Genomic DNA, 103,973 nt, shown 5'->3' with positions numbered 1-103,973 from the left:
GGGGTGCAAAGGTCGGAAATCTTTTCTCAATTCCCAACTACCTTGCGGTGTTTTTTTTCTCTCTCTTTCCGCTGCCCTGCCGGCGGCGGCGCTTCCTTTCGAAGCGGGTTGCAAAGGTAAGAAAGCTTTCTAAAATCCCAAGCAACTTTTTCACTCTTTTTTTCTTTAGCCCTGCCGGCCTCAAGAAGCTCCTTTTGGAAGCGGTGACAAAGGTAAGCAGCCTTTTTCGATTTCCAAGCGAATCACTGAAAGATTTTTCCCGCTTTTCCCGCCTCGCCGCACCGGGCCTCAGCCCTGTGTTAGCAAGCCCCTGCCTGTGTTAGCAAGCCTTCCCGCTGACCGCCTCCTGCCGAAACGGGATGCAAAGGTAAGAAAGCTTTTCGAAGCCGCAAGGCCTGGTCAGAACTTTTTTTCCAGGGGGCGCTTCCCGGGGTTTTCCCCTTCCACTCCGCCTTCTCTGCACTCCCGCTCCTGCTGAACGGGATGCAAAAGTAAAAAGAAGTCCCGGCTTTACAATACCTGCCGCTGAAAAAAGATGTTGCCACACCGGAAACACCTGAGGAAGAGCCGGAAAAGTTTTCAAAGAATCTCTAACACCGGATTGCCCAACTGGCAATCTATACTTTCGGGCGCTTAGAAGTAACAACAAGGGAGCACGAGTTAGTTCCTCATGCCCCCATATTGTTTGATAATCTTTATGCGCTACGCATTTTTTGGCTTCTTATAGAGCGGCACGGTACTGCAGGGCTCCCCATACATGACACTTGCTGCCACCGGTGTTAGCTTTCGCATTACCTCTACATACGCATACGGTGGTACAGGTATACTTCCGCAGCCTTTCACTACCACCTTGGCATCGCGGTATTCCTCCATATCCACTTTAGCGATCGCCTCCTGCATCAATGCCTGCTCCAATGCTTCCAGATCGCCGAAGACATAGTAGTTGGCGTAGTTCTGCAGCTTCGAGGCCAGCAGCATGTAAGCCCAGGTCGGCACGATGGCATCCACGGAACAGGTGATGGCCACGTTTTTACCTTCATACTGCGACCAATCGTGATCTTTCACAAAAGCACGGAAGTCTTTCTCGCGCAGGATCAGTCCCTGGAACAGGTTATCCTTTATATCATATACTATCCGCTCGCCCGGGTGCAACAGCAACTCCAGGTTCAGGGTTACCAGCGCACTTTGCGCCACGCGGTTTATAATTTCTTCTGACATGGTTATATCTCCTTTTTACTTTGCTCCTTTACTTGGGCTCGTTATATAAACATCCTTCAGGTAGAAGGGTTCATAATACGCTACGTCTTCGAAGGCCCGTTGCGCATACTTTGGCAGCGCCAGCAGGCCTATTGTCTTGGCCGATGGCAGCACTCCCTCTATGAACAAGGCATTCGCCCCGGTGTTTACCATACTTTTATACTTTGTGGCACCGCTTCCGAAAAAGATGATCGGCCGCTCCTTCAGCCTCCCCTCAAACGAATGCTCCTCCAGCACCACCGGCGCGATTGGCTCCACCTCCTGCAGCTCGTGCGTGAGCAGGCAAGTATAAACCTCCATGCGGCGGGCATCCAGCATCGGGCAGAACAGGTAGCGTTCCGGGTTTGGCGTCATGGCAATAACCTGGGCTGCCAATCCATATAAGGTAGAAACCTCCAGCAGCGGGATATTAAGCGAGTAGCACAACCCTTTGGCCGTGGAGGTGCCGATGCGCAAACCGGTATAAGAACCCGGACCACCCGAGACAGCCACCGCGCTCAACTCCTGCAGCGTGGCCCCACAATTTTCCACCAACTGCGACACCATGACGGTGATGTGAGAAGAGTGCGATTTCTCGATCTGCAACTCAGAGGCCCCCAGCAACCGCTGCTCTTTATATAGTGCGATAGAACAGACAGTGGTAGAGGTTTCGAGCGCGAGCAACAACGGCATGGGCAAGTATGGTTATAGTTTATAAGATTGACCGCAAAATTACGCCATGCAGGCGAAGCCTCCAAAAGTATAGCTGCCTCCAATGCAAAAGAGGAAGGCACTGCTGCACCTCCCTCCCCTGTTTGCGTTTTATACTTTTAGTTGGCCTTCAGGTATGACTTATACTTGGCTGGGTCGTTCAGCACCTGCACCGCTGCCAGAATATCGGGGTCATCATCAAACGAAGACTCAATATAGCCTTTCTGCAGGTAGTAGCGCGAGGCGATCTCCGCCTCCAGCATTTCCTGAATCTCAGTGCGGAAGCGCATCAGGTCGTTCGACTTGTTATGGGATACTTTCTTTCTGATGGCGTCAAGCTCTGCCTGGATATCATCATAGTGTTTGCCTTCCTTGGCCTTAGAAGCAACGTCTTCCAGCTCGTTCTCAATGGCGGTGGTATAGGCAAGGTCCTTGTCGTCCAGGTAAGACACGAACTTCTTGTACTCGGCATCTGTCAGTTTAAACTCTTTGGCTGAAGGGATGCCCGGATGCTCTGCTTTATACTTGTTGGCATAGTCGAAGAAGTAGCCTTTGCCCGCGATGGTTCTGGTGATCTCGGAGAAGGCTGGCTGCTCTACCTCCACATCAGGGCTAACGCCTCCGCCATCGTACACCACTCTGCCCGCTGCTGTTTTAAAGGCTGCGCGAAGCGAGTCCGGAATAGTGGCCACGCTGCCGTCTTCGTTGCGGTGGGCATAATCGATGGCCTGGATGCAACGGCCGCTTGGTATATAATATTTAGCCGTGGTTACTTTTAGTTGTGAGTTGTAAGACAGCGGGCGCGTTACCTGCACCAGGCCTTTACCAAAGGTGCGCTCCCCTACCAGCACGGCCCGGTCATAGTCCTGCATCACGCCGGCCACAATCTCGGAGGCCGATGCGCTGCGCGAACTGGTCAGCACCACCAGTGGCATCTCCAGGTCCAGCGGCTCGTCCAGCGCCTTATAGGTCTTGTTCCACTCCTCTACCTTACCCTTGGTGCTTACAATGTCGCGGCCCTTCTCCACAAAAACGTTCGAGATATTCACTGCCTCATGCAGCAGGCCACCCGGATTATCGCGCAAATCAAACACGATCTTTTTAGCGCCCATTTCCTTCAGCTTCTGCACCGCCGTCTTCACTTCCTTGCCCGCATCCACGGTAAAGCCCGATAGCTGCAGGTAGCCGATCTCGCCATCCAGCATGCCATAGTAGGGCACGTTATCCACCATGATATTCTCCCGCAGCAGTTCCAGGTTTCTGGACTTGTTCTGTCCGTAGCTGCGCACTTCCAGTTTGATGGTCGTGTTAGCCTGGCCTTTCAGCAGCTTGCTCACCTCTTCGGTAGACTTGCCCCGCACGTCCACGCCGTTCACTTTCAGGATTTCGTCGCCGATGGAGAGGCCTGCTTTATGCGCCGGGGAGTTCTCGTAGGGCATCTGCACCACCACTTTGCCGTCGCGGCTGCCAATGATCGCGCCGATTCCGCCGTACTGGCCGGTGGTCATGGTGCGGAAATCCTCAATATCGTCTTCGGGAATGTAATTCGTGTAGGGGTCGAGTGACTTGAGCATGGCGTCAATGCCCTCGCGCATCATCTGGGCCGGGGGCACATCGTCCACGTAATAGGTATTTACTTCTTTAAACAGCGTGGCAAAAACGTCCAGGTTCTTAGCTATCTCGAAGTATTTATCGGAATCGTTTTTGAAAGAGAAGAGGCCCAGGGCAAAAACGCCCACCAGCAGGCCGGTTATAGTTTTCTTGTACATAATATCAGGCTAAGGAGACGCAGGAAAGTCTATTTATTTAGACAACGCTCCAAACCTGAAATTAGTTTTTTTTGGATAGAGTGGAAGGATTTTTTTTCCTTGCCGATGTACAGGATGCCCAGCAGGCGTGGCGCCTGGTCCGGGTGCTGCAACAGGAGGTGCTTGTTAAGGCGGTATGCCTCGCGCATTTGCCTCTTGAGGCGGTTGCGGTCTACGGCACGCTTAAAGTAGCGCTTGGAAACGGAGATGAGCACCTGGGTTTGCCCAGGCGGCAGGTCCTGCGGCGTGTAATACACAAACCGCAGCGGATACAAATTAAAAGAAGAACCCTTGGCGAACAGCAGCGAAATGAGCCGCTTATGGCACAAGTGTTCTTCTTTCGAAAATGTATAACTATGAGGCTGGCCGGCTTGCTGCTCGTTAGCTGCTGCTGAATCCATTAGCGGCTATACAATAGCGAAACCAATTCCTGAATCAGGAATTAAGCTGCCTTATGTCTTTTCTCGCTAGAAACTGTCAGTCTCTTTCTGCCTTTGGCTCTTCTGCTGGCCAATACTCTTCTACCGTTAGCGGTTTCCATTCTTGATCTGAAACCGTGCTTGTTTCTTCTTTTTCTCTGAGAAGGCTGGAATGTTCTTTTCATCGTCTGCCAATGGTTTTATTATGGCCTGCAAAATTAGTAAACCTTTAAAGAATAGCAAAGCCTGGTTCATAATTTTTGTGAAAAGATGCTGATCGGCTGTGTTTTGATGTTGAAACAGGCGTCTCCGGGGAGCCTTACAGGCTTGTAAGGACGGGTTTTATACTTTGAAGCGACCGTACTACCTGCTTTGCCTCTACTTTATACTTGCACCTATACTTTATACTTCTGCTATACCGCTGTTCCGGACATCTTTGTCCGGAACCACTTCTGCAGCAGATTTCCTAATCCGCGCAGGTCATACTTTATACTTCATACTTGCTGGTTTATACTTCATGCCTTCTCTGGCGCAAGCGTCCGCTTGTGCCTTCCATAGCCGCTGCTTCCTTCTTCTTGAGCCAAGCTATCTTTACTAGCTTCCGTTCATCCTCAGTCTTACAAGCCTACCGTTGCATCTCTGACTTTGGCTCTCTCAAGCCCGAGAGGGCTCGCCTTCGGGCATCGCGCTGGGAGCTTTTCCTTTGCTCCTGCGTCGCAATGCCTCACTCTCGTTCGGCACCGGAAAAACTCGCATAGGCGCTCAACCCAAAGGCTGGGATCAGATTCGATAGCTATGGCTGAGGGAGCTTGAACCAAGTATAAATTGTCCCCTTGAGGGGACCATAGGGGTGTAATCGTCTGCGGAACATTCCCCGCCTTTGACAAGTCTAGGATCCCGAACTTGTTTCGGGGGAGGGGTTAGGGGTGGTTGGATCCAGCGAGCAGGAAATTAACAAAGCCTCCGGATAGAAGAATAACTTCCCACTTTTCAATCCACGTACATAGCTTTGCAAAACCAAAGTATAATCTGACGCATCAGCCCGATAAACTATGATCTACTACCACCTTTCTTACCAGAACCCGCTTACGCATTTTGTGGATATCGTCATCACGATAAAAGCAAACCAGCAGCAGGAGCTATACTTGCAGCTGCCCGCCTGGCGACCCGGACGGTACGAACTACAGCAGTTTGCCCAGAGATTGCGCACTGTGTCCGCCTCTGCCAACGGAGAGAGCATCACCATCGAGAAAGTAACCAAAGATCGCTGGCAGGTGCAGACCGGAGGTGCTTCGGAAGTAGCGATCAGCTACAGCTTTTTTGCGCGCCAGATGGACGCCGGAGGTTCGTGGCTGGACGAGGAGCAGCTTTACCTCAACCCGATTAACTGCCTGATGGCGGTAGAAGGGCGCGAGCAGGAGCCTTGCCAGCTGCAGTTGCAGCTGCCGGAGGAGTGGCAAATTGCCTGCGGCTTGCCGGAGACAGGAAAACATACTTTAGAGGCAACCAGCTTTGACGCGTTGGTGGACAGTCCCTTCATCGCCAGCGACAGCCTGAAGCGGGAAACGTTTGAAGTGAATGGTTATACTTTCCACATCTGGCTACAGGGGAATTGTAAGCCGGACTGGGCGAAAATCAAGCAGGACTTCATCGGCTTTACTAAAGAGCAACTGGAGGTGTTCGGCGATTTTCCGGTGCCGGAATATCATTATCTGAACCAAATCCTGCCTTACCGCTACTACCACGGCGTGGAGCACAGCCACTCTACCGTCATCACGCTGGGGCCAGGCGAGCTCCTTATGTCGCCGGCCTTATATAAAGAGTTTGTGGGCGTGAGCTCGCACGAGCTTTACCATACCTGGAACATCAAGAAGATCCGGCCAAAGGAGATGCTGCCGTACAACTTTGCGCAGGAGAACTACTTCAGAACCGGCTACGTGGCCGAGGGCATCACCACGTACTACGGCGACTACCTACTGGCGCGCAGCGGTTTCTTCACCGCCGAGGCATACTTTGAGGAACTCAACACCACCCTGCAACGCTACTTTGCCGACTACGGCCGCCATAACCTCTCCGTCGCCGATTCCTCCTTTGATCTGTGGCTGGACGGCTACAAGCCCGGCATTCCCGACCGCAAAGTATCCATCTACATCAAAGGCGCCCTCACGGCTCTGCTCCTGGACTTGCAACTGCGCCAGGTCACCGGCAACAAAGCAAGTATGGATGTGGTGATGCGGGAGCTTTGGGAACGTTTCGGTAAAAAGAACATCGGCTATAGCGAGCAGGATTACGCGGAATTAGTGGATGAGGTAGCCGGGCAGTCGCTCCAATCATACTTTGACAAGTATATCAACGGCACCGAACCTATAGAACCTGCACTGGATGAGGTCTTGCGCTATGTGGGCTGCACGCTGGCTGAACAGCAGAATCCGCTCATGTACGAAGGTAAGTATGGATTCAAGATTTCATCAGAAGCAAGTATAAAAGTGACGGCCATTGCCCCCGGTTCTCCGGCCAGTGAGCTGCTAAGCATAGACGATGAGCTGGTGGCCCTGAACGGACGCAAACTGGAGAGCAACCTACAACAACTACTGGCGCTGGAACCGCAGGAAATGGAATTGGCCTTGTTCCGGGAGAAGCAGCTGCGGGTGGTAAGGCTGGAGGCAAACGGCCAAAGCTACTACAGCAAGTATAGCGTGCAAAAGCGGCAGGACGTCACAGCGGCGGAGAAAGAGAACTTCAGGCTGTGGCTAAAGCAGACCTTTTAAGATGCATGATACTTAACCCACCCCTACCCCTCCAAGGAGGGGAATATGCCGCCAGGTTATGCAGAAAACTGGTCTTTGAAGATAAGGTCATTTCATTCTCTTCATTTTGTCATCCTGAAAGGATCTTGGTAGCGAGTTGCGTAGGCTTAACCTCCATTCTACCAAGTTTCTTAACAGAATGACAGAGAGGTTTAGAAGCATTGCAAATAAAATGAAACAGCCTTGTTAGAGGGGCGGGGCTATATTTAAATTCCTCTAATTAAACAGCAGCTTGGCGTAAAACGACGGTTGCCGTAGCCGCTCGCGCAGATCCAGGTCGTTGAACATGCAGGAGATGGTTTCGGCGAGGGCTTGATTTCTGGAGGCTTTGCTGGCCACTTTATCGAACAGCCAAGGGTAATTCAGGAGTTTCTGCATCTGGCGGCTCAGCTTAAGTTCTTTCCAGAGGCGGTTGTACACGGCTTTATCGTAGCCTTGCATGAACTGGGCGGAGAAATTCTGCTCCGCCAGGCACTTTTCTGCCTGCGCTGCTGCCCAGCGCCCGCTGATCATGGCGTTACTGATGCCCTCGCCGGTAAAAGGGTCAATCAAAGCGCCGGCATCGCCTAAAAGCATGTAGTTATCGCCGGAAATAACGCGTTTGCGGGAGCCCAGCGGCAGCCCGAACCCACGGATGTCGTCTACCAGTTCTGCCTTGGCAAAGCGCCGCTGCAGTTCGGGGTGTGAGGCTATCATGCGGAGCATTTCCTTTTTCAGGTTCACTTTCTTACTGCTCACGGCGCTGCTCAGCATGCCCACCCCCACATTCGCCTGCCCGTTGGGCAGCGGAAAGATCCAGAAGTAGCCCGGCAGGAAATCCCTGAAGAAGTGCAGCTCTATAAAGCCATCTCCATCCATACTTTCCACACCTTTATAATAAGCCCGCAGTCCTGCGCAATAATGCTCCGGCTCCTGCTCCAACCCTGCCACATGCCGCGTAAACCCTGATTGCGCCCCATTGGCCACCAGCAGCAGTTTTGCCTGCACTAACGGCTGCCCCTGCTTATCCGAAAGTATAAACCCTCCCTCTGGTGTGCGCTCATACTTGGCCACGTCCACGTTCTCCCGAAAATTGATCTCCGGGCGCTGCCGCACCTGCTCCACTAAAAAATTATCGAAATGAATGCGCTTGGAAATGTAGCCAGCCGGTGTGTCCTGCGCGGGTTTGTAATTATACTTGAACGGCACGCTCAGCCTGTGGCCACCCGGCGAGATAAAATGGATGCCCCACGAGGGCAGCGCCTCCTGCTGCTGGCCTAGTAGCGCGGGCAACTCCGGGGCGATGCGGCGCAGCTCGTTTACCACTTTGCCGCTCAGGGCATCGCCGCATACTTTATCGCGCGGGAAAGCGGCTTTGTCGAGCAAGAGCGATGAGATGCCTTTGTTGGCGAGGTGCAGCGCGGCGGTGGCTCCGGCAGGTCCGGCGCCGAGTATACAAATATCGGTTTGGTGCATGGTAAAGTATAAAGCCAGCTAAAGATAGCAGAAGCCGCCAAACCACACAGCATGGGCACAAAAAAAGAAAGCCCTTGTCAAGAGCTTTCCTTCCGTAGTTTTCATAGCTTATTTTGTGTCGAACGCCTTACTTTTTATCGTATGGCGTATTGTTACCGCCCTTTGCCAGGTTGCGGTTCGGGTTCTGCACTTTCGTGGCGTCCTTGTTCAGTTTATTGCGTACCGGGTTATCATCGATATTGCCCATCAGCTTACTCTGGTCTTCCTGATTCGGATTGTTTTTCTTTAACTCATCCAAATTCTTCTTATTCTCATTCTTGATACTCATAGCTTGTTGTTCTCATAGTGTATAGTATAGTTTACCACATCGGGCCCTACTTTGTTGCACTTAGATGCTGCACCTCATCTGTAAGAAGCTATCGAAAAGCGCCAAACGAGAGTCTTTTTTTGCACTCATCTAAAATAAAAAAGGGAAGCCGAAGCCTCCCTTTCTATACTTTATATCTGGCTATACTTACTGTAGCACGGTATCAAACGCCACCAGGTTCACGAACTGCCGCACGCGGCCGTCGATCTCCTCCTGGGTCAGGTTTTTCAGGCGCTCAGTACCGAATTTCTCTACGCAGAACGAGGCCATGGCAGATCCGTAGATCACAGCGCGCTTCATACTTTCAAAGCTGATGTCGCCGGAGCTGGCCAGGTAGCCGATAAAACCACCCGCAAAGGTATCGCCAGCGCCGGTTGGGTCAAATACTTCCTCCAGCGGCAGGGCCGGCGCGAAGAACACCTTCTCCTCGTTAAACAGCAAGGCGCCGTGCTCTCCTTTTTTGATGATCAGGAACTTGGGGCCCATCGCCATGATTTTCTTCGCGGCTTTCACCAAAGAGTACTCGCCGCTCAGCTGGCGCGCCTCCTCATCGTTGATTGAAAGCACATCGATGAGCTTTATGGTCTCTTTCAGCTCGTCCAGGGCAATGTCCATCCAGAAGTTCATGGTGTCCATCACGATCAGCTTCGGCCGGTTGCGGAGGCGCTCGATCACGGTTTTTTGTACCTGTGGCGCCAGGTTGCCCAGCATCAGGTACTCGCAGCCCTGGTAGCTGTCGGGGATGATCGGGTCGAAATCGCCCAGCACGTTGAGTTCCGTTACCAGCGTTTCGCGGCTGTTCATGTCGTTAAAGTAGCGGCCCGACCAGAAAAAGGATTTCTCGTTCTCCTTTACCTGCATGCCTTCGGTGCTGATGCCGCGCTGGTGCATCAGTTCCACGTGGCTCTGATCAAAATCGCCACCCACTACCGACACCACGTTTACCGGCTTTACAAAGTATGAAGACGACAGGGAAATATAGGTGGCCGCACCGCCCACGATCTTATCTGTTTTTCCGAAGGGGGTTTCCAGCGCATCAAACGCCATCGAACCTACTACTACTAAGCTCATATATTTAATTTTGAATGAGTGATTTTTGCATGAGTGAATAGACTCTCATGCAATATAAACGAAAAAGCCCTTGAAGGTTCGCTTCAAGGGCTTGGGGTGGAAGATGGGGCTCGAACCCACGACCCCCAGAATCACAATCTGGTGCTCTAACCTACTGAGCTACAACCACCGTGTCTCATTTGAGAGTGCAAATATACGCAGCAAATCACATTATGCAATACTCTGCGTACATTTTTGCATAAAAATTTCAGTTACCTGCTGCCTTTATACTTACGCAAACAGGTATAAAGGTATGCCAGTTCGGCCAGCAAAAACGGCACCGCCCCAACTAACCATCTGGACAGCTGCAGTGTACCAACTTCTGACCAGGCAAAGAGTACTATATGCCGCAAGTTTGCAACTTGTGGCTGAGCATAGGGCCAGTTTGTAACTGGCGAAACGATAATTTCCCAATACGCCAGTTACAAACTGGCTCAAAGCTAAACCACCAGTTACCGCTGTGCTCAAACTGGCGGTATGATTAACTACGGTACGCCCAGCTATATTCTGACACAAGCGAGGACGCTCGCGCCATACTTCTGGTTTTTACTTACTCAGTTTCGTGCCGCACCAGGGGCAGTAGTTGATCACCACCATCGAGGCGCCTCCGTCGTGCACCGGAATGCCGTACAAGCCTTCATCCCACTTGTTGATGATCACGTCCGGGTCGTCATACTTTATCTCGCCGTCTTCATCCAGGCTTTGGTATACTTTGTCGGCCAGCATCAGGCAGCAGTAACTTTCATAGGCAAAGCCTTTGGCATTTAGCTTTTCGGCGGTAGCCCAGTTATAGCATACCTCATCCTCGTGGATGGCCTCCACATACGCCTCGTACTCCTCCGTGTCGGTTACCTCCTCCGGCAGCTCCTTCCCGAAAAAGCGGGCGTGCAGCTCTTTGAATTTCTCCAGCTCCATGCTTTCTACCGGTCAAACAGCATTCGCTCGCCTTTTTTGCGCTCGTCAAATGCGCCGTTGGCAAAGGCCAGGTGGCCGGAAACCAACGTGTGGGTGATGGTTGCGCTGAACGTATGGCCTTCGAAAGGTGACCAGCCGCACTTGTAATAGATATTCTCTTTGGTAACAGTGTAGGGTTTGTTCAGGTCTACCAGCACCAGATCGGCCCAGTAGCCTTCTCTTATGTAGCCACGCTCGCGCACGTTGAAAAGTATGGCTGGTGCGTGTGCCATCTTCTCTACCACCTTCTCCAGCGTCAGCTTTCCTTGTTTTACAAACTCGAGCATCATCTGCAGCGAGTGCTGCACCAGCGGCACCCCGGATGGCGCCTGTTTATACTTGCCCTGCTTCTCTTCCCACAGGTGCGGGGCATGGTCGGTGGCGATCACGTCCAGTTTGTCTTCCAGCAGTCCTTTCAGTAGCCCTTCTTTGTGGCGCGCCTCTTTTACGGCCGGGTTACACTTTATCTGGGTGCCATAGGTGTCGTAATCCTCTTTATCGAACCACAGGTGGTGCACGCATACTTCGGCGGTGATGCGCTTTTGCTCCAGCGGAATGTCGTTGCGGAACAGCTTCAGCTCCTCCTCAGTGGAAATATGCAGGATGTGCAGGCGCGTGTTGTGCTTTTCGGCCAGCTTTACGGCCAGAAAAGATGACTTGAAGCAGGCGGTTTCGTTGCGGATTTCGGGGTGGCATTTCACCGGGATGTCCTCACCATACTTAGCCTCGTAAATGGCCATGTTGTCGCGGATGGTTTGCTCGTCCTCGCAGTGCACCGCAATCGGCAGCTTGGCTTTGGAGAAGATCTGCTCCAGCGTCTGCTCGTTATCCACCAGCATGTTGCCTGTAGAAGAGCCCATAAAGATCTTGATACCGCAAACCGTGTTGGGGTTGGTGAGCAGCACTTCGGACAGGTTATCGTTGGTGGCGCCCATGTAGAAGGAGTAGTTGGCCAGCGAAGTTTCGGCCGCGATTTTATACTTATCCTCCAGCAGTTCCTGCGTGGTAGCGTTCGGCACCGTGTTGGGCATCTCCATAAACGAGGTGGTACCGCCAGCCACCGCCGCGCGGGCCTCGGTGGCTATACTTGCCTTGTGCGTCAGGCCGGGCTCGCGGAAGTGCACCTGGTCATCGATGACGCCGGGCAGCAAGTATAAACCGGTGGCGTCGATGATTTGGTCAGCTTCTGCACTTATACGTTGCCCGATCTGCGCGATGCGGCCGTTCTGCACCAGCACATCAGCCGTGGTGATACTTCCTTCGTTTACGAGTTGAGCGTTCTGGATGAGGATTGATTTCATACTTGCTAAGATACGTGTTGAACAAAATTAACACATTATCTTAGTTTCCGGCAGAAATCCTATTGGTTTGTCGGTTACTCCGGCCGCATCAGCTTACCAATAAAGAGTATGGCGTTGGAGGACTTCTCCCGGATCATGAAAACGAAGGGCCGGTCGATGCGGATGGAAGGTGATGCGGAGGTAAACTGTATGCCAACAGACGTAGCGGCAGCGGCCTCGGTGCCCTCTTCGTTCACTTCCACAAAGGTTTTATGCTTTACCTCTGAAATGGCCAGGTTGCTGTGCCCCTCTACCATGCGGCTAAAATCGGCTTGCGAGCTAAAGGCCAGGCCCATCCCCAACTGTTTCAATAGGTCTTTCAATTCTTTTTCATACTCCAGCTTAAATTTGGGCAGGTGCAGTTCCATACTTGTAGTATCTGCTTCTGCCAGCCAGGACGTTAATTTCCCGGCGCTCAACTCTTCTACTACAGCATCAACCGTACTGCTGCCATCAGGCACCAGGAGCGTCATGCTGAACTGCTGGTTTCCGTAAGGCAGATCAATCATTTGCTTGTTGCCTGCCCGATAGTATAGATACTCCCCATCCTTCATGGTCATGAAGTCGTGGGTAACCGTGGTACCATTTTCGAGGAAGAACTGCCCTGGCTGCGTCAGCTTTTTATCGAAGGGATAGGTCCAGGTGCCTTTAAAGTATATGGCGTTGATCAGGAATAATACATGACTGGGAGTTACCTTCTCTACAATGCTCTCAATCTTCCCATTGGTTTTGTCCTTCACCCAGCCGTTTATCTGGTCTTTGGCCGCCGGCGAGGAGAAATCCAGGCCCTGCACGGTGGCATCAAAGTACGTTTTATTGGTTTCGATAAAAGGAGCCTGCAAGCGGATGTCATTTCGGTGCCAGAGCGAGTTGGCCGAGGTAAACACCACTCGTTTATCGATGCCCTTGAGTAAGGCTGTCAGATCTTTGAAGGACTTGTTGATCTCCTCATCGCTTGCGTTGCCAAAGCCCAGCGTCTCTTGCATGGCTTCTTTGGTAGCGCCATCGGCCCCGTTATAGGTCATGCCCAAGGCCATACTTATACTTAGCGGCGAGATAAAGATGTTGTCCTGCTCTGCCTTGCTGAGCTGCGCAAAGGCACGAAAGGCAAAGTCGTTGGAGCTTTCCACGGTTTTCTGCTCCTGTACGGTTAGGGCGCGTATGTTGGGAGCGTTGTCCGCAACATCGTCCTGCTGGCAGGCGGAAAACAGCATGACAGCCGTGGTGGCTATACTTAGGAGAAGGATGTTTTTGTTCATGGCAGTGGCGTCCCGGGCAACGTATGCGTTCTTTTCTTAAAGACCCTGGTGTAAGACAAAGGGTTGCAATGGCCTTGAAAGGTAAGTCGTTCCAGCCAAGTAAGTCAAACGCGTTGGCATCATTTCACCTCCCTCCCGCAAAAATCCCGTACCTTTGCACATCAACACCAAGTATAAAGTATCCCCATGGCCGAAGAAGCAGAGAAAGAGATAACCACGTTCGAGGATTTTAAGCTGAACAGGCAGCTGCTGAACGCCATTGAAGAGGCTGGCTACGAAAAGCCCACGCCCATACAGTTAAAGGCAATTCCGGTCATAATGGGCGGACACGACGTGATGGGCATTGCCCAGACCGGAACCGGCAAAACAGCCGCTTTCCTGTTGCCTATCCTGATGAAGGTAAAGTATGCGCAGGGCATGAACCCACGCGCCATCATACTTGCCCCTACCCGCGAGCTGGCCATGCAGATCGAGGAGCACATCACGCTGCTGGGTAAGTATACCGACATCCGCCATACCGTTATTTACGGAGGCCTCGGCCCCAAAACCCAGATCGAAACGATCAATAAGGGACTCGATATACTGGTTTCCACACCAAAGCGGCTGATGGAACTCTACCTGAAGGGCGAGTTGATCCTGAAGGAAGTAAAAACGCTGGTGCTGGACGAAGCCGACAAAATGATGGACATGGGCTTTATGCCGCAGATCCGCCAGATGCTGGAGGTGATCCCGCGCAAGCGCCAGAACCTGTTGTTCTCGGCTACCATGCACCCGAAAGTAGTGGAGCTCTCGGAAGAGTTTCTGGAGTTCCCGACCCGCATAGAGGTTACACCGCAGGCCACGCCCGTAGAAACCGTAAGCCAGGTATTGTACCAGGTGCCGAACCTGCGCACCAAAATCGCGATGCTCGAGCACATTATCCAGGACAGGGAGACGTTTAACCGCGTGATCATCTTTACCCGGAGCAAGAAGAATGCGGAGGATGTGGCCAAGTTCCTGGAGCGGCGCGAGTACGGCGAGGTGCGGGCGATACACGGCAACAAGGGCCAGAATACGCGCATTAACTCCATGGAAGCCTTTAAAGGTGGCGAAGTGCGCTTTCTGGTAGCGACCGATGTGGCCTCGCGCGGCATTGATGTAACGATGGTGAGCCACGTGATCAATTTTGATGTACCGTTTGTGTACGAGGATTACGTGCACCGCATTGGCCGGACAGGTCGCGCTGAAAACGCAGGGGCCGCTATTACGTTTGCTAACCCGGCTGAGATGTACCACATCCGCAAGATCGAAAAGCTGATCCGGATGCGGATTCCCGAGCAGCCAATGCCGCCGGAGGTAAAGATCCACGAGATAACCTTTGAGGAGCAGCAGGCCATCGCCCGCGACATAGACCACCAGAAACGCACCGAGAACCCTGACTTTAAAGGTGCCTTCCATGAGAAAAAAGGCAAGCACAAGTCCAACTTCGAGAAAGGCAAAAAGAAAGGCGACCCTAAAAACTCCGTCTGGCAAAAGACGAAGAAGAAAGGCAGCCGCAGGAAATAAAAATGGCGCGTCCCGAAGTATACTTACACTTCGGGACGTTCTTGTTTATACTTGTGCCTGACGATGGTGTTGAATCCGTAAATAGAATGGCTTAGAAAATCATACTTTATACTTGGGTCATACTTGCTACTTTTCCTTCCGCTCTTTCGGATTTGCAATCCGGAAGTATAATAGCCGCGGATCTGCAATCCGCGTGAGGCATACTTTATACTTTAATCATACTTATACTTTCATCGCCGCCGCTTCCTTCCATTTGAACCAAGCTATCCTTGCTAGCAACCGCTGATCCTGTAGTTCCCACAAATCTACTGTTGCATTTCTGACTTTGGTGCTCTCAAGCCCGAGAGGGCTCGTTTTCCTGCTCGGCGCTGGGAGCTTTTCCTTTGCTCCTGACGTCGCAATGCCTCACTATCGTTCGGCACCGGAAAAACTCGCATAGGCGCCTCACAGAAAAACTGGGTTCTAATTCGATAGCTGCTGCTATTTGTCATCTCTACCTTGAGGAGAGGGTTGGGGAGAGGTGAAATTCCCCTCCTTAGGTAAGGAGGGGTTAGGGGTGGTTGGTCCCGATACGGCAAAAGCTCCCTCACCTGTTTTTAGGGGAGGGTTGGGGTGGGGTGAAAGCAGAGGGGTGGCTGGATCGGGTACTTACAAGAGCAACACCTTTTATCAGAACTTGATGCTTAAGAGCAGATTTTCGGCCACGTCGCCAAATTCAAACACCATCAGGTTGAGGACGGCACTCCACACAATGGCGCTCCAGAGCATGTGGATGAAGATATACTTGCGCGGAGCCCCGAACAGGGCTACCACAATGGTTCCGAAGATGGGGGTAAAGATAACAGGCGTCAGAAAAGCCACGCCCGGCACGCCAAAACGCTGCCAGATCTGCACAATGCGCCGGGTCTTTTTATTGAATACCGGCTCCTGCCTGGCCCTGCGCCTTGCTGCCAGCCACTTGGAGGTCGCCTCGCCCAGTATGGTAAAGATCACGACGCTCGTCATCATGCCTGCCACCGTCAGCAGCACCGACTCCAGATAGGTAAGTCCGGCAGCGACACCCGCTAAAGGCCCCCCGATAAACTTCACCATACTCACCAGGTACACCGAGAGGTACTTTAATATTTCTACAGACACAGGTTTAAGCAAATTAATAAGGGTGTAGCATCATATCATGCAACGGATGCACCAGTGTATATACGTATCCGCCAAAAAATTAATGCAGAAACATAAAGGTCAAACAACGTTATACTTCCCTACCGGCTCCTGTTAACGGGAAAACCTGCCCGTTTTATATTTTGGGACCGAAGGCCAGGTCACCGGCGTCGCCGAGGCCGGGTACGATGTAGGCTTTCTCGTTGAGATGATCATCCAGCGCTCCCAGCCAGATATGCGCCTCGGGCACCTGCTCCTGCACGTAGGCCAGCCCCTCGGGGGCGGCAATGGCGGCGGCAAAGTGTACCTGCAGCGGCTTGCCGTGGCGCAGCATGCCCTGGTACGATTTCACCAGCGAGCGGCCGGTGGCCAGCATCGGGTCGGCCAGGATCAGGATCTTGTCGTGCAGGTCGGTAGAGGCCAGGTACTCCATGTTGATCTGCAGCGCGGTGTTCTCCTCCTCCACCCGGTAAGCACCCACAAAGGTGCTGTAGGCTTTGTCAAAATAGTTTAGCATCCCGTTATAGAGCGGCAAACCCGCCCGGAGAATGGTGGCCAGCACCGGCTGCTCGGTCAGTAGTTGGGTACGTGTTTCGGCCAACGGCGTAGTAAGCGTTACCTCCTGGTACGGCAGCGTTTTCGATATCTCGTAAGCCAGCAACTCGCCCAGGCGCTCCAGGTTGCGCCGGAAACGCATACTGTCGCCATGCACGTGCACATCGCGCAGCTCGGCTACAAAATGATTTGCAAGGGAAGGGGTTTGCGTCAGGATATGTACGTTTTTATTTTCCATGATAGCTGCCAAAGTATAACGGGTTTCTCTCCCAAAGATACACAAGGGCGCGCCTTACGCCAATGCGGAAGCTAAATTTCGCGACGGCCTCCTCCTAACATCTTACGCAACGCATACGTACAAGCCGCCCTGGTGCGTTCTGTCAGGGCCCTGCCAAGTATAAATTCAGCCTGCAGAGCAACAGAATCATCCTTAAAAACAGTACATTCGCATTTAATAATATTGATATAGACACAAACCACTTATACATGAAACGCATACTTGGTGCCTTTGCCCTTTCGCTTGCCGCCCTCACGGCGCAGGCGCAGGACGTCTACATGCCCTACGACCGCGACACCTATCATCTTATAGACCGCTACCAGATAAAGTATGGCAAGCAGCTACCGGAGATGCACACGACCGTTCGCCCTTACGGCCGCGCCGAGGTAGCCGAACTGGCTGAGATCAGCGCCCGCAACACGATCTCTAAGGCCGATGAGTTTAACGCCGCTTACCTGCTCAACGACAACTGGAACTACACCGACCTGGCGCAGAACGAGAGCCGTAAACCTTTCCTCACGCATTTCTACCGCAACGTATCGGACCTCTACCACGTGGACACCGAGGATTTTGTACTGCGCGTGAACCCGGTAGTCCATTTTGAGGTGGGTGTGGATAACGAGTCGGATGGGGTGCGCTACGTGAACACGCGCGGCGCGCAGATAGAGGGAAGTATAGACGACCGGTTTGGCTTTTACTTTTTTGTAGGTGAGAACCAAGCCCGCTACCCTGAGTATGTGAACCGCCGCATCCGCCGCGATGGCGTGGTGCCGCACGAGGGCTTCTGGAAAGATTTCAAAAAGGATGGTGCCGACTACATCACGGCTCGTGGTTACATGAACTACGCCCTGAGCAAGCACGTGGAGGTGCAGCTGGGCCACGACCGCCACTTTATCGGCGACGGCTACCGCTCCCTCATTTACTCCGACTACGCGCCGCCGGCCTTCTTCCTCAAGCTTAACACCAAAGTATGGAAGCTGCACTACATGAACCTCTTCCAGGAGCTGATTCCAGTGTTTAACCGCAAGGATGAGCTTTATCCGAAGAAATACATGGCCATGCACCGCCTAGGCGTCAACATTACCGACAACTTCAACTTCGGTTTGTACGAGCAGGTGATCTTTGCGCGCGGCAAGGGCCGTTTTGAGCTGCAGTACCTCAACCCAATCATCTTCTACCGCAGCGTGGAGCACGGCCTGGGCAGCCCCGATAACGTGCTGCTGGGGGGTGATTTCCGCTGGAACCTCTGGAACCGCCTGCAGCTGTACGGCCAGGTAGCGCTGGACGAGTTTGTGCTGGATGAAGTGAAAGGTGGCAACGGCTGGTGGGGCAACAAGTTTGGCGGCCAGATCGGGGCCAAGTACATCGATGCCTTCGGTATCCCGAACCTGGATTTGCAGGGCGAGGTGAACGCCCTGCGCCCTTATACTTACCAGTACGAGGACGAATTCTCTAACTTCCAGCACTACCGCCAGCCGCTGGCGCACCCCATGGGGGCTAACCTGGTGGAACTGGTGGGCATTGTGCGCTACCAGCCCATCCCGCGCCTGCACCTGACGGCCAAGGCCATTGCCACCCAGTATGGCCAGGACATAGTTTCTGCCACCGATACCCTGAACTATGGCAACAACGTGCTCCTCTCCTACCTCGACCGCGTATCCACCTACGGAAACGAGATCGGACAGGGCGTTAAAACCAACCAGGTGCACGCCGACCTGACGGCTTCGTTCCAGCTGCGCCACAACCTGTTTGTAGACCTCAAGCAGATCGTGCGCCGCGTAAAGGCAGAAGGCGAGACACCGGACTACAACACGTCCTTTACCTCCTTTGCCCTCCGCTGGAACATTCCGCAACGGCTACACGAGTTTTAATTCCTACCTGCCCCTCCTGAAAACAGGAGGGGCTTTTTTATACTTCTTCTGCCGCGAGCTTTCAGCTCGCGAAAGTATAAGTATAACTCACGTAAGCTGAAAGCTTGTCGGCATGGTTAACCACGATCTGAAAGCTCGCGGTAGGTTAAAGCCATGTGTCCGCTTATGCCATTAGAGCTGTACCGTCTACTAAGCAGCTTTGCCAAAACTTCCGCTTTACATTTATCACTCCGTTCTATTTCAGTATCTTTGCAGCGGCTAGGCGAATGCACACCGCAATAGCCAAAGTATAAACAACTTAACCCTGATTTGTGGCTGCCAATTGTAGCCATACTTGTTGCCAGTTCGCGGAGAAGGCTTGTGCAGAAGAAGCTGCTGGCAACCGCAACCACACCATGAAGACCTACCTTCGCATACTTCAGTTCGCCAAGCCTTACAGCAGGTTTGTGCCGCTTTATACCCTTTATACTTTCCTGGGCATCATTTTTGGCCTGTTCAACTTCACGCTGCTCATTCCGTTGCTGGATGTGCTTTTCGGGAAAGTGGGGCAGGAACAGGTGATGGCCATGGTCGCCACCAAGCCGGAGTTTGCGCTCAATCTGGAGTTCTTCAAAGACTTCTTTTACTATCATTTTGGCCATGTTATTCTTGATCAGGGGCGCCAGGGAGCTTTGATGTTCGTCTGTATCATCATCATCGTGTCGGTGTTTCTGGCCAATTTGTTCCGTTACCTGGCCTTCCGGATTGTGGGGGCGCTGCGGGCACACGTGGTGCGCAACATGCGCCGGTCCGTGTACCAGCGCGTAACCGAGCTGCACCTGGGCTACTTCAGCAACGAGCGCAAAGGCGATTTGATGACCCGCATGACGGTGGACATTCAGGAAGTGGAGAGTTCGGTGGTGAGTACCCTGACCGTGGTGATACGCGAGCCGGTTTCCATTATCGCCTTTTTTATACTGCTCTTTAACATGTCGGTGGAGCTGACGCTGTTCTCACTCATACTTCTGCCGCTCTCGGGCGGGATCATTGCCGGCATTTCCAAGCGGCTCAAGCGCAAGGCCAAGGAAGGGCAAAACTCCCTCAGTTTTATACTTACTATTATTGATGAGACCCTGAGCGGCATGCGTGTAGTGAAGGCCTTTAATGCCGAGCCGTTTATACTGGGTAAGTTCCAGGACCAGAACAACCGCTACGCCCGCATCCAGCGCTCCATTGCCAACAAACGCGATCTGGCTTCGCCACTTTCAGAGTTTTTAGGCGTGTCGGTGGTGGCGGGGCTGCTGCTTTATGGCGGCACCATGGTGCTCAACAATGAGTCGGATTTGTCGGCCAGTGAGTTTATCACCTACATCATCCTGTTCTCGCAGGTGCTGGTGCCGGCCAAAGCCATGTCTTCAGCCTTTAGCAACATCCAGCGCGGCCTGGTGTCCGGCGACCGGGTGCTGCAGGTGATCGACACCAAGCCACAGATCGTGAACAAGCCCAACGCCAAAGTGCTCCCAGCCTTCCGCAACGAGATCGAGTTCCGCGATGTGGCCTTTGCCTATGGCAACAAACCGGTATTGCAGGATATCAACTTCCGTATTCAGAAAGGCAAAACCGTGGCGCTGGTAGGTCCCTCGGGCGGCGGCAAATCCACACTGGCCGACCTGGTGCCGCGCTTTTACGACCCCACCAGCGGCGCCATCCTCATCGACGGCCACGACATCCGTGATTATACCATGGAGTCGGTGCGGGCGCAGATGGGCGTGGTCACGCAGGAGTCCATCCTGTTCAACGACACGATTTTCAACAACATCGCCTTCAACAAGACCGATGCGACAGAAGAAGAGGTGATTGCTGCCGCCAAAATCGCCAACGCGCACGAGTTCATCATCAACGCTGACAACGGATACCAGACCGTTATCGGCGACCGGGGCGGCAAGCTGTCGGGCGGGCAGCGCCAGCGCTTAAGCATAGCCAGAGCCATCCTGCAAAACCCGCCTATACTTATACTGGATGAGGCCACCTCGGCACTGGACACGGAATCGGAGAAGCTGGTGCAGGAGGCTTTGACCAACCTGATGAAAAACCGCACCTCCATTGTCATCGCGCATAGGTTAAGTACCATTCAGCACGCCGATGAGATCCTGGTGCTGCAGCAGGGCAGAATTGTGGAAAGAGGCACGCACGAGGAGTTGCTGGAGCACTCGGGTTTGTACGCAAAACTGACACAGATGCAGCTGACCGTTTAAGCCTGATTTGCACTTCCTCCATACCGATAAAGCCTAAAACGCAAAATTAGAGTTACATAGTATTTGCAAATAATATTTTTTTGTTAATTTTAGCCAAACAGTTGTTGTACTAAACCGCTAAAGCAGCATGAAAGCTCTAAAAGCACTCCTCGATGTACTTGTGTTTGGTTATATCATATTCACGGTACTGCTCCTGGCCGGAGCCATAGACGAAAATGCTATTTTGAACACAAACGCAGAAAACGAGGTCCTGACACTCTATAAAGGACTGGTAGCCGTGGGCGGCGTGGTGATGCTGGCCCGTGTGCTGATGAGCAGCATTTACGTGGCCGACCTGCAGCACGAAAAGTATCGCGCCGAACTGAAGATAAATAACCTGAAGGCCGCACTTTACGAGAAGCGCCAGGCGTTTAGAAGCAACAGCTATAAAGAAACTTACGCCGAGGAGCACCAGGCGGAGGTGGCGTAAAAACCTACATGACATCTACTACCATACTTGCAGAACTGACGCAGGCACAGGACGTGCTCACCGCGTTTCTGTCTGATGCGCAGAACATCGCATCCATCGAAAAGGCCGCCGAGGCGATGGCCGCCTCCATCCAAAACGGGGGCAAAATCCTGAGCTGCGGCAACGGCGGCTCTATGTGCGACGCCATGCACTTTGCCGAGGAACTCACCGGCCGCTACCGCAACGACCGCCGGGCCCTCCCCGCCATCTCCATCTCCGATGCCAGCCACATGAGCTGCGTGGGCAACGACTATGGTTACGAGTATGTGTTCTCCCGCTACCTGGAGGCACTGGGCAACAACGGCGATGTGCTGCTGGCCATCAGCACCAGCGGCAACTCCGGCAACGTGTTAAGAGCTGCCGAAACCGCCAAAGCCAAAGGTATAAAAGTAGTTGGCCTCACCGGTAAAGACGGCGGCAAACTGGCCCCGCTCTGCGACGTGGAGGTGCGTGTGCCCCACTTCGGCTACGCCGACCGCGTGCAGGAGATCCACATCAAGGTAATCCACATATTTATACTTCTGCTGGAGCAAAAGCTGGTGTAAGTATGCTGTAAAGTATAAAGTATAAACCCGGTCGGCAGCAGAACTTTGTCGTCCGGGTTTATACTTTTCAGGCGGGAAAGTACATTAATAGGATGATGCACGTAGGTATAAGTATGGAATTATACTTTTAGGGATATCCCTGTAACCAATGAAGCACGCGCTATACGTTATACTTGTACTTTGCCTCCTCTCCTGCCAGAGCCAGGAGGAAAGCAGGCAGGCACCACTTGCCCCAACGGCTACTGACACCGCAGCGACAGTACAGCCCCCAAAACCCGCCACACCTGACTCCGCTTACCTGATAATTCCCGGAGAAAGTATGGGCCACATTAAATTAGGCATGGCTGCCAATGCAGTTCACGCCATACTTGGCAAACAAGACAGCGGCGACGCAGCCATGGGCAAGGCACTATCCTTCTGGTTAAGCAAACAGGAAGGCGAGCCGCAGCATTACGTGGCCGTGTACACCGTAGCCGACTTTGGCGGCACCGACGAAACGCCACGCGTGCGGCAGGTGCAGGTAACCTCGCCGCAGTTTCAGACAACGGACAGCATCGGCACGGGCAAACCGCTACCCGAAATCAGGCAGAAGTATGGTAACCTAAAACCGCTGGCCTACTTTCAGAACGAGCAGCAGCAACAGGTCTATATCTTCGACGCCCGGCAGCAGGGCATTGCCTTTGAAGTAACGCTGCCCGACAGCCTTTGCTCCGCCATCACCATCCACCCCAAGGGCGAGAACGTAACGAAAACCTACCTGCCCCTGCACCCGGACATGACCCGGCTAGAGTAAGCGCGGGGCTTATCCTACAATTTCTATACTTTTAAAGTATAATCCGGAATCAATTAAGCACCAGTATTGTTCCGCATCAAAATCTCCCGAAACCTATACTTCTAACAAGAAGAAAACAATGCTTATTAAAACCTTTGGCAGCGCCGTGCAGGGCGTTAGCGCCTACACCATCACCGTGGAGGTGAGTGTGAGTGCCGGTACGAAATACTTTCTGGTGGGCCTTCCGGATAACGCCGTAAAGGAAAGCGAGCAGCGCATCGAGTCGGCCCTCAAGCAATATGGCTACAAGATCCCCCGCCAGAAGATCGTGATCAACATGGCGCCCGCCGACATCCGCAAGGAGGGCTCCTCCTACGACCTCACCATTGCCATGGGCATCCTGGCTGCCTCCGGCCAGATCTCCGACGAGAAGGTGTCTTCTTACATGATCATGGGGGAGTTGTCGTTGGATGGCTCGCTCAGGCCGATAAAGGGCGTACTGCCCATTGCCATACAGGCCCGTAAGGAAGGTTTTAAGGGATTTATACTTCCGGCCCAGAACGCGCAGGAAGCCGCCATCGTGAACAACCTGGAGGTGATCGGGGTGAACAACATTCTGGAGGCGATCGAGTTTCTCGATGGTGCCCGCCAGATTGAACCCTTGGTCATCAATACCCGCGAACTCTTCAGCAACACCGCCGACCAGTACGCTGCCGACTTCTCGGATGTACAGGGGCAGGAGAACATCAAGCGCGCCCTGGAGATTGCCGCTGCCGGGGGCCACAACCTGATCATGATCGGCCCGCCGGGCGCCGGAAAAACGATGCTGGCCAAGCGGCTGCCGTCCATACTTCCACCGCTTTCGATGCACGAGGCCCTGGAGACGACCAAGATACACTCGGTGGCGGGCAAACTGGGCGAGGCCACCTCGCTGCTCACCACCCGCCCTTACCGCTCGCCGCACCATACTATTTCAGATGTGGCCCTGGTGGGTGGCGGCGGCGTGCCGCAGCCTGGCGAAATCTCGCTTTCGCATAACGGGGTGTTGTTTCTGGATGAACTGCCGGAGTTTAAGCGCACCGTGCTGGAGGTGATGCGCCAGCCGCTGGAAGAGCGTCGCGTCACAATCTCCCGCGCCAAAACCTCCATCGACTTTCCGGCTAACTTTATGCTCGTGGCAAGTATGAACCCGTGCCCCTGTGGCTATTACAATGACCCCAGCAAGGAGTGCGTGTGCGGCCCCGGCGTAGTACAACGCTACCTGAACAAGGTGAGCGGCCCGCTGCTGGACCGCATCGACCTGCATGTGGAGGTAACGCCTGTTACCTTTGATGAGATGACGGCCACCCGAAAGGCAGAGAAGAGCGCGGCGGTGCGCGAGCGCGTGATGCAGGCGCGGGAAGTACAGACACAGCGGTTTAGCGAGATGCCGCAGATCCACTCCAACGCTATGATGCCCTCGCAGATGGTGAAGGAGGTGTGCCAGATAAACGAGGCCGGCCGCACGCTGCTGAAAACCGCCATGGAACGCCTCGGCCTCTCGGCCCGCGCCTACGACCGCATCCTGAAAGTGAGCCGCACCATCGCCGATCTGGCCGCGAGCGAGGACATTAAAATTGAACATTTGGCAGAGGCCATTCAGTACCGCAGCCTGGACCGGGAGGGGTGGGCAGGCTAGGCGCAGCAGCTACACAACAGGTTTAATAACAAATAATTAACACAAGCGGCAGCCAGACAGGGTTGCCGCTTTTTCTTTGCCTTTTACCTCCAGTATCCTCCCTAAATTGTACTCCTTCATCACCAAAATCAACCCTGCAAAGTATACCTTTCTTAGTACCATGCGTAATAGCTTACAATTGTTAGCCGCTTACCATGGATAGGTGCTGGCAGTGTAGCGTATTTTTACTAACAAAGAAGACTATGAAAAAGACCCTCTTACTTTTTGTATTTATGCTGGCAACGGTGTTTGCCGCAAATGCCCAGGCGCAACTTGGCGTACGTGTGGGCGCAAACTATGCCGGCTTAACCGGCGACGAGACATCGGCATCTGACAGGATGTTTCGGTTCCATGCCGGTTTAATCTCCAGGTTTTACCTCACAACCGATGAGTTTTTCGCTATCCAGCCCGAACTGCTGTTCTCCCAGAAGGGAGGCGAGTCGGAGGACGATGACTTTAAAATTAAGCTGAGCTACATTGATGTGCCGGTGCTCGCGCACATTAACGCAGGCCCGATTTTCTTCGAAGCAGGCCCGCAGGTTTCCTTCCGTGTGGGTGGAGACATCGAAGTGAACGGAACGAACATAGACGATGACCTGGACCAGTTTAAGCGCACCAGCCTGGGGTACGCAGCGGGCGTGGGCTTCGCCGCCCCCATGGGCCTTACCGTCGGGGTGCGCTATAACGGCGACATTTCGCAATTAAATGACGATGACAATGCACCTGAATATAGAAACAGCGTATTTATGCTAACGCTGGGATATATGTTCTCCGGCAGCCGCTAAGAGTACATTAGTATAGAATAAAACTATGGAAAACAGAAAGCCCGGCCTCACCGCCGGGCTTTCTGTTTTGTCTGATTATCACCCCGCAAGTATAGTATCACTACATATTACATCCCGCTATATAGACTCTGCTTATACTTTGGCCTGCTTGTTGATATGGACTTCGGCACAGGCAGGCAACACGCAAAGGGAGCGGAGCAGCACGTATCATACTTTCTGCTCCGTGCACTAAGCTATGCCTGCAGGGAAATTAAATAAAAGACTGTAAACGCAAATCTATCCACCCGTATCTGCACGTTAAAATGCACATACGCTAACTAACACGATTATGAAGAAGCTAATTTTATCATTGAGCATTGCACTGCTGTCGTTTGCGGCGGCACAGGCCCAGTCCGGTTTGGGTGTGAGGGGCGGCGCCAATTTCTCCAACGTCTCCGGCGACCTCCAAGACGAATCCAGGTACGAGAACAAGGTGGGCTTCCATGGCGGCCTTACCTATAACATCCCCGTTGTCGGCGATTTCTTCTCCATTCAGCCCGAGCTGCTCTACTCCAACAAGGGCTTTAAGTATGAGGACACCGAGATTACCATTCCGGTTACCAACGATATATTCCGGAGGGAGGGCAACATGAACTACAACTACCTGGAGCTGCCCGTGCTGGCGCGCATTAAAGCCGGCCCGATATACTTTGAGGCTGGCCCGCAGGCCTCCTACCTGCTAAGCGTGAACAACAACATTAAGGAGTACATGAACAACGAGCGCACCAGCTCCGCCACCACCGAGATTGACAAAGACACCATGAAGGACTTTGAGCTCGGCTACGCGGCCGGCGTGGGCATCACCAGCGGCATGCTGAGCGTGGGCGTCCGCTACAACGGCAGCGTTACCGATTTCATGGATAAGTCCTCAACCGAGTACTTCAACGACGAGAACTTCATGGATGCGCGCCACTCCACCATCATGCTGACGCTGGGCCTTAACTTCTCGGCCTCCAGATAAAGATTTTTCTTTTCCTGTATTGCTTAAGCCAGCCCCGCCATTTTGGTGGGGCTGGCTTTTTTGTGTCTCAACATTTTTATACCTGCGCCAGTAAACAAGTATACACAGCCTAACCTGCCATACTATGAAAAAGACGCTACTCCTCCCGCTGTTTATACTTTTGCCGGTGCTGCTGGCGCAGGCGCAGTACGCCAGGTTTGGGGCCAAAGCGGGCGGCAACCTCTCCAGCGTGCAGGGCTCCGACGGCTCCTCCAACACCACCAACAATTTGGCAGGCATAAACGGGGGCCTTATCCTGAGTTACGAGTTCGTGTCGCGGCTGGCGGTGCAGGGGGAACTGCTCTACGAGCAGCGCGGCTTTGTGTATGATGCCTACCCGATTAGTGCGGATGAGGCGCTGGCTGATGACCACCGGCTGCACTACCTCATGTTGCCCGTGATGCTGAAGCTGCAGAAAGGCGGCCTGTTTGTGGAGGGCGGTCCTTACCTGGGCTACCTCATCGCTGAGGCCACCAAGGTAAAGCGCCTCGACCGCAATACCCTCGACGACTCCAACCCAACGGTGCTGGGCAATTACAAGCTAAGTATGAGCGACTTTGAGCGCTGGGATTACGGCTATACCATAGGCATTGGCCTGGAGATGGACAACGGCTTTTTCGTGAGTGTGCACAACACCGGCGGCCTCACCTCATTCTCTAAAACGCTGGACCAGAAGAATTTTGGCTACATGCTCAGCATAGGCTACCTGCTGCGCCCGCCCTCTCCTGACGAGATGATGCGCTAGAAAAGCAAACGCCCGGCTATTTCGGTAGCCGGGCGTTTTTATACTTTGTACTTTATACTTGGTTTGATGCTTATTTCTTCAGCTGCGCAAAGTATTTGTAGAACTGCGGAATCGTCTCAATGCCTTTCATGTAGTTGAACAGGCCGTAGCTCTCGTTCGGCGAGTGGATGGCGTCCGAGTCCAGCCCGAAGCCCATCAGCACCGAATCCAGACCCAGCTCGGACTTGAACATGGCCACGATCGGGATGGAGCCGCCGCTGCGCACCGGGATCGGCTTCACGCCGAAGGTTTCCTCGTAAGCCATTGAGGCCGCCTGGTAAGCAGGCGAGTCGGTAGGGGTTACCACTGGCTCGCCCCCGTGATGGGGCTTCACCACCACCTTCACACTCTTGGGCGCTATACTTTCAAAGTGCTTTTTAAACTTCTCAGTGATCTCCTCGGAGGTCTGGTGCGGCACCAGGCGCATCGAAATCTTCGCGTACGCCTTGGACGGGATCACCGTCTTGGCGCCCTCGCCGGTATAGCCGCCCCAAATGCCGTTCACGTCCAGTGTCGGGCGGATGGAGTTGCGCTCCATGGTTACGTAGCCTTCCTCGCCGTGCACATCGCCCAGGTCCAGTGCTTTTTTATACTTGTCCAGGTCGAATGGGGCGCGGGCCATTTCGGCGCGCTCCTCCTGGCTCAGCTCATCCACGTTATCGTAAAAGCCTGGTATGGTGATGCGGTTGTTCTCGTCGTGCAGCGAGGCGATCATCTGGCAAAGTATGTTGATGGGGTTCGCCACGGCGCCGCCGTACAGGCCGGAGTGCAGGTCGCGGTTTGGCCCCGTTACCTCTACCTCCAGGTAGCTCAGGCCACGCAGGCCGGTGGTGATGGAGGGCGTGTCGTTGGCCAGCATGCCTGTGTCAGAGATCAGGATTACGTCGCCTGTCAGGCGGTCCTTGTGCTCGCGTACAAAGGCGCCCAGGTTCACAGAGCCCACTTCTTCCTCCCCTTCTATCATGAATCTCACGTTGCAGGCCAGCGTGCCGGTCTTCACCATCGTCTCAAAGGCTTTCACGTGCATGTACATCTGGCCTTTGTCGTCGCAGGCGCCGCGGGCGTAGATCTTGCCGTCTTTTATCACCGGCTCGAACGGCGGCGAGGTCCACAGCTCGTATGGGTCGGCAGGCTGCACATCGTAGTGGCCGTACACCAGCACCGTCGGCAGGCTGGGGTCCACCATCTTCTCACCGTATACCACCGGGTTGCCGGCAGTCTCCACCAGCTCCACGTTATCGGCGCCGGCCTCAATCAGGCGCTCCTTCAGAAACTCGGCGTTACGCATCACATCGGCCTTAAACTTCGGGTCGGCGCTAACGGATGGGATGCGCAGCATGTCGAGCAGTTCGTTTACAAAACGGTCTTTGTTGTCGTTGATATATTGGTTGATCATAGCGTATGGGTTTGCTCTGTTATGACTTAAAGTTACAAAAAAAGAGCCACCCTTGCTCAGCAGGATGGCTCTTCTCGACGTTTTTATACCTTGCTATACTTGGTTAGCGCTTGCGGCCCAGCTTGATGTTGGCCTTGCTTTCCTCGCCGGCTATCAGGCGGTTGATGTTCTTGCGGTGCGTCAGCACCACCACCGCGAAAAGTATGAATCCGAAGATGATCAGGATCGGGTTATCCGGGTGGAAGCGCGGCACCAACAGCAGCAGCATCGGGAAAGCCAGGGCCGCGATCATGGAGCCCAGAGAAACATACTTGGAGGTAAACAATACGATCACGAAGATGGCAATGCACATCAGGGCCACAACCGGCTCAATGGCCAGCATCATGCCCAGCAGCGTGGCCACGCCTTTGCCGCCCTTAAACTTCTCGTACACCGGGAAGATATGCCCCAGCACGCCAATGGCACCATAGATCAGCTGGTATACGATCAGGTTCTCGGGCGCTATGGCACCGAAGATCACCAGGAAGCCTGCCAGCGAGGTGGCCGTCCAGCCTTTGAAAATATCAAGCAACATCACCACGGCACCCGGTTTCTTGCCCAGCACCCGGAAGGTATTGGTGGCGCCGGAGTTACCGCTGCCATGCTGCCGCACATCAACGCCATAGTATGCCTTGCCTATCCAGACGGCCGAGCAAATGGAGCCGATCAGGTACGCCGCAACGGCAAATACAGCTATCAGTATAATATCCATAAGTATAAGGTTTAAGCCAGGGGGACTGCTTTTTGCCGGAGCGCCAACCTGTTGGAGCAGGTGCTTTTCAGTAGCAAAAATAAGCCCAAATATAGGCAAAACTTAATTCCATTGCTAATAATTAAGCGCCTCTCTAACCCTATACGGGGTGTTTATGGTTCCTGGTTATGCTAGAATGTTCCTTCACCCTCTTCCTCGCCTTTCTTCTTTTTCTTCTTGCGGCCCTTCTTGTCATCGTCCTCCGAGATAAAGTCGAAGTTTCCGGTCGACTCTTTCACCACATTCTCCGTCACGGTTTTGAAGCCCTCCTTGCCGCCTAAGTATGTGTCCTGGAAGTACTTCACGAACTCATTCTTCTCGATCGGGATACCTTCGTAAACGCCGTAACTGCTGGTGGCGCCGCGGCTGCCTTTCGACTTGGAGCGCACCGCCTTGTTAAACTTATCGTCGGACGACACCAGCGTGAGCCCGTTCTCGAAGAAGCTGAAGTAATACCAGGTATACGGGTCGGCCTGCAGGTATAGGTTCACCACTGGGTCGCCGTACATGTCCTGCTTCATTTCCAGGTAGCCGTTCATCTTCGCGTTGATGTCCTCTTTCAGGCTGTTGGCCACGCCAATGCCGCCCACGCTGTACCAGGTCTTCTGCTCGTTAGACCAATGCAGGTTCACGTCGGTGAGCACCAGGCTGCGCTCCAGTTTCTTCGACAGCTTCGGCAGCGGCACGTATCCCGCCATCGATTGGTCTCTGTACCTGCGCGCGTCCTTATCGCCGACAAACTCACCGAGCTGGTAGAGCAGCGCATCGTCCACGTTGCTGATGGCCGCTGCCCCGGCAGCGTTGCCGCGCAGGTTACCGGCCATAGCCCCAAGTGCCTGGCTCGGCACGTCTAAATCAAACACAAGCAGGGTCTGCAGTTTATAGCGGCTGCTATCCAGTTTACCGTCTCCGCTGCCCGATGCCTCTATGGCAAAGTTCTTCATCGGCTTCACCAGGTTAAGCCTGCCCTCGAAATGGATGGAGTTGGAGCCCTCGTTGTAGCGCAGTACGTTGCCCTCGTAGGCATCGCCATAAGCTCTTCTCTCCTGCCCCATCTTAAACTCACCGCTCTCTTTATCATAAGAGAGCAAGCCGTCTACGGTAAACAGGTCCAGGTCGTCCTCGGCCTGCTTTCTGGAAACGAACGTGTTGTACAGTGTGCCGGAGCCCTTTGACACGTGCAGGCCCGTGTGCAGCGGGGAGCCATCCGCCGCCTTCGGCTTCAGGATCGGGATGCGCACATTGTTCGGGTTGAGCGTGTCTTTCTTGTAAGGGAACCAGTCGGAGTCGTCCGGGTTGCCGGTGAAATTCAGCTTCACCTCCCCGTCAAAATCCATAAACTCGTTCGGGGCCTGCATTACTGCCTTGCCGCGGTACATGATCTTCGGGAAGATGTAGAACGGCTTGACCTCATCCTCTAGTTGTGCCGTGGCATAGGTATAAACCGGTTTCTTTTTCTCCTGCGGGTTGCCATACACAAAATCGCCGAAGCGCAGCTGGAACGAATCGCCGGCGGCATTGTAGTAATCGTGCACCGCGTCGCCGCGCATCTCCTGCCGCGACAGCACATCAATGTTGCCCGCGTATAGTTTGTGGTACTGCTGCACGGTGTCGGCCAACACCCTGGCGTTGCGCAGCGTGCGGATACTTGCCCCCGCCTGCACGGCTACCCGGCCGCTGTCCGGCACCACGTAGGAGTCGGCCACGGCAATGTGGGGCACACCGGTTGCGTGCAGTGTGTTGTCCTGCAGGCTGAACTCACCGCCATCGGCCATGAACCGCAGCCCCTCCTGCTCCGGCACCTGCGAGTAGAACCAGTTCTTCCCGCCGTTCTCGTCGGCTTTCAGGCTTACTTTCTTCGCGTTCATGTCCCAGCGGGCGCTGCTCATGGATGTCTTGTACTGTGTTTTCGGGAATTCCATACTTGCGGCACCCTTCTGCTCGCTCTCAAAGTCCACAAAGCCGGTGGTCATGTCGTAGGTGAAGGCCACGTCCTGCGCCTTAATGGCCGGACTTCCCTCCGTGTCTGATTTAACGAGCATCTGGGCGTTGTTGCCGCTGAAGCTGCGCTGGCCGAACAGCATTTTGGCCGCGGTTACGCTGGCATTCTCGTTGTCCAGCACGCCACTTCCGTACAAGCCTCCCGGCGAGAGCTTGGCCACCCCCTTGAAAGTATAATTCTCCTTGTACACCGTCATCGGGGCTTCGGCGGTTTGCAGGTACATGGTATCGGCCTGTGGTTGCCAGTTCATCTTAAAGCCCTTCAGCGTTGCCACCGGGTAGGCCGTGCCGTTCACGGTGCTTTCGCTGATCGTTACTTCTGTGCCGTTCTCGGCTACCGCTCCATTTTTGTAGAACGTATACTCCGGTGCCTGCAGCGTGGCCGAAAGGTAGGTGAGCTTGCCCCGGCTCTGGATACCGGCCGAGCTCATCATGATGGTGTCGTACACCATGCCCTTGCCACCGTAAGTCTCCAGCCCTTTGGCGGGCGGTTGGTAGTAAAAGCCCATCGTCTCGTCAGGCATCATCTGCAGCTTAGCCTTGATGGGTGGGAAGATCCCCCCGGAGTGAAAGGTACCGTCGAAGGCCACCGCCTGGTTGCCCGAGCTCAAACTATCGAGTTTAAACGGGGGCATGTCGAAGTATACCGTACTATCGTAGGCGCCGGCAGCCACCTCGGGGCGCGAGAAGGCCATCTGCGCACCGGCCACGGCGTCAAACTTGGGGTACTCTGCCAGAAACTTCTCCCCGGACTTATTACTTGGCTTGTTGATGTACAGTTTGCCAGACGAGTTACTGGTCATCACCTGCTCCGTCGCCTTTCTGCTTCGGGCGTCGCGGCTCTTGGTTACCAGCGCAATGGTATCCAGCTTGGTCAGGTCGATGGAAAACTCATCATAGTTAAACCTGAACTCGGTGCCCCGCAAGGCCAGCCGGCTGGCGTACACCTGCCCGTCGAACTCGATGTCGCGGTTCTTGAGGATGTGTATCTCCTCGCGGCGCGGCAGGATGTACACGCTCGCCGTGTCGTTGTTAAACGTGATCTTGTTCACCCCGCGCACCGTCAGCTTGTTATCTTCCAGGTTCAGGGTGGCGTTGCGGCCCGATGGCACCACTGATTTTATGACAATGTGATCGTAGTCGTTCTTATCGCGGGAGGCGCCTACATAGTGCCAGGCTTTGTTTTTCAGTTCGATGTATCCGGAGGCTGGATCATAGTCCAGGTAGCCCTGGTAAGACATCACCTGGGCAGCCTCGCGCACGGCCTTTTCATCGAGGCGGGTGGCACGGGCTACATCAGCGGCATAAAACGTACTCGACTTTGCCTTGGCCCCATAGCCCACCAGCACCTGCAGCGGATGGAAAGGCGCAATGCCCACCAGCTGCTGATACCGCACGTTGGAGTAGTATTCCGTAGACTCCAGCTGCACCGGAATCAGGGTCTTGGTGTTGAGGATGGAGAATTCGATCTCCGGCTTGTTCAGGTTCCAGTGTACCCGCTCCGCGGTGATTTCCAGCTCATGGTAAGAATCATAGAAAGGGGTGTGGGCATAGGGTCCTTTGTCTTTTGTCAGCGTCAGGTCCTGGTTTACGCGGGAGTAGCGCAATTGCATGGCAGGGTGCGTAAGCGAGTCCTGCGCCTGGTACACCGACACAGAGGCACGGTTTGCCAGCACCAGCGAGTCCTCGAAGGTATAGTTGCGGGCCATGGTGCGGAACTTGCGCTGCCCCTGGTGCGACACCACCAGCTGCGACAGGCTGCCATCCAGCGGGCGGCTGCCAATGATGTTACCCGTAAACGAGAAGCCACCGGTATAGGCAATACCGGTGCCCAGGCTGTTCAGGCGGGCATCGCTGGTGAAGGAGGTAAACTTAGGGTAAGGGTAGTTGCCGTTTTTGCGCTTGCTGCTGATCCACTCCAGTGCACCATCTACCGGGGCTGCCAGCACGGCGGCATAGGTTACTTTTACATCAGGCGCCTTAAAACCGGCAAAGCTGGTGTTAAAGCTATACTTACTGAGCTCGGCTTTGGCTGGCTCGCCCTTCACCTCCCAGTCAAAGTTTCCGCCTTCGCCCACAAACATGTTCTGCGTCAGCATCAGCTGGCCGGCCGTGTTTTGTATGGCCGTGGAATCCCAGGGGGTAACAAACACGAGCGCCACTTTCTCCAGCTTCAGCACCGGCCCCGACACTTTGGGCATGGCCGGTATGAACTGGCGCTTCAGGCTCTCCTTCCGCTTCTGCTCATTTTTCTGCTTATCCTCTTTTTTAGGCTGCGGCACCACGGTTCCCCAGCCGTCATCCACCCAGGCATCTTCCTCGCTTGTTGCGCTTGCCTCATCATCCCACGACACGCTGCCCCAGGCATCCGCGCCTTCCTCCTGCTCCCCGGCTGCCTTGCTGGCTCCCTCATAAGCAAAGCTGAAGCTGCCCCCGGATGCGCGCAGGCTGTAGTAGGCGTTCTGGAACAGCTTGCCCTGGTCCATGAACAGGCTGGTGGTGCGCAGGAACTGCTCCAGGCGCTTGGTGTCCTCCTGCTTCACGGCTTTATCCGTTACCTCCAGCAGGTTATCCAGCTGGGCGGGGCGCAGGTTCTGCTTCTTCACGCCGGCCGTTACCATGGTAAAGAAATCGGAGAAGTGCGGATTGCTGCGCATGCGCTTGCGGTACATGTTCTGGGCAATGTCTATCACCTCTTTCTGCTGCTTGGAGGAGAGCTTCCCGTTGCTCCATACTTCCTCCAGGTCGGCGGAAAGGGCCTCGGCGTTCTCCACTTTACCCGCTGCGAGCAGGGCCTTTACATCCGCCACAAATTTATCAGGCTCGGTAGATAGCCTGGTCTGCTGCGCCTGCGCCGTGAGGAAGGCAAAAAATAAGATGAAGGGTAAAAGTTGTTTCATACAAGTAGGGGTTGGGTAATTGGATGGTGGTGGTGTACGCTCATACTTTAGGATGCCCTGAAAATGGCAGAAACCCAGTTATTCTTCGTCCGGTGCGATACATAAGCCAGGCTCAGTTCCTCGCAGCGCTGCTGTATCTGGGGCAGGTCCTCGGTGTAAAAGCCGCTCAGCAGCAGCCAGCCTTTTGGTTTCAGCACGGCTTTATAGGCCGGCATGTCTTCCAAGAGCACGTTGCGGTTGATGTTGGCAAGTATGATATCGAATGGCTTTTCTCCCGCAATCGCCTCAGCATCACCCAGTCGCACGTCTATACTTGCGTAGCCGTTCAGTTCGGCGTTCTCGCGGGCGTTCTCCACGGTCCAGTCCTCAATCTCTACGGCCACGATCTGAGAGGCGCCCAACTCGCCGGCCATAATGGCCAGGATGCCGGTGCCGCAGCCCATGTCCAGCACGCGCTTGCCCTGGTGGTCCAGCGTCAGCTGGTTTTCGATCATGAGCGTGGTGGTTTCGTGGTGGCCGGTGCCAAACGACATCTTCGGGTTGATGACGATATCATACTTCGCAGCAGCAGGTTTCTCGTGAAACGAGGCCCGCACCGATACCTGCCCACCGATGAACAGCGGCTCGAAGTTGCGCTCCCACTCCTCATTCCAATTCTGGCGCTCAATCTTCCGGGCCGTGTACGTTGCCTGCACCAGGTCGGCGTAGCGGTTCAGCGTCTCCTCCAGCTCCTGCTGGCTATACTTGTCTTCCTCGATGTAGGCGCTGAAACCGTCCTCGTTCTCCACAAAGGCGTCAAAGCCCAGCTCCCCGAGCTCGGCTGTCAGTATATCCGCAAAATCGGCGTTTACTTTTAAGGTTACTTCTATAAAATCCATCATAAAAATTATTCTCGGCAAGTGGCAAAAGAGCGCGCATCGGTAAAGTGCACGGTAAAATCAGCCTGGTAGCGCTGCTCGGTCACGTACAACACGTGGTCGGCGAAGGCCTTGTTGGGCGTTACATACCAGATGGCCGGCGCATCGGCGAAGAGCTTGTTGCTCTCGCGGAATACCACCATGTCGGCAAAGGCCTCCTCCTCCCCCAGGAACACCACATGCGAGGCGGTGTTTTTATACACAGGGTTGCGCTCCAGGTACACAGAACCATACACCTGGCAGTGGTTTCGCCCCATTTCTGACGCGGGGGCAGGGCTCAGGTGCGGCAGCAGCGCCATCCAAAGTAGGAGCAGTATCTGCATTATATTAATTTGTTAAAATATAGGCAAGATACAAAAAAAGGTCGCTACCACAGTAGGATAGCGACCTTTTTAACAATTTCCTATTGTATTTTATATGGATTTGATCACGTCCGTGAAATCTCTTGACTTCAGCGAGGCTCCTCCGATCAAGCCGCCGTCCACATCGGCCTGTGAGAACAGCTCTTTGGCATTGCCCGGGTTGCAGCTGCCGCCGTAAAGGATGGAGGTGTTGTACGCCGCCTCGGCATCAAACATGCGGGACAGTTGCTCGCGGATATACTCGTGCATTTCCTGCGCCTGCTGGCTGCTGGCCGTGCGGCCCGTGCCAATGGCCCAGATCGGCTCGTAGGCCACCACTACCTGGTCGAACTCCTCGTTGCTGAGGTAGGAAAGGCTATCGTGCAGCTGCTTGCCCACGTACTCGAAGTGGCGGTCGGCGTCGCGCTCCTCCAGCGGCTCGCCGCAGCAGAAAATCGGTTTCATGCCGTGGGCGATGGTGGCTTTCATCTTCTGGTACAGCGTCTGGGCATCCTCGTGGTGGTATAAGCGGCGTTCGCTGTGGCCGATGATCACGTACTCCACTCCTACCGACTTCAGCATGGCAGCCGACACCTCGCCGGTGTAGGCGCCGCTCTCGTGCTCGCTCACATTCTGCGCGGCCAGGTGCATTTTGTCGTTGCCCTGGGTCAGTTTGCCCACGCTCTGCAGGAACGGAAACGGAGGGGCCACCACTACGGACACATCGCCGCTCACCTCGTCCTTCACCATGTTATCGATCTCCGACACCAGCGAGAGCGCCTCCTCGGCGGTTTTATTCAGTTTCCAGTTGCCTGCAACAATCTTCTTTCTCATGTTTTATACTTTGTTGATGATGAATATACTTGGATTGGCTTGCTCTAAAGCTTTACGGCAAGATAGGAAAAATTGGTGTACCTCTTGTTTATACTTTGCTGGAGTATTTCTCTAAAGCTATACTTATCAGGCTATGCTTTATACTTGCCTTTTCCATGGTGCAAGTCTTCAGACTTGTACCTATCATAGCGTCAGGTTTGCAACCCAACTGGCTTGGAAAGCCATACTTATACTTTAGCTGTACTTCATGTCTTCTCTGGCGCAAGCGTCCGCTTGTGCATCCTTTAGCCGCTGCTTCCTGTAACTTCATACAAGCTATACTTTCAAAACACCGCTGATCCTCTAGTTCCCACATGCCTACCGTTTCATTTCTGGCTTTGGCTCCCTCCAGCCCGGGAGGGCTCGCCTTCGGGCATCGCGCTGTGTTCCCTCCTGCCTCCGCTGCGCTGCGGCTGCCCTTGACGGGCACCGGATCTCACAAGGCGCTCGAGCCAAAGGCTGGGATCAATTCGATAGCACCGGCTTATTTGTCATCTCGAACGTAGTGAGAGATCTTATTAGAATTCTACATAGATCCCTCACTTCATTCGGGATGACATGAGAAAGTGACAAGTATAAATTCCCCTTCTCGGAGGGGCAAGGGGTGGATTTATACTTTGTAGGGACAGGTCGCGGCCTGTCCGCGCTATACCAGCAGCTATAAGACTTATACTTCAGCAGGAGTAATTACAGGCTCCCCTCCTTGGCTAAGGAGGGGCAGGGGTGGTTGGACCCAGTACTGTTTAAACTCCCTCCCCTGTTTTTAGGGGAGGGTTGGGGTGGGGTGACCCTAGCCAGGGGTGGTTAGCCCCGAAGCAGCAAAAAAGCCGCTGCATTTATACTTTGCAGCGGCCTTATACTTATACTTATACTTATACCTACAGCTTCCCCTTCAGGAAACGGGCCGTGTGGTTATCCTCCAGCTTGGCCATTTCCTCTGGGGTACCCTCAAACAGCAGGTGGCCGCCGTTCGTGCCTCCCTCCGGACCAAGGTCGATGATCCAGTCGGCGGATTTGATGATGTCCATGTTGTGCTCGATGATTACGACCGTGTTACCGTTCTCGATGAGAGCATTAATGGAGGTGAGCAGCCTGCTGATGTCGTGGAAATGCAGGCCGGTACTAGGCTCATCAAAAATAAAGAGAATGTTCTCCTGGTGCGCCTGCACGCCCTTGGTCAGGAAGGAGGCCAGCTTTACGCGTTGCGCCTCGCCACCCGACAAGGTGTTGCTCGACTGCCCCAGCCGGATATAGCCCAGGCCTACATCATTCAGTGGCCGCAGCTTCTCCACGATCTTGGGCTGCCCGGCGAAGAAGTCGATGCTGTCGGCAATGGTCATGTCCAGCACCTCGGAAATGCTTTTGTCCTTATACTTTACATCAAGTACATCCTGCTTGAAGCGCTGGCCGTGGCAGCTGTCGCAGGTCAGGTAGATATCTGCCATAAACTGCATCTCGATCTTCACCTGCCCTTCGCCCTGGCATACTTCGCAACGGCCACCCTCGATGTTAAACGAGAAGTGCGAAGGCTTGAACCCGCGCGCTTTGGCTACTGGCTGGTCGGCGTAGAGCGTGCGGATGGCATCGTAGGCCTTCACGTAGGTTACCGGGTTGGAGCGCGACGACTTGCCGATCGGGTTCTGGTCCACAAACTCCACATGCTCTATCTTGCTGTAGTCGCCGGCCAGTTTGTCGAACTTACCGGTGGCCTCGGCCGTGGAGCCGTGCAGCTTCTGCATGGCCGGGGCCAGTATCTTTTTGATCAAGGTGGACTTGCCGGAGCCGCTCACGCCTGTCACCACCGTCATCACGCCCAGCGGCACCTTCACGCTCAGGTTCTTCAGGTTGTTTTCGCGTGCACCGATGATCTCGATGGCATTGCGCCACTTGCGCCGCTGCGTGGGCACGGGCACCTCCATGCGGCCGTTCAGGTACCGGGCGGTGTAGGTGTCGGCTTTCTTTGTCAGTTCTTCCAGCGTTCCCTGGAACATCAGGTTACCGCCACCCGATCCGGCTTCCGGGCCAATGTCGATCAGCTGGTCCGCGGCGCGCATCATCTCTTCTTCGTGCTCCACCACAATTACGGTGTTGCCCAGCTGCTGCAACGAGCGCAGCACGCCGATCAACTGCTCCGAGTCCTTCGGGTGCAGTCCTATACTTGGCTCATCCAGGATATACATGGACCCCACCAAGGCGCTGCCCAGCGAGGTGGCCAGGTTAATGCGCTGGCTTTCGCCGCCGGAAAGCGTGTTGGAAAGGCGGTTGAGCGTCAGGTAGCCCAGGCCCACGCGCTCCAGGTAACCCAGGCGGTTCGTTACCTCCGTTACCAGGCGCTCGGCTACATTCTGCTCGTGCTCGGTTAGCTGCAGGTTTCTAAAGAAGGGTAGTACCTGCGTGATCGGCATCAGCACCAGGTCGGTTATACTTTTGCCGCCCACTTTTACATAGCTGGCATCCTTGCGCAAACGAGAGCCCTTGCAGTCGGGGCAGGCGGTGCGGCCACGGTAGCGCGAGAGCATCACACGGTACTGGATCTTGTGCGTCTGCGACTGTATTTCGCGGAAGAAGGCGTTGAGCCCGGAGAAATACTTGTTGCCCGTCCACAGTAGCTCCTGCTCCGCCTCGCTGAGTTCATTGTATGGCCGGTGGATGGGAAAATCGAAGCGGATGCCGTTCTTGAGCAGTGGCTGTAGCCATTCGTTCATCTTGTCGGTGCGCCACGGGGCGATGGCCCCTTCGTACACGGTCAGGCTTTTATCCGGGATCACCAGGTCCGGGTCGATGCCCAGCACACTGCCGAAGCCCTCGCAGGTCTGGCAGGCGCCGTAGGGGTTGTTAAAGCTGAAGAAGTTCACCGACGGCTCCTCGAACACCATCCCGTCTAGCTCAAACCTATCCGAAAACACGCGTTCCTCCTCGTTGCCATACTTGACGCGGCACTCGCCCTGCCCCTCAAAAAAGGCGGTCTGCACCGAGTCGGCAATCCGGAACTGCAGGTCCTCGTCGGATTTATAGATCACGGCACGGTCCACCAGTATATAGATTTCCTTCCCCAGCTTTGGTTTTTTCTCCTCCAGCAGTTCCTCTATAAAGTATACCTGGCCGTTGGCGTAGATGCGCGAGTAGCCCTTCTGCAGCAGCAGGTCCAGTTCCTTGGCCAGCGTGCGCTCCCGGTGCTGGTGCAGCGGCGCCAGGATCATGACGCGGGCCTCATCCTCCAGCGAGAAAATAAAATCCACCACATCGGTGATCGAATCCTTCTGCACCACCTCTCCCGAAACAGGCGAGAAGGTTTTGCCGATGCGGGCATAGAGCAGCTTGAGGTAATCGTAGATCTCGGTGCTGGTACCCACCGTGGAGCGGTTGTTTTTGATACTTACCTTCTGCTCGATGGCGATGGCCGGGCTAATGCCCCGGATGTAATCCACGTCAGGCTTGTCCATGCGGCCCAGGAACTGGCGGGCGTACGAGCTCAGGCTCTCCACGTACATGCGCTGCCCCTCGGCATAGAGTGTATCGAAGGCCAGTGAGGACTTTCCGGACCCGGAAAGGCCGGTGATGACGATGAATTGGTTGCGGGGCAGCGCCACACTCAGGTTTTTGAGGTTGTGTACCCGTGCGCCCTTAATGATGATATGCTGACGGGCATCGAGCTCGTCTAATTTATCTTCGGTTATGTTTACCATATAGCAGTGAGCCCCGGCGGCAAGTATAAGTGGCCGTTGCTGAGGCTGTTTTAAGCGGATTTTCAATCTGTAAAGATACGAATAGATAACCGCTTTTTGAAGGCCTTTGTTACAGTTGGAACTCAGGCAAGCCCTCTCCCCTCCGCGGCTAACTGAAAACAGGCCGCTTATACTTTGATTTATTGCGCTGGCTGCGGAGCTTCACAAAATATTTGCGGGGCTTTACTAAAATCTGCCACCCGGCCTGCTCCTGCGCTCCCCTCGTCCGTACATATCCGTATAGATATAAAGTATACATCCGTCGGCACCGGCTGATGCTATTTCCCTGCCCACCCTTCAGTACTATCTCCGTTACCCGGCACCGGGTATGCCTCCTGTTGATCCCGCGCGACTGAACCGAAAGCTACCCCATTATGAAAAAGACCTTTACGCTGCTCCAGCTATTGTTTGTGCTCACTTTTCCGCTGTTCTTGCTCCCCAATGCTGCGAGGGCGCAGGGAGATGTGGGGGTGTGTGAATTTGCAGATGATTGCCTATTTATAGCATTTGAGGCCATACAGGAGGAAAGCCCCTCCTCCCCCAGCCTGCTTATTGTGCTAACGGCCTTCCTGCAGGAAGGGGGCCGTTGCAATATTATAGACGGCCTTATACTTTCTCCCGCAGGAGGCTTCCCTACTTTGATTACCCGGGAGGACCTGGAAGAGAACCAGAACTTCATAGAACTTGTAGTCGACAGAGACACCTTCACGGAAACACCTGATATACTGGTTGCCACATTCCGTTACTTTACCATCCCTGTGTTCGGGGTACAAATACCCATTCCCATCGATATCGTAGACCTGCAGGCGCGCTTAGACTCCGACGATCCCTGCCTGCCCATTACCCCACTTCCTGTGGAGTTGGCAAGCTTTGAGGGGAAAGTGACGCAGAGCGGCATCAGCCTGGAGTGGGAGACGGCCAGCGAGCAGAACAACAGCCACTTTGAGGTGGAGCGCAGCGCCGACGGCAAAACCTTTGCAGCGCTTGGCAGCGTGCCCGGCAACGGCAACTCTTCCGTGTCGCTCGCTTATAGCTACCTCGACAAATACCCGCTGGAGGGCATGAATTACTACCGCCTGAAGCAGGTAGACGTTGACGGCAGGTATGAGTACTCGAAGGTGGTAGCCGTAACCGCCGCAGAAAAGAGCGGGAAGCTGCAGGCGCAACTGCTGCCCAACCCCTGCCTCCAGGGCGACTGCCAGCTACGCATAGCCACCGCTGCGCCGGGCCAGCCGGTGCGGGTGCAGCTGCAGGACCTGACCGGCCGGGTTGTGTTTGAGCAAAACCTGCGGGACGATGGCGAGCAGCTACAGCTCAGCCCGCAGCAACTGCAGAACCTGCGGGGCGTGTTCATACTTTCGGCCGAGGCTGGCCAGGAAGTGGTGCGGCAGCGGGTGGTGCTGGAGTAAGGCATATTTCCCTGGGCTCCGGCGTAAAGGCACAACCTGCACCGGCCGCTAAAACGTATGAGAGGTTATTGTTCAACCGATTATCAAAGCATTGTGTAACTATGGGAAAAGGCGATAAGAAATCCAGAAAAGGAAAGATCACGAAGGGCACTTTTGGCAAGAGACGCACCAAGAAAGGCTACAACCTGAAAATGAAGCCAGTCGGCAAAGCGGCACCCTCAAAGTAGCAGCCACCGGCCTTTACCAAAATTGCGCTGTTGGAGGGGTAACTGCCTGCAGCAGCGCAATTTTGCATTCTGTGTCATCCCCTGGAGGCCCCTCCCGGCCTCCTCCTTCCTCTAAGTTTCTCTGCTGATTGCATGCAGAGCATGATGGAAGTGATGCTTTATACTTCGGCTGCTTTTGCACTCTTATCCATAACATCCAAAATTCTTACTAAAAACTCTCCCCAAGCTGCAACTATAGCGCAGAGATCAAAGTATAAACTTTTACCTATTTTTAGTTTGGGCTCCGCTCCCAAAGGCGCCTCTGGCCAGCATAACCAGCCCAACATAACGAAATTGTAGCCTCTGTGTTAACCAGTAGGCTCAGGTATTATTAAATTGTAAAGTATATTTTTCCAAGCCAACGCTTGTCCGGAGGGTGCGTACCTTTACGACAATAAGACGTTCTTAAAACTATTTTTAACCTTAACTGACACTATTCCATGCAAGTACTGGACATCAGAAATTTGTTGGAGAACATCGAGCGGAAAGTGTACCAGCAGGAGATCACGACTGACGACGCAGTAACGAAACTGATAAACGCAGAAATTGCCAAGGCCATTAACCTGAAGTATACAAAGGAGAACGAGGCCGAGGTAGACATGCTCAAGAACATTTCCTGCACCACGTTAGAATGCTACCTGGAACACCTGAAGGCCGTAGAGGCCAAACTCCGTAAGCCCTGTGACATCTCCGCGCAATGCAAGCCCCTGGAGGAGCGCGAGATAAACCGCCGCCTGTTGCTCATCCTGAACCGCCTCAAAGGCTACAGCAGAAAGTAGCAGCGAGTACCATAATCCATTTCAGACCATCCTTCGCAAGATCCCTCAGCTCTTCCGAAGGATTTTTTATGCCCACACCTTTCCGCTCCCAATACATGACCTAGGTCATTTTTTTGGCGCGCCGGCTTACCTAAGTTTGTGTTTTAGTTCACACACAAGGGGCGGGCATGGCGGAGGCATCACCCTCTTTTCGGGACCGGATAGCCACCAACTGTGCGGGCAAGTAACCCGCCCGTAGGCCGCACGCCCCTGAGGCGCTGACGAACTGCAAGATGCTGCTGATTAAGTGATACCCATGAAGAAAGACATCACAACCGAGGAGGATGTAAAGCTGCTCGTCGATACCTTTTACGACCACGTGAACCAGGATGGGCTGCTTTCGCCGGTTTTCAACGACATTGCCCATACAAACTGGCAGCACCACCTGCCCGTTATGTATAGTTTCTGGAGCTCGCTGCTGTTCGGAAGTATGGCCTACAAGGGCCAGCCGTTCCCGAAGCACCTGCGCCTGCCCATTCAGCAGGAGCATTTCAGACGCTGGGTCGTGCTGTTTACCCAAGCTATAGACGAGCTGTTTGAGGGTCCGAAGGCTGAAGAAGCCAAACACAAGGCCAAAAGCATTGCCCGCATTTTCCAGATGCGGATGGGCCTGCTAAGTATACTTGACCAGGAAGTATAGGCGCCCCCTAACCTTATCCCTTTACCCTAAGAGAAGGCAGTAGCACCAGTGGCTACTGCCTTCTCTGCTTTATGCCCTACCGGTTGAAGGAGCCGCGCCTGCCTGGGCAGGCATGAAAAGTATAAATCGCACAACCCCAACAAATTGCACCCTTTCGCATGGCTTTTCTCTATATGTGGAAAACTAAATTTAACCCATCGCATTATAACTTTCACTTTGCTTACGTATATACCACTTTACTCCGCCTGCGGCGCAACGTTTATGGGTGGCGGCAAGTATAAGGCCAACTTCTTTTTTCGAATATTCCCGGCACCAATGCTTGCACATCCAAAAGGCGTTCTATATATTTGATTTACATTTCTGAAAAAAACTGTTTAAAACAAGTAAACGCGACAATATGATATAAAGCTCTACGTTAACTTAATGTAGCTTTAAGATGAATACAACTACCCAGATGAGCGACTCTGCATTGGTATCGCTCTACATCGCAGGTAATGAAGGTGCGTTTGAACAGCTTGTAAACAGGCACAAAAACAAAGTCTACACTACTATTTTACTGATCGTAAAGGACTCGTACACGGCCGAGGACCTCATGCAGGATGCGTTTATAAAAGCCATCCACACCATGAAGGGCGGACGCTACAACGAGGAAGGCAAGTTCTCTTCCTGGATATGCCGCATTGCACATAACCTGGCAATCGACCATTTCCGTAAAGAGAAAAGAAGCCCGGTGATCACGCTGGAAGACGGCAGTAACGTGTTCAATAACATGTCTTTCTCTGAGGACTCTGCCGAGTCGCTGCAGATAAAAGAGGACACGCATGCCCGCTTGCGCGAGCTTATCCAAACGCTGCCACAGTCGCAGCGGGAAGTGCTGATGATGCGCCACTACGCAGAGATGAGCTTCCAGGAGATAGCCGACGCTACCGGCGTGAGCATCAACACAGCCCTGGGTCGTATGCGCTATGCGCTGATCAACCTCAGGAAAAAGATGCTAAAAAGTAATATTGCTTATGATACAAACCTCTACACAGAATGAACTGATCCAGTATGTATATGACGAGTTGGCCGACGACGCCTGCGCGCAGCTGGAATCAGCGTTAATGCACGACTCAGAGTTGGCCGAGGGCTGCTCCGATCTGCTCCTGCTCCAGCAGCTCCTCGACGGGGCGGCTTCCAAAGCGCCCAGCGATCGCTCGGTTCAAAACATAATAAAATACTCAAAGAGCTTAAGTTTGCAGTCCTAACCGATTGCAAACTTTTTTTATGCATCAGGGATTCCGAGGCTGAGTCGGAGGACGTTGGTAACAAGCTGCCCTCTCCAGAAAGTATCGGTTTTCTGCTTGCCAACCTAGCTATTCCGCTTATGAAGGCTAAGGTATTTTGTTTGCCACCAGCCTTATGTTCTGCTACATGGCTTTTCTACAAGGAGAAAGAATTCACAAAGAAATAGGCTTCTGAGGCTGTACCTCATCCTTGTTGTGGCACAGGTGTATCCTAATCACCACAGAAACGGTATGATTACCTACGATGAACTTTGACTTTAATCAATTCATGGCTGCACTGGAGCAGGAAGGGCTTTCCAGGCAGGAGGCTGGTATGCGCATATACCGGGAGGTGCGTAAGGCCGAAAACCAGAAAGAGGGCTTTCTGGACCAGGCACAGGAGCATCCGGAGTTTTATACGCAGATAAGCCGTCAGATCGACAACTACGTCACCCTGCTAAAGCTCGCCCACAACAGGCTCTCCCCCACTCCGCAGGAGTTGGACCAGGAACTCTTTCAGGCAGAGCAGCCAGAGCTAGAGCGGATTAAACAGCTGCTGGAGCGGATCGAGGAAGCCGAGCGCCGAAGCAAAACCTAACAGTAAAGCCACCCGCTGAGGGTGGCTTTTTCTTTTCCTACCTGCCAATGTTTCCCTAAGGAGTCATTTCTAATATCACACAAGTTTATACTACGATTTTACTATACATTATTTACCTTGTGCTTCAACATTTCCAACTATAAAACAAACTAGTATGTCAAACATTTTCTCTTTCAGCGGAAGAATCCGCAGAACCGAGTACGCCGTTACTCAAATCGCTCTCTCAGCTGTAGTGGGCCTCATTTTTATGGTATTTGGCGCATCACTTCTTGCCGGTGAGTCAGCGGCGATCGGTGCAACTCTCTTTCTTGGTGTGGCCATGCTCCTCGCAAGCTGGGTTAGCCTTGCTTCCGGCGCCAAGAGGTGCCACGACCGCGGCAACTCAGGCTTTTTTCAACTTATCCCTTTTTATGGGCTCTGGATGCTGTTCGGTGACGGGGACCACGGTAGCAACGGTTATGGATCCGACCCCAAGGGCCGCATGAGCCAGGCCGACCTGCTTAGAGCCACCGCTCCTGCTCAGGCATCCTTAGAGCACGCGTAAGTAAAATCCAAAGGCCCCTGCCATTAAGCAGGGGCTTTACTTTTTCCAGCATTATGCAACAAATAAATGGAGAGCACTTTTAATAATCGGGAGAAAAGTTGGTTTCCCCCATATATCCTTCTAGGCATTTTTATTTTTTGTTCATTTTTGATAGGTATCGTCATACTATTTACAAGAAAGCCTTTATATAGTTGGTACGATATATCTGAAGGAGGAGCGGTTGGCGATGCTATCGGGGGAATTACAGCACCATTCATAAATCTTCTTGGTGCTATCCTAGTTTATTTAGCTCTCAGAGCCCAAAATAAAGCCAACACAATTCAGAAGAAAGCTCTTGAGGAAGAAGCTGATAAATCTCTTAGATTAGAGATATCAAGGCAGGTGGAAAGTATATTAACTGAAGTTTCTCAAGAGCTCGACTCTTTGGAACTACAATACAAAATATTCCATCATGCTGTTTCTACAAAGCCTGGCGGTAATTACTTCTTGTATAAGGAATCAGAGAGCAATAAAGGGCTTAATGCTATAAAAAACGCTATTCAACTTCTTCATCACCATGAATATTGGAATTTAAATGGCTCTGATCCCCAAGGTAGTGTAAAAATCTACTATACCTTTGCTCCTGACCAGCTAACCCATCTCTTCAAAACACTTCGCTATATTCAGTTATCCCTGACCCTTATTATTAACCACACATCGTTATTAGAGCATCAGAAAATAGACTCCATTTATTTAAGAGCAAAAGTTTTCTACTCAACGAAGCTTGCGGCATATCTTCAGTTATTTGATGAGGCTCTTTCTAAAACAGCGCTGGCTTATGAAACTGACTTCAAGCTTTTCCATACTACTCATAAATTCATAGATGACTATTTCGGAGGTCCTGACGCTTATAGTGATATCCATATTATCATCAATGAACAAAATAAATCCTTTATAAAGAGATCATCTAAAAAGGCTTAATCATGAACGACAAAAACCAAGTCAGACAGCCTTATCTAGAGGAGGCGGAGCGCCTGATCACAGCGGGGTGCATTTACAGATAACTAAATCCGGCTAATTAAAGAACCGAAGGCAGGGTTATTATACTCCGGATGATCTAAGGGCCAAAAAGCCGCAAGAAAGCAGAATAACGCTATCTTTGTTATTCTACCTTGTCCTATACTTACATACTTACCTATGCTTAAAAAGGAACGTTACAAACTCCTGATCGAGTACTTTACCCAGCACTTTCCGGAGCCGGAGACCGAACTGGCATACACCAACCCCTATGAGCTGATACTAGCTGTGGTGCTGAGCGCCCAGTGCACCGACAAGCGCGTGAACATGGTGACGCCCGCCCTATTTGAGGCGTATCCTACCGCAGAGGCGCTGGCCATGGCCACGCCTGAGGAGGTCTTCCCGCTGATCCGGAGTATATCTTATCCTAACAACAAGGCCAAGCATCTGGCCGGCCTAGGCAGGATGCTGGTAGAGCAGTTTAACGGAGAAGTGCCCAGCACGGTGGAGGAACTGGTGAAGCTGCCGGGCGTGGGCCGCAAGACTGCCAACGTGATCGTGTCCGTTATCTGGAACCAGCCGGCCATGGCCGTAGATACGCACGTGTTCCGGGTGAGTAAGCGCCTGGGCCTGGTCACGAAGACCGCCAAAACGCCGCTGGAGGTGGAGAAGCAGCTGGTGGCTAATATCCCGCAGGAGCTCATTTCCAAAGCGCATCACTGGCTTATACTTCATGGCCGTTACATCTGCCTGGCCCGCCGCCCCAAGTGCGAGGAATGCCCCCTCACTCATTTCTGCGCCTTCTTCCAGAAGAACTTCCCCAATATCCCGGACGACCCGGAGAATAAGGTGGGTGGGGTGTAAGAGCCGAAGTATAAAGTATATAAAAGTATAAACAGAAACAGGCAAGCTTGATCGGCTTGCCTGTTTCTGTTTATACTTTATCGGGACTCTTGCATGCTGCCTCTCTCGTGGTGGCCGCGCTTGCCTTTTCCGCCTTTTTCCTGGTGTCTGGCTTTCATCTGCTCGCGCTTCTTTGCCTGCATTTCCTCATACCTGGCGTACTGCTTTTTGTTGAGGATGTCTTTCAGTTCCTCGTTGTGGCGCTGGTGGGCCGCCATCATTTCAGTACGCATCTGCTTGCGGGAAGCAGTGTCTCTCTTATCGGCTTTCTTAAAGTTGGCATGTTTGGCTTCACGCTCTTTTGCCTCTTTCAGGTAGAGCACCTCCACTTTCTTCGCCTGCGATTTGTTCAGGTCCAGTTCCCTGGTCATGCGTTCTGCTCTGGCTTCGGCTCTTTCTTCCGGAGATTTGCGCTCGCCTTTGTGTTTGCGCATGCTTGCCTCCTGGCGGGGCTTGGTCGTATCTTGTGCTACTGCGGGCGCCACAGTGCTTCCCATAACCAGCACACCTAGTGCCAGTGCTAACAGTTTCTTTTTCATCTTCTTTGTTCTTTAGGTCAGGTAGATAGTTCAGCGATAAGCCCAAACCTGGAAATGATCGCTGTTGATCCTGCCTATCCAAACGGCGTGCCAAATCACTCCGGCAACAGCAGCCCCAGACGGAAACTATACTTGTTAAACTAAAAACAGGGATTCACGGCGCCACCTGGCGCAGAAAAGAAAGTTTGATTTAGCGGATAGATGGCGCTATCACGCTTAGCAGCACCTTCTCTACCTGCCGCACCAGTTGCCTGCGGTCGAAGAGCTGGCGGGCGATGGCCGCGCCGTTATTGGAAGCTGTCTGCAGTTGCTGCGGTTGCGCCAGCGCCTGCCGGATGGTCTGCGCGAGCGCCTCGGGCTGCTCGGCGGGCGTGTACCAGCCACAGTTATACTTCTCTACAAAGGTTTTCGTCCAGCCGGGGTTGGTGACGATGGCGGGCGTGCCGCAGGCCAGGCTGTCGTAGAACTTGGCGGGTGAGTTGCTGGCCAGCACCGGCAGATCGTTGAAGGGCACAAGAGAGACATCGGCCAGCTTAAACAGCTTAAACACATCGGGGCGGGGCTGTGGCGGCAGCAAAAGCAGGTTGGGCACCCGCTGCGCCAGCTCCTGCAGTTGGGCTTCATAGTACCCGTTCCCGGTAAACACGAAGGTTATACTTTGGTCGGCGGCCATACTTTGGATGGTTTGCATGAGCGTGGGCATGCTGTTGGCGCGCCCGTAGGTGCCGGCGTAGAGTACCACGCGCTTGCCCTGCAACTTATACTTGAGCCGCAGTTCCTCCACCTCCTGCTCCTGCACGGCATCCACCATATCCAGGTCGGTGCCGTTATAGTTCGTCGTAATCTTCTCTGGCGGAATGCCGAGGCCGGCCACGTACTCCGTCATGTCCGGGGAGAGCGTGATGATATGGCTGGCACTGTCGTACAGGCGGCGCTCCATGCTATAGAGGCGCTGCTGCAGCCAGCTGCTTTGCACGGCCCCCATTTGTATCGGGAAACTCGGCCACAGGTCCTGCACCTCGAACACCCACGGCACACCCCGCAGCCTGGCCGCCTGTGCCGCCACCCACGGCGTGCTCAGCGGCGTGGATACCGCCCACAGCACATCCGGCTTCTGCAGCTGCATGGTGTGCTTGAACGCGCTCCCAGCAAAACCAGCAAAGGATTTAAGGCGCTTGCGCACCCCCATCTTATTAGAATACGGCGCAATGCACTCGTGCAGTTCCACCCCCTCCGGCACCCAGCCATACTTTTGCGAGATGCGCGTCTTCCGCCAGCCGTCGCTCGTCACCAGGCTCACCCTGTGCCGCTGCACCAGTTCCTCCATAAAGGAGTAATGGCGGCACGTGGCAGGGCAGTCCGGGTTGTGGTGGTGCTGGTTTAGAAGGGCAATGTGCATTTTAACTGTTTGAGTGTTGATTGCTAAATCGTTGTGTGCTAGGCTGAAATCCTGTGCTAAGGGTGATAACAATTCAACAATTTAGCCATGTAGCCATTAAAATTACCGCTTCCGCTCCGGTTTATACTTTGACTCGTCAAAGATCTTGCGGTAATCGGTTTCGGCCATTAATTCCGGCAGGCTTACCTCCGGGTTGCGCTCCATGTACTTGCGCACGATCTGCCATCCCACCCAGGTACCGATGCGGCCCGGGGCGGTGGCGTCGATCTCGGGCGTGTTGGGGCGCTCCCCAATATACTTGTTCACGATAAACGGCGTCTTATCAAACAGCAGCTCCTTCTCCACAAAATGCGCCCAGATGCGCCCCTCGTTATGAGACACGTCCGCTATCTGTTTGTCAGTATAAGAGATGATCAGCGAATCGGGCACGCAGGGCAGCACTGATTTCACAAAATAATAGGCCTTCCCCATCCCGATCATCTCGGTGAGCAGGTTGCGTTCTGCAAAGTCTGTTCTGTTGTAGCGGTTGGAGAGCAGCAGCATGGCGGCCGGCACCATCTTCTCCCCCTCGTAGCGATTCAGGATGTACTCGTAAGCCTGCGGACGGTACTTTGCCTCCGGCCCGATAAAGTAGTCAAGCCCGAACACGATGAGGCTGTCCGACACGTACAAGTCGTTGCCCAGGGTGCCAAGGCCCGTCACGAAGGTTTTCACCTCCGGCACCGCAAAATCAGGGTAGTTATACTTTAGCACCTTAAAGGCACCCTCCAACTGCTGCTCCTGCTCCTGCATATCGGCAAACGTATGCATGGCCTGCTGCGCCAGCGAGTCCAGGGCAGGGTTGGTGGCCAGGGAATACAGCGGGTTGATGAAGGCAGAATCGGAGGGGTACTCGCCCTGCTGCAGGTACTGCTTGGCAAAGTATGGGTGGGCCTGGATGAAGCCGGCAATGTCGGCCCTGGTCTCTGCCGCAAAGAAAGGTTTCTCCAGCCGCTCTATCTCCACATCCACCGGTATCCGGGCGATCTCTTTGGGTAACTCACACCCTTTCTCACCGCACCCAAAGGCGAATACAAGTATGGCAAGTATAAGTAATCTGTAATACATGTTTCGTATCTTTGTACAAAAATAGGCGGTTACTTCGTAATAGGGTAACGCAACGTATAATAAAAGCTAAGCTAATGAAGAAAATCACACTCTTATTGCTGTTTTTGTGCGCCGGATTCGCATCCATGGCCCAGGTTGAGATCGGCCTGCAACTCTCCCCGACAATCTCGGGTAACCGCTTCGTGGCCGAAGACAGGTATAACTTCGAGAAGGAGAACAACAACCTGCGCCTGGGTGTGGGTGTGGTGGTAGACTACTTCTTTGCCCAGAACTATGCCTTCAGCACCGGCCTGATGTACCGTGGAAAAGGGGCTGAGATTAGCTATATTGACTCGGATAATAATGGCAACCTTTTTACTGAAAAAGATGACCTCAGTATCCAATACATTCAGTTACCGCTAACGCTGAAGCTTTTCACTAACGAGGTGGCCCCAGGCACGCTGCTGTACTTCCAGGTGGGTGGCGCGCTCAACACCAAGGTTGCCGCACAGGTAGACAACAAAAAGGTGATTAACAGCGAGAAGGTGATCAAGCGCTTCAATATTTTTGAGGCCGATGCCATACTTGGCGGCGGCGTGGAGTTCCAGATGGGCGAGAGCACCAAGGTCTTCGGCGGCCTTACCTACCACCGCGGCCTCACCGACATTGACGATTTCTACGAGAAGAAATTCGGTGACAAGAATATCTCCGTGAAGAACAACGGCGTGTCGCTGGACTTTGGCCTGAAATTCTAAAAGCCATACTTATAAAACGAGAAAAGCCGCTGCTATTAACTTAGCAGCGGCTTTTTTGTGCGGGTAAGCCAGGCTTACTCCTCCTCTTCTTTATCCTGCACGCCATTCATGTCGCTGAAGGCGGAACGCAACTCTATTTCCTCTCCTCTGCTGTCCATCACTTTAAATTCCATGATGCCCAGCGAGGTGTCTTTTACCAGGCTCACCCACCTGAAGTACTTGAAGAACCACTTCACCTGCCGCGACAGCAGCCCTTTGGTATAGTAGGCGTGCACGAACGGGTGTAAGTATACTTCCAGGCTCCTGTGGTTGTGGCTTGTCAGCAGGTCGTCTACCGCTGCGTCAATTTCGTCTGTCACCAGAATACTGGCAGATGTTTTACCGGTGCCGCCGCAGGTAGGGCAAACCTCACCGGTTACAATGTTTTGCTCGGGCCTTACGCGCTGTCTGGTAATCTGCATCAGGCCGAATTTCGAGATCGGAAGGATAGTGGATTTGGAGCGGTCCCGCTTCATTTCCTCCCTCACCACCTCGTATACTTTCTGGCGGTTTTCCGGCGACTTCATATCGATGAAGTCCACGACAATGATACCACCTATATCCCGAAGGCGCAGCTGACGGGCCACTTCTTTGGCGGCCATCATGTTTACGTGCAGTGCGGTTGCCTCCTGATCGGTTTCGGTATTGGATTTGTTCCCACTATTCACATCGACTACATGCAGCGCCTCGGTGTGCTCTATCACCAGGTATCCGCCACCTGGTATCGTCACGGTTTTTCCGAAGGCAGCCTTTAGCTGTTTCTCGATGTGGAAGTGTTCAAAGGTCTTGGTTTTGCCAGTGTAGTGCTTCAGGATCTTGATCCTTTCCGGCGCTATACTTTGCACGTATGCCTTGATCTCGTCATAGAGTTGCGTGTTGTCAACCACTATGTTGTCAAAGCTCTCGTTTAATAAATCCCTCAAGATGGAGGAAGAACGGTTCAGCTCGCCAATAATCTTGTCGTTTGGCTTTGCTATTCTGAGGGTTTTAAAACCCTCTTCCCAATTTGCTAGCATGTTGCGCAGGTCTCTGTCGAGCTCTGCCACATCGCGGCCTTCCGCCACTGTCCGGATGATCACGCCGAAGTTCTCCGGCTTTATACTTGTGATCAGGCGTTTCAGACGGGTCCGCTCCTCCTTGCTGACAATCTTCTTGGATACGCTTACCGTGTTTGAGAACGGCACGAGCACCAGATAACGTCCGGCAAGTGAGAGCTCGCAGGATAAGCGTGGGCCTTTGGTTGAGATAGGCTCTTTAACGATCTGCACCAACAGCTGCTGCCCCTTTTTGAGCACGTCAGCTATTTTGCCGAGTTTGTCTATCTCAGGCTCAAACTTCGCCTGGTTTAGCTTGGGTGTTGCGTTCTTCTGTGTTTGCGCCGCTTTTACGTACCTGTTCAGCGTTTTGATGTTGGCTCCCAGATCATGGTAATGCAGGAATGCATCCTTCTGGTAGCCAATATCAATAAAGGCGGCGTTCAGTCCAGGCATTACTTTTTTTACAGTTCCCAGGAAAATATCGCCTACAATGTAGTCCGTGTCTTTCGACTCGAAGTGATACTCTACCAGGCGTTTATCCTGTAAAAGCGCAATGCGTTCCCCATCCTGAGTAGAATTGATGATTAGCTCGTTGCTCAATTTCTCTCAAATGGTTAGTTGGATGTATAAGACCAAAGCCCACTTTAACTTATGTAAAGTGGGCCCTCGTGAACGCAGAAGAATTACTTCTTCTTATGTCTGTTTTTTCTAAGGCGCTTCTTTCTTTTGTGAGTCGCGATCTTATGTCTTTTTCTTTTCTTTCCGCAAGGCATAATCTTGTAGTTTTTGTTTTATGGATGATTTTTTTAATGCTTTACTGCAGTCTGGCCAGGTACTCATCAACCGAAGTGTTCAGCGCAGGATCGTTGCTCATGCCCTTCACTTTGTTGAATAAGGCCTTTGCCTCTTCGGTCTGCTCCGTCTCAGCCAACGCCACCGCCAGGTAGAAGGTTCCTTCCACGTGCTCCGGGTTCACCGCAACCAGCTTTCGGAAGTGCTCCACGGCCTTGTCGTACTGGTTCGACTGGATGGAGAGGATGCCAAGGTTGAACAGCGCCTTCTGGTTGTTTGGGGCCGAGGCCAGTACCTCGCGCAGCATGGTGATTCCCTGCATCGGATTAGAGGTCGCGATGTAGGTCATGGCTACGTTGGTCTTGGCATCGTGGTCAGAGGGGTTGTTCTTCAGCACCTGCTCGTACATGCTGCGGGCTTTCGCGCCCATCTCACCGGCACGCTCCTGTGTAGCGGCAAACGTAAAGGCCTCGTAATAGGCGTCTCCGGCTCTTCTAAAGCTTTTCTCGCCACCACGGGTCTTCGCAGCAACCTCGTAATAGTAGCCAGCGCTGTCATACTTGGCAGCGTTGGAATAGGCCTCGCCAAGCTCTACCGCCAACAGGCTGCGTGCCTGCTCGTCGGAAGCCTTGTTATACTTGGCGCGGGCAGTGGTGAGCGCCATCATCTGCTCTGGTGTGGCTGTTCTGTGCGCGCTTTCAGCGGCCCCTGCCTCCGCAGACCCGTGGTCGTGGCCATCGTCCTCGGAGTGGCCCTCAGGCAGTGCGGCACCGGCTTCAGTTCCGGCTACGCTGTCCTGATCCTCGTTGTTAACAACAATTTTAGGCAAAAAGAACAAACCCACCACCAACACGATGGCTGCTACAACTATCAATATCTGTGATCGTTTCATTCTTTTTACCTTATTGCTATGCTACTTTTTTAATTCCGATCAGCAAAGATACAAAAAATTAAGAATGCGTAAGCTCCTGAATCTTTTTGCTGTTCTTGATCTTCTGGATGAAGGTCTTGGATGGCTTGAAGCTCGGGATAAAGTGCTCGTCGATGATGATAGATGTGTTTTTAGAAATGTTACGAGCTACTTTCTTCGCACGCTTCTTATTCACAAAGCTACCAAAACCTCTCACGTAGATGTTGTTGCCATCAGCCATAGAGTCCTTCACCACTTTGAAGAAAGCCTCGATTGTAGACTGTACATCTGCCTTATCAATCCCTGTCTTATCAGCAATCTCTGATATTACTTCTGCTTTAGTCACTTTCTTAAATTTTTAGGATATTAATAATATGTTAACTTTCTAATCTTTGGAAATCAGACTGTTCCGTAAAATGATCAAATTCGGGGCACAAAGGTAGTTTTACTTTTCGAATAGTAAAAGCTTTAGTGCTAAATTATTAGGTTCAAAACTGCCGTCTTTTCCCGCCGCCATACCTGCTTTGTGCAGCCACCGTGGCTGTCTCACCCTCCCCTAACGCACCCTGGCAGTTTATATTTCAAAGTTCACCCACTAGGTTTATACTTGCTGTTGCCCCGAACAAAGCCGTAACTTGCCTGTTCTGCAAACCTTAAGCAATGCAATAGATGTCCACTGCCACACACGCCCATTTTGCCCAAACCCTGCTAAGCTGGTATGGCCGGCACAAGCGGTCTCTGCCCTGGCGCGACACCACAGACCCCTACTTTATATGGCTTTCCGAAGTGATTCTGCAGCAGACGCGGGTGGCGCAGGGCCTGCCCTATTACGAGCGGTTTGTAGCGGCCTACCCCACCGTGCAGGACCTGGCGGCGGCCCCGCAGGACGAGGTGCTGCGGCTGTGGCAGGGGCTCGGCTACTATTCCAGGGCCCGCAACATGCACCACACCGCCCAACTGGTGGCGGAAAAGTATGGCGGCAACTTCCCGGACAAGTATGAGGAGCTGATCAAGCTGAAGGGCGTAGGCAGCTACACAGCGGCGGCCATTGCGGCCTTTGCCTTCAAAGAGCAGGTGGCCGTGCTGGACGGTAACGTGTTCCGGGTGCTGGCGCGTGTGTTCGGCATCTCGGATGATATAGCTGCTCCCTCCTCCCGGAAAATTTTCCAGAAACTGGCCGATGAGCTGGTGCCCGCCGGAGAGCCGGATACCTACAATCAGGCCATCATGGAGTTCGGGGCCATCCAGTGCACGCCCCTTATGCCCGACTGCCTGTTCTGCCCGCTGCAGCAGAGTTGCTTTGCCTTTAACCACGGCATGGTGCAGGAGCTGCCGGTAAAATCGAAGGCAAAGGCGGCGCGGCCCCGCTTTTTCCACTACCTCGTGTTCGAGCTAAACGGCACCTTTTACCTGCGCAAGCGCCTGGAGGGCGATATCTGGCAGGGGCTCTACGACTTTTACCTTTATGAGAGCGACAGCAAGGACTTGCCCGGGGAGCAGCTGCTGCACGAGCTGCAGCAGGCCGGTGTGGCGGTGCAGGAGGCGCAGGTGCAGCCGCCCGCCAAAGACTACAAGCACATTCTCAGCCACCAGAAAATAAATGCGCGGTTTTACCGTATAAAACTCAAGGCATCGCTAAAAGCAGAGGTGCTTCAGGAAACAAGGTTGACTGCTTATAACGTTCAGGAAATCGAGGCTTTACCCAAACCAGTTTTAATCAATAGCTATTTGAAAGATGCTAAGATTTTAGTATATTTATAGGCTGAAACTTTTCTGGGGATAAAAGCATTCTAGTAGTTTCAGTAAAAGCCATATTTGCCTCCAGCTTGGTTGCTGGAGTAGCCCAATTCACGTTAATATTAGACAAAAAAGACATGGCAAGTGTAAACAAAGTAATCCTGATCGGAAACCTGGGCAAAGACCCGGAAGTACGTCACCTGGAAGGTGGAGTGGCTGTTGCCCGCTTCCCAATCGCTACTTCCGAGTCCTTTAAGGACAAAAACGGACAGAAGCAGGAGCGCACCGAGTGGCATAACATTGTGGTGTGGCGAGGCCTGGCCGAAGTGGCGGAAAAATACCTGCGCAAAGGCAACTCGGTGTTCATCGAGGGCAAGATCCGCACCAGCAACTACCAGGACAAAGACGGCGTGCAGCGCTACAGCACCGAGATCGTAGCCGATAACATGACCATGTTGGGCGGCCGCGGAGATAACAACGGCGGCGGCGACTACCAGGGAGGAGCTTCTGCTTCCTCAGCATCTGCGGCTACAAGCGGCGGAAACTACGGCGGTGGCGCCACGGCCAGCAAAGGCGGCAGCCCAGCCGGCGGGTTCCAGAGTGACGAGCCCGACGACCTGCCGTTCTAACCTATGTTTCATTAAACAGAACCATCTTGGAAAGTACAGATCCCGGAGACCCCCTGAGTTATAGTTTACTTCAACTTTTACAGAGTTCGTTAACGCAACTCAGGTTTGAATACCTGGCAGCCATAGCAGGCGGCCTGATCTTATTGCTGCTCTCGGCCCTGACCTCAGGTGCCGAGGCAGCTTTTTTCTCTCTTTCGGAGCAGGAACTGGAGCAGTGCAAGACAAGCAGGCGCCCCGCCGAGCAACGTGTGTACCGCCTCCTGCAGAATCCGCGCAAGCTTCTTACTACCATACTTATACTGAACAACGGCATCAACGTGACCATCATCACGCTGTTTGCCTACGTAGCCTGGCAGGTGTTCGGCACCATGGCCTTATCGGCAGGAAATCTGGCCGTGTGCATGCTGTTTGCCACCTTCTTCATCGTTTTTTGCGGGGAAGTGCTGCCAAAGGTATACGCCCAAAAGCACCGCATGCCGCTGGTGCGCCGCATGGCCGGCGTTTTAGATAGGCTGCAGGGCATCATGCGCCCTATCTCCTGGCTCCTTATCTCCATCAACGAGCACATCGAGCGCAAGTACATTATCCGGGGATACAACCATACTATAGAGGAGCTGCACCACAGCCTGGACGTGGCCCTGATTAACGCCGACACCTCGCCGGAAGAGCGCAAGATTTTGCGTGGCGTGGTGAACTTCGGCGCCATCTCCGTGAAGCAGATCATGCGGCCGCGCGTGGACATTGTGGCCTTCGACACCGCCATGACCCTGCCGGAACTCATGCCGCAGATCGTGGAGTGGGGCTATTCGCGGGTGCCTGTTTACACCGATAACACCGATCATATTGAGGGCATACTTTATGTGAAGGACCTGTTGCCCCACTTGGGCGCAGGCGCCGATTTTAACTGGCAGCAGCTGGTGCGCCCGCCCTTCTTCGTGCCGGAAACCAAGCGCATCGCCGACCTCTTCCAGGACTTTAAGGACAAGCACGTGCACATGGCCATCGTGGTGAACGAGTATGGCGGCACCATAGGCCTGCTTACGCTGGAGGATATTGTGGAGGAGATCGTGGGTGAGATCAACGATGAGTTTGACGACGACGATGACATCATTTACTCCCAACTCGACGAAAATACCTTTATCTTTGATGGCAAGACCTCGCTGCACGACTTCTGTAAGATAGCGGAGGTGCCTTTTGACATCTTTGACGAGGTGAAGGGCGAAAACGAGACGGTGGCCGGCCTGGTGCTGGCGCTGTTCTCACGGATACCGCGGGTGGGCGAAGACGTAGCCTATGGCCGCTTCCACTTCACGGTTGAGTCGGCGGACACGAAGCGCGTAAAACGAGTAAAGATCAATGTCGCAAGCAAGAAAGAACAGTACCATAAAGTTAGTTAGCCTGAAGGCCTTTATGTGGGTAGCCCTTGCCGCCGGCGCAGTGGCCTGCAGCAGCGCAGACTACACGCCCAAGCCCAAAGGCTATAACCGCATCGACCTGCCGTCGCAAACCTACCAGCAGCTGCAGGAGGCGCACCCCTATACGTTTGAGTACTCGCAGCACGCCAAGATCCGCCCCGACTCTTCCGGCATTGCGCAGCCGCACTGGATCAACATCATCTACCCGAGCCTGGGGGCCAACGTGCAGCTAACGTATAAGGCACTGGGGAATGACCCTAAAAAGCTGAACGATTTGGTGGAGGATGCCCGCAAGCTGACTGCCAAGCACCAGATTAAGGCTTACGCCATCGAAGAGGCAGAGATAAAGATCCCTACCGGTGATGTGGCCGCGGTTTTTGAGCTGGAGGGCGAGGTGCCCAGCCAGTTCCAGTTCTACGTAACCGACTCCACCGAAAACTTCCTGCGCGGGGCTTTATACTTTAGAACCGCCACCCAGAACGACTCGCTTGCCCCGGTGATCGAGTTTGTGAAGAAGGATATTATCCATTTGCTGAATACCCTGGAGTGGAAGGAAATGTAGTTGTTGGTTGGTACTTGGTAATTGTTTGATTAACAAGTATAAAATAAAGACCTCGAAGCGTGCGCAGCTCCTGCGAGCGTCTGGAAAAGCAACAGCCCCTGAAGCAAAGTATACTTCAGGGGCTGTTGCTTTTTATACTTTGTATACTGTTCTGGAGCCAAAGTGAGGAGTTCTATATCTACTTCTTCAAAAGTATGAGTTTCATTTCTGCGGCTATCGTGCGGACAGGTCGCGACCTGTCCCTACAAAGTATACCCCCTGGCCCCTTTTCACCCCACTCCAACCCTCCCCTTTTATCGAGGGCCCCTACCCCCAGAACAGGGGAGGGAGTTATACTTGCTACTTTCCCTGTCATCTCGAGCAGCGCGAGAGATCTAAACAGAATTCTAAAGAGATCTCTCACTACGTTCGAGATGACAGTAAGGGCAGAAGCTATCGAAAACAGATCCCAGCCTTTGGGTTGATCGCCTTGTGAGATCCGGTGCTCAACTTGTTGAGCAGCCGTAGCGCAGCGGAGGCAGGAGGGAACACAGCGCGATGCCCGAAGGCGAGCCCTCTCGGGCTTGAGAGCACCAAAGCCAGAGATGCAACAGTAGGTTTGTAAATCTGGAGGATGAACAATCGCTAGTAAGTATAGCTTGGTTCAAGTAGATGGAAGCCATGGCTATGGCTAAGGAAGTATAGCCAAAGTATAAAGAGGCACAAGCGGACGCTTGCGCCAGAGAAGGTATGAAGTATAGCAGAAGTATAAAGTATGGCTTTTCAAGCCAGTTGGGTTGCAAACCCAACATCATAGTAGGCACGAGTTGCAAACTCGCGCCAGTAGTTGGCATCGCCAGGCAAGTATAAAGTATAGCCCATATTTAAAGTATGCCTAAAGTATAATTACCAAGTATAAAGCCCCGCCAGCATTTACTCCTGTCGGGGCTTTTGCTTATTTTTGTACTTTGTACTACTTGCCATACTTTCATCCGATAGCAAGCCAATGACTGGGAGCAACTTCTTCAACACCAAAATAGAATTCCTGAAGGGCGTGGGGCCGATGCGGGCGGAGCTGTTGCAGAAAGAACTCAGCATCTTCACCTACGGCGACCTGATCCAGCACTACCCTTTCCGCTACCTCGACCGCACGCAGTTTTATAAAGTGGCCGAGCTGGACGAGAGCATGCCCTACGTACAAGTGCGCGGCCGCATCCGGGGAAAAGAGGTGATTGGCGAAGGCCGAAAACAGCGACTGGCAGCCACCTTGGTAGACGAAAACGGCGACCAGCTGGAACTGGTGTGGTTTAAGGGTGTGAAGTGGATGGAGAAATCGCTGAAGAACCATACCGACTACATTGTGTTTGGCAAGCCTACCGAGTTCAACGGCAGGTTCAGCATGGCCCACCCGGAGCTGGAGGAACTGGCCGAGGAGAAGCAAACAACCTCTTTCCTGCAGCCGGTTTACAACACCACCGAAAAGCTCAAAGCCCACCGCATCGACAGCAAGGTAATAGCTAAAATGATGGAGCATTTGCTGAAGGTGGCGCTACCACAGGTGCAGGAATCGCTGTCTCCGGAGCTGATCGAGACGTATAAGCTGATGGACAAGCGCAGTGCTTATGCCAATATTCACTTCCCAGAGTCGGCCGACAAGTATAACAAAGCCAAGTTCAGGCTGAAGTTCGAGGAGCTTTTTTACATACAGCTGCGCCTGTTCCGTCAGAAGGTGGTGCGCAAGGCTGACCTGAAGGGCCAGGTGTTTAACCAGGTGCCCACGCTCAATGAGTTCTATAAAAACCACATGACCTTCGACCTGACAGGCGCGCAGAAGCGGGTGGTGAAGGAAATTTATGGCGATTTAACGGCGGGCAAGCAGATGAACCGCCTGCTGCAGGGCGACGTGGGCTCGGGCAAAACTATCGTGGCCTTTATTACGATGCTGATTGCCGCCGACAACGGGGCGCAGTCGGTGCTGATGGCGCCTACCGAAATCCTGGCCGACCAGCATTACGTAGGCCTGAGAGCTTTTGCCGACAGGTTAGGCATCAATCTGGGCAAACTCACCGGCTCCACCAAAGCCAAAGACCGCAAAGTGCTGCACGAGCAGCTGCGCTCCGGCGAGATGAAAATGATCGTGGGTACGCACGCTTTGCTGGAGGACGTGGTGCAGTTCCAGAACCTGGGCCTGTGCATCGTAGACGAGCAGCACCGCTTTGGCGTGGAGCAACGCTCCAAGCTATGGCGCAAAAACCCGCGCATCATCCCGCACGTGCTCGTGATGACGGCCACCCCTATTCCCCGCACACTGGCCATGACCCTGTACGGCGACCTGGATGTGTCGGTGATTGATGAAATGCCGGCCGGCCGTAAGGAGATCGTGACCGTACACCGCTTCGATTCGCACCGCTTGCGCGTGTTCCAGTTCGTTCGCGACCAGATAAAGCTGGGCCGCCAGGTATACATCGTGTACCCGCTCATCGAGGAGTCGGAGCAGATGGAGAACTACAAGGACCTGATGGATGGCTACGAAAGTATAAAACGTGCTTTCCCGGAGTACCAGGTAAGTATGGTGCACGGCAAACTGAAGTCGCAGGATAAGGATTACGAGATGCAGCGCTTCGTGAAGAACGAGACGCAGATTATGGTGGCCACCACCGTAATTGAGGTAGGTGTGAACGTGCCGAATGCCTCCGTGATGATCATTGAGAGTGCCGAGCGTTTTGGTTTGTCGCAGTTGCACCAGCTGCGCGGCCGCGTGGGCCGTGGTGCCGAACAGAGCTACTGTATCCTGATGACGGGCTACAAACTGAGCAAGGACAGCAAGACCCGCCTCGAGACGATGGTTCGCACCAACAACGGCTTCGAGATTGCAGACATCGACCTGAAACTGCGCGGCCCCGGCGATCTGATGGGAACGCAGCAAAGCGGTGTGCTCGACCTGCTCATCGCCGACCTGGCCAAAGATGCGCCTATACTTCAGGAGGCCCGTGCCGCCGCCCAACGCGTGCTGCACCAGGACCCACAGCTGGAGCAGCCGGAGCATGCCAACATCCGCCGCCACATCCAGTCGCTTAGCGCCAATACTGTTAATTGGAGCAGAATCAGCTAAGTTAGAAAGTTGGGGCTACTTAAACTTTGGTTCCACGCGAAACAATAGCAGAATGTGAATATTAAAGCTGTTTATACTTTAACGGAATGTAATAACTGTTCTCATACACCAGTTGGCTACTTAATCAATCTACTGCATGGTTAAAAAGATTTACAGAATCATTTTTCTTAGCTTCATCGCAGCTGGCTGCACTAACTCTAATGCACCGGAATCAAACAAGGCGGAAGAAGTAGGCTACACGATTGAGACGCGGGACATAGACAACTTCTGGGCCGCCTACGATAGCCTGGCAACCTCGACAGACAGTGCCAGAACCTTCCAGGAGTTCTACCTGGATAAGGCAAGCCCTTACTTCCAGGAGTTTCTCCGGGTAAGGAATTTCCGGGCGAAGGAATACGCGCACCTCGTCAGAACTATGCCTGAGTACTGGAAGACAATCAGGCCACTGACGGAAGACATTCAAAACAGGAAGTCAGAGTTAGGGCCGGCTTTCAATAAATTCAGGGAGCTTTATCCAGCCTTCAAGCAGCCAGACGTGTGTTTTGCCATTGGTGCTCTGCGGACTGGCGGAACAGTAACGAATGGCTTGATCCTTATCGGAGCAGAAATAGAAGCGGCAGATCAATCTGTAAACCTAAGTGAGTTTGAGAAGGGTAACTTTATCGGAACAGTCTTACAACACAAGACAGGGGATATTGTCGGCTTGGTTCTGCATGAAGCAGTGCACACGCAGCAGCTAGCCAGCGATGCCGAAGACAGTTCGCTGCTGAAAGAAGCTATTGAGGAAGGTGCCGCTGATTTCATTGCCTCACTCATTCTAAACAAGGTTACCTTAAGCAAGGCCATTTATGATTACGGAGTAGCGCACGAAAGGCAGTTATGGCAGGAGTTCTACGCAGATGTTAAAGCGGGAAAGCTTGTATCAGATACGGACTGGATGTATAACTACAGATCAAGCAGGCCGGCTGATCTAGGGTATTTCATTGGCTACAGGATATGTGAGGCCTACTACCATAAGGCGTCTGATAAAAAGCAGGCCATCGAAGAGATAATCATGATGAAGAACACCGAGGAATTTCTGTTAAAGAGCTGTTATACAGAGAAATTCGGTAGCTAAGCTGACACAAGAGCAGAGCGTCACCCACAACAAACACTCCACACCTCCGTTTTACCTCTACCAAAACCCAAACCACCCGTGAAAAAGCAGTTTATACTATACTTTATACTTCTGTGCCTGCTTTGCCTGCCGCAGGCTATACTTGCCCAGTCCAAAATCAGGGCAGCAGTAGACTTTAATTACCAGCCTAACCCGGAGGCCGACCATTACAACCAGCGCCTGCCGCACAAATCCATTTCGGTGGGGCAGAACGAGTTTATACTTTTAAACCGCCAGGGCGATGGTAAGTATACCGTGGAGAAGTATAACGCAGACCTGAAAAAGCTTTGGACGGCGGAGATACCCATGGCTGCGGGCGAGGAAGTGGATAGGTTTACGGCCGGACAAGAGGCGGCGCTGGTGGTAACGCACCTGCAAGAGGGCAAAATCCAGCTGCTGCACGCGCACCGCATCAACCTGAAAAATGGTAAAACGGAGAAGCCGGTACAACTGCTGGAGGCCCCGGCCAAAGGGCGCAGGGCCGGTGTGGCCGTGTCTGCCGATGGCTCGCAGGTGCTGGCATACCGTTTCCATACCGATAACAGCTTCCAGATACAACAAATCAGCGGCACGCTCTACAACGGCAGCCTGCAGAAGCAGCAGGACGTGAAGTATGATTTGAGCGATTTGCGCGGCATCCTGACAGCCGACATACAAGTGGGCAACGGCGGTGAGCAGTACGTAAACCTGATCTCGGACCAGATGAACCGCCTGAGCGTGCGCCAGTACAAGCCGGGCAGCAAAAAGGCGCAGGTGATGTCGGTGTTGGTAGGCGGCGTGTTTGACGGCAGGAAAGTATACATACGCGACACGCGCTTCGAGCTGATGCCGGACGGGCAAATGTATGGCGCCGTGCTGACAGCCGACGAGAAGACCGGCAGCTACTACAGCCTGAAAGCCGTGAAGTATGATTTTGAGCAGGAGGACATGCGCTTTGCCGAAGAGTATAAATTTACGCCGGAGTACGTGCAGAAGGTGAACGCGCTGGACAAGGCCAACAAAAGCAACAAACTGCAAGATATCTACCTGACCGACCTGCTGCTGACGCCGGAGAAGCAGCTGCTTATACTTGCAGAGAAGAAGTATACCGAGGGCGGTGAGGATGCGCCATACTTTGCCAAAGAGCTGCACCTGTTCGCCTACGATGAGTACATGACCTTCGACTGGAACTCCGTGCTGATGAAGCAACAACAGGCCCCGGCCTCCGAAGGCTTTACCAGTATCTCCTATAGCTCCTACCTCAGCGGCAACATGCTTAACCTGCTCACCCTGGAGGAACTCAACGGCAAGTATGATTTATACTTGCGCCAGATCAACACCAACGACGGAAGCGCCACTGCCCCGCAGGGCCTGCGCCTCAGCATCCCGAAAGATAAAAAATTGGCTTATGTGAAGGATTACACCACCTGGCTGGCCGATAAGAGCATCGTAACGGTACTGCGTGGCGGTAAAAAGGCAGACAAGCTGCAACTAAGCCGCATCGAAATAAAATAGTTACAGTTTTAACTGCTGCAGAAAGCGGGGCCGCCGTGACTCGCTTTTTTGCTTTTCCCGCATCTTGCGCGTAAAGGAGGTCAGCTGCAGCAGCATATGCGAGAAGCCGACGTAGTTCACAATATCCACATACATCCTGAACTCCTTGCGGGAGCCGTCCAGCACGCCCAGCTTATCCACCTTATAGGTATTCATGGCGGACCACGGCATCCAGCGCACCACTTTTTTATGGCGCAGCATGTAGCGGTTTATGGCTACCTCCAGTTGGTAGCACTTCAGCCTCTGGCGCAGCACCTGCCGCAGGTCGGCGGTTTTAAGAATGCGCTCGCCGGATAAAAGCACATCGCTGCGGTACCACTTCACAAACCAGGGCGAGTTGATGCGGCGCAGGATGATCATATCCACGGAATCATACTTCCGGTATGCCTGTAGGGCGGCCTCCAACTCATACTTCCGCAGGTCCTGCAGGTCGGCGTCCATCATCAGCAGCGCCTTGTGCCGCACGTACTTCAAGCCATACTTTATAGCAGCCGTTTTGCCCACATTCTGCAGCAGACGCACTACCTCCACTTCGGGCCAGTGCCGCTGTATAAAGTCTGCCGTACCATCCGTGGAGCCATCATCCACACAAATAACCTGGGAGATACAGGCTGTGCCAACGATTACATCCAGCACCCCGCCAATCCGCTCGCGCTCGTTAAAGCAAGGTATAAGGCAAGTCACGTTCATAGTTCTGTTTTGTACCATACTGCTGTTTCCCTAATACGTAAGATGCCTGCTACTATTACCGCTCCAAGTATAAAATTGATTAGAAATTTGCTTTTAATACCCCGATGTTCTCCCTTTTTTATACAAAAAAGGCTGCTACCTGGGGTAACAGCCTTTCGAACTATAAATGGTCAGAAATTAATACACATACTCGTTTGCCTCGATCAGGGCGGCGGCGATGCGGCGGCGCGCTTCCTTGGTATTGTAGAGGTCTTTCTTCGTGAAGCGCTTCAGGCCCATGAACAGCAGGCGCTGCTCGTCGCCTTCCACCATAGACGCAATGGCTTCCTTGCCGGCCTTAAAGGCAGTGTCCACGGCATCGCTCACGGTTACCCGCACGACATCGATCTGGTTGGCTACGGCCTCCTCACCTTTTTGGCCTACCAGCTTCTCTACGCGCAGCAGCGCAGACTCCGCCACATAGGTTTTGATGGCCATGTCGGCGATGTTCATCAGGATCTCCTGCTCTTTGGCCAGCGAGTCCATGTACTTCTGCACCGCCGTACCGGCCACCATCAGGATGGCCTTCTTCAGGTTGCGGATGGCTTTATGCTCTGCCGCGAAAAGGCCTTCCTCCTCCTCCCCGAAATCCGGAATAGCCATCAGTTCCTGCTGCACCGCCTGGGCCGGCCCCATCAGGTCCAGTTCGCCTTTCATGGCTTTTTTCAGGATCATGTCTACCGTTAGCATGCGGTTGATCTCGTTGGTACCCTCGAAGATGCGGTTGATGCGGGAGTCGCGGTAGGCGCGGTCCATGGGGTAATCGGCCGAGAAGCCATAGCCACCGTAGATCTGCACGCCCTCGTCCACCACGTAATCCAGCACCTCAGAGCTCTCTACTTTCAGCATGGCGGCCTCCACGGCAAACTCGCGGGCAGCACCCAGCAGCGCCTCGTTCTCGTTTGCTCCATTGGCCATCAACTCCTGCTCCTTGCGGTAAATATCCATCCCGCAACGATACAAAGCCGACTCCACCGCATAAATGCGGATTGCCTGCTCGGCTAGTTTATACTTAATAGCACCGAACTTAGAGATAGGCAGCTTGAACTGGTGGCGCTCGTTGGCATACTTCACCGACAGGTCGGCCACTTTTTTAGCCGCGCCCAGCGTAGCAGCGCCCAGTTTAATTCGGCCGATGTTGAGGATGTTGAAGGCAATCAGGTGACCCTTGCCGATCTCGCCCAGCACGTTCTCCTTCGGCACCTCGCAGTCCTCGAAGAACACCTGGCGGGTGGAGGAACCCTTGATGCCCATTTTGTGCTCCTCGTTACCCAGGCTCAGGCCTTTAGAGCCTTTATCCACAATAAAGCCCGTGAACTTGTCCCCATCCACCTGCGCAAAAACGATGAACACATCGGCAAAGCCAGCATTTGTGATCCACATTTTCTGGCCGTTCAGGACGTAGTGCGTGCCTGCGTCGTTTAGTACGGCTTTGGTTTTAGCCGCGAGCGCGTCAGAGCCGGAACCTGGCTCCGTCAGGCAGTAAGCCGACATCCACTCGCCGCTCACCAGTTTCGGGATATACTTGTTCTTCTGCTCCTCGGTGCCAAAGTATAAAATGGGCAAGGTACCGATACCGGTGTGCGCCGCAAAGGCCACGGGGAACGAGTGTCCACCGCCCACGGCCTCCGTTACCAGCAGCGAGGTGTTGAAGTCCATGTTCAGGCCTCCGTACTGCTCCGGAATAGACACGGCAAACAGCCCCAGCTCTCCGGCTTTCTTCATCAGCCCCTCCATCAGGCCTTCCTCGTGGTTGTCGAGGCGGTCCAGCAGCGGGTATACTTCCTCGCGCACAAAATCCTTGCAGGTTTGCGCCATCATCAGCTGCTCTTCGTTAAAATCGGCAGGTATAAATACATCCTGCGGGTCTGTTTCCTTTATCAGGAACTCCCCGCCCTGGATAGTTGTAGTTTTAGTTGCGTTTTCCATGTTTTTTTGATTTTTATTTTTTCGTATCATGTATCACGTATCAAGACACACGACTTTAAAATTTGTTGATTAGACCATTCAGCATCTTTTGCACACCTGATAGCTGCTGCATTAGCTTCTCGTTGTCGGCTTCCGTTACAAACCCAAAAGCTTCCGCTAAGATCATCTGAGTTTCAACTTCAAAAGCCGATCCTAAGGCTATTTTCAGAAACTGTGCAAACTCTTTATTAGAACCTCTACCAGCTCCCTCCGCTATGTTTGAAGGAATTGACACGGCTGCACGATTGACTTGGGACTTCAAGCCGTACTTTTCATCTGCCGGAAAATTTGCTGTTATTATATAGACAGACTTAGCAAGTTCAATCGCTTCTTTCCATACTCTCAATTCCTTAAAATTGTGCATAAACAGAAGTCGTGATTCGTGTGTCGTGATACGTGATACGCTATTTCAGTAATTCGAACACGCCGGCTACACCCTGTCCACCGCCTACGCAGGCAGTCACCATGCCATACTTGCCGCCGGTGCGGCGCAGGTCGCTGAAGAGCTGCACGCTTAGCTTGGCGCCGGAGCAGCCCAGCGGGTGACCGAGCGCAATGGCGCCGCCGTTGATGTTCAGCTTATCCGGGTCGAAGTCGAGGTGGCGCATCACGGCGATAGACTGGGCTGCAAAAGCTTCGTTCATCTCGATCAGGTCGATGTCGTTCAGCGTCATCCCTGCCTGTTTCAACGCCTTCGGAACGGCCGCGATCGGGCCCATACCCATGACGCGCGGGTCTACGCCACCGGTGCCGTAACTCACCAGGCGCGCAATCGGCTCCAGGTCCAGTTCTTTCACCATGCGCTCACTCATCACGATCACAAAGGCAGCACCATCCGAAGTCTGAGAAGAGTTACCGGCCGTTACCGTTCCGCCTGCCGCAAACACCGGCTTCAGGCGGGCCAGGGCCTCCAGAGAGGTGTCAGCACGCGGGCCTTCATCGGTATCTACCACATACGTGCGGGTCTTCTTTTTGCCGTTCTCGTCCAGGTACGTCTCCTCTACCGTTACCGGCACGATCTGGTCTTTGAAATAACCGTTCTGGATGGCATTGATGGCCCGCTGGTGCGATTTAAAGGCAAACGCATCCTGGTCTTCACGTGAAACATTGTAATCGGCAGCCACCGCCTCAGCCGTTAAGCCCATGCTCAGGTACCAGTCGGGGTTGTTTTTGGCGATCTTGTAATTAGGCACGGTTTTCCAGCCAGCCGTAGGCACCAGCGACATAGACTCCGTGCCACCTGCCACGATGCAATCAGCCATACCGGCCGAAATACGGTTTGCGGCTATGGCGATGGTTTCCAGGCCAGAACCGCAGTAGCGGTTTACCGTCATACCAGAAACCGACATCGGCAGCGCCAGTAACGAAATCATACGTCCGATCTGCAGGCCCTGCTCGGCTTCCGGAACCGCGTTCCCCACGATCAGGTCGTCCACCCGCTCCGGGTCAAGGGCAGGCACAGAGGCCATTACATGTTTGATGACGTCAGCGGCCAGGTCATCAGGTCTGGTGAACCGGAATCCGCCACGGCCGGCTTTCCCAACGGCGCTACGAAATCCGGCTACGATATAGGCATTGTTCATTTTGATGCTCTTTTATAGTTTATACTATCAGCTATACTTTCAATTTTCTTCTGTCATTCCTCAGGATCTTGCTTATTTATGGTTGCTGTTCCGGATTTGCAATCCGGAACTCGGGTAACTGCGGATTTGTAATCCGCCTGCCTGTTAATAGCTACTGCTTAACCTATTGCGGATTACAAATCCGCGGCTATTATACTTTCGGATTGCAAATCCGAAAGAGCATACTGAGGCTTACCCTTCAACCAAGATTCTTTCAGGATGACAAAGAACAAGTAAAGTATGAATGGCGGTCATTTAGCTCCCACTCATACTTTCTAAAACATTAATTCCGCAGCGGCTTGCCTGTGGTCAGGATGCTTTGGATACGCTCCAACGTTTTACGCTCGCCTGTCAGCGACAGGAAGGCCTCACGCTCCAGGTCCAGCAGGTACTGCTCGCTTACCTCCGTTGGGGCCGACAGATCGCCACCGCACATCACATAGGCCAACTTCTGCGAGATCTTCAGGTCATGCTCCGACATGTAGCGGCCGGTCATCATGGCGTTGGCACCCGTCAGGAACATGCCCAGCGCACTGCGGCCCTGCACTTTAATGTTCGTGCGCTGCACCGGCTTGGTGTACCCAGCCTCCGCTAAAAGTATAGCCTGCGCTTTGGCATCGGCAATCTGGCGGTTGCTGTTGATGGAAATGCCATCGCTTGCACGCATATAGCCTAAATCGATCGCTTCTTTGGCAGAAGTAGAAACCTTTGCCATACCGATGTTCAGAAACACGTTCTTCAGGTCGTTCAGCTCTATGTCGCCATCAGCATACATATCAGCCGCGCGCAGCGTCATCTCCTTGGTACCGCCACCGCCTGGGATCAGGCCCACGCCAAACTCCACCAGGCCCATGTAAGTCTCGGCAGCTGCCTGGATGTGGTCCACATGCAGGTTCAGCTCGCAGCCGCCGCCCAGCGTTAAACCATGCGGCGCACCTACTACCGGTATAGCCGAGTAGCGCATGCGCATCATCGTGTTCTGGAACTGGCGGATGATCATGTTCAGCTCATCGTAATCCTGGTCCAGCGCATACATGTAGATTAGGCCCACGTTGGCACCGGCAGAGAAATTGGCTCCCTGGTTACCCACAACCATCCCGCGGAAATCTTTCTCGGCCAATTCTATCCCTTTGTTCAGGGCTTGAATCACATCGCCGCCCATGGTGTTCATCTTGGTGTGGAACTCCACGTTCAGGATGCCATCGCCCAGGTCCGTTATAGTGGCGCCGGTGTTTTTCCAGATGACGTTGTTGCCACGCAGGTTATCCAGTATAATGAAGTTCTCGGCACCCGGGATGGTTTTGTATTCTTTGCTCTGGATGTCGTAGTAGCGGCGCTGGCCGTTCTCCACGACGTAAAAGGACTCTTTGCCATGCTCCAGCATCTCCTCTACCCAACGGGCAGGCTCATATCCGGCTTCGATCATGCGCTGCACGCCTTCACGGGCGCCAATGCCATCCCAGTACTCAAACGGACCAAGCTCCCAGCCAAAGCCGGCACGCATGGCATCGTCTATTCTGTAAAGCTCGTCTGAGATCTCGGGGATGCGGTTGCTCACATACTGGAACAGACCGTAAAGCGACTCATTAAAGAATTGTGCGGCCTTATCTGTTTGCTTGGAGAAAGCCTTCACGCGCTTCTTCAGGTCTTCGATAGGCTTGAGCACTTCCAGGCTCTGGAACTTGGCGCGTTGCTTCGGGCCATATTCCAGCGTGTTCAGGTCCAGCGTCAGGATCTCGGTTTTGCCGCTCGCGTCTTTTGTCTTTTTGTAGAAGCCCTGGCCGGTCTTATCACCCAGCCATTTGTTCTCGACCATTTTCTGCAGGTAGCCCGGCAACTGGAACAGCTCCCGCGACTCATCCTTATCACCCGTCTGGTAAAGCCCGTTCGCTACATTAGCCAGCGTATCCAGACCAACCACATCCAGCGTTCTGAACGTGGCTGACTTCGGGCGGCCGATGATCGGACCGGAGATACGGTCCACCTCGTCCACATTCAGGCCCAGTTTGTTCATTACCTGCAGGCCCTGCATGATGGCGTAGATGCCTACGCGGTTGGCGATAAAGGCCGGCGTGTCTTTTGCTAGCACGGTAGTCTTGCCCAAGTATAAATCGCCGTAGTGCATCAGGAAATCCACCACAGCCGGATCGGTTTCTGGCGTAGGAATAATTTCGAGAAGCTTCAGGTAGCGTGGCGGGTTAAAGAAGTGCGTGCCGCAAAAGTGCTTCCTAAAATCGTCGGAGCGGCCCTCCAGCATCAGGTGGATCGGAATGCCCGAGGTGTTGGAGGTGATGAGCGTGCCCGGCTTGCGGTGCTGCTCCACCTGGTCGTACACCAGTTTCTTTATCTTCAGGTTCTCCACCACCACTTCAATGGTCCAGTCGGCGGTGGCGATGTCCTTCATGTTGTCTTCGAAGTTACCGGTCTGGATCAGGCGCGCATCGGACTTGCGGTAGAGCGGCGACGGATTTGATTTGATGGCCGCATCCAGCGAGCCGTTCACGATGCGGTTGCGCACGGCTTTGCTTTCCAGCGTCAGGCCCTTCTTTTCCTCGTCCGGCGTCAGCTCTTTGGGTACAATGTCGAGCAGCAGCACCTGCACCCCGATGTTGGCGAAGTGGCAGGCAATACGCGAGCCCATCACCCCCGAGCCAAGTACGGCTACTTTCTTGATTATTCTTTTCATAGAATGGCGATAGTTGTCTATGGGTTAAAAGATTTCTTTATTATCGATCATGCCAAGTATGCGGCCGCACACGTTAAAAAACACGTCCAGCTGCTCCTCCGGTATTTGCTCGCGCACCTTGTGGTTAAACTGCTTCACCGTTTGCCGCGATATCTCCTTTTTCTCCAGCCCTTTCTCCGTCAGGAAAATGCGCACCAGGCGCTTATCGTTCGGGTCGGATACTTTGTAGATCAGCTGCTTCTCCTCCATACTTTTGAGGATGCGGGTAAGGCTGCGAGCCTCCAGCCCCAGCAGGGGAGCGATTTTGGTGGCGGGCGTGCCTCGCTCCTGGTCTATGTTCAGCAGTACAAAGCCTATGGACGTGGTGATATCTGCCTTGGCCGCCTCGGTATTATACATACGCGAGATGGCGTGCCAACACACTTTAAAGTTATAGTCTACTGTTTCTTCCGGTCTCATCATTTACAGTGGTGTATACCAAATATAGGCAAATTTGTTATGCTTGCATACCTTTTTGAGAAAAAATTTCTACTAGGATACTGAAGCAACAGCTGGGGGTAATATTATAGAGGTTGCAGGTATAGTTATACTACAAACTGGCAGATGGGATTTGCCATACTTGGAGAAAGTATGGAATGGGCAAGAAAAAGCCCTTCCCGGTGATGGAAAGGGCTTTAGAGAAGGAGATTTATACTTTCAGCTGTGTAGAAAGCCGAAGAGGAGTAGATAAACAACATCATCCTGAAAGAACCCTGGCAGAAGTACAACCTCCCTTCCAACCAGGATCCAACCAGGATCCTTTCAGGATGACAAATCAGGTTGCCGAAGTATAGACAGCCATTGTGGCTATTCATACTTCGGTTTATACTTTAATACAGGCTCTCGATCACGTTTTTGTAGTTGGCGGTGATGATCTTGCGCTTCACCTTCAGGGTTGGCGTCAGCTCGCCGCTTTCTACGGTCCACATGTTCGGGATGAGCGCGAACTTCTTCACCGTTTCGTACTGCGCCAGGCCTTCGTTGGCTTTGTCGATCTCGCGCTTAAACTTCTCGATCACGTCCGGGTGCTTGATCATCTCTTCATCCGACGTATACTTGATGCCCTTGTGGTTAGCCCAGTCCTGCAGGCCCAGGAACGACGGCACGATAAGCGCAGAGGCATACTTGCGGCCATCGCCCACAATCATCACCTGCTCAATCACTACCGACTCCTTCAGCTTGTTCTCGATAGGCTGCGGCGCCACATACTTGCCGCCGGAGGTTTTGAACATCTCTTTCTTGCGGTCCGTGATCTTGAGGTATTTGTCCTGAATCATCTCGCCGATATCGCCGGTGTGGAACCAGTTATCCTTGTCGATCACCTCCTCCGTCAGGTCGGGCTTCTTGTAGTAGCCTTTCATCACGTGCGGGCCACGCGTCAGTATCTCGCCGTCTTCGGCAATTTTTATCTCCACGCCATCAATGGGCATGCCTACCGTGCCGATCATGTTGTTTTCCGGCTCGAAGCGGTTCACCGAGATAACCGGTGAGGTTTCGGTAAGGCCGTAGCCCTCCATCACGCGGATGTTGGCCGACCAGAACACGCGCGCCAGGCGTGGCTGCAGCGCCGCCCCACCCGAAACGATCACGCGTATGTTGCCGCCAAGGGCCTCGCGCCACTTGCTGAAGATAATCTTGTTGGCCAGCTCCAACTGCTTGTTGTACCACCAGCCCTGGTCTGTCTGGGTATCATACTTCAGACCCAGTTCCAGGGCCCAGAAAAACAGCTTGCGCTTCACGCCCGTCAGCTCCATGCCGGTTGCCACGATCTTGTCGTATACTTTCTCCAGCAGGCGCGGCACGGTGGTAAACAGGTGCGGCTGCACCTCCTTCAGGTTGTCAGCCACCTTCTCTATACTTTCGGCATAGTAGATGGATACCCCGATGCGGAAGTACAGGTACAGCAGCATGCGCTCGAACACGTGGCAAAGCGGCAGGAAGCTCAGGGCGCGGTGGGTATGGTTTACCGGCACGTAAGGCACGGTGCCGCGCACGTTGCTCATCAGGTTGTCATGCGTCAGCATCACGCCCTTGGGGTTGCCGGTGGTGCCCGACGTATAGATGATGGTTAGGGTATCCTCTGGCCTTACGGCGGCCTTCAGCGGCTCCAGCTGCGCCACATCCTCGTTCTCGCCCATCTTCAGCACCTCTTTCCAGTTCTTGGCGCCGTGTATGTCATCAAACGTATAGATCTCTTTGATCCCCTCCATCCCCTCTGTGGCAGCCACTACTTTGTTGTATAGGTTGGCATCGGCCACAAACACCGCCTTCACCTCGGCATCGTTAAAGATATAGCGGTAGTCCTCCTCCGTGATGGTGGGGTACATGGGCACGCTGATGGCCCCGATCTGCTGTATTCCGAAATCCACCAGCACCCACTCCGGGCGGTTGAAGGAGATGATGGCCACTTTGTCCTCTTTCTGTATGCCCAGCTTCAGCAGGCCGAGGCTCACCTGGTTGGCGTACTCCAGCACATCGCTGGTGGTATACTTTTGCCAGGTGCCGTTTACCTTAGCCGCCAAACAGTCGGGCTTAGGGAATTGCTGCATCTGGTAGGGCAAAAGGTCGAAGGTCCGGGTTAGGTTCATATCGTGTATGATTTATACAACAGTGTTTTGATTAGTTGGCTTGTACAGGGCTAAAAGCGGGGCAAATAGCCTGTTACAGATGCATTTTAACTATTTTTTCCGAATTCTGCCACGGCAGGGCATATAAATATTTCCCATGTGTTATATTTATACTTTTAGAACCACGGCCTTTCGTGCGGGCAAAGCCAAGTGTGCTGCCTGCGCGTTTCAGGCCTCCCCAGGAGACAACCATACATGAACCTGTCGATATTCTTTGAGCCGCTGAGCGAGGACGCCTTCGCCACCCTGAACAAGCCGCGCACGCTCGGCTCCTACATTAGCCGCTTCGTAAGCAAGTTCCCCGACTGGCGCGCCGCCGACATCGCCATACTTGGCGTGAACGAAACGCGCGGCCGCCACAGCGAGGAAGCCGCAGAGGAAGCGCCGGAAGCGGCACAGGCCCCCGCCCGCCTCGTGCGCAGAAAACTCTACGGCCTGAACAAGGGCACCGGCCGCTGCCAGGTAGTGGACCTGGGCAACCTGCGCCCCGGCATTACGCTGGAGGACACGCACCTGCGCCTGAAGGAGATCGTGGAGGTGCTGATCTCGCACAACACCATTCCGGTCATCATCGGCGGCTCGCACGACCTGGAGTATGGCCAGTACATGGGCTACGAGCACCTGGAGCGCGTGGTGAACATGGTGACCGTGGACAGCAGCGTGGACATGACCGAGGACACCGATGCGGCCCCCAACAAAAGGCAGCTGCGCCAGATACTCATGCACGAGCCCAACTACCTCTTCAGCCTGAGCCAGATCGGGTACCAGTCATACTTTGTGGAGCCGGAGGTGATGGCCACCTTCGAGAAGATGCACTTTGAGGCTTACCGCGTGGGCGAGGTGCACCGCAGCGTGCAGGAGATAGAGCCGGTGGTGCGCGTGGCGGACCTGCTGACCTTTGACGTCTCGGCCATCCGGCACCAGGACGCGCCGGCCTCTGAGCCAGCCAACCCCTTTGGGCTTACCGGCGAGGAGGCCTGCCAGCTATGCTGGTACGCCGGCCTGAACGACAACCTGACCTCGCTGGGCATCTACGAGTATAACCCCGCCCTCGACGACCGCGAACTGACCGCCATGACTGTGGCCACCATGATCTGGTACTTTGTGGAGGGCTTTTACCACCGCAAGAACGAGACAGACTTCAACAGCCGCCACTTCACCAAGTATGCCGTGGCCTTCGCCGCCGACAACCCCGACCGCATGATCTTCTACAAGAGCCGCAGCAGCGAAAAGTGGTGGCTGGAGGTGGACCCCATGAGCCCCGACAAAGGCAGCCGCATTGTGCCCTGCAGCTACGAGGATTACCTGCAGGCCACCAAAGGCGAAGTGCCCAACCGCTGGATCATGACCCAGGCCCGCATTGGGTAAATTCTATCAATTTGGAGATTTTAAAATTTGGGAATTTGCAGATGCTCAAAATTCTCAAGCGTTAAAGCTTGAAAGATGTCTGACCTCATCTAAGTATAGATTACTACTTCGCGCACCATTTTCAAATCTCCAAATTTCCTCATCTCCAAATCTATGAACCTACCAGAATACACGCTGCAGCAGTTGGCGCTCCGGAACGGGCAGGACCGCGAGGAAGTATGGGTGGCCTACCAGGGCGTGATCTATGACGTGAAGAAATCAAGGCTGTGGCGCAACGGCAGGCATTATGAGCACTGGGCCGGGCAGGATTTAACAGAAGAACTGGCCGACGCGCCACATAATGCCAATGTTTTTGATAAATTTGAGGCTGTAGGACTTGTTAAGAATTCTGCCCACCGACCTGCGCAGAGCCAACAGACCTAAAAATAAAACCGTATATTGGGGTTACGACCCGATTCAACACAAATAAATCAAATTTATACAAATGATAATTATAGCTGATAGCGGCTCAACCAAGACGGACTGGCGCATCGTGACAAACGACAGCGTGCTGAGCCAGGCACAATCTGCCGGATTTAACCCGATGTACCAGGAGGCTGACGAGATTTTTCAGGAAGTAAACGATGTGCTGCTGCCACAGCTAAGCGACAAAAACCCGGAAGCCATCTATTACTACGGTGCCGGCTGCAGCTCACCGGAGCGCAACCAGCGCGTGGTAGATGCCCTGCGCAGAGCTTTCCCGGATGCCCTTATTTCCGTGGACCACGACCTGCTGGCAGCGGCGCGCGCGCTTTGTGGCCGCAAGCCGGGCATCGCCTGCATCTTGGGCACCGGTTCCAACACCTGCCTCTACGACGGCACCGACATTATCGACAACGTTCCCTCGCTGGGTTTCCTGCTCGGCGATGAGGGCAGCGGCGCCTTTATGGGCAAACTGCTGATGAAAGCATACATGTACCGTGAGCTGCCCGAAGACCTGGCTACTTCGCTGAAGAACACCTACAACCTCACCAAGGACGGCTTCCTGGATACGCTCTACGGCTCTGCCATCCCAAGCCGCTACATGGCTACCTTCGCCAGGTTCATGCACGACAAGCAGAAGCACCCTATCATCCACGGCATGATCTATGAGAACTTCTCTGAGTTCTTTGAGCGCCACGTGGTAAAGTATGCGGACCACCAGACGCTTCCGGTGAACTTTGTGGGCTCCATCTCCTATTACTTCAGCGATATTCTGAAGCAGGTGGCCAAAAAGTATGGCTTGCACATAGAGACGATCCTGCAGAGCCCCAGCGAAGGCCTGATCAAGTACCACCAGGAACTGCTGCAGACATTCGGCTCCCCTAAAAAAGTATAAGTATAATCAAGTATAACGTACAGGGAGATGGTGCCACACGATCTCCCTGTACGTTTACCGTTCATCATCTTTAACCAAGCACCACCGTGTCTACTACCGAATCAGCGTCTAACTACGACAGCTTAGACCAAATGAGCGTGCATGAGCTGCTCGTAAACATTAACCGCGAAGACAAAACCGTGCCCCTTGCCGTTGAGAAAGCCATCCCGCAGCTGGAGAACCTGGTGAATGCTACCGTGGAGCGCCTACAGCAGGGAGGTCGCCTGTTTTACATTGGCGCCGGCACCAGCGGCCGGTTGGGCATTGTGGATGCCTCGGAGTGCCCCCCTACCTACGGTGTGCCGCACGGCATGGTCGTGGGCATTATAGCGGGCGGAGACACGGCTATCCGGAAGGCGGTGGAGTTTGCCGAGGACGATGAGCAGCAGGCCTGGAAAGACCTGCTGGAGCACCATGTTTCGGAGAAGGACATCGTGGTGGGAATCGCTGCCTCGGGCCGCACCCCTTACGTGATCGGAGGCCTGAATGCCTGCCGCGAGCGCGGCATTGCCACCGGCTGCATCGTTTGCAACACAGGAAGTGCCGTGGCCGCAGCCGCCGAGTTTCCGGTGGAGGTTGTAACCGGCGCTGAGTTTGTAACCGGCAGCACCCGCATGAAAGCCGGCACCGGCCAAAAGCTCGCCCTCAACATGCTCACCACCTCCGCCATGATAAAACTGGGCCGCGTAAAGGGTAACAAGATGGTGGATATGCAGCTCTCGAACCACAAGCTGGTGGACCGCGGCATCCGCATGGTGATGGAGGAACTGGGTGTGGGAAGGGCGGAGGCAGGAGCCCTGCTTACAAAGTATGGCAGCGTGCGCGCCGCCGTAGAAGCCTACCGCAACGGAAACGGGCAATAGACTAAATTGACCATCATTTTCAAGCAAATAAAAAGAGCCGGGGCAAAATACTCCGGCTCTTTTTATTTGCTTTCGTTTATACTTAGTATAGTGTTTCTTAAGCGTATGAAAGCAGGAATCGCATCTCTTCTTATCGGCTTGGCAGGCTTGGCCATACTAACCTATGTGTATTTCCAGACAATGCAGGGATACAGTGAAGCGGGGGAACTGCAGCAGCAGGCAACCTTTTATACCATGAGCGACAGCACCAGGCTAACGCTGTTTATACTTGAGGTAGTTGGCGCGGCGCTGGGTTTCCTGTCTTTCAGAAAATGGAAAGTGAAGATCGGGCTGTTGGGAATGGGACTATGTATGCTTAACCTGATTCTGTTGTACTACCCGTTCTAAGTATACATCTCCTATTTCATCGTCAGCTTTTCCAGCAGAACGCGGGCGGCCTCCTTGCTGGGCACAATGTAGTTGATCACCGACCAGGGGTACGTCAGCTTAAACCGGTCCCGGTTCTTCTCGCCAAGGTGCACGATTTTATACTTGTAGAGCTCCAGCGGCTCCAGCCCTAGCTTCTTACGGCGCTCATCCACCTTGCTCTCTTCTTTTCTGCTGATCTTGGTGGTCATGTAATCATCCAGCGCGCCCAGTTCCTCATCGTCGGCGCACTTGCTGCAATTTATTTTAGCGAAAACACGGGAGCCATACTTGCTGGCGCCCGCCTGCTGGTCCAGGAGGTAGGCGGCGGCCTGCGGCGCGATGCGGCCCTGCTGCACGGCCTGCGTCAGCACCTCGGTAAAGTCCTGACCCTTGCGGGCCTTGGTCTGCCGCTCTATCACCACAGTGAACCGCGGAAGCTGCTCCAGGGTATCGGCCACGCCCACCAGATCCTCGCCGGGATAGCCATACTCCTCAATCCAGCCCAGCAGCAGTTTCGTGTTGGCGGCCTCAATCTTGGTGATGGTATCGCCGTGCACGCGCCAGCCGCCCTTGGCCTGTCGGAAGTATTGGTCGCGGGCATAGAGCTCGTCCAGGTCGGCCCGTAGCTCCTTGTTCAGCTTCTGCTCATACTTGGCGCGGCGCTTGGGGTATTTTTTGGCGAACTTCTGCCACTGTTTGGTGCTGCGCAGCGAGTCCAGCACCGGCTGCCGCTCCAGGTACTCCAGGCTCACGCCCTTCTGCACCAGCTCCTCCAGGTAGTTGAAGGTTTTCCCGCGCTCCTGTAGCAGCAGCGCACAAATGACGGCGTTGTAGTAGTCGCGGGCGAAGGGTGAGGGCACGGCGGCAAAAGCCCGTTGGTAGGCCTCCAGCGCCTGTTCATACTTCTTATCCACCACCAGCAGCTCCGCCTCGTTTATAACGGGGTGGTATACCTGCGTGTAGTCCAGTGCATCCTGCGCCAGCGCATGCTGCTGCGCCAGCACGAGTAAAGTAAAGTATAAAAGTATCTTCCTGAGCATCGTTTTTAGAGCTGATGGCGCGAGTGGTGCGGCGACAGCCCTGTGCCAGCTGCTGCTAGCGTAGCCAATCTATGGCCGCGTCGCGCTCATCCAGTTTAAAGAATCTTACATTGTGGCCCGGCATTTGGCCCCCAGACCGCTGCAGCCACTCCTCGTGGCCCGCTATGGCTACCTTGCTGAACTTGTTGTAGTACCGCACCCCGTGCTTCAGGTCCTCCCACATGGCATCCGGGGCGGCCCCGTCGGGGTGCAGCACCTCCAGGTACAAACGCAGTTCCGGGTTCTGTAGTACCTGCTCCTCCAGCAAATGGTTTATAGTACGGTAATCATCCGCGGAAAGGCCGTCGAGCGTTGCCAGCCCCACCACATGCCGGGGCATAGCCTCCAGCACCGACACGCCCTGCTCCGGCTTGCCGGCCAACGGCTGCCGCAGCCACGCCAGCGCCTGCTCCTTATCGGCCATTCCAAAGGCCATCACCTCAAAGTGGGGTGTCAGGAAATTGGCCAGCCGCGACTGCTTCTTCACCCAATCCTTGTCTGTCACGATGGTGTAGCGGGCTATCTTATTCCAGCTATGGAACTTGAGCTTCAGCGTGTCGAAGAAAGACTGCACGCTGTCCCAGTCGCCAAAGCTCACGAACTCAAAGTATAGATGCACCTTGTCGTGCACCCTGGCCTTCTCCTCCATCTCGTGCACAATCGTCCTCAGTCCGGACTCGTCAATATAGTGCTGCACATGAAAACCTGCAAGGTTATCCTCCTCAAATTGAATAATCGATACCATAATTTGCGGATAGGTTAGCGTTGATGTTGTATACTTTTTATACCGGCGCCTTCCGGAGGCAACGCCTATACTTAGCATACCGCTGTAATCCCTAAACGGTTTCCTGTTAGGAGGCTTAAGTTTTTGATAAACGGGATGCCACTTTTTGTGCAGTATATTTGTTGGTTTACGGCGCCGGAGGAAGTAAAAAAAGCCTTCTAAAGCGCCCAACTTTGCAGCAGCCAGGGCAGTAAAATGATGCTACGGCCCCCAAACCCATACCATTGCCTTATGCACACGATAGAACCATACTACAACTGGATAGAGAAGTACTCGGCCTGTGAGGACCCGCGCTCGCCGCTCTATGGGGCCGAGAACAGCCTCTCGCAGTATACCAATACCATCTACGGGTACTACATACACCCGCAGTGGGACGACATAAACTCCGAAACGCTCTTCCTCAAGATCCTCTTCGCCGACTACGACCTGGGCTTTGCCGTAATCGAGTTTATCGGGGAGTGGAACGACGCCCTCAACAACGACATCATGCAGCTAAAGCGCAACATCATCGACCCCATGGTGGAGGAGGGCATCAAGCATTTTATACTGATCGGGGAGAACGTGTTCAACTTCCACGGCTCCGACGACTCTTATTACGAGGAGTGGTTTGAGGACGTGGAGGAGGGCTGGGTGGTGGCGCTCGGCTTCCAGGATTTTGTGCTGAGCGAGATGAAGAACTACAACCTGGACTACTACATTAACTCCGGCGGCAACCTCGACGACGTGCATTGGCGCACGTTTACGCCCCAGCGCCTGTTTGCTCTCGTTAACAGCCTTATCCAGAAACGGCTGGGGGCATAAGTATACTTTATCATAGGTATACTTACAAAGGCGCAGAAGGCTGCCGTAACGCACCTTGAGATCAGCAAAACACAAGCTAAATAAACCACAGACACGGGCAGCGACAGGATTGGCCGTGCAAAAAAATAGCGGGTAAGGCCGAAGCCTAACCCGCTACCAAGGCATTGCCTGTTATAAATTAGTTGTTCACTTCGTTCTCAACTTCCTCAGCACTCTCCTCTATTTCGTCTCCGGCTTCATCGGCACCTTCTTCAATGTCGTTGCCAAGCTCTTCCGCGTTTTCTTCTACTCTTTCAGCATCGCTTTCTACAGCGTTCTCAGTGTTAGAATCGCAGGAGGCGAAGGCAAACATGCCCAGTGCCAGGAACATAAAAATCGGCTTTTTCATACTATTTTGGTTTTAAGGGTTATCAATCTGAATAAATTACACGTTCGGCCCGTGGTTCTCACAGGCCATGTTTTACTAAATCACTGCGCTGGTATCGGCGTCCTCGGCGGCATCTTCCATCTCATCCGCGGTATCTTCGGCCTGGTCTTCCATCTCCTCCGCTCTGTCCTCAGCCGGAGAGTCGCAGGAGGCAAAGCCAAACAGGCCTGCCAGCGCAAACACGTACAGTAACTTTTTCATTGCTTTATTTTTTAGTGAGGGGATTATTCCCCGCTTCCGTTACGGCACACTTGCGGCCGCAGCAGAAACATGACAAACAATACGGCACAATCAGAATATAGTTATTTGAAATATATAAAAACACCGAAAGGCACCCTGCTCAGGTGCCTTTCGGTGAAGCTGCGGCCGTGGCCGGGAAGCTATACTTTGATCCTTACTTTTTCTTGAACAGCAGCCTGATCGGCACACCGGTAAAGTCGAAGTGCTCGCGCATCCGGTTCTCCAGGTAGCGTGTGTACGACTCCTTTACGTACTGCGGCAGGTTGCAGAAAAACGCAAACGTAGGGTTGTGCGTCGGCAACTGCGTTATGTACTTGATCTTGATGAACTTACCTTTGATGGCCGGCGGCGGATAGCGCTCGATGTCGGGCAGCAGCAAGTCGTTCAGCTTGGAGGTCTGGATCTTGCGCGTCTTGTTGTCATACACCTCCATGGCTACCTCAATAGCCTTGTGGATGCGCTGCTTCGTCAGCACCGAAGTAAAGATGATCGGCACGTAAGCGATCGGGGCGATGCGGCTGTAGATCTCCTCCTCAAAATGCTTGGTGGTGTGGGTGTCCTTTTCCACCAGGTCCCACTTGTTCACCAGTATCACGATGCCTTTGCGGTTCTTCTCGGCCAGGGCAATGATGTTGACGTCCTGCGCCTCAATACCGCGCGTGGCATCCAGCATTACAATACATACATCGGCGTCCTCCAGGGCACGCACCGAGCGCAGCACCGAGTAAAACTCAATGTCCTCGCTTACCTTGCTCTTGCGGCGCAGGCCGGCCGTATCCACAATGATAAACTCCTTGCCAAACGCGTTGTAGCGGGCATGGATGGCGTCGCGGGTAGTGCCGGCAATATCGGTTACGATGTTGCGCTCCGTGCCCAGCAGCAGGTTCACGAAGGATGATTTACCTACGTTCGGGCGACCCAGCACGGCAATTTTCGGTATACCGGCATCCGGGTCTTCCACCCCTTCGTCTTTGAAGTGTTTTACCACCTCGTCCAGCAGTTCGCCGGTGCCGGAGCCACTCTGCGAGGAGATCGGAAAAATATCGAGGCCCACGCCCAGGGAGTAGAATTCGCCCATCTGGTGCATGCGCGCGTTGGTATCGGCTTTGTTGGCCACTACGTACACTGGCTTATCAGTGCGGCGCAGCACGTTGGCAAACTCCTCGTCCAGGCCGGTGAGGCCGGCGTCCACGTCCACCATAAAAAGTATAACGTCGGCCTCGTTCATGGCCAGCTCTACCTGGCGATTGATCTCGGATTCAAAAATATCGTCGGAGCCGTGCACGTAGCCACCGGTGTCGATCACGGTGAAGTACTTGCCGACCCAGTCGCCGTGGCCGTAGCTGCGATCGCGGGTTACGCCGCTCACGTTGTCCATGATGGCTTTGCGCTCCCCGATCAGGCGGTTAAAAAGTGTTGATTTGCCCACGTTGGGGCGGCCTACAATGGCAATGATGTTGGTTGACATCGAACTAAAATAAAAATGTTAAAGTACCCCCGGAGCACCTTGCCCCGAAGCTTTAATGGTGCGCTACTCTTCGCGGTAGCCGAAGCGCCGAAGCAGCTTCTGGTCTGTCCGCCAATTCTCGTTCACGCGCACGTATAAATCAAGAAATATCTTTTTCTGGAAGAAGTTCTCCATGTCGAGGCGGGCCTGTGTGCCTACTTTCTTCAGCGCCTCGCCTTTGTTGCCGATCACGATGCCTTTCTGGCTGCGCCGCTCCACGCTGATCTCGGCCCGGATGCGGATGATGTCTTCTTCCTCTTTGAACTCCTCTACCACCACCTCGCAGCTGTAGGGGATTTCCTTTTTATAGTTGAGGAAAATTTTCTCCCGGATCATCTCCGACACAAAGAAACGCTCGGGCTTGTCGGTCAGTTCATCCTTGGGATAAAAGGCCGGATGCTCGGGCAGGTAATGCAGCAGGCGCTTGAATAAATGGTCCAGCCCAAAGTTATGCAAGGCCGAGATAGGCAGAATTTCGGTCGGGTTCATGTGCTCCTGCCAGTAAGCTACCTTCTCGTTCACCTCTTCTTCGGTCGCCTGGTCAATTTTATTGATCAATAGAAGTATGGGCACCTTGGCGTGCTGCAGGCGCTTGATCACGTCGTCCTCATCGTGCTTCTCGTAAATGTCCGTCACAAAAAGTATGATGTCGGCGTCCTCCAGCGAGGTGCGCACAAAGCCCATCATCGACTCGTGCAGCGCGTACTGCGGCTTGATGATGCCGGGCGTGTCGGAGTAAACGATCTGAAAATCATCTCCGTTCAAAATACCCATGATGCGGTGCCGCGTGGTCTGCGCCTTGGATGTGATGATAGAGAGTTTCTCGCCCACCAGCGCGTTCATCAGCGTGGATTTGCCCACGTTCGGTTTGCCCACTATACTTACAAAACCGGCTTTGTGCGGTGTTTCGGCCATACGTCTGAATTTGAGGTTGCAAAATTACTTCTTTTTTACGAAACATGGTGAAAATGTGCGGATTTAGGAATAGTTAGAAAGTTGGGAAGTTAGAAGGTTAGAAAGTTAAATGTACCTCAGCTCTCGCTCGCGTCCCGCGAGTGTGTGCTATCCGGTGGCGTCCCGCCACTTATACTTATACTTATACTTATACTTATACTTATACTTAAAACGGCCAGAGGCCGCCCTATAGCGCGCACCCGCGGGACGCGAGCGAGAGAGGTTAAAACATAGCTTCACTTTCTAACCTTCTAACTTCCCAACTTTCTAACTCTAGAACATTTCCCCTACTTATTGCTTTACCCTCTATCAGGGAATAGAAATTAAGTATCAGCAAGATCTGTTTATACTTGTATCTTTGTAAGACTAAAGCACTTTTGAAGTATAGATGAGCAAAAAAGCTACCGGTAAGATTGGCGTGCTGCTGGTGAACTTAGGCACACCGGACACTCCCAATACCCCAGACGTTAGAAAGTACCTGCGCGAGTTCCTGCTGGACAAACGCGTGATAGACATACCTGCCGTGCAGCGCTACGCCCTGATCAACGGCATCATCGCCCCTTTCCGGGCGCCCAAGTCGGCCAAAGTATACAAGCAGCTCTGGACCGACCGCGGCTCACCGCTGCTCTACCACGGGCTGGACCTGCAGCAGAAGCTGCAGCAGGCGCTGGGTAACACCTACCACGTGGCCTTCGGCATGCGCTACCAGAGCCCAAGCATCCAGAGTGCCCTGGATGAGCTGCGCGAACAGAGCGTGGACCGCATCATCGTGGTGCCGCTTTTCCCGCAGTATGCCTCGGCCTCCACCGGCTCGGTGCAGGACAAGGTGATGGAGATCGTCAAAGACTGGTGGGTAATCCCAAGTATCAGCTTCATCTCTTCTTTCTGCGACGATCCGGGTTTTATCAAGGCCTTTGCCGAGCTGGGTAAAAAGCACATGGCCCAAGACGACTATGACCACGTGATCTTCAGTTACCACGGCCTGCCGGAGCGACAGGTACTCAAGGGCAGCGACAAAGGCTACTGCCAGCTGGGAGCCTGCTGCAACTCCTACAACAAGCGCAACAAGTACTGCTACCGCGCCTCCTGCTTTGTTACCTCGCGCCTGCTGGCCGCCGAGCTGGGCCTGCGCGAAGACCAGTACACCGTCACCTTCCAGTCCAGGCTTCTGAAAGACCCCTGGCTGCAGCCTTACACCGACGAAGTGCTCAAAACGCTTCCGGGCAAAGGCATTAAGAAAGTGCTGGCCTACAGCCCTGCCTTCGTGGCCGACTGCCTGGAAACGACCATTGAGGTTGGCGAAGAGTTTAAGGAGATGTTTGAGCACGCCGGCGGCGAGAAGTGGCAGCTGGTGGAAAGCCTGAACTCCAGCGACAGCTGGGTGGAGGCGCTGAAGGAGATCGTGCTGGAAAATTAACGATTTGGAGATTTGAAGATGTGGAGATTGGAAGATGATCTCTGCTAAAGTATAAAAGGCCGCTGCAAGTATAAATGCAGCGGCCTTCTCTTTAACAGTTTCTGCCGCAAGTTTAGCGCAGCGTAACTTGTGGCTATACTTGTTGCAAGTTTTCAACTCGCTTTCTGCGGAGCAGAAAAATATAATTTAGCAGAAGTATTTCGTTGGTAGGCATCGTCAAAGTATAGCTTCTGCCTTCCTTGCTTTTTCAAAGCAAAGCAGTTGAAAACTGCTACCATACTTAACCACAAGTTACGCTGCGCTAAACTTGCGGCAGGCAAACCAGGCAACCTGTGCGAGCAACATCAACAATTAGATCCGCTCCGAGTCCACCCAATCCTCCGACACGGCATCGGTATACTTTGTGAGCTTCCGCAGCAGCACCTCCGCGTCGCTCTCCACGATCAGGTTGTTCACAAACTCCTGTTTCACCAGCCCCTCCCGCACACTGTCGGCTATAAACTCCATGAACTTGTCGTAGAAACCGTTGACGTTGTAGAAGGCCACGGGCTTTTTAATGATGCCCAGCTGGTTCCAGGTGATGATCTCGTTGATTTCGTCCAGGGTGCCGAAGCCCCCGGGCATGGCCACAAAGGCATCCGACTTGGCGGCCATCAGCGCCTTGCGCTCATGCATGGTCTTGACCACGTGCTGTTCGGTCAGCCCGGTATGGGCCACTTCGCGTTCTATCAGGCTCTGCGGAATCACGCCCACGGCCTCCCCGCCTTTGGCAAGTATGGCGTCGGCAATCGTGCCCATCAGCCCTACCTTACCTCCCCCGAACACCAATCTTATACTTTGTGCGGCCATCAGGTGGCCCAGCTTTGTGGCTTCCGCCGCATACACCGGGTCGTTGCCGGCATTGGCGCCACAGAAAACGGCTATACTTCTCATAGGTTATACTTGCTAGCGTTAAATCAAGAAAGGCCCCGGCGTAGTGCCAGGGCCTTGTTTATACTTTATACTTTGGGCTGAGCTGATTTATACTTAGGCCAGCTGCTTCTTATACATTTTTGCCAGCGTTTCGGCGGCGTAGTCCACCTCTTCCGGCGTGTTATACTTGCTGAAGGAGAAGCGCACCGAGCCACGGTCTGGATCGCACTCCAGCGCGCGCAGCACATGCGAGCCGGTGTTGGCGCCACTGCTGCAGGCGCTGCCTCCAGAGGCAGAGATCTTGGCAATATCGAGGCTGAAGAGCAGCATCTCGTTAATGTCGGAGGCCGGCAGGCTCACGTTCAGGACAGTATACAGGCTCTTGTCGCTAAATTCCGATAGGCCGTTAAAGCTCACGTCGTCCATTTGCTCGCGCAGTTGGTAGATCATGCGGTCTTTCAGGCTTTGGATGTGCTTTTGGTGCTCGCCCATATCGCGGTAGGCAATCTCCAGGGCCTTGGCCAGCCCGATGATGCCGTACACGTTCTCGGTGCCACCACGCATGTTGCGCTCCTGTGCCCCACCCTGAATCAGCGGCTGAATCTTCGTCTCGGCATCGCAGTACAGGAAGCCCACACCTTTGGGGCCATGGAATTTGTGCGCCGAGCCCACGATGAAGTTAGCCTTCAGCTGCTGCAGGTCGTGTTGGTAGTGGCCCATGGTCTGCACCGTATCCGAATGGAAGATGGCGTTATACTTCCGGCAGATCTCCCCGATCGCCTCAATGTTGTTCAGGTTGCCGATCTCGTTGTTGGCGTGCATCACGGACACCAGCGTCTGCGGTTGGTTGGCCAGCAGCTCCTCCAGGTGCTCCAGGTCCAGGTTGCCGCGCTCGTCGTGTCGCAGGTAGCTTAGCTGCACGCCCTCCTGCTTCTCCAGCAGTTCCACCGTATGCAGCACTGCGTGGTGCTCCAGTTTGGTGGTAATGGCATGCTTAATGCCCAGCGAGCGGCAGGTGCAGACAATGGCTGCGTTATCAGCCTCGGTACCGCCGGAGGTAAAGAAAACCTCTGCCGGAGACGTGTTCAGCAGGCCTGCCACCGTTTTGCGCGCCCGCTCAATGGCCGCCCGCACCTCGCGCCCGTGCGAGTGGATGGAGGAAGGGTTACCGAAGTGCTCCAGCATAAAAGGGGCCATGGCATCAAATACCTCTCTGTCGAGAGGGGTGGTGGCAGCATTATCTAAATAAACACGCATACTTGAAAGGTAAATTTTTCTGTTTCTGTTCTTTACTCAACCAACAAAGTATAAAAAAAAGTTGCGCCAACGGCAGGAACAATCCCCTACCAGTGGCGCAACACGGTCTGTTACTCTCGTTTTCTAAGACAGCAGCAACAACACATACTTTAGGCTTTATTAGAGATGATCTCCTTGATATCGGCAATGATTTTATTGGCCAGGTGCTCGGCCGTGGCGTTACTGTCGCTCTCGGCATAGATGCGGATGATCGGCTCGGTGTTGGACTTGCGCAGGTGCACCCACTCCTTATCGAACTCTATCTTCACCCCGTCTATGGTGTTGATCGGCTGCTTGGCGTAGCGCTCCTGCATCTGCGTCAGCACAGCGTCCACGTCCACGTCCGGCGTCAGCTCTATCTTGTTTTTGGAGATGTAGTAGTTCGGGTAGCTGGCGCGCAGGCGCGTCATACTCATACCGGACTTGGCCAGGTGCGTCAGGAACAGGGCAATACCCACCAGCGCGTCGCGACCATAGTGCAATTCCGGGTAGATGATACCGCCGTTGCCCTCACCGCCGATGATGGCGTTTTGCTCCTTCATCATGTTCACCACGTTCACCTCGCCTACGGCGGCGGCAAAGTATGATCCGCCGGCTTTCTCCGTCACATCGCGCAGCGCACGGGTGGATGAAAGGTTGGAAACGGTGTTGCCCACTTGGTTTTTCAGTATATAGTCGGCTACGGCTACCAGCGTATACTCCTCGCCGAACATGCTGCCGTCCTCGTTTACCAGCGCCAGGCGGTCCACATCCGGGTCTACCACAATGCCCAGGTCAAACCTGCCTTTCTCCATCAGGCGGGATATCTCGCGCAGGTTCTCTGGCAGCGGCTCCGGGTTGTGGGCGAAGTTGCCGTCCGGCTCGCAGTATAGTTTTTCGATCTTGTTCACGCCCAGGGCCTCCAGCAGCATCGGCACGGCAAAGCCCCCGCTCGAGTTCACGGCATCCACCACCACGCTAAAGTTCTTGGCTCTGATGGCCTCCACGTCTACCAGCGGCAGGTCAAGTATGGTTTTGATGTGCTTCTCCAGCGCCTCCTCGTCCCGGGTATACTTGCCCAACTCGGTTACCTGCGCAAACTCAAAGGCCTCTTTCTCGGCTATCTCCAGCACCAGCTTTCCCTCGGCATCCGAGATAAACTCACCTTTGTGGTTGAGCAGCTTCAGGGCGTTCCACTGCTTGGGGTTGTGACTGGCTGTAAGTATAATACCGCCGCCGGCCTGCATCTCCGGCACGGCCATCTCCACGGTTGGGGTGGTAGAGAGGCCCACGTCCACTACATCGATGCCCAAGCCCTGCAGCGTGGCGCAAACCAGCTTGTTTACCATCTCGCCGGAGAGGCGCGCATCGCGGCCCACTATAATTGTCTTCCTGTCGGTGTTCTGAAGCACCCAGGTGCCGAAAGCAGCGGAAAACTTAACCACATCCACAGGGGTAAGTCCTTCTCCAGCCTGTCCGCCTATCGTGCCACGTATTCCTGAAATCGATTTTATTAAAGCCACTGATCCGTATATTAGTTGCTCCGGCAAAAGTAATCATTTTACTTATACTTCCAGCCGATTATGTGGTATTGTGGCAGCACAAAATATACCTGCTCACCACTTGCGCGGCAACTAATTGGCATGGGCTGCATTAGCCATAGTGCTGTCAAACAGCTTGCTGCGGGGCAGTTATACTTTGTGCTCGGTTATCCGTTCCTTTACCTTCAGCCGCCCCACCTCCGGGTCGTTTACCCGAAGGCTGTCTACCTCACCGGATTTGAGGGCGAGCTTTTTCATAGCTAGGTGCCCGATGGCCAGCCCCCCCACCGCCATGGCCCCCACGCTTACCAAGGCCAACACCGTGGCCGAGCGCGCAAACGCCACCTGCGACTGTACGGCAGCCACCGAACCGGCATTCCTTTTAAGCTCCTTTTCCTTTTTCTTCTTCATCCGTATGGCCTCCTATATATAGTATAAAACTCCTCCCCGGGATTATACTTACGCAGCACCCCGCCATTAAGGCTGCCGGGATGTTAATTCAGTGTTAAGCCTCGGGAGGGCGGGCCATAAACACTAATTATTTAGTAACTTTGCCCTTATGACTACTTTACAACCCGGTAAAAACGATCGCCAGCGCCAACTCGAGGCCTTTAGCCGCCTGCTGGATGTGATGGACGACCTGCGCGAGAAATGCCCCTGGGACCGCAAGCAAACCATGGAGAGCCTGCGTCACCTGACGATAGAGGAAACCTACGAGCTTTCTGACGCCATACTTAAAGGAGAAGTGCAGGAAGTGAAGAAGGAGATCGGCGACATTATGCTGCACCTGGTTTTCTACGCCAGGATAGCCTCTGAGCAGGGCGCCTTCGATATTGCCGACGTGCTGCATGCCCAGTGCGAGAAGCTTATCTTCCGGCACCCGCACATCTACGGCGACACCAAGGCCGACAGCGAGGAGGAGGTAAAGCAGAACTGGGAAAAGCTAAAACTGAAGGAGGGCAACAAATCTGTGCTGGGAGGAGTACCTCAATCGCTGCCCGCGCTGGTGAAGGCCATGCGCATACAGGAGAAGGCACGCGGCGCCGGGTTCGACTGGGACGACAAAAGCCAGGTATGGGCCAAGGTGCAGGAGGAACTAAACGAGTTCGCCAGCGAGTTTAACATAGAGGACACCGCAGCCATAGACCAGCAAAAAGCCACCGCCGAGTTTGGCGACCTGCTCTTTTCGCTCATCAACTTCGCCCGCTTTGCAGGCATCAACCCGGAGGAGGCCCTGGAGCGCACCAACCTGAAGTTTATCTCGCGCTTCCAGTACATTGAGACAGAGGCGGCTAAAGATGGCAAGCAGCTACAGGATATGACCCTGCAGGAAATGGATTTTTATTGGAACAAAGCAAAAAAACTATAGGTGTGCGTGTCGCTTAATAAATTTATTACTTATATTTATTGCGCTTTTCTCTAAACTCAGGAGAAGGGCAGTGCAGGTAGTGCGCAGCGGTGCTGGTAAAAGCAAGGGTAAATCACGATAGAAAGCCAGCCACCACCCTACTTGCCCCATCTACCCTAACACCCACCCTGTTTGGTAAAACAATGCACAGCAGGAGACAAAGGCAACGCCGCGGGCACCGGTGTTTACACTTTGAAACAAACTTTATGATTAATAATTTACGATATTGTATTACCGTAAATTTGGAATCCTGAAAGATAATAGCTTAAATTTAGGCAGCTAAAGCTGCAGTTGTAGGCTTTTACCTAAATTTCACCGGGGGTTACAGTACGCAAAATTCAGAAAAATATTAGATTGCAAATTCAGTAAAGAACTAAAAACGAAACAATTACATTTTATACTTACACAACTTTTTTTTATTACAACACAAACAGCTAAACTTTAAACTTTAATCAAAATGGAAAAAAAGACTGCAGTAGTGAGCAAGAATGCTAATGTAGAGAAAAAACCAAGTGCGGTAGGCTCTCTATTTGCGACCATCGTAATTCCGATCGCCCTGATAGCATGTGTGCTTATCTATATGTTCGTTTTTGGCAACCCTGCCAACTTCGAAGGCAATGATCCGGCTAACCACCCGCTTCCGGGCAACTATCTTGGCATCGTTTACAAAGGTGGATGGGTAGTGCCAATTCTGCTTACCCTGAACCTGTTGGTATTCATCTTCGCTATCGAGCGTGCCCTGACCATCGGTAAAGCAAAAGGAACCAAGAGCGTTGCTGACTTCGTGCGTAACATCTCCGCCAAACTGAACCAGCGCGACGTGAACGGTGCTATCGCTGCCTGCGACGCACAAAAAGGTTCTGTTGCTAACGTGGTGAAAGCCGGCCTGCTGAAGTACAAGGAAATGCAGAACGAACCAGAACTGCTGAAGGCTGAGAAAGTAGCCGCTATCCAGAAGGAAATCGAAGAGTCTACTTCGCTTGAGCTGCCAATGCTGGAGAAAAACCTGGTGGTTATCTCAACAATCGCCTCTATCTCTACACTGGTTGGTCTGATAGGTACGGTACTTGGTATGATCAAGGCCTTCTCGGCGCTTGCCACTTCAGGTGCTCCGGACTCCGTAGCTCTTGCAAACGGTATCTCTGAGGCCCTTATCAACACAGCCCTGGGTATTACAGGTTCTACTATCGCGATCATCGCTTACAACTACTTCACTAGCAAGATCGACGAACTTACTTACAGCATCGATGAGGCTGGCTTCAGCATGGTGTCTACCTTCACAGCACAGCACGACACAGCTGCCAGACCACAAACTGTTTAAGTTAAACCGTATTAACCAGATAAAATGCCTAAAGTAAAAGTAAAAAGGAAAAACCCCTCGTTGGACATGACGCCAATGGTGGACTTATTCTTCTTGCTGGTTACTTTCTTTATGCTGACTGCATCAGCCCGTCCTGACGAGGCTGTTATAGTAGACACGCCTTCATCGGCGTCAGAGATCAAAATCCCGGACACTAACGTAATTACGATTACAGTAGACAAAGATAGCCGAGTGTTCTTTGGAGTTGATGGGCAGCAAACAAAGGAAGCGCTACTTGACAAGATGGCGGGCAAGTATGGCGTAGGATTCACTGAAGAGGAGAAGAAGACATTCTCTCTCCTGAGCAACTTCGGAGTGCCTATGAGCCAACTTAAGTCTTTGCTCGCCATGGAGTCTTCAGCACGCAAGGAGGTAAACCAGCCAGGTATTCCAATCGACTCCGTTCGTAACGAGCTGGGCGACTGGATCCTGCAGACACGCTTAACGAACCCTAAGGTGGTTATAGCGATCAAGGGCGACCAAGATGCCGAGTACCCGACTGTAAAGCGTGTAATCGATATCCTGCAAGACAGAAAAGTAAACAGGTTTAACCTGATTACGGACATGGAAGCGAAGCCTACGAATTTATAATTAGAAAGGAGATAAGAAAATGGCAGAGATTCAAGAACAAGCCGACTCCGGTAAAGGTGGTAAGAAACGCGCCAAACGCTCGTCGACCAAAATCGACATGACGCCGCTGGTAGACCTTGCCGCCCTTCTGATTACATTCTTCATGCTTACCACGACTTTTAATAAGCCACAGACCATGGAAATCAACATGCCTGTGAAGGATGACAATCCAGATTCCCAAACACTCCTTAAGGCAAGTAATGCCATGACCATTATACTTGGTGAGGATGATAAGGTATTCTATTATTTTGGTCTTGCAGAAGATAATCCGGAGGTAATCGAGTCGAGCTACGCAGCAGGCGGCATCCGTAAAGTTCTTACTTCACCGCAGGTGAAGTCGAACGAAAAGATGACCGTGATGGTGAAGCCGATGGAGGGATCGCGCTATAAGAACATGGTGGACATCCTGGATGAGTTAAAAATAACGGATACCAAGAAGTTTGCAATGGTAGATATTGCCGATTCAGACAAGAAGTTGTTACAAGAACAAATTGGAAATTAAGATATGGACGCAAGTAAGTTAGCAAAAGCATCGCTCGATGATATCGTCTTCGAAGGACGTAACAGAGCGTACGGTGCCTACCTACTTCGCAGACTTTACAACAAGCATATCACGGTTGCCGCTATCGTAGCAATCATACTGTTCTTCCTTTTCATCAGTATTCCTTTGATCTCTAAAATGATCAAAGGAGACCAGGAGGAAGAGCAAGTGGTAGAGCGAATTGTAACAGAAGTAGACCTGGCCCCACCACCACCATTAGATGAGGCTACGCCGCCGCCACCGCCGCCGCCGCCGCCAGATCTTCCGCCACCGCCACCACCAGTGCGTGCTACTGTAAAGTACACCCCGCCGGTAGTGAAGCGTGACGAAGAAGTTCAGGAAGAGGAGGAAATTCCGGATGTGGATGTTCTTGAGGAAGTTGATGCAGGTATCGAAACCGTAGAGGGAGACCCTAACGCACCAATGGACTTAGGCGAGATTGACGGAACAAGCGATGTGGTAGCAGAAGTAGTAGAGGAGAAGCCTTATACTTACGTGGAGCAGATGCCAACCTTCCCGGGTGGCGACACCGAAATGATGAGGTATTTAGGCAAGAACATCCGCTACCCAGCCGCTGCACAACGTGCCGGAGTGGAAGGCCTTGTGGTACTATCATTCGTGGTGAGCAACACAGGAGAGATCTCCGATATCCAGGTGGTGAAAGCCCTTGGAGCCGGTACTGACGAGGAAGCTGTACGCGTTGTTAAATCAATGCCGAAGTGGACTCCAGGAAAGCAGAACGGTAGAGCAGTGCCTGTTCGCTACACACTTCCAGTACGATTCACGATTAAATAAGCAGCTTAGCTGCTATAAAAGCCCAGCCCTAACCGGCTGGGCTTTTTTTTGTGCCCATAAAATAAAACACGCTGCATGCATACAATCAATATATAATTCCGTATATTCAGAAAACAACACATTTCTAACTTTAACCCAGCTACTACCGCAATGCCTTAGAAAGATTGTATAACCATAAACCCCAAAGCCATGGAAAAGAGCTATTTCTTAAGCACGACCTTCAACAACATTGTGTTCAGAGGGCGGAACAAAGCGTATGGAGCTTATTACCTGCGCCGCAAGTACAGCAAGCACATGCTGCTGGCATCCACACTCGCGATAGCGACATTTTCCGGGGCTCTGGTCGGTCCGCTGGTAGACACGATCTTCTTTTCAGATCCGGCGAAGTATGTAAAACCCGTCTTCGACATAAAGGAGCCGGTGGTGCTGGTGCTGCCGCCCCCACCCGTACCAAACCTGGAACCTGAGAAAGCTGTAGCACCCCCTCCTGCACCCGCACCCGAGAAAAACGTGGCCACAGAGAAGTTTACGAACATAGAAGTAGTAAACAATGCGACAGAAACCACTGAGACGGTGCCAGACCAAAGCAGGCTGTCGGAGGTGAATATCGGCACCGAGAAAATAGAAGGTAACCTGCCTGAAATACCATCAGTAAGTATAACAGAAGACCCGCCCTTAGGCTTGGAGGGAGGCACAGGAGAAGCACCCGCCGAAACGGAACCCTTTATAGTGGTGGACCAGATGCCACAATTTAAAGGCGGGGTAGATGACCTGATGCTATACTTAAGCCGCAAGCTGCGCTACCCGGCACCTGCGCAAAGCAACGGGATAGAGGGAACCGTGGTAGTAACGTTTGTTGTAGGCGCAAACGGCCAGATAACAGACGTGAAAGTGCTGAAAGGCCTTGGGTTCGGAACCGAAGAGGAGGCAGCACGCGTAATAGAAAACATGCCGAAATGGGAGCCAGGCAGGCAAAACGGACGCGCGGTTCCGGTGCGTTATACTTTGCCGATACGATTTAAAATGCAGTAAATAATAGGGAAAGACTGAGGAGAGCAGAAGCAACATAGTAGTTTTGTTAGCTTCTGCTTTCATTTTATAAGCAATAGGTTTATTTTTAAGAGTTAAAAACAGAAAAGCCACACATGATAAGACCAAGAAGAGACGACAACACACCAAAGCAAAGTATGTTTGGGAAATTTGCCCGTATCTTCGGCATCATCATGACGCTGCTCTATGTGGCTATGGGCATTTTTATCATGTTTGCGGGGGATAGCCTGAACCTGGATATACCGGATAGTATGAAGTATGCCTTAGGTGGGATTCTCATATTATACGGGATTGTTAGATTTGTAAGAGTTTACAACAGCACGCGTTCCAACAAAAACAGATATGAAGATTAATTTACGACCTATAGCAGCCTTTGCCTCTCTTCTGGCCCTGGCCAGTTGCGGCGGCGACCCCAGCACCAAATTAGACACCCCGACATCTGGCACCATCAACATCAGTGTGGATGAGTCGTTTCAGCCTATTATTGAGTCGGAGATCAACACATTCGAGGGCATCTACAAGTATGCCAACGTAAACGCAGCCTACAAGCCAGAGGGGCAGGTTGTAAAGGACCTGCTCAACGACAGCACGAAAATTGCCGTACTCTCCCGGGAGCTGACAGAGGAGGAGAATGCTGTATTCAAAAAGAACAACAGGGTAGCGCGCGTGACCAAGATCGCGATCGACGCGGTGGCGCTGATCACCAACAGGCAGAACCCGGACTCGCTGCTGACGATGGATGAGTTAAAGCAGATTTTCAACGGCGAGGTAAAAAGCTGGAAAAGCCTGGAGAAGGACTCCCCACTCGGTGACATCACGATAGTTTTTGATAACAACAACTCCAGCACTGCCCGCTACGTACGAGACTCGTTGATTGCAGGCAATAAACTGCCGGCAAACACGTTTGCATCAAACTCACACAAAGCCTTGGTAGACTATGTAGAGGAGAATAAAAATGCACTAGGCGTCATTGGGGTGAACTGGGTGAGCGATTTCGATGACTCGACCGTAGTAGGCTTCCTGAACAGGATCAAAGTGCTCGGCATCAGCGAAGACCCAGCGCCGGTTACAACAGAAGACTATTACCAGCCTTACCAGGCATACATTGCTCAGGAAGCTTACCCGCTGCGCCGTTTCCTGTATATCATTAGCACTGAGGGCCGTACAGGACTTGGCACAGGTTTTGCATCTTACGTAGCAAGTGACAAAGGCCAGCGCCTTATCCTAAAGTCAGGGCTAGTGCCGGCAACTATGCCTGTCAGGATAATAAGCCTAGACTGATAAACCAAAACAGCAACAACTAAACTATTAAAAGATGACTAAAAACTGGAAGTACATCGCTTTGATGGCGGCTGCTTTCCCTGCTACTGCAGCATTTGCGCAAACAGGTGATGCAGGCAGAAGGGCCGTTGACCTGGAGCGCTATGAAGAAGCTAAATCTATCTATAAATCTCAGCTGAATAATAAGAGCACAGCCGATAACGCCTACTTTAACCTGGGCGATATTTACCTGCGCACCAGCCAGCCAGATTCGGCAGCATATTACTTTAACAAGGGAATCGCTGCCAATAAGAAATCTTACATCAACCATGTAGGATTAGGAAAGATTGCGATGGAACAGGGCGATCAGGCCAAGGCTGAGCAACACTTTAACGAGGCGCTGAGCGGCAGAGGCAAAAAAGACGCGTATGTACTTGCCATGATCGGTGAGGCTTATGTAAGCGCACCAAACGCGACAGAGGCACAGATCAAAAAGGGTATCGACTACCTGAAGCAGTCGCTGGAGCGTGACAACAAGAACGCAACCGCCAACGTGATTATGGGGGATGCCTACCTGGCGCTTAAAAATGGCGGCCAAGCCATGTCGAGCTACGACAGAGCCATCCAGTTAGACCCACAGAACGCAAATGCTTACCTGAAGCGTGGCCAGCTGTACACCAGCTCACGTAATTACAACGAGGCGGAGCAGGCGTTCCTGAAGGCCATCGAGATCGACCCTAACTTTGCCCCTGCTTACCGCGACCTGGGCGAGCTGTACTACTTTGCCGGACAGTATGACAAGGCTTTGTCTACGTTCCAGAAGTATGTGGATATGGCTGAGAACACACCAGACACCAAGGCAAAGTATGCTTCCTTCCTGTTCCTGACAAAGAACTACGACCAGGCATTGAAAACGGCGGAGAAGGTACTGCAGCAGCAGCCGGACAACATGGTAATGAACCGCTTGAGAGCGTACTCATACTTAGAGCTGGGTCAGCCGGACAAAGCACTGCAGGCGATGGAGACGCACATGCAGAAAGCTGATCCGAACAAGCTGATTGCGGAGGATTACGAGTACTACGGCCGAATCCTGTCTAAGAACAACCAGCACGAGAAGGCTATCGAGAACCTGGAGAAGGCGCTCGCCATGAACAACGCCAACGTGGAGCTTTATGCGGAACTGGCCACTGCTTATGCGCGTAGCAACCAGTACGACAAAGCCATTGCGGTATACGACCGCAAGCGTGAGAACACTGCCCCAAGCAACTCCGACTATTACTACATTGGCAACATCTACATGATGGCCGGTGAGGAGCAGGCTGCCAACGGCAACACGGCTAAGGCGAATGAGTACTTTAAAAAGGCTGACGAGACGTATGGTAAGGTGACGGAGGCTAACGCCGACTACGCATACGGCTACCTGTGGAGAGCCCGCGCTAACGCCAGCCAGGATCCGGAAACTGAGCAAGGTTTGGCCAAGCCATACTACGAGCAGTTCATCGAGAAGACCGGTAATGAGAAGGAGAAGTATAAGCGTGACCTGATCGAGGCGAACTCTTACCTGGGTTACTACTACTACATCAAAGGAGAGCGCGACAACGCTGTGAAATACTGGACAGAGGTGAGAACCCTGGACCCAAGCAACCCGCAGGCAGAAGCCGCTCTAAAAGAGATCTCTAAGACGCCTAGAAAGAAGTAACAGAACTTCGGATAAGTATAAAACAGAAAGCCCGCTACTTTGTAGCGGGCTTTCTGTTTTATAGAGGCTTTGCTTCTCACTTGCCTAAAACAGGCATTTATACTTTGGGGAACGCAGTATCAGGCTGCCGGGACAGTGGAAGTTGCCCCCTTCTAAAGTATAAAGTCCTGAACTTTAGCGTTTGGACATCCCCTTATACTTTACAGCTGATCCGCATACAGCGCCCATTTCTCCAGCACCGCCCTAAAGTCCTCCGGCAATTCAGAGTCGAACTGCAGGAACTCTTTGGTGGATGGGTGAAGAAAACCCAAAGACTTCGCATGGAGCGCCTGTCGTGGCATCAATTTGAAGGCGTTTTCTACAAATGATTTGTAGGTACCGGTGGGCATTCCGCTCAGGATCTTATCACCGCCGTAGGTAGCGTCGGAGAAAAGCGGGTGGCCAATGTGCTTCATGTGGGCGCGAATCTGGTGCGTCCTGCCCGTCTCCAGGTTGCACTGCACCAGCGACACGTATTTAAAGCTGCGCAACACCTTGTAATGCGTTACGGCATGCTTCCCATAATCTCCGGCAGGGTACACGGCCATTACCTTTCTGTCCTTGGCGCTGCGGCCCACATGCCCCGTGATGGTTCCCTCCTGCTCCTTTGGCACGCCCCACACCAGCGCATAGTAGGTGCGCTCTATACTATGGTCATAGAACTGCTTGGCCAGGTAAGCCATGCTGTAGTCTGTCTTAGCGATCACCAGCAGCCCGGAGGTGTCCTTATCGATGCGATGCACCAGACCAGGCCGGCCCTCCCCGTTTCGGTGCGTAGGCAGGTTTTGCAGGTGATACGTCAGCGCATTCACAAGCGTGCCGTTCCAGTTGTTATAGGCCGGGTGCACTACCATGCCGGCCGTCTTGTTCACCAGCAGCAGCTCCTCATCCTCGTAAAGTATGTTCAGCGGGATGTTCTCCGGCACGATGTCCGTGTCGCGCGGGGGCTCTGCCAGGGTAATGGTAATCACATCCTGTGGCTTTACCTTATAACTCACCTTTACCGGCTTCTGGTTCACCTGCACCGACTCCGAGCGAATGGCGCTCTGCAGCTTGTTGCGCGTCACGTTTGGCAGGCGGTCCATCAGGAACTTATCCAGGCGCAGCAAAGCCTGCCCCTTGTCCACTACAATGCGGTGGTGCTCATACAGCTCGTCTGAGTCTTCTATGCCTTCTGTTTCTGTGTACTCTACCACGGGTATACTTACTGGTATAAAAAAAGGAAAGCCGAAGTATACACAACGGCTTTCCCAAACTATAGAAAATAGCTTACTTAGTTCTTTTTCTTGTTGTTCTTAGCTGGTGTAGCCGCTGGCTTTGCAGCAGCTGGCTCTGGAGTCTGCTGTACTTTAGAAGGGTCAACGCCAAGCTTCTTCAGTACAAGCGGAGAGATATCGCCATCCTCTGGACCGGCAAGCAGCGCCTGGTTGCTGATTACGTAAGTATAGCCGTTCTCTTTCGCCACATCCTTAATAGCCTTGTCGATCTTTGTGATGATCGGGTCTACCAAAGATTTCTCTTTTTGCTGCAGCGACATCTGGGCATTACGCTGGAACTCCTGGATAGAGTTGTTCAGGCCCATCAGTTCTTTTTCCTTGTCCTCACGGATGGTGGCATCCATGGTAGCTGCGCCTTTCTCGTAAGCCTGCAGCTTGGTCTCATACTCTGAGTACTTGGTCTTCAGCTGGTTTTCAAGCTGGGTGCTGTGGTCTTTCAACTGCGACTCTATTTGCTTGCTCTCCGGCAATTGCAGCAGAATATACTCTACGTTAGTATAACCAATCTTTAGCGGCTGGTCGTTGCTTTGGGCAAAAGACGCAAAGCTGATCATAAAGAACGCTGCTACTAGTAGTTTAATCTTGTTCATCATTGGTTGGTTGGTTAATAAGTATTTAGACGTTTAGTTGTTAGACTTCTTCTTTGTTGCTTTTTTGGCAGGCGGTTCCTGCTGTTGCGGCTCTTGCTCGCCCTCCCCTACCTCAGGCAGGTTCTCAGGGTCATCCACAATGGCATCCGCCGGACGGGCTCCCGGGGTGTTCTTCCTGTCAGAGGCCAGCCCCAGTTCCTCCAGCACATACTCGGTGTAGTCATGCACCGGGTTGGTGTAGATCATCACCAGGTCGCCTGATTTATCGAACATGATCTGAACGCCACGGGCCTTTGCTACTTTCTCCACAGCCTCAAATACCTCATCCTGTATCGGGCGCATCAGTTCCTGGCGGCGCTTAAACATCATGCCCTCATAGCCGAACACCTTGCGCTGGTAATCGCGCAGCTCGTTTTCCTTTTTGGTGATCTCGGCCTGGCGCTTCTGCTTCATCTGGTCTGTTAGCAGCACTTCCTCGGCCTTGTAGTCCTGTTTCAGTTTATCAGCCTGCTGCTGTAGCTGCTCTATTTCGCGCTGCCAAGCTTCCGCATACTTGTCCATCTCCTGCTGCACCTGGTTAAAGGCTGGCATCTTGCTCAGGATAAAGTTTGAGTCAATATAGCCAATCTTCTGAGCCTGCGAAACAGAGGCCAGCAAAAAGCCCGTTAAAAAGATGAACAAAAACTTTTTCATACTAATTCAATTCGGGGTTTAGCGTATCTGCTGGCCGATAATGAAGTGGAACATGCCACGTTTATCATTCATGCCACCCGGCAGGTCATCCAGTCTCCAGGCGTAGTCGAAGCCAAGCAGGCCGAACGCCGCCATAAAGATCCTGGCTCCCACACCCGCCGAGCGGTAAAGCTTAAACGGGTTATAGTCTTTGTAGCTGCCGAAGTTATTTCCTGCCTCTACAAAAGCCAGGCCATAAATGGTGGCCGCCGGGTTTGGCGATATCAGCTGGCGTGCCTCAAACACAAACTTGTTGTAAGCGATACCACCTGCCTGAAGCAACTGACGATCGTTGTTCGAGTTTATAACGGATTCGTCGTCATAACCACGGAGGCCGATGTATTCTGTTCCCACGAAGATGTTACCGCCACCAAGGCCTGAACCTCCCAGTTTAAACCTCTCAAAGGGCCCAACCTCGCCGGAACCGTACGTGCCCACAAAACCGAAGTGCGCCCTTGTGTTGAATACCAAATTCCCTGCCACATTTATAAAGTAGGAGGCATCGAACATCCATTTGTTAAACTCTATATACTCGAAGTTGTCTTTACGGTCAGAGAACAGCGAGTAGGGCGGCGTCAGGTTCATGCTCAAGGAGAAGGTTGAACCGCGCCTTGGGAACGTCGGGTTATCGATACTGGAGCGCCCTAACGTGTTCACGATGGAGATACTGTTCGATACACCGTTGTCAAATGTCGTCATCTTCCCGTCTTGCACGATGCTGAACAGTCCGTAGTCCTTCAGGGTGTAGCGGTTATAAGACAGCGAGTGGTTCATGTAGAAGTAGTTGTCCGGCCAGTTCAAGCGGCGGCCCAGGCTTATGGCTGCACCATCCACATTCAGTCGGCTCAGTTCGTTTACATCATCCACCTCTATGTAGGGGTTGTATATCCTCGGGTCTCTCCTGTAGATCGTTTTAAACAAGCTTACAGAAAGGGAGTTCGGCTTGCGACCTCCCAACCACGGCTCCGTGAACGAGAAGGAGTAAGACTGGTAGGCCTTGCCGTTTGCCTGCACGTTCAGCGACAGGCGCTGTCCGTCGCCGGTAGGTATCGGTTTCCACTCCGACAGGTCCAGCATTTTGCGGGTAGAAAAGTTGTTAAGTGACAGGCCCACGGTACCCACGGCCCCGATCGGTCCGCCCCAGCCGCCGGAAAGGCTGATCTGGTCATTCGGGCGCTCTGTTACGCTGTAGGCGATATCCACCGTACCGTCTGCCGGGTTCGGAATCGGGTTCAGGCCGATCGTCTCCGGGTCGAAGTAACCCAAGGCGGCCAGTTCGTTCCGGGTTCTGATCAGGTCATCGCGGCTATACTTCTGGCCCGGCAACGTACGTATCTCCCGCAGGATCACATGGTCACTCGTCTTGTCGTTGCCGGAGATAAGGATCTTGTTGATGGTAGCCTGCGGCCCTTCCTGCACCCGCATCTCCAGGTCAATGGAATCACCTTCCACGCGCATCTCCACCGGGGTAATGCTCGAGAACAGGTAACCATCGTTCTGGTAAAGTGCGGATACGTCGATGCCGGCAGGGTTGTAGGTCAGGCGCTTCTCCAGTTCTACCTGGTCGTATACATCGCCCTTGCTGATACCCAGCACACGCGCCAGGTAATCGTCATCGTAGAGGTAGTTGCCCGTCCAGACGATATCGCGGTAAAAGTACTGCTGGCCTTCATCCACGGTAATCCGGATGCCCAGGCGGTCCTCGCTGATGCGGTACACCGAGTCAGAAACGATGGTGGCATCGCGGTAGCCCTGGCTGTTGTAGAACGTGATGAGCGCCTCCTTGTCTTCCTCGAACTTGGTGCGGTTAAACTTAGAGGAGGTGAAGAGCTTGTAAAAGCGCTTCTCCTTGGTGTTTTTGAGTTGGCGCTGCAGTTTCTTGTCCTTAAAGGCCTCGTTGCCGACAAACTCAATGTCGCCAACTTTCACCTTATCCCCTTTGTCCACATGTATGTTCAGCACCACGCTGTTGGGAAGTATGGAGTCCGGGCGCTGCGTGATGTTCACCTTCACGTTCAGGTAGCTCTTATCCACGTAATACTCCCGCACCACGTTACGGGTACTGTTGAGCACGGCATCCGTTACAATACGGCCTTTCTGCAAAGTCACTTTATCGCGCAGCGTCTCGGCCTGCGATTTGTTGATGCCGGAGAAGCGGAAGTTAGAGAGGCGCGGGCGCTCCGTCAGGTTAAACGTAAGGTAGATAACCTCCCCCTCGGTACGGGCAGTTACATCCACATCCCCCAGAATACCCTGGTCCCACAGGTTCTGAATGGCGCGGCTAACGTCTTCCCCTGGCACCGTAATCATGTCGCCCTCTTTCAGACCTGTCAGGGAGGTAAGCGCAATGGGGTCCAGGAACTTGTAACCGCTCACCTTGATTTCCCCGATGCGGTACTGGCGCGGCTGCTGGTAATCTATCGGAGACGGCTGGGCAGGTCTGTTTAGTACTTGGGAAGAGGCCGTGCCTGCCGTAAGCAGGAACACAAGCACCCAGATGCATCTAATCATTTGTGTGTTTATCACTTTGTTAGTTGTTCACTTGTCTTACCGAAGCGGCGCTCACGGCTTTGGTAAGCTAATATTGCCTCGTAGAGGTGCTCCTTCCGGAAATCGGGCCAAAGCAACTCTGTAATGTATAACTCAGTATAAGCTAGTTGCCAGAGCAGGAAATTGCTGATGCGCTGCTCGCCACTGGTCCTGATCAATAGTTCGGGGTCGGGCATACCTGCTGTAGAGAGGTAGCCGGCAATGGTGGTTTCGGTTATTTCGTCAGCCTGTATACTACCATGACCCACTTCAGCGGCAACGCGTTGCACCGCCTGCGTAATGTCCCAGCGCCCACTGTAGCTCAGCGCCAGCACCAGGGTCATGCGGTTGTTATCTTTGGTAATCTCGACGGCCTCCATCAGTTCGCGCTGGCAGGCCGCCGGCAGGCTGGCCGTGTTGCCAATGGTCTGCAGGCGTATGTTGTTCTTGTTGAGGGTGGCGGTTTCCTTACGGATGGTAGATACCAGCAGCGTCATCAGCGCCGACACCTCCTCCATGGGCCTCGACCAGTTCTCTGTGGAAAAGGCATACAGCGTCAGGTACCCCACACCGAGCTCAGCCGCCGCCTCCACGGTGTCGCGTACGGCTTTTATAGCGTTCTGATGCCCAAAGATACGCAGGCCGCCCCTTTTCTTCGCCCATCGCCCATTACCGTCCATGATAACGGCTATGTGCTTTGGTAAATTGCCTAAGTCTACTCTCTCCTTCAGATTCATTAAAACACAATTTCCCCGCAAGTTACAAAAAGCAAGAGAAATCCATGAATGATTGCCATTTAATCTAAGAGGCCCGGTCTGTTCTTGTATACCGGTGGACAGTTATAGCGGTAAAAAGTATAAGAAATACTGATACCGTTGTAGAAGTACCAGTCCTTGTCATGGGGGTTAGCAAAGTTTTCGGGGTATTCAGGAGAATGCAGGTAATCGATCTTATCTGTGAAGGTCTTGCGGGCGCCGAACTCCAGGCCCAGGTTCCAGTGGGTGCTGAGGGCATACTTTAAGCCCACGCCAAAGGGTATGGCCACCGTCATATCGGTGTCAAACTCCCGGTCCACGTCCCCTCCCAGGTGAAGCTTCTTATTATA

General features: G+C 53.3%; 95 protein-coding genes and 1 tRNA gene (1 of these 96 cut by a window edge). 46 read left to right on the top strand and 50 right to left on the bottom strand.

Features of this window, described 5'->3' with window-relative positions; genetic code table 11:
• On the top strand, positions 1-323 hold a 323-nt coding region (locus tag A3841_RS20490), incomplete at its 5' end, for a hypothetical protein (protein ID WP_206073070.1).
• A gap of 379 nt (positions 324-702) precedes the next feature.
• Here A3841_RS20490 and A3841_RS08470 read toward each other — a convergent pair.
• From A3841_RS08470 to rpmH, 5 genes are all read right to left on the bottom strand, one after another.
• Positions 703-1,218, bottom strand: a complete 516-nt coding sequence (locus tag A3841_RS08470) for a DUF2480 family protein (RefSeq protein WP_073851848.1) — start codon at positions 1,216-1,218, stop codon at positions 703-705.
• Between the two features lie 15 nt (positions 1,219-1,233).
• On the bottom strand, positions 1,234-1,929 hold the full coding sequence (tsaB, locus tag A3841_RS08465; RefSeq protein ID WP_073851847.1) for a tRNA (adenosine(37)-N6)-threonylcarbamoyltransferase complex dimerization subunit type 1 TsaB: 696 nt from the start codon (positions 1,927-1,929) through the stop codon (positions 1,234-1,236).
• 137 nt (positions 1,930-2,066) lie between these two features.
• A complete protein-coding gene (locus A3841_RS08460; protein WP_073851846.1) occupies positions 2,067-3,716 on the bottom strand; it encodes a S41 family peptidase in 1,650 nt (549 codons plus the stop codon).
• 29 nt (positions 3,717-3,745) lie between these two features.
• Positions 3,746-4,156, bottom strand: coding sequence for a ribonuclease P protein component (locus A3841_RS08455; protein WP_073851845.1), 411 nt, complete (start codon positions 4,154-4,156; stop codon positions 3,746-3,748).
• Between the two features lie 41 nt (positions 4,157-4,197).
• Positions 4,198-4,359, bottom strand: a complete 162-nt coding sequence (rpmH, locus tag A3841_RS08450; RefSeq protein ID WP_071784616.1) for a 50S ribosomal protein L34 — start codon at positions 4,357-4,359, stop codon at positions 4,198-4,200.
• A gap of 164 nt (positions 4,360-4,523) precedes the next feature.
• Here rpmH and A3841_RS19990 point away from each other — a divergent pair, with 164 nt between their 5' ends.
• Together A3841_RS19990 and A3841_RS08445 are read left to right on the top strand one after the other, a co-directional pair.
• Complete coding sequence (locus A3841_RS19990; RefSeq protein ID WP_139307914.1) at positions 4,524-4,772, top strand: hypothetical protein; 249 nt, start codon at positions 4,524-4,526, stop codon at positions 4,770-4,772.
• A 454-nt stretch (positions 4,773-5,226) separates the two neighbouring features.
• A complete protein-coding gene (locus A3841_RS08445) occupies positions 5,227-6,942 on the top strand; it encodes a M61 family metallopeptidase (protein WP_073851844.1) in 1,716 nt (571 codons plus the stop codon).
• Between the two features lie 255 nt (positions 6,943-7,197).
• Here the strand turns inward: A3841_RS08445 and A3841_RS08440 are convergent, their stop codons facing one another.
• The 7 genes from A3841_RS08440 to A3841_RS08410 form a co-directional block, all read right to left on the bottom strand.
• Positions 7,198-8,436, bottom strand: a complete 1,239-nt coding sequence (locus A3841_RS08440) for an NAD(P)/FAD-dependent oxidoreductase (protein ID WP_073851843.1) — start codon at positions 8,434-8,436, stop codon at positions 7,198-7,200.
• Between the two features lie 127 nt (positions 8,437-8,563).
• Positions 8,564-8,764 (bottom strand): hypothetical protein, encoded by a 201-nt coding sequence (locus tag A3841_RS08435; protein ID WP_073851842.1) that lies wholly within the window; start codon positions 8,762-8,764, stop codon positions 8,564-8,566.
• 186 nt (positions 8,765-8,950) lie between these two features.
• Positions 8,951-9,874 carry a PfkB family carbohydrate kinase gene (locus A3841_RS08430; RefSeq protein ID WP_073851841.1) on the bottom strand — a complete coding sequence of 308 codons (924 nt, stop codon included), beginning with the start codon at positions 9,872-9,874 and terminating at the stop codon, positions 8,951-8,953.
• 92 nt (positions 9,875-9,966) lie between these two features.
• Positions 9,967-10,043, bottom strand: a tRNA-His gene (locus tag A3841_RS08425).
• A 416-nt stretch (positions 10,044-10,459) separates the two neighbouring features.
• Positions 10,460-10,828 (bottom strand): DUF6980 family protein, encoded by a 369-nt coding sequence (locus tag A3841_RS08420; RefSeq protein ID WP_073851840.1) that lies wholly within the window; start codon positions 10,826-10,828, stop codon positions 10,460-10,462.
• A gap of 5 nt (positions 10,829-10,833) precedes the next feature.
• A complete protein-coding gene (locus A3841_RS08415; RefSeq protein WP_073851839.1) occupies positions 10,834-12,168 on the bottom strand; it encodes a dihydroorotase in 1,335 nt (444 codons plus the stop codon).
• A 74-nt stretch (positions 12,169-12,242) separates the two neighbouring features.
• Positions 12,243-13,466: a serpin family protein gene (locus A3841_RS08410; protein ID WP_073851838.1), complete on the bottom strand. Its 1,224-nt coding sequence runs from the start codon at positions 13,464-13,466 to the stop codon at positions 12,243-12,245.
• 186 nt (positions 13,467-13,652) lie between these two features.
• On the opposite strand from A3841_RS08410, the gene A3841_RS08405 reads away from it, so the two are divergent.
• Positions 13,653-15,011: a DEAD/DEAH box helicase gene (locus A3841_RS08405; RefSeq protein WP_073851837.1), complete on the top strand. Its 1,359-nt coding sequence runs from the start codon at positions 13,653-13,655 to the stop codon at positions 15,009-15,011.
• 669 nt (positions 15,012-15,680) lie between these two features.
• Here A3841_RS08405 and A3841_RS08400 read toward each other — a convergent pair.
• A complete protein-coding gene (locus tag A3841_RS08400) occupies positions 15,681-16,148 on the bottom strand; it encodes a hypothetical protein (protein ID WP_235861329.1) in 468 nt (155 codons plus the stop codon).
• A gap of 154 nt (positions 16,149-16,302) precedes the next feature.
• Positions 16,303-16,959: a uracil phosphoribosyltransferase gene (upp, locus tag A3841_RS08395; protein ID WP_073851836.1), complete on the bottom strand. Its 657-nt coding sequence runs from the start codon at positions 16,957-16,959 to the stop codon at positions 16,303-16,305.
• 248 nt (positions 16,960-17,207) lie between these two features.
• Between upp and A3841_RS08390 the strand changes: the two genes are divergently transcribed.
• The 9 genes from A3841_RS08390 to A3841_RS08350 all read left to right on the top strand — a co-directional run bounded on the left by A3841_RS08390 (position 17,208) and on the right by A3841_RS08350 (position 27,214).
• Complete coding sequence (locus A3841_RS08390; protein WP_073851835.1) at positions 17,208-18,869, top strand: hypothetical protein; 1,662 nt, start codon at positions 17,208-17,210, stop codon at positions 18,867-18,869.
• A gap of 395 nt (positions 18,870-19,264) precedes the next feature.
• Positions 19,265-21,103 carry an ABC transporter ATP-binding protein gene (locus A3841_RS08385; protein ID WP_073851834.1) on the top strand — a complete coding sequence of 613 codons (1,839 nt, stop codon included), beginning with the start codon at positions 19,265-19,267 and terminating at the stop codon, positions 21,101-21,103.
• A gap of 127 nt (positions 21,104-21,230) precedes the next feature.
• Complete coding sequence (locus A3841_RS08380; RefSeq protein ID WP_073851833.1) at positions 21,231-21,572, top strand: hypothetical protein; 342 nt, start codon at positions 21,231-21,233, stop codon at positions 21,570-21,572.
• An 8-nt stretch (positions 21,573-21,580) separates the two neighbouring features.
• Positions 21,581-22,156 (top strand): D-sedoheptulose 7-phosphate isomerase, encoded by a 576-nt coding sequence (gene lpcA / locus A3841_RS08375; RefSeq protein ID WP_073851832.1) that lies wholly within the window; start codon positions 21,581-21,583, stop codon positions 22,154-22,156.
• 148 nt (positions 22,157-22,304) lie between these two features.
• On the top strand, positions 22,305-22,949 hold the full coding sequence (locus A3841_RS08370) for a hypothetical protein (protein WP_139307913.1): 645 nt from the start codon (positions 22,305-22,307) through the stop codon (positions 22,947-22,949).
• A gap of 118 nt (positions 22,950-23,067) precedes the next feature.
• Entirely contained in the window at positions 23,068-24,606 is a 1,539-nt protein-coding gene (locus A3841_RS08365; protein ID WP_073851830.1) for a YifB family Mg chelatase-like AAA ATPase, read from the top strand.
• A gap of 242 nt (positions 24,607-24,848) precedes the next feature.
• On the top strand, positions 24,849-25,430 hold the full coding sequence (locus tag A3841_RS08360) for a porin family protein (RefSeq protein WP_073851829.1): 582 nt from the start codon (positions 24,849-24,851) through the stop codon (positions 25,428-25,430).
• Between the two features lie 328 nt (positions 25,431-25,758).
• Positions 25,759-26,430 carry a porin family protein gene (locus A3841_RS08355; protein ID WP_073851828.1) on the top strand — a complete coding sequence of 224 codons (672 nt, stop codon included), beginning with the start codon at positions 25,759-25,761 and terminating at the stop codon, positions 26,428-26,430.
• A gap of 124 nt (positions 26,431-26,554) precedes the next feature.
• Complete coding sequence (locus A3841_RS08350) at positions 26,555-27,214, top strand: porin family protein (protein WP_073851827.1); 660 nt, start codon at positions 26,555-26,557, stop codon at positions 27,212-27,214.
• A 70-nt stretch (positions 27,215-27,284) separates the two neighbouring features.
• Here the strand turns inward: A3841_RS08350 and A3841_RS08345 are convergent, their stop codons facing one another.
• The 7 genes from A3841_RS08345 to uvrA form a co-directional block, all read right to left on the bottom strand.
• Positions 27,285-28,649: a dipeptidase gene (locus tag A3841_RS08345; protein WP_170866162.1), complete on the bottom strand. Its 1,365-nt coding sequence runs from the start codon at positions 28,647-28,649 to the stop codon at positions 27,285-27,287.
• Between the two features lie 103 nt (positions 28,650-28,752).
• Positions 28,753-29,400 carry a glycerol-3-phosphate 1-O-acyltransferase PlsY gene (plsY, locus tag A3841_RS08340; RefSeq protein WP_073851826.1) on the bottom strand — a complete coding sequence of 216 codons (648 nt, stop codon included), beginning with the start codon at positions 29,398-29,400 and terminating at the stop codon, positions 28,753-28,755.
• A 170-nt stretch (positions 29,401-29,570) separates the two neighbouring features.
• Positions 29,571-34,340: a hypothetical protein gene (locus tag A3841_RS08335; protein WP_073851825.1), complete on the bottom strand. Its 4,770-nt coding sequence runs from the start codon at positions 34,338-34,340 to the stop codon at positions 29,571-29,573.
• Positions 34,341-34,387: 47 nt separating this feature from the next.
• Complete coding sequence (gene prmA, locus A3841_RS08330) at positions 34,388-35,221, bottom strand: 50S ribosomal protein L11 methyltransferase (RefSeq protein ID WP_235861328.1); 834 nt, start codon at positions 35,219-35,221, stop codon at positions 34,388-34,390.
• Positions 35,222-35,226: 5 nt separating this feature from the next.
• Complete coding sequence (locus A3841_RS08325) at positions 35,227-35,580, bottom strand: DUF6150 family protein (RefSeq protein WP_073851824.1); 354 nt, start codon at positions 35,578-35,580, stop codon at positions 35,227-35,229.
• 90 nt (positions 35,581-35,670) lie between these two features.
• Positions 35,671-36,432 carry a triose-phosphate isomerase gene (gene tpiA, locus A3841_RS08320; RefSeq protein ID WP_073851823.1) on the bottom strand — a complete coding sequence of 254 codons (762 nt, stop codon included), beginning with the start codon at positions 36,430-36,432 and terminating at the stop codon, positions 35,671-35,673.
• A 917-nt stretch (positions 36,433-37,349) separates the two neighbouring features.
• Positions 37,350-40,157 (bottom strand): excinuclease ABC subunit UvrA, encoded by a 2,808-nt coding sequence (gene uvrA, locus A3841_RS08310; protein WP_073851821.1) that lies wholly within the window; start codon positions 40,155-40,157, stop codon positions 37,350-37,352.
• 413 nt (positions 40,158-40,570) lie between these two features.
• On the opposite strand from uvrA, the gene A3841_RS08305 reads away from it, so the two are divergent.
• From A3841_RS08305 to nth, 9 genes are all read left to right on the top strand, one after another.
• The gene (locus A3841_RS08305) at positions 40,571-41,605 is read left to right on the top strand and encodes a hypothetical protein (protein ID WP_073851820.1); all 1,035 of its coding nucleotides are present in this window, start codon (positions 40,571-40,573) and stop codon (positions 41,603-41,605) included.
• A gap of 101 nt (positions 41,606-41,706) precedes the next feature.
• Positions 41,707-41,832 carry a 30S ribosomal protein THX gene (locus tag A3841_RS08300; protein WP_073851819.1) on the top strand — a complete coding sequence of 42 codons (126 nt, stop codon included), beginning with the start codon at positions 41,707-41,709 and terminating at the stop codon, positions 41,830-41,832.
• A gap of 479 nt (positions 41,833-42,311) precedes the next feature.
• Positions 42,312-42,650 (top strand): hypothetical protein, encoded by a 339-nt coding sequence (locus tag A3841_RS08295; protein WP_073851818.1) that lies wholly within the window; start codon positions 42,312-42,314, stop codon positions 42,648-42,650.
• Positions 42,651-42,945: 295 nt separating this feature from the next.
• Positions 42,946-43,329 carry a group III truncated hemoglobin gene (locus A3841_RS08290; RefSeq protein ID WP_073851817.1) on the top strand — a complete coding sequence of 128 codons (384 nt, stop codon included), beginning with the start codon at positions 42,946-42,948 and terminating at the stop codon, positions 43,327-43,329.
• Between the two features lie 436 nt (positions 43,330-43,765).
• Positions 43,766-44,368, top strand: a complete 603-nt coding sequence (locus A3841_RS08285; protein WP_073851816.1) for an RNA polymerase sigma factor — start codon at positions 43,766-43,768, stop codon at positions 44,366-44,368.
• A gap of 491 nt (positions 44,369-44,859) precedes the next feature.
• Positions 44,860-45,192: a hypothetical protein gene (locus A3841_RS08275; protein ID WP_073851814.1), complete on the top strand. Its 333-nt coding sequence runs from the start codon at positions 44,860-44,862 to the stop codon at positions 45,190-45,192.
• Between the two features lie 154 nt (positions 45,193-45,346).
• Entirely contained in the window at positions 45,347-45,736 is a 390-nt protein-coding gene (locus A3841_RS08270) for a DUF805 domain-containing protein (protein ID WP_073851813.1), read from the top strand.
• Between the two features lie 66 nt (positions 45,737-45,802).
• Complete coding sequence (locus A3841_RS08265; RefSeq protein WP_073851812.1) at positions 45,803-46,696, top strand: hypothetical protein; 894 nt, start codon at positions 45,803-45,805, stop codon at positions 46,694-46,696.
• A 216-nt stretch (positions 46,697-46,912) separates the two neighbouring features.
• Complete coding sequence (gene nth, locus A3841_RS08260; RefSeq protein WP_073851811.1) at positions 46,913-47,596, top strand: endonuclease III; 684 nt, start codon at positions 46,913-46,915, stop codon at positions 47,594-47,596.
• Between the two features lie 77 nt (positions 47,597-47,673).
• Here the strand turns inward: nth and A3841_RS08255 are convergent, their stop codons facing one another.
• The 3 genes from A3841_RS08255 to gldB form a co-directional block, all read right to left on the bottom strand.
• Positions 47,674-48,174, bottom strand: coding sequence for a DUF4890 domain-containing protein (locus A3841_RS08255; protein ID WP_073851810.1), 501 nt, complete (start codon positions 48,172-48,174; stop codon positions 47,674-47,676).
• Between the two features lie 190 nt (positions 48,175-48,364).
• Positions 48,365-49,573, bottom strand: a complete 1,209-nt coding sequence (locus A3841_RS08250; RefSeq protein ID WP_073851809.1) for a glycosyltransferase family 4 protein — start codon at positions 49,571-49,573, stop codon at positions 48,365-48,367.
• Between the two features lie 102 nt (positions 49,574-49,675).
• A complete protein-coding gene (gene gldB / locus A3841_RS08245) occupies positions 49,676-50,680 on the bottom strand; it encodes a gliding motility lipoprotein GldB (RefSeq protein ID WP_073851808.1) in 1,005 nt (334 codons plus the stop codon).
• Positions 50,681-50,754: 74 nt separating this feature from the next.
• Here gldB and A3841_RS08240 point away from each other — a divergent pair, with 74 nt between their 5' ends.
• A complete protein-coding gene (locus A3841_RS08240; RefSeq protein WP_073851807.1) occupies positions 50,755-51,414 on the top strand; it encodes a porin family protein in 660 nt (219 codons plus the stop codon).
• 74 nt (positions 51,415-51,488) lie between these two features.
• Here A3841_RS08240 and A3841_RS08235 read toward each other — a convergent pair whose 3' ends face one another.
• The 3 genes from A3841_RS08235 to A3841_RS08225 form a co-directional block, all read right to left on the bottom strand.
• Complete coding sequence (locus A3841_RS08235) at positions 51,489-53,090, bottom strand: Rne/Rng family ribonuclease (RefSeq protein WP_073851806.1); 1,602 nt, start codon at positions 53,088-53,090, stop codon at positions 51,489-51,491.
• A gap of 214 nt (positions 53,091-53,304) precedes the next feature.
• A complete protein-coding gene (locus A3841_RS08230; RefSeq protein WP_073851805.1) occupies positions 53,305-54,174 on the bottom strand; it encodes a tetratricopeptide repeat protein in 870 nt (289 codons plus the stop codon).
• A 58-nt stretch (positions 54,175-54,232) separates the two neighbouring features.
• Positions 54,233-54,538 (bottom strand): HU family DNA-binding protein, encoded by a 306-nt coding sequence (locus A3841_RS08225; protein WP_046309325.1) that lies wholly within the window; start codon positions 54,536-54,538, stop codon positions 54,233-54,235.
• A 323-nt stretch (positions 54,539-54,861) separates the two neighbouring features.
• On the opposite strand from A3841_RS08225, the gene mutY reads away from it, so the two are divergent.
• The 7 genes from mutY to A3841_RS08185 all read left to right on the top strand — a co-directional run bounded on the left by mutY (position 54,862) and on the right by A3841_RS08185 (position 64,276).
• The gene (mutY, locus tag A3841_RS08220; RefSeq protein WP_073851804.1) at positions 54,862-55,953 is read left to right on the top strand and encodes an A/G-specific adenine glycosylase; all 1,092 of its coding nucleotides are present in this window, start codon (positions 54,862-54,864) and stop codon (positions 55,951-55,953) included.
• A 113-nt stretch (positions 55,954-56,066) separates the two neighbouring features.
• A complete protein-coding gene (locus tag A3841_RS08215; RefSeq protein WP_073851803.1) occupies positions 56,067-56,558 on the top strand; it encodes a single-stranded DNA-binding protein in 492 nt (163 codons plus the stop codon).
• Between the two features lie 26 nt (positions 56,559-56,584).
• Positions 56,585-57,955, top strand: a complete 1,371-nt coding sequence (gene gldE, locus A3841_RS08210; protein ID WP_235861327.1) for a gliding motility-associated protein GldE — start codon at positions 56,585-56,587, stop codon at positions 57,953-57,955.
• Between the two features lie 13 nt (positions 57,956-57,968).
• Positions 57,969-58,535: a gliding motility lipoprotein GldD gene (gene gldD, locus A3841_RS08205; RefSeq protein WP_073851802.1), complete on the top strand. Its 567-nt coding sequence runs from the start codon at positions 57,969-57,971 to the stop codon at positions 58,533-58,535.
• 985 nt (positions 58,536-59,520) lie between these two features.
• Positions 59,521-61,626 (top strand): ATP-dependent DNA helicase RecG, encoded by a 2,106-nt coding sequence (gene recG, locus A3841_RS08195; RefSeq protein ID WP_073851800.1) that lies wholly within the window; start codon positions 59,521-59,523, stop codon positions 61,624-61,626.
• A 136-nt stretch (positions 61,627-61,762) separates the two neighbouring features.
• A complete protein-coding gene (locus A3841_RS08190; RefSeq protein WP_073851799.1) occupies positions 61,763-62,743 on the top strand; it encodes a gliding motility protein GldB-related protein in 981 nt (326 codons plus the stop codon).
• A 78-nt stretch (positions 62,744-62,821) separates the two neighbouring features.
• A complete protein-coding gene (locus A3841_RS08185; protein WP_073851798.1) occupies positions 62,822-64,276 on the top strand; it encodes a hypothetical protein in 1,455 nt (484 codons plus the stop codon).
• On the opposite strand, the gene A3841_RS08180 is transcribed toward A3841_RS08185, so the two are convergent.
• From A3841_RS08180 to A3841_RS08150, 7 genes are all read right to left on the bottom strand, one after another.
• Positions 64,277-65,005 (bottom strand): glycosyltransferase family 2 protein, encoded by a 729-nt coding sequence (locus tag A3841_RS08180; RefSeq protein WP_073851905.1) that lies wholly within the window; start codon positions 65,003-65,005, stop codon positions 64,277-64,279.
• A 177-nt stretch (positions 65,006-65,182) separates the two neighbouring features.
• Positions 65,183-66,973 (bottom strand): acyl-CoA dehydrogenase family protein, encoded by a 1,791-nt coding sequence (locus tag A3841_RS08175; RefSeq protein ID WP_073851904.1) that lies wholly within the window; start codon positions 66,971-66,973, stop codon positions 65,183-65,185.
• Between the two features lie 55 nt (positions 66,974-67,028).
• The gene (locus A3841_RS08170) at positions 67,029-67,376 is read right to left on the bottom strand and encodes a four helix bundle protein (protein ID WP_073851797.1); all 348 of its coding nucleotides are present in this window, start codon (positions 67,374-67,376) and stop codon (positions 67,029-67,031) included.
• A 40-nt stretch (positions 67,377-67,416) separates the two neighbouring features.
• On the bottom strand, positions 67,417-68,595 hold the full coding sequence (locus tag A3841_RS08165) for a thiolase family protein (protein WP_073851796.1): 1,179 nt from the start codon (positions 68,593-68,595) through the stop codon (positions 67,417-67,419).
• Positions 68,596-68,917: 322 nt separating this feature from the next.
• Positions 68,918-71,320, bottom strand: a complete 2,403-nt coding sequence (locus tag A3841_RS08160) for a 3-hydroxyacyl-CoA dehydrogenase/enoyl-CoA hydratase family protein (RefSeq protein ID WP_073851795.1) — start codon at positions 71,318-71,320, stop codon at positions 68,918-68,920.
• Between the two features lie 24 nt (positions 71,321-71,344).
• Positions 71,345-71,779, bottom strand: coding sequence for a MarR family winged helix-turn-helix transcriptional regulator (locus tag A3841_RS08155; protein ID WP_073851903.1), 435 nt, complete (start codon positions 71,777-71,779; stop codon positions 71,345-71,347).
• 410 nt (positions 71,780-72,189) lie between these two features.
• A complete protein-coding gene (locus tag A3841_RS08150) occupies positions 72,190-73,947 on the bottom strand; it encodes an AMP-dependent synthetase/ligase (RefSeq protein WP_073851794.1) in 1,758 nt (585 codons plus the stop codon).
• A 234-nt stretch (positions 73,948-74,181) separates the two neighbouring features.
• Here A3841_RS08150 and A3841_RS08145 point away from each other — a divergent pair, with 234 nt between their 5' ends.
• The 5 genes from A3841_RS08145 (at position 74,182) to A3841_RS08125 (ending at position 78,000) form a co-directional block, all read left to right on the top strand.
• Positions 74,182-75,354 carry a formimidoylglutamase gene (locus tag A3841_RS08145; protein ID WP_073851793.1) on the top strand — a complete coding sequence of 391 codons (1,173 nt, stop codon included), beginning with the start codon at positions 74,182-74,184 and terminating at the stop codon, positions 75,352-75,354.
• 153 nt (positions 75,355-75,507) lie between these two features.
• A complete protein-coding gene (locus tag A3841_RS08140; RefSeq protein ID WP_073851792.1) occupies positions 75,508-75,777 on the top strand; it encodes a cytochrome b5 domain-containing protein in 270 nt (89 codons plus the stop codon).
• 61 nt (positions 75,778-75,838) lie between these two features.
• The gene (locus A3841_RS08135) at positions 75,839-76,711 is read left to right on the top strand and encodes a hypothetical protein (protein WP_073851791.1); all 873 of its coding nucleotides are present in this window, start codon (positions 75,839-75,841) and stop codon (positions 76,709-76,711) included.
• Positions 76,712-76,797: 86 nt separating this feature from the next.
• Positions 76,798-77,613 carry an N-acetylmuramic acid 6-phosphate etherase gene (murQ, locus tag A3841_RS08130; protein ID WP_073851790.1) on the top strand — a complete coding sequence of 272 codons (816 nt, stop codon included), beginning with the start codon at positions 76,798-76,800 and terminating at the stop codon, positions 77,611-77,613.
• A gap of 105 nt (positions 77,614-77,718) precedes the next feature.
• Positions 77,719-78,000: a hypothetical protein gene (locus A3841_RS08125; protein WP_073851789.1), complete on the top strand. Its 282-nt coding sequence runs from the start codon at positions 77,719-77,721 to the stop codon at positions 77,998-78,000.
• Positions 78,001-78,011: 11 nt separating this feature from the next.
• Here A3841_RS08125 and A3841_RS08120 read toward each other — a convergent pair whose 3' ends face one another.
• Complete coding sequence (locus A3841_RS08120; protein ID WP_139307912.1) at positions 78,012-79,061, bottom strand: hypothetical protein; 1,050 nt, start codon at positions 79,059-79,061, stop codon at positions 78,012-78,014.
• A 55-nt stretch (positions 79,062-79,116) separates the two neighbouring features.
• Positions 79,117-79,845 (bottom strand): SpoIIAA family protein, encoded by a 729-nt coding sequence (locus A3841_RS08115; RefSeq protein ID WP_073851787.1) that lies wholly within the window; start codon positions 79,843-79,845, stop codon positions 79,117-79,119.
• 270 nt (positions 79,846-80,115) lie between these two features.
• Between A3841_RS08115 and A3841_RS08110 the strand changes: the two genes are divergently transcribed.
• Positions 80,116-80,685 carry a hypothetical protein gene (locus A3841_RS08110; protein WP_073851786.1) on the top strand — a complete coding sequence of 190 codons (570 nt, stop codon included), beginning with the start codon at positions 80,116-80,118 and terminating at the stop codon, positions 80,683-80,685.
• A 178-nt stretch (positions 80,686-80,863) separates the two neighbouring features.
• Here A3841_RS08110 and A3841_RS08105 read toward each other — a convergent pair whose 3' ends face one another.
• The 4 genes from A3841_RS08105 to era form a co-directional block, all read right to left on the bottom strand.
• Positions 80,864-81,073, bottom strand: coding sequence for a hypothetical protein (locus tag A3841_RS08105; RefSeq protein WP_073851785.1), 210 nt, complete (start codon positions 81,071-81,073; stop codon positions 80,864-80,866).
• Between the two features lie 75 nt (positions 81,074-81,148).
• A complete protein-coding gene (locus A3841_RS20270; RefSeq protein ID WP_170866161.1) occupies positions 81,149-81,313 on the bottom strand; it encodes a hypothetical protein in 165 nt (54 codons plus the stop codon).
• Positions 81,314-81,506: 193 nt separating this feature from the next.
• Positions 81,507-82,820 carry a ribosome biogenesis GTPase Der gene (gene der, locus A3841_RS08100; RefSeq protein WP_073851784.1) on the bottom strand — a complete coding sequence of 438 codons (1,314 nt, stop codon included), beginning with the start codon at positions 82,818-82,820 and terminating at the stop codon, positions 81,507-81,509.
• Positions 82,821-82,883: 63 nt separating this feature from the next.
• A complete protein-coding gene (era, locus tag A3841_RS08095) occupies positions 82,884-83,774 on the bottom strand; it encodes a GTPase Era (RefSeq protein WP_073851783.1) in 891 nt (296 codons plus the stop codon).
• A gap of 427 nt (positions 83,775-84,201) precedes the next feature.
• Here era and hemH point away from each other — a divergent pair, with 427 nt between their 5' ends.
• On the top strand, positions 84,202-85,230 hold the full coding sequence (gene hemH / locus A3841_RS08090) for a ferrochelatase (protein ID WP_073851782.1): 1,029 nt from the start codon (positions 84,202-84,204) through the stop codon (positions 85,228-85,230).
• A 351-nt stretch (positions 85,231-85,581) separates the two neighbouring features.
• Here hemH and A3841_RS08085 read toward each other — a convergent pair whose 3' ends face one another.
• From A3841_RS08085 to A3841_RS08070, 4 genes are all read right to left on the bottom strand, one after another.
• Entirely contained in the window at positions 85,582-86,163 is a 582-nt protein-coding gene (locus A3841_RS08085) for an LOG family protein (protein WP_073851781.1), read from the bottom strand.
• 93 nt (positions 86,164-86,256) lie between these two features.
• Positions 86,257-87,399: a cysteine desulfurase family protein gene (locus tag A3841_RS08080; protein ID WP_073851780.1), complete on the bottom strand. Its 1,143-nt coding sequence runs from the start codon at positions 87,397-87,399 to the stop codon at positions 86,257-86,259.
• A 149-nt stretch (positions 87,400-87,548) separates the two neighbouring features.
• On the bottom strand, positions 87,549-88,940 hold the full coding sequence (gene glmM, locus A3841_RS08075; RefSeq protein WP_073851779.1) for a phosphoglucosamine mutase: 1,392 nt from the start codon (positions 88,938-88,940) through the stop codon (positions 87,549-87,551).
• A 168-nt stretch (positions 88,941-89,108) separates the two neighbouring features.
• A complete protein-coding gene (locus A3841_RS08070) occupies positions 89,109-89,369 on the bottom strand; it encodes a hypothetical protein (protein WP_073851778.1) in 261 nt (86 codons plus the stop codon).
• A gap of 148 nt (positions 89,370-89,517) precedes the next feature.
• Between A3841_RS08070 and mazG the strand changes: the two genes are divergently transcribed.
• The 9 genes from mazG to A3841_RS08025 all read left to right on the top strand — a co-directional run bounded on the left by mazG (position 89,518) and on the right by A3841_RS08025 (position 97,701).
• Positions 89,518-90,327, top strand: coding sequence for a nucleoside triphosphate pyrophosphohydrolase (mazG, locus tag A3841_RS08065; RefSeq protein ID WP_073851777.1), 810 nt, complete (start codon positions 89,518-89,520; stop codon positions 90,325-90,327).
• 496 nt (positions 90,328-90,823) lie between these two features.
• On the top strand, positions 90,824-91,687 hold the full coding sequence (locus A3841_RS08060) for a MotA/TolQ/ExbB proton channel family protein (RefSeq protein WP_073851776.1): 864 nt from the start codon (positions 90,824-90,826) through the stop codon (positions 91,685-91,687).
• 24 nt (positions 91,688-91,711) lie between these two features.
• A complete protein-coding gene (locus A3841_RS08055; protein WP_073851775.1) occupies positions 91,712-92,317 on the top strand; it encodes an ExbD/TolR family protein in 606 nt (201 codons plus the stop codon).
• Between the two features lie 19 nt (positions 92,318-92,336).
• On the top strand, positions 92,337-92,858 hold the full coding sequence (locus tag A3841_RS08050) for an ExbD/TolR family protein (RefSeq protein WP_073851774.1): 522 nt from the start codon (positions 92,337-92,339) through the stop codon (positions 92,856-92,858).
• A gap of 3 nt (positions 92,859-92,861) precedes the next feature.
• Entirely contained in the window at positions 92,862-93,692 is an 831-nt protein-coding gene (locus A3841_RS08045; RefSeq protein ID WP_073851773.1) for an energy transducer TonB, read from the top strand.
• A 189-nt stretch (positions 93,693-93,881) separates the two neighbouring features.
• Positions 93,882-94,724 (top strand): energy transducer TonB, encoded by an 843-nt coding sequence (locus A3841_RS08040; protein WP_073851772.1) that lies wholly within the window; start codon positions 93,882-93,884, stop codon positions 94,722-94,724.
• Between the two features lie 113 nt (positions 94,725-94,837).
• Positions 94,838-95,095, top strand: a complete 258-nt coding sequence (locus A3841_RS08035; protein ID WP_073851771.1) for a hypothetical protein — start codon at positions 94,838-94,840, stop codon at positions 95,093-95,095.
• Positions 95,085-96,023, top strand: coding sequence for a PstS family phosphate ABC transporter substrate-binding protein (locus A3841_RS08030; RefSeq protein ID WP_073851770.1), 939 nt, complete (start codon positions 95,085-95,087; stop codon positions 96,021-96,023). Before A3841_RS08035 ends, A3841_RS08030 begins: the two co-directional genes overlap by 11 nt.
• 34 nt (positions 96,024-96,057) lie before the next feature.
• The gene (locus A3841_RS08025; protein WP_073851769.1) at positions 96,058-97,701 is read left to right on the top strand and encodes a tetratricopeptide repeat protein; all 1,644 of its coding nucleotides are present in this window, start codon (positions 96,058-96,060) and stop codon (positions 97,699-97,701) included.
• A gap of 200 nt (positions 97,702-97,901) precedes the next feature.
• On the opposite strand, the gene A3841_RS08020 is transcribed toward A3841_RS08025, so the two are convergent.
• From A3841_RS08020 to porG, 6 genes are all read right to left on the bottom strand, one after another.
• Positions 97,902-98,936 (bottom strand): RluA family pseudouridine synthase, encoded by a 1,035-nt coding sequence (locus A3841_RS08020; RefSeq protein WP_073851768.1) that lies wholly within the window; start codon positions 98,934-98,936, stop codon positions 97,902-97,904.
• 77 nt (positions 98,937-99,013) lie between these two features.
• Entirely contained in the window at positions 99,014-99,610 is a 597-nt protein-coding gene (locus A3841_RS08015; RefSeq protein WP_073851767.1) for an OmpH family outer membrane protein, read from the bottom strand.
• 30 nt (positions 99,611-99,640) lie between these two features.
• Entirely contained in the window at positions 99,641-100,300 is a 660-nt protein-coding gene (locus tag A3841_RS08010) for an OmpH family outer membrane protein (RefSeq protein WP_073851766.1), read from the bottom strand.
• 18 nt (positions 100,301-100,318) lie between these two features.
• Positions 100,319-102,850, bottom strand: coding sequence for an outer membrane protein assembly factor BamA (gene bamA, locus A3841_RS08005; RefSeq protein WP_073851765.1), 2,532 nt, complete (start codon positions 102,848-102,850; stop codon positions 100,319-100,321).
• Between the two features lie 11 nt (positions 102,851-102,861).
• Positions 102,862-103,605, bottom strand: a complete 744-nt coding sequence (locus A3841_RS08000; protein ID WP_170866160.1) for an isoprenyl transferase — start codon at positions 103,603-103,605, stop codon at positions 102,862-102,864.
• Between the two features lie 59 nt (positions 103,606-103,664).
• Positions 103,665-103,973 carry the final stretch of a type IX secretion system protein PorG gene (porG, locus tag A3841_RS07995; protein ID WP_073851764.1) on the bottom strand. It continues 459 nt past the right edge of the window, so 309 of the gene's 768 nt are visible here — the last part of the coding sequence; its start codon lies beyond the right edge, outside the window — the gene reads right to left on this strand; it ends in the stop codon at positions 103,665-103,667.

Origin of the sequence: Pontibacter flavimaris (assembly GCF_001907195.1) — a bacterium.
In the GTDB taxonomy this organism is placed as follows: domain Bacteria; phylum Bacteroidota; class Bacteroidia; order Cytophagales; family Hymenobacteraceae; genus Pontibacter; species Pontibacter flavimaris.
The sequence above is the reverse complement of the archived record's forward strand: the minus strand, read 5'-3'. Positions and strand labels throughout refer to the sequence as shown.

What these genes read in the sequence shown, in the direction of transcription:
- plsY (WP_073851826.1), bottom strand. Translation starts at nt 29,400, where the DNA reads ATGGATATTATACTGATAGCTGTATTTGCCGTTGCGGCGTACCTGATC.
- A3841_RS08405 (WP_073851837.1), top strand. Translation starts at nt 13,653, where the DNA reads ATGGCCGAAGAAGCAGAGAAAGAGATAACCACGTTCGAGGATTTTAAG.
- A3841_RS08050 (WP_073851774.1), top strand. Translation starts at nt 92,337, where the DNA reads ATGGCAGAGATTCAAGAACAAGCCGACTCCGGTAAAGGTGGTAAGAAA.
- A3841_RS08265 (WP_073851812.1), top strand. Translation starts at nt 45,803, where the DNA reads ATGGAGAGCACTTTTAATAATCGGGAGAAAAGTTGGTTTCCCCCATAT.
- A3841_RS08085 (WP_073851781.1), bottom strand. Translation starts at nt 86,163, where the DNA reads ATGAGAAGTATAGCCGTTTTCTGTGGCGCCAATGCCGGCAACGACCCG.
- A3841_RS08430 (WP_073851841.1), bottom strand. Translation starts at nt 9,874, where the DNA reads ATGAGCTTAGTAGTAGTAGGTTCGATGGCGTTTGATGCGCTGGAAACC.
- A3841_RS08010 (WP_073851766.1), bottom strand. Translation starts at nt 100,300, where the DNA reads ATGAAAAAGTTTTTGTTCATCTTTTTAACGGGCTTTTTGCTGGCCTCT.
- A3841_RS08410 (WP_073851838.1), bottom strand. Translation starts at nt 13,466, where the DNA reads ATGAACAAAAACATCCTTCTCCTAAGTATAGCCACCACGGCTGTCATG.
- A3841_RS08180 (WP_073851905.1), bottom strand. Translation starts at nt 65,005, where the DNA reads ATGAACGTGACTTGCCTTATACCTTGCTTTAACGAGCGCGAGCGGATT.
- gldB (WP_073851808.1), bottom strand. Translation starts at nt 50,680, where the DNA reads ATGTATTACAGATTACTTATACTTGCCATACTTGTATTCGCCTTTGGG.
- A3841_RS08035 (WP_073851771.1), top strand. Translation starts at nt 94,838, where the DNA reads ATGATAAGACCAAGAAGAGACGACAACACACCAAAGCAAAGTATGTTT.
- nth (WP_073851811.1), top strand. Translation starts at nt 46,913, where the DNA reads ATGCTTAAAAAGGAACGTTACAAACTCCTGATCGAGTACTTTACCCAG.
- A3841_RS08290 (WP_073851817.1), top strand. Translation starts at nt 42,946, where the DNA reads ATGAAGAAAGACATCACAACCGAGGAGGATGTAAAGCTGCTCGTCGAT.
- A3841_RS08295 (WP_073851818.1), top strand. Translation starts at nt 42,312, where the DNA reads ATGCAAGTACTGGACATCAGAAATTTGTTGGAGAACATCGAGCGGAAA.
- A3841_RS08435 (WP_073851842.1), bottom strand. Translation starts at nt 8,764, where the DNA reads ATGAGTATCAAGAATGAGAATAAGAAGAATTTGGATGAGTTAAAGAAA.
- mazG (WP_073851777.1), top strand. Translation starts at nt 89,518, where the DNA reads ATGACTACTTTACAACCCGGTAAAAACGATCGCCAGCGCCAACTCGAG.
- upp (WP_073851836.1), bottom strand. Translation starts at nt 16,959, where the DNA reads ATGGAAAATAAAAACGTACATATCCTGACGCAAACCCCTTCCCTTGCA.
- A3841_RS08385 (WP_073851834.1), top strand. Translation starts at nt 19,265, where the DNA reads ATGAAGACCTACCTTCGCATACTTCAGTTCGCCAAGCCTTACAGCAGG.
- A3841_RS08285 (WP_073851816.1), top strand. Translation starts at nt 43,766, where the DNA reads ATGAATACAACTACCCAGATGAGCGACTCTGCATTGGTATCGCTCTAC.
- A3841_RS08390 (WP_073851835.1), top strand. Translation starts at nt 17,208, where the DNA reads ATGAAACGCATACTTGGTGCCTTTGCCCTTTCGCTTGCCGCCCTCACG.
- A3841_RS08140 (WP_073851792.1), top strand. Translation starts at nt 75,508, where the DNA reads ATGAACCTACCAGAATACACGCTGCAGCAGTTGGCGCTCCGGAACGGG.
- A3841_RS08470 (WP_073851848.1), bottom strand. Translation starts at nt 1,218, where the DNA reads ATGTCAGAAGAAATTATAAACCGCGTGGCGCAAAGTGCGCTGGTAACC.
- A3841_RS08110 (WP_073851786.1), top strand. Translation starts at nt 80,116, where the DNA reads ATGCACACGATAGAACCATACTACAACTGGATAGAGAAGTACTCGGCC.
- tsaB (WP_073851847.1), bottom strand. Translation starts at nt 1,929, where the DNA reads ATGCCGTTGTTGCTCGCGCTCGAAACCTCTACCACTGTCTGTTCTATC.
- A3841_RS08365 (WP_073851830.1), top strand. Translation starts at nt 23,068, where the DNA reads ATGCTTATTAAAACCTTTGGCAGCGCCGTGCAGGGCGTTAGCGCCTAC.
- A3841_RS08145 (WP_073851793.1), top strand. Translation starts at nt 74,182, where the DNA reads ATGAACCTGTCGATATTCTTTGAGCCGCTGAGCGAGGACGCCTTCGCC.
- A3841_RS08345 (WP_170866162.1), bottom strand. Translation starts at nt 28,649, where the DNA reads ATGATCAACCAATATATCAACGACAACAAAGACCGTTTTGTAAACGAA.
- A3841_RS08120 (WP_139307912.1), bottom strand. Translation starts at nt 79,061, where the DNA reads ATGCTCAGGAAGATACTTTTATACTTTACTTTACTCGTGCTGGCGCAG.
- A3841_RS08350 (WP_073851827.1), top strand. Translation starts at nt 26,555, where the DNA reads ATGAAAAAGACGCTACTCCTCCCGCTGTTTATACTTTTGCCGGTGCTG.
- der (WP_073851784.1), bottom strand. Translation starts at nt 82,820, where the DNA reads ATGTCAACCAACATCATTGCCATTGTAGGCCGCCCCAACGTGGGCAAA.
- A3841_RS08060 (WP_073851776.1), top strand. Translation starts at nt 90,824, where the DNA reads ATGGAAAAAAAGACTGCAGTAGTGAGCAAGAATGCTAATGTAGAGAAA.
- A3841_RS08460 (WP_073851846.1), bottom strand. Translation starts at nt 3,716, where the DNA reads ATGTACAAGAAAACTATAACCGGCCTGCTGGTGGGCGTTTTTGCCCTG.
- A3841_RS08455 (WP_073851845.1), bottom strand. Translation starts at nt 4,156, where the DNA reads ATGGATTCAGCAGCAGCTAACGAGCAGCAAGCCGGCCAGCCTCATAGT.
- A3841_RS08055 (WP_073851775.1), top strand. Translation starts at nt 91,712, where the DNA reads ATGCCTAAAGTAAAAGTAAAAAGGAAAAACCCCTCGTTGGACATGACG.
- A3841_RS08230 (WP_073851805.1), bottom strand. Translation starts at nt 54,174, where the DNA reads ATGAAACGATCACAGATATTGATAGTTGTAGCAGCCATCGTGTTGGTG.
- A3841_RS08325 (WP_073851824.1), bottom strand. Translation starts at nt 35,580, where the DNA reads ATGCAGATACTGCTCCTACTTTGGATGGCGCTGCTGCCGCACCTGAGC.
- A3841_RS08115 (WP_073851787.1), bottom strand. Translation starts at nt 79,845, where the DNA reads ATGGTATCGATTATTCAATTTGAGGAGGATAACCTTGCAGGTTTTCAT.
- A3841_RS08025 (WP_073851769.1), top strand. Translation starts at nt 96,058, where the DNA reads ATGACTAAAAACTGGAAGTACATCGCTTTGATGGCGGCTGCTTTCCCT.
- mutY (WP_073851804.1), top strand. Translation starts at nt 54,862, where the DNA reads ATGTCCACTGCCACACACGCCCATTTTGCCCAAACCCTGCTAAGCTGG.
- prmA (WP_235861328.1), bottom strand. Translation starts at nt 35,221, where the DNA reads ATGATGGATTTTATAGAAGTAACCTTAAAAGTAAACGCCGATTTTGCG.
- hemH (WP_073851782.1), top strand. Translation starts at nt 84,202, where the DNA reads ATGAGCAAAAAAGCTACCGGTAAGATTGGCGTGCTGCTGGTGAACTTA.
- A3841_RS08070 (WP_073851778.1), bottom strand. Translation starts at nt 89,369, where the DNA reads ATGAAGAAGAAAAAGGAAAAGGAGCTTAAAAGGAATGCCGGTTCGGTG.
- era (WP_073851783.1), bottom strand. Translation starts at nt 83,774, where the DNA reads ATGGCCGAAACACCGCACAAAGCCGGTTTTGTAAGTATAGTGGGCAAA.
- A3841_RS08335 (WP_073851825.1), bottom strand. Translation starts at nt 34,340, where the DNA reads ATGAAACAACTTTTACCCTTCATCTTATTTTTTGCCTTCCTCACGGCG.
- A3841_RS08240 (WP_073851807.1), top strand. Translation starts at nt 50,755, where the DNA reads ATGAAGAAAATCACACTCTTATTGCTGTTTTTGTGCGCCGGATTCGCA.
- A3841_RS08000 (WP_170866160.1), bottom strand. Translation starts at nt 103,605, where the DNA reads ATGAATCTGAAGGAGAGAGTAGACTTAGGCAATTTACCAAAGCACATA.
- A3841_RS08170 (WP_073851797.1), bottom strand. Translation starts at nt 67,376, where the DNA reads ATGCACAATTTTAAGGAATTGAGAGTATGGAAAGAAGCGATTGAACTT.
- A3841_RS08015 (WP_073851767.1), bottom strand. Translation starts at nt 99,610, where the DNA reads ATGATGAACAAGATTAAACTACTAGTAGCAGCGTTCTTTATGATCAGC.
- A3841_RS08305 (WP_073851820.1), top strand. Translation starts at nt 40,571, where the DNA reads ATGAAAAAGACCTTTACGCTGCTCCAGCTATTGTTTGTGCTCACTTTT.
- A3841_RS08105 (WP_073851785.1), bottom strand. Translation starts at nt 81,073, where the DNA reads ATGAAAAAGCCGATTTTTATGTTCCTGGCACTGGGCATGTTTGCCTTC.
- uvrA (WP_073851821.1), bottom strand. Translation starts at nt 40,157, where the DNA reads ATGGTAAACATAACCGAAGATAAATTAGACGAGCTCGATGCCCGTCAG.
- A3841_RS08150 (WP_073851794.1), bottom strand. Translation starts at nt 73,947, where the DNA reads ATGAACCTAACCCGGACCTTCGACCTTTTGCCCTACCAGATGCAGCAA.
- A3841_RS08125 (WP_073851789.1), top strand. Translation starts at nt 77,719, where the DNA reads ATGAAAGCAGGAATCGCATCTCTTCTTATCGGCTTGGCAGGCTTGGCC.
- A3841_RS08030 (WP_073851770.1), top strand. Translation starts at nt 95,085, where the DNA reads ATGAAGATTAATTTACGACCTATAGCAGCCTTTGCCTCTCTTCTGGCC.
- A3841_RS08135 (WP_073851791.1), top strand. Translation starts at nt 75,839, where the DNA reads ATGATAATTATAGCTGATAGCGGCTCAACCAAGACGGACTGGCGCATC.
- tpiA (WP_073851823.1), bottom strand. Translation starts at nt 36,432, where the DNA reads ATGAGAAAGAAGATTGTTGCAGGCAACTGGAAACTGAATAAAACCGCC.
- A3841_RS08250 (WP_073851809.1), bottom strand. Translation starts at nt 49,573, where the DNA reads ATGCACATTGCCCTTCTAAACCAGCACCACCACAACCCGGACTGCCCT.
- A3841_RS08440 (WP_073851843.1), bottom strand. Translation starts at nt 8,436, where the DNA reads ATGCACCAAACCGATATTTGTATACTCGGCGCCGGACCTGCCGGAGCC.
- A3841_RS08215 (WP_073851803.1), top strand. Translation starts at nt 56,067, where the DNA reads ATGGCAAGTGTAAACAAAGTAATCCTGATCGGAAACCTGGGCAAAGAC.
- bamA (WP_073851765.1), bottom strand. Translation starts at nt 102,850, where the DNA reads ATGATTAGATGCATCTGGGTGCTTGTGTTCCTGCTTACGGCAGGCACG.
- A3841_RS08415 (WP_073851839.1), bottom strand. Translation starts at nt 12,168, where the DNA reads ATGAAATCAATCCTCATCCAGAACGCTCAACTCGTAAACGAAGGAAGT.
- A3841_RS08420 (WP_073851840.1), bottom strand. Translation starts at nt 10,828, where the DNA reads ATGGAGCTGGAGAAATTCAAAGAGCTGCACGCCCGCTTTTTCGGGAAG.
- A3841_RS08155 (WP_073851903.1), bottom strand. Translation starts at nt 71,779, where the DNA reads ATGAGACCGGAAGAAACAGTAGACTATAACTTTAAAGTGTGTTGGCAC.
- A3841_RS08080 (WP_073851780.1), bottom strand. Translation starts at nt 87,399, where the DNA reads ATGCGTGTTTATTTAGATAATGCTGCCACCACCCCTCTCGACAGAGAG.
- A3841_RS08275 (WP_073851814.1), top strand. Translation starts at nt 44,860, where the DNA reads ATGAACTTTGACTTTAATCAATTCATGGCTGCACTGGAGCAGGAAGGG.
- A3841_RS08380 (WP_073851833.1), top strand. Translation starts at nt 21,231, where the DNA reads ATGAAAGCTCTAAAAGCACTCCTCGATGTACTTGTGTTTGGTTATATC.
- A3841_RS20270 (WP_170866161.1), bottom strand. Translation starts at nt 81,313, where the DNA reads ATGAAAAAGTTACTGTACGTGTTTGCGCTGGCAGGCCTGTTTGGCTTT.
- A3841_RS08255 (WP_073851810.1), bottom strand. Translation starts at nt 48,174, where the DNA reads ATGAAAAAGAAACTGTTAGCACTGGCACTAGGTGTGCTGGTTATGGGA.
- A3841_RS08040 (WP_073851772.1), top strand. Translation starts at nt 93,882, where the DNA reads ATGGAAAAGAGCTATTTCTTAAGCACGACCTTCAACAACATTGTGTTC.
- A3841_RS08165 (WP_073851796.1), bottom strand. Translation starts at nt 68,595, where the DNA reads ATGAACAATGCCTATATCGTAGCCGGATTTCGTAGCGCCGTTGGGAAA.
- A3841_RS08175 (WP_073851904.1), bottom strand. Translation starts at nt 66,973, where the DNA reads ATGGAAAACGCAACTAAAACTACAACTATCCAGGGCGGGGAGTTCCTG.
- gldD (WP_073851802.1), top strand. Translation starts at nt 57,969, where the DNA reads ATGTGGGTAGCCCTTGCCGCCGGCGCAGTGGCCTGCAGCAGCGCAGAC.
- recG (WP_073851800.1), top strand. Translation starts at nt 59,521, where the DNA reads ATGACTGGGAGCAACTTCTTCAACACCAAAATAGAATTCCTGAAGGGC.
- A3841_RS08300 (WP_073851819.1), top strand. Translation starts at nt 41,707, where the DNA reads ATGGGAAAAGGCGATAAGAAATCCAGAAAAGGAAAGATCACGAAGGGC.
- A3841_RS08270 (WP_073851813.1), top strand. Translation starts at nt 45,347, where the DNA reads ATGTCAAACATTTTCTCTTTCAGCGGAAGAATCCGCAGAACCGAGTAC.
- A3841_RS08190 (WP_073851799.1), top strand. Translation starts at nt 61,763, where the DNA reads ATGGTTAAAAAGATTTACAGAATCATTTTTCTTAGCTTCATCGCAGCT.
- rpmH (WP_071784616.1), bottom strand. Translation starts at nt 4,359, where the DNA reads ATGAAAAGAACATTCCAGCCTTCTCAGAGAAAAAGAAGAAACAAGCAC.
- A3841_RS08370 (WP_139307913.1), top strand. Translation starts at nt 22,305, where the DNA reads ATGAAGCACGCGCTATACGTTATACTTGTACTTTGCCTCCTCTCCTGC.
- A3841_RS08360 (WP_073851829.1), top strand. Translation starts at nt 24,849, where the DNA reads ATGAAAAAGACCCTCTTACTTTTTGTATTTATGCTGGCAACGGTGTTT.
- lpcA (WP_073851832.1), top strand. Translation starts at nt 21,581, where the DNA reads ATGACATCTACTACCATACTTGCAGAACTGACGCAGGCACAGGACGTG.
- A3841_RS08160 (WP_073851795.1), bottom strand. Translation starts at nt 71,320, where the DNA reads ATGAAAAGAATAATCAAGAAAGTAGCCGTACTTGGCTCGGGGGTGATG.
- A3841_RS08355 (WP_073851828.1), top strand. Translation starts at nt 25,759, where the DNA reads ATGAAGAAGCTAATTTTATCATTGAGCATTGCACTGCTGTCGTTTGCG.
- A3841_RS08445 (WP_073851844.1), top strand. Translation starts at nt 5,227, where the DNA reads ATGATCTACTACCACCTTTCTTACCAGAACCCGCTTACGCATTTTGTG.
- A3841_RS08045 (WP_073851773.1), top strand. Translation starts at nt 92,862, where the DNA reads ATGGACGCAAGTAAGTTAGCAAAAGCATCGCTCGATGATATCGTCTTC.